This window comes from Afipia massiliensis (assembly GCF_014203115.1).
Taxonomy (GTDB): Bacteria; Pseudomonadota; Alphaproteobacteria; order Rhizobiales; family Xanthobacteraceae; genus Afipia; species Afipia massiliensis.
In genome coordinates, this window is sequence record NZ_JACHIJ010000007.1 from 1 (window position 1) to 112,904 (window position 112,904).

Here is a 112,904-nt window from a genome sequence, read left to right on the forward strand (position 1 = left end):
GTGCCCTACGACGAGGTGTTCGAACTCGAGGACATCAACTCGGAGTTCGCGCAGGCCGACGTCGCCTTCGTGATCGGCGCCAACGACGTGACCAATCCGGCGGCGGAAGAAGATCCGAAGTCGCCGATCTACGGCATGCCGGTGCTGCAGGTCTGGAAGGCCGGCACCGTGATGTTCATCAAGCGTTCGCTGGCCTCCGGCTACGCCGGTGTCGACAATCCGCTGTTCTATCGCGACAACACCATGATGCTGCTCGGCGACGCCAAGAAAATGACCGAAAACATCGTCAAGGCGATGTAGGCAACGCGGCTTATTCAATCGCAGGAACGAAAGAGGCCGTGCACTGCACGGCCTCTTTTTTATGCCTTTGGCACCCGATACACTGCACAGAGTTTGTTGCCGTCCGGGTCGCGCAGATAGGCACAGTGCAGTTTAAGGTCGCCCATTCCACGGATGCCCGGCGGCTCCTCGCACGTCGTGCCGCCGTTTGCGATGCCGCTTGCATGCCAGGCGTTGGCTTCCTCGGGCGAAGTCGCAGCAAAGCCAATGGTCCCGCCATTGGCAAAGGTGGCTGGTTTGCCGTCGATTGGTTTCGTCACCGAAAAAGTCCCGGTTTTGGTGCGATAGAAGATGCGATGGCGGTCGACGATCCCCGGCGGCACCCCGAGCGTGCCCAGCAGATTGTCGTAAAACGCCTTGGCCTTTTCGAGATCGTTTGTCCCGATCATGACGTGAGAGAACATTTTTTCGTTTCCTTCCAAAAAGCAGTTCTTTTTGGTTAAGGCATCTCGCTTCCGGGTGCAAATTTCCTCCGGGCTGGCTAGGCGTTCTGCAATCGCGCCGTTAGTATCGTGTGCATGAGTGCCCATACACACATGCCACGGTCAGCCTGGGTTTATCCCGCGCTGGCCATTTTGCTTTATATCGTCACCGAAATTCCGGCGCTCGGCATCGGTTTCACCCACACCCCGGCGGGGCTGGTCTTCGCGGCGGTGCTGCTGGTCATCCTGTTCGGCACTGTGTTCGCTGCGGTCCACCATGCCGAGGTGATCGCGGAGCGGATCGGCGAGCCCTACGGCACGCTGCTGCTGACGCTCTCGGTAACCATTATCGAGGTGGCCCTGATCGCCACCATCATGCTTGGCGAGAACGGCGTGCCGACGCTGGCACGCGACACCGTGTTCGCGGTGGTCATGATCGTCTGCAACGGCCTCGTGGGCATCTGCATCCTTGTTGGCGGGCTGCGCTATCGCGAGCAGGATTTCCAGGTCACCGGCGCCAACGTCTACCTCAGCGTGCTCATCGTGCTGGCCACCATCACGCTGATCCTGCCGAACTACACCGAGACCACGCCCGGCCCGGTCTATTCCGCCAGCCAGCTCGGCTTCGTCAGCGTCGTCACCATCGTTCTATACGGCGTGTTTCTCTACACCCAGACCATTCGCCACCGCGACTATTTCATCGCAGGCGCGGGCGAGGGGGAACAGGATCACGGCCCGGCGGGCCGCCTGTTTTTGATCAGCGGGTCCCTGCTGCTGGTCTCGCTGGTCGGCGTGGTGATGCTGGCCAAGAAGTTCTCGCTGGTGGTGGACGCCGGAGCGGCCGCGATTGGTGCGCCGCCGGCCTTTGCGGGTGTCGTCGTGGCGCTGCTGATCCTGCTGCCGGAAGGCGTCGCCGCGCTGGCTGCCGCGCGCAAGAACGATCTGCAGAAGAGCATCAATCTTGCGCTCGGCTCGTCGCTGGCCACCATCGGCCTGACCGTGCCGGCCGTCGCGATCGCGACCTATTTGCTGGACAAGCGGCTGGTGCTCGGTCTCGAGACTCGCGACACCATGCTGTTGATCATGACCTTTCTGGTCAGCCTGGCGACGTTCGGAACCGGCCGCACCAACATCCTGTACGGCCTGGTGCATCTGGTGATGTTCGCGGTGTTTATTTTCATGGTGCTCGTGCCTTAGGGCATGATCCCGAAAAGTGGGCACCGGTTTTCGGATAAGATCATGCCCGAACAGAAAACCGCTTACTGATACGCCGCGACGATATCGGTGATGGCGCGTTCGAGTTGCTTGGCGGTGGCGCACTGGCGCACGACGCTGCAATAGGTCGCGTAGCGCGGCATTTCCGAATCGCCCCAGCCCCACACCATGCGGCCTTCGGGATTGAGCCAGACCAGCCGCTTGGAGCGCTCCGAGATACGCCGAAGAATATCGGCGCGAGGATCGAGGTTGTTCGTCCGCGCATCGCCCAGCACGATCACCGTGGTTTGCGGCGTTACTGCGCTGAGACACAGCTTTTCGAAATCAGCCAGCGACTTGCCGTAGTCCGAGGAACCGAATCCGACCTGCGTCATGATCTCTTTCATCGCCTTGTCGGCATCCATCTCTTCGAGAATGTCGCTGACCTCGATCAGGTGGCCTGAGAACGCGAAGGAGCGGACGTCGGACACAACTTCATGAAGGCTGTAGATCAGCAGCAGGAAGAAGTCCGAGACGCGCGCGACCGAGCCGCTGACGTCGCAGATCGCGATGATCTTCGGTTTGTCGCGGTGGCGGCGCTTCCATGTGGTCAGGAACGGCACGCCGCCCCATGCCGCGTTGCGCCGGATCGTGCGGCGCACGTCGAGATGGCCGCGGCGCTGGCGCTTGCGCGGCTTGCTGTAGCGCTCGCGCAGGCGCCGTGCGATCTGGCGGATCAGCACGCGCATCTGCTGGATTTGCCGCTGGTCGAGCTGCGACATCGGCGCGTTGCGCAGGATGTCGTTGCGCAGATTCTCGGTTTCCTCGCGGCCGTACAGCAGCAGCGCCTGCGAAACGGTATCGCGCACATTCTCGCGCAGCGCTTCGGTCGCTGCCGCAAGCCGCTCGGCCTCCGCTGGATTGCTGGCGGTCAGGGCATCGAGATCGTCCCGCAACTGCGCGATGCCGAGTTCGTTGAGGATCTTGCTCGAATAGATCCCGCGCTGGGTGAAGAACCTGATCTCGGACAGCTCCGCGGCGGCAGAGGCATTCGCAATCGCAGCCGCGAGGGCATTGCGGTCCTGCGACATCAGCATCTGGGCCAGCGGACCGAGGCCCGAAGGAGGGGACGATGCGGCAGCGCCCGGCGGCATCTGCTCGCTCGATGCGTCGCCGCTCTCGCCGGCTTCGCCTGCCTCGTTGTCTTGAGTCGGCGGTCCGGTGATCTCAGGCTGCCGGAAGAACAGATCGAAGCATTCGCCGAGCGCCCGCTTGTCGTCGGTGCTCTTGGCGAGCGTCAGCAGAAACGTGTCGCGCAGGATTTCTCGGTCGGTAAAGCCGATCTCGGAGACCGCCCGCATCGCGTCAATGCTTTCGGAGGGCGAAATCCGCACTCCGGCCCCGCGGGCCGCCCGAAAGAAGCGATGCAGGTTCTCTCTCATCCGGTTTAACCGAAGACGTTCCAGTGTGGTGGTTCGCAAGTCCGCATCGTTTCTACAGCGCCTTCTTTTGCGGACTTGCGAACCAAAACCACACTGAGGTTATGATTGCTAGTGTCCTTTTGAATCCGAAGTTCGCTATAGAGCATGCTGCAAAATGAGGCGAACTTCGGATTCAGGACACTAGCTGGCGTGTCTTGCCGATGAAGGCGGTGACCTGGGGCATGGTGGTCTCGATGTCGGCCTCGTACTTGAGGAGGACATTGAGCGTGTCCTTGACCATCTGGTGATCCAGCTCGCTCGCCTGCAGAAGAACCAGCACCCGCGCCCAGTCGATGGCCTCGGAGACCGACGGCAGTTTCTTCAGATCGAGCGTGCGGACGTCGTTGATGAAGCTGACGATCTGCCGCCGCAGCGATTGCGAAATGCCGGGCACGCGGCTTTCGACAATACGCTCCTCGAGCTTCTGCTCGGGAAAGCCGATGTGCAGATGGAGACAGCGCCGCTTCAGCGCGTCGCCGAGGTCGCGTTCGCTGTTGGAGGTCAGGATCACCGTCGGAGGCGCAATCGCGGAGATGGTGCCGAGTTCAGGCAGCGTTACCTGAAAGTCGGACAGGATTTCGAGCAGCAGCGATTCGAACTCCGCGTCCGACTTGTCGATTTCGTCGATCAGCAGCACGCAGCCCTTCGGTTGCTCAAGTGCCTGCAGCAGCGGCCGCGGCTCGACGAATTCCTTGGAGAAGAACACGTCGCCGAAATCGTGCAGCTTGTTCAGCGCCGCCGGAAGTGTCTCCGCGTCGCCCAGCACTTCGCCGAGCTTGTCCTTCAGGATCTGCGTGTAGAGCAGCTGCTTGGCGTATTTCCACTCGTAAAGCGCCTTGGCTTCGTCGAGGCCTTCATAGCATTGCAGGCGGATCAGCTTGAGGCCGCGCCATGCCGCGATCGCCTTCGCCAGTTCGGTCTTGCCGACGCCGGCCGGCCCTTCCACGAGGATCGGCTTTTCGATCTGCTGCGACAGGTAAACCGCGGTCGCGATCTGACGGTTGGCGATGTAGCCCGCCGATGCCAGTCCTTGTTCGACGGCGTCGATGGAGGCGGCCGGCTGATGTTCGGTCAAGATCGTGAACTCCGAAAGGCTTGGTGTCAGTGGTCGGCCGCTGATGGCCCGGCGCGGGCTGCTCTTGCAAAGGAACCCGGGCTATTTGCTACGCCGCCCGAAGGCTTTCGTCCATATCGGCCCGGCTATGCATCCGCGCAGACCGGAACCGCTGTGCGAAATGAGGGTGCGAACTGACGTCTTTCTCGCGTTGCTGTGACCTCAAAGCGTCTTGCCTGTTTGGAACTCTGACTGTACCTCTGGCCATGGTCGTGGCTGTTCGCCACGATGGGAGTGCCGGTTCCGGATGCTGACGCAACTGACCAGGGTCATGAGGGTAAAGGCTGCGCGCATTCTCGTAGCGCTCTATGCCTTTTGCCTCGTCGCGCCGATCAGTCTCGCCTTTGCAGACAGCGCTCTGGCGCATTGCCTGACAAGTCCAACGCAGGTCCAGCATGCGGGACACGTGCACGGTGAAGCCGTTCATGTTCATCAGGGCATGACGCATGCGGATCACGATCATCAGGCGCCGGCGAATACCGAATCTGCAGATGCGATGCACGACCATGCCGGAATGACTGATTCCGGCGGCAAGTCGACCGCACCCCCTTGCTGTGGCGTGATGTGCATCAGCGCGCTTCCGGCCAGCATGTTTGAGTTGACGCCTCGAACGATGACTCACGCATCGGTCGTTGCGTCTTCCGACGCCGGAATTTCCGGCGAAGCCCCCGACCTCCTTTATCGCCCCCCAATCGTCCTCCTGTCGATCTGATCGCCGGCGCTGCGACTGAACAGTCGCGCGCCTTCGAAGCCGTTTGACATTCGAGGATATGATGCCCGCGCAAAATCTGGCGAGGCTCGCTGCCGTTGATCCGGTGGCGACGACACTCGTGCCGGTGCCGTTCAAAGCACTATTTTTATCGCTCGCCCTGCTGTTTCTCGCAGGCTGCGCCACCAAGCCTGCAGTTTCCGCTGGGCCGGACCCGTCCGACCCGGGTGCGCGGACATCGCGCGCGGAATACAGTTCCACACTCGGGCGCTACACGTCTCAAAGACCGGTGGCTCCCGCTGCCTGGAAGAAACAGAACGAGCAGGTCGCGCCCGCTCCGAAATCCGGCGAGTAGGTGCATCATGCCAGCTCAGGATTTCAGGACTTTCATCGCGCCCGCGACTTCGCATCGGCGCGTTACGCAACGGATCGGACCGTGGAGTGCCGCGGCTTGCGCCGTGTTGCTGTCGGGCTGCGCATCGTTCTCGCCGGATGGCGGGATGGGCGTCGTCACCGCCACGGTCTCGCAAGACCTCGGCAAGAATGCCGCCGCACTGCGCACGCCGGATGAAACGGCGGCGGCCCGCAGCACGACGGCGCGGCTGCTGGCGAAGCCGTTATCTGCGGATGCGGCGGTTCAGATCGCGCTGCTCAACAATCGCGGACTGCAGGCGGCATACAACGAACTCGCCATCGCGGAAGCGCAGGCCGTGGAGGGAAGCCTGCCGCCGAATCCGGCAATTTCGCTGTCGCGGATCGCGGGATCGGTCGAGGTTGAAGTCGAACGCAAGATCGTCGCCAACGTGCTGGCGCTTGCGACATTGCCGGTCCGTTCGGAAATCGCAGCAGCGCGATTCCGGCAGGCACAGATCGTGGCCTTGAGCGAAACGCTGCGGATCGCGGCGGACACGCGGCGCGCCTACTATCGCGCCGTCTCGGCACGCGAGCTGGCGGGCTTTCTCGCGGAGGCCCAGTCCGGCGCGGAGACCGCGGCGAAATTCGCCACCCGGCTCGGCGAGACCGGCGGCATGAACAAGCTCGATCAGGCGCGTGAGCAGGTGTTTTACGCCGATCTCACCGCGCAACTCGCCACCACGCGTCAGCGCGCGGCTAGCGAGCGGGAAGCGCTGATCCGCGCCATGGGTCTGTGGGGTGACGATCTGGCATTCCGGATGGGCGCTGCGCTGCCGCCGTTGCCCTCGCGGCCGCAATCGCTGCCGGGCATCGAGACCGAGGCGGTTCGCCGTCACGTCGATCTCCAGATCGGGCGGATTGAGCTCGATGCGCTGGCAAAATCGTACGGACTGACGCAGGCGACACGCTTCATCAACGTGCTGGATGCCGGGTTGGCCGGAAAGACCACCAGAGAGAAGGCGACCGGAGAAAAAATCCGCGAGCGCGGTTTTGACGTTGAACTTCAGATTCCGATTTTCGATTTCGGCGAGGTTCGCGTCAGGGAAGCCGAGGCGACCTATATGCACGCGGTCAACCGCCTGACGGAGCGCGCGGTCAATGTTCGCTCGGAAGCGCGCGATGCTTATCGCACCTACCGGTCGTCCTATGACATCGCGGGCCACTACCAGCGAGAAGTCCTGCCGCTGCGCAAGATCATCTCCGACGAAACCTTGCTTCGCTACAACGGCATGCTGATCGACGTGTTCGCGCTGCTGGCGGAAGCGCGCCAGCGCATCACCGCGACGACGGCGGCGATCGAGGCGAAGCGGGATTTCTGGTTGGCCACGACAAATCTCAACACCGCGGTAATGGGCGGAGGCGTTGCCGGACGCAGCGAATCCGCACGCGCAATGTCCGGCGCATCCGCCGAAGCCCCTCAGCATTGAATGGAGAACGACCAATGATCTCACGCAGAGCCATTCTCGGATCGGCTGCGGTGCTTGCCGGCGCCAGCGCCGTCAGCGGCCGTGTTCAGGCCGCGAGCATTCCCGAAGCAGCGACTTCAACCGCGACGACCATGCAGCCGCCGCTGTTTCCATCCAGCGGGCCGGACTATCAGCCGGTCGTTACGCTGAATGGCTGGACGTTGCCCTGGCGCATGAACGGCGACTGGAAGGAATTCCATCTGGTCGCCGAGCCTGTGGTGCGTGAATTCGCGCCGGGCATGGTGGCGCATTTGTGGGGCTACAACGGTCAGGCACCGGGCCCAACCATCGAAGCGGTCGAAGGCGACAAGGTCCGCATCTTCGTCACCAACAAGCTGCCCGAGCACACCAGCGTGCACTGGCACGGCATGTTGCTGCCGAACGGCATGGACGGCGTCGGCGGTCTGACCCAGCCGCACATCAAGCCGGGCAAGACGTTCGTCTATGAGTTCGTGCTGAAGAAGAGCGGCACGTTCATGTACCACCCGCATTCCGACGAAATGGTGCAGATGGCGATGGGGATGATGGGTTTCTTCGTCGTGCATCCGCGCGACCGCAAGTTCATGCCGGTCGATCGTGACTTCGTGTTCCTCGCCAGCGCCTACGCCATCGAGCCGGGATCGTATCTCCCGAAAGTCGCGGAGATGACCGACTTCAACATGTGGACCTGGAACAGCCGGGTGTTTCCGGGAATCGACACACTCCCGGTTCGTCTCGGCGACCGTGTGCGGGTGAGGATGGGAAATCTCACCATGACAAATCACCCGATGCATCTGCACGGTCACGAAATCTTCGTCACCTGCACCGATGGCGGATGGGTGCCCGAAACCGCGCGATGGCCGGAAGTGACCATCGATCTCCCGGTCGGCAGCATGCGTGCGTTCGAGTTCGTTGCAGATGCGCCGGGCGACTGGGCATTCCACTGTCACAAGAGCCATCACACCATGAATGCGATGGGCCACGACATTCGCAACTTCGTCGGGGTGCAGAAGCGCGATCTGGTCAAGTCCGTGCGCAAGCTGGTGCCGGATTACATGCCGATGGGAAGCGCCGGCATGGCCGACATGGGCGAAATGGAAATGCCGCTGCCGGACAACACGTTGCCGATGATGACCGGATTCGGCCAGTTCGGCCCGATCGAAATGGGCGGCATGTTCACGACCGTCAAAATCCGCGAGGGGCTCGCGGCGAACGACTACTCCGACCCGCCTCCCTACAAGAATCCTGCCGGAACGGTTGCCTACGAGGTCGCGAGCGCGGCAGCGCCGCCCGCGAAACAATCGGCTTCGCCCCCAAAGTCGAAGCCTGCGATCGAGATGAAAGTGATCAAACCTCCCATGAACCACAAAGGACATTGAAGATGCCTGCTTTGCGAAAATCCAAAATCATCATGATCGCCGCCGCGCTGGTGCTGTTGCCGGCATCGTTCGATCGCACCTCGGCGCACGACAACCATGCGTCTTATGACGCGGGCGAGCCCGGCGATCCGAAACAGCCGGCGCGCGAGATCATCGTCGAGATGGGGGACCGATTTTATCAGCCGAAGAAAATCGAAGTGAAGCGCGGCGAGCAGGTTCGCTTCGTGCTTCGCAACGACGGCTATGAGGATCACGAATTCCTGCTGGCGACACCAGAGGCGAACCTCAAGCATGCCGAGGCGATGCAGAAGAATCCCGGCATGGAGCATGACGAGCCGAACGGGATTCAACTCGCCCCGAATAAATCCGGCGAGATCGTCTGGAAATTCACGAAGGCCGGGACATTCGAGTTTGCGTGCCTGATCGCGGGGCACCGCGAGGCCGGGATGATCGGCACCGTTGTCGTGAAATGATCGAACCAGAAACCAGAGGAAGAAATATGCGGAAACTTATTCTTGCGACGTCCTGCTTCATCGCGCTGTTGGCTCTCCTTCCCGCGGCGCCGGCGCATGCTCAGGCGTTGCCGGTCAGCGGAACCGTCACCAAGATCGACGAGGCGGCCGGGAAAATGACCATCAAGCACGGCCCCATCAAGAAAATGGATATGGAGGGGATGACCATGGTTTTCAGAGCCCAGTCCCCGGAGATGCTGAAGCGGGTGAAGGTCGGCGACAACGTCAGGTTCGACGTCGACAAGGTCAATGGGCAGATGACCCTGACCGGTATCGAGAAGGTGAAATAGCCGCTGGTCGGCAACGCCGGGGGAGGGCCGGGTAAGGCTTCTGACAAAGCCGTTACCCGGCGTTTTCCCCGCAGTTGCCACCGATCCGTCGCAGTTGATCCCTCAATCGGCCCTAAAGTTCCCGCATGCAACGTCTGCGGGGAGTTGTGATGATCAAGAAGCTGTTCACGAAATACTTTTTGGAGGTCGTTCCGTCGATCGTGGCGACGGTGGTCGGTGCGTATATCGTCACGCACTACATCAACGCCAAGTCGGAGGCCGACAAGCCGAAGGCCGCCATCGCGGCTCCCGCTCAGACCTCCAAGGATGCTGCCCCCCAGACGCTGAAAGCCGACGAGTCCGGCGATAAGGCCGCCAAGGCTGAAACCGCAAAAGCCGAAGCCGCCAGGCTCAAGGCCGAAAAGCAGGCTCTCGAAAAGGCCGCGGCGGAGCGCTCGGCCGCTGACCGGGCGGAGAACGCGAAGAAGGCCGCCGAAAAACTTGCCGCCGAAAAGGCTGCTGCCGACAAGCTCGCTAGTGAGAAGGCTGCCGCCGACAAACTCGCCAGCGAGAAGGCTGCGGCCGAGAAGCGGGAACGGACCGCCGCGAAGCCAGCGCCTGCTGCGCCATTGCCTGCCGAGGCCAATGCCGCTCATGACGACAAGCGCGATGCCAACGATCTGGCACGAGCCGCGATCGAACGGCTGCGCAATGCCAAGGCGACATCCGAGCCGCCGCGTGTGCCGGAAGCCGTGCGTGCCGACGAGTCGGCGAAAGCGCAGGAGCGGGGTCAGGAGCGCGCCCGGGTCAACAGCGTTGTCTATGCTCCCGCCGTTGCCCCGCAACAGCCATCGGTCCAGCCGCTGCCGCCTGCGGTCACGGTCGCGCCACCGCCGAGCGAAGCCGCCGTGATGGCTCCGCCGCAGCCATTTCCCACGCCGATCTCAGGATCGTCCGAGACCCGGGCCGATGATGGTGGCCTGCGGCTGACGCCGCCGGCCGACATTCCCTCGCGCCCGCTTGATCTGCGCGCGAAACAGGGGCGTTCGTCGGTGACCGAGGACGTGATGTCAGCCGCGAAATCCGTATTCCAGGCCGTGGTGCCGGAATCGAACTAGGCGTTTAACGTCGGACAGTTTGAAACGAGAGAGCGAGCGGCTTCTCTCATTTCGGCCAAAGTCCAATCAAGCCGCTTAATAGCACCGCGTGATATTTACACTTACGGTTTCCTCTGCGCCTTCGCGCCGTGGAACCTTGACGGTCTGCTTGGTGCATTCCTGCACATAAGGTCTGTCGGAAGGTGCGACTGCCGGCGGATATCGATGTGCCCAATCCCAGGGAACATCATAAGTGTAAGTGTAGCGTATATCGCCTGACGGTGGCGGCACGACATCCACGCCGCGTCCGGCATACGATGGTTCGTAGAACACGCCGGCTGTGCCCGGCCAGAAAGTCCCTGCGTTGTGTCCTCGGTGACGCTGCAGAGGCCGGCCGGTTGATGGACGGAAAGCCGGACGCGCCGAAACAGGCCCTCCAGCATACGTGGCTACCGGATCGGCAAATGTCTCGTTCGGGGCAAGGATAAGCGCGGCCACGCCGAGAGAGGCGATGAGCGCTCCATACATTCTATACATCATGGCACGCACCAGTTCTAAGTTGCGAGCAGCACTCAGGGCACGCTAGGTCGCGCCTTTGGGGCCCGCAAACGTAGAATTAATAATTGGTTAAGGCTTAATCTTAACGGGTCGGCTGGTGGCGTCGACGATATCCAGAAACTCCTTGACCGTGCTGACCGCTCCGGGGCTCGCCGCGACATAGCCGGGGAGTTGCGTCACCGCATCGTGAAACGCCTCGCCCTTCATCACGTCGAGTACGCGCTGCATCGGTTCGGTTTCGAGAAACGCGCGGCGGCACACGAAGAAATAGTCCTCCGTCAGCAGACGGACGAAATCGAGTCCGAACTGCTTCGCGGCGGCCTCGACGCCGAACGCCGCATCGGCCATGCCGCTGGCGACATAGGCGGCCACAGCGGCATGGGTGAATTCCATCTGCTGCGCGCCGTTGATCTTCGCCTCGTCGATCCTGTGCTGTGCCAGCAGCTGGTCGAACAGCGTCCGTGTTCCGGAATCGTGATCGCGGTTGACGAACCGGGCTTTTGTGTCGACCAGATCTTTCAGCGACACGATGTTGAGCGGGTTGCCGGGCTTCACCATCAGACCCATCTCGCGGGTCACGAAACTGATGACGCGATCCTCACGCGGATCGAGCCACTCCCGGCACGCCTTGACGCTTTGCGCGCGCAGTTCCCCGCGCGGGACGTGGACGCCGGAGAGATCGCACGCGCCCTGCGCCAGCGACACCAGTGAGTTCTGGTTGCTGACATAGCGCAGGTCGACGCCGATGCCCGGCTCCCGGTCGAGCAGTTCACGCAGCTTCGAGACCGCGAACCCATGGCTGGCATGAACGCGGATCACGCTTGGGCGGTGATGCAGGAACGGCTTGATTTCGGTGACAAGTTCTTGCGCGAGATTTTCAAGCTGCGGGCCGAGGCGGGCCTGCATGCGCTGCCCGGCCCACACCAGCTTCTCGCCGAAGGCGGTCAGCGTGGTGCCCTTGCCGCGATGGGTTTCGACCAGTGGCACGCCGAAGAACTCGGACCACTGTTCGACCAGATTCCAGACATGGCGGTAGGACAGGCCGGCGTGTTTTGCGGCGCTGGTGAGTTTGCCGGATGTACGGATTTCATTGAGTACGCCCAGCATGACGACGGCGGTCTGCGGGCTGCCTTCCTTGTGGAAGCGCCAGACGGGTTCGATCTCGATATGAAACATCGGGCACCTCTGATTATGAAATGAACTTCATACGATCGCGAGCCACTGGCAAATCATATCATATTTACTATCAAGAATTTAGTGCAAAAATTGGGAGAAAGAACAGGAGAATATGATGTCGATTGCATATGACTATTTCCATAATACGCCCCGCGACGCCGTTGTCCTCCGCAAGCAGCTCCTGATCGACGGCCGGCACATCGAGTCGGTGTCGGGCCGCACCTTCAAGACGCTCAATCCTGCGACAGAGGAGGTCATCGCGGTGATCTCCGAAGGTAACGAAGCTGACGTCGAGCGCGCTGTCGTCGCTGCGCGCCGCGCCTTCTTGGGCGTCTGGGGCAACATGCGTCCTGCCGAGCGCGGCCACATCCTGCTCCGGCTCGCCGAACTCATGAAGCAACACAGCGCCGAACTCGCCGAGTTGGAAAGCCGCGACGCGGGCAAGCCGATCTCTGCGGTGCTGCGGCAGGATCTTCCCGCCGCCATCGACACGCTGACCTATTACGCCGGCTGGGCCGACAAGATTCACGGCGACACCGTGCCGACACGCAGCGATGCGCTGACCTACACCGTGCGCGAGCCGGTCGGCGTGGTGGCGGTGATCGTGCCGTGGAATTTCCCGTTGATGATCGGCATGTGGAAACTCGCGCCGGCGCTGGCCTGCGGCTGCACCGTGGTGATGAAGCCCGCCGAACTGACCTCGCTGTCGGCGCTGCGGATCGGCGAGCTTGCGCTGGAAGCAGGTCTGCCGCCGGGCGTGCTGAACATCGTGCCGGGTCCGGGCCGTGTGGTCGGCGATGCGCTGGTCAATCATCCCGGCGTCGACAAAGTGACGTTCACCGGATCGCCCGGCGTCGGCCGCGGCATCCTTCGCGGTGCGGCGGGCAACTTCAAGCGCGTGTCGCTCGAACTTGGCGGCAAGTCGGCTAACGTGATCTTCGACGATGCCGATCTCGACGCGGCCACCAAGGCCGCAGCGGCGGGCATCTTCTTCAATGCCGGGCAGGTATGCTCGGCCGGTTCACGCGTACTGGCCCATGAAAACGTCTACGGCGAAGTGGTCGAGCGGCTCGCGGCGCGCGCGAAAGCCCTGCGCATGGGCGACACTGCCGACAAGACCACGGCGCTCGGTCCGGTGATTTCCGAAAAGCAGATGACGTCGATCCTCGACTATGTCGATATCGGTCAGAGGGAAGGCGCGTCGCTCGTCACCGGCGGTGAGCGCGTCGGCGACCGCGGCTACTACATCAGTCCGGCGGTGTTTGCGAACGTGAAGCACGAGATGCGAATTTCGCAGGAAGAAATCTTCGGGCCCGTGGTCAGCGTCATCAAGTTCAAGGATGAGGCCGATGCGCTGCGGATCGCCAACGGCACGGCATTCAGCCTCGCCGCTGGCGTGTGGAGCCGCGACATGGGTCGCGTGCAGCGCTTCGCGAAGAAGGCGAAGGCCGGCACGGTCTGGATCAATACCTATGGCTACACCGACGTGCGGCTGCCGTGGGGCGGTGCAGGCGATTCGGGTTTCGGCCGCGAACACGGCACCGAAGCGCTTGCCAATTTCACCGAGCCGAAAGCGGTCTGGATGAACCTGAACGTTTGAGACCTTGTTTGGGCACACTTTCCCTCCCAGGAATGCTCAAGCACACACGCGGGCCGGAAGGCCCGCGTTTTTTTACGGCGGTATCCTGCATCCCTGGATTGCCGGATTTGATCGTCCATGATCCGATGCAGCGAGCTAGACCGTCATTTCGCTTGTACGGGTGATGAAGAGTTTTCAGTCGATCGTGGTGCTCGCGATTGCCGCCTATGCTGCGGTTGCGGTGGCGCTGTATCTCTTTCAGCGGATGCTGCTTTATCCGGTGCCGGAAACGACGAGAACCGATCCCGCCGCAGCAGGATTCCCGGAAGCGCAGGAAGTCGTGCTCGAGACCAAGGACGGCGAGAAGGTCATCGTCTGGCACGTCGCGGCGAAAGCGGGGAAGCCCGTCGCTGTGTTCTTCCACGGCAATGGTGAAGTGCTGGCGTGGCGCGTGCCGCGCTTTCGCGCCATCACCGCCGACGGCACTGGCCTCATCGCGCTGTCGTTCCGTGGATACGGCGGCTCCAGCGGCAAACCGAGCGAAGCTGGATTATTGAACGACGGAGCCGCGACTTATGCGTTCGCAGCGGCGCATTATCCGCCGGAGCGCATCGTGCCGTGGGGTTATTCGCTCGGCTCCGGCGTCGCGGTCGCCATCGCCGCGAGCCAGCCGGTCGGCAAACTCATTCTTGAAGCGCCCTATACATCGGTCGCCGATATCGCCGCGTCGCTGTTCTGGTATATGCCGGTGCGCTGGCTGATGCGGGATACATTCCAGTCCGACGAGCGCATCGCTAGCGTGAAAGTCCCGCTGCTGGTCATGCACGGAGAGAAGGATACGGTGGTCCCGGCGCAACTGGGGCGGCGGCTGTTCGATCTTGCGCCCGGTCCGAAACGCTTCGTGCCGTTCCCGCTCGGCACCCACATCAACCTCGACGATTATGGCGCGGTGGATGTCGCGCGGGCCTTCATGGCCGGCAAGGACTAGTTCTCGCTCAAACGAAAACGCGGACCGTGAGGCCCGCGTTTTCGTATTCAAAACTGTTGAGTTCGCTTAGCGCGGTCCACGCGGACCGGCACCAGCGCCTGCGCCGCCACGGCCACCGGCCGCACCACGATCGCCGCCCGGACCGGCGCCGAACACCGGCTTCGGCTTCATCGGCAGCAGGCCTTCGCGCTGCAGCTTCTTGCGCGCGAGCTTGCGGGCGCGGCGAACGGCTTCCGCCTTTTCGCGAGCCTTCTTCTCAGAGGGCTTTTCGTAATGGCCGCGGAGCTTCATCTCGCGGAAAATGCCCTCGCGCTGCATCTTTTTCTTCAGCGCCTTGAGAGCCTGGTCGACATTGTTATCGCGGACGAGAACCTGCACGCGGCATCCTCTTTGGTTTCAATCAGGAATTCAGGAGACGACGAAGGGCCGACTAAAGGCCACGCCCTTCCCATCAAGGGCGCGGATGTACCAGATCAAACCGGGAATGTCCACCTGTGGACGGCCTTTTTCCAAGGCCCGAATGTCACGATTTCGGGGCAGATTGGACGGATCGGGCCCGCGATTCGGGGGAGTTTAGGAAGGCTTAAGACTCCGATTTCTACGGTTCCCGCCATTGAGGTGATCCAACACCACTGGGGAGACGTGACATGAATACGAAGAAATATGCCGCCGAGGTCATCGGCACGTTCTGGCTCACATTTGCAGGCTGCGGCAGCGCGGTCCTTGCGGCGGCTTTTCCACAGGTTGGTATCGGGCTTTTGGGTGTTTCGTTCGCGTTTGGCCTGAGCGTGGTGACGATGGCCTTTGCCATCGGTCATATTTCAGGGTGCCATCTCAATCCTGCCGTCACCGTCGGTCTGGCCGCAGGCGGCCGCTTCCCTGCAAGTCAGATTGCTCCCTACATCATTGCCCAGGTGATCGGAGCCGTGCTTGGCGCGGGCCTGCTCTACGTCATTGCCAGCGGCAAAGCCGGGTTCGACCTCGCAGGCGGTTTCGCCTCCAATGGCTACGCGGACCATTCGCCCGGCAAATACAGTCTTCTGGCTGCTTTTGTGTGCGAAGTGGCGATGACTGCGATGTTCCTGTTCATCATCATGGGGGCGACCCACGGCAAGGCGCCGGCCGGCTTCGCGCCGCTGGCGATCGGCCTTGCGCTGGTGATGATCCATCTCGTCAGCATCCCCGTCACCAATACCTCGGTGAACCCGGCGCGCAGCACCGGTCCCGCGCTGTTCGTCGGCGGATGGGCCATTCAGCAGCTTTGGCTGTTCTGGGTCGCGCCGATCATCGGCGGCATCATCGGCGGCGTGGTCTATCGCTGGCTGAGCGACGAGCCGGCGGGCATCGTGGCCGGCAACAAGTAAGCTCCGATCAAGCAAGAAGGCCGCCGCGAGCAATCGCGGCGGCCTTTTTCTTTGGACGCTTTCAGGACTGCCTGACCTCGGTCACATGGCCCATCTTGCGGCCCGGCCGGGGGGCCCCCTTGCCGTAGAGGTGCACCGTGGCGCCGGGAACGCCCAGCCACTTGCCGTAGTCGAGAATGTCGTCGCCGATCAGGTTGGTCATGGTGACGTCGCCGTGCCGGACCGGATGCGCCAGCGGCCAGCCGGCAATGGCGCGGATGTGCTGCTCGAACTGCGACACCGAGGCCCCGTCCAGCGTCCAGTGGCCGGAGTTATGCACCCGGGGGGCGATCTCGTTGACCAGCAGGCTCGGACCGTCCTTGCCGGGCACCACGAACAGCTCCACCGCCAGCACGCCGACATAGTCCAGCGCAGTCGCGATTTTCTCCGCGATGACGCGTGCCTGCGCCGCAAGCTCGTCGGAAATGCGCGCCGGCGCGTGGGAAAATTTCAGGATGTGGTCGCGATGCTCGTTCTCGGTGACATCAAAGCAGACCACTTCGCCGCTGGCGCTGCGCGCCGCGACCACCGAAATCTCGCGCTCATACGGCACGAAGGCCTCGAGAATCGCGGACCGTGTTTCGAGATCGGCCCACACAACTTCGGGATCGTCGCCCTCGCGGACCACGACCTGGCCCTTGCCGTCGTAGCCGAAGCGCCGGGTCTTGAGCACGGCGGGCAGACCGATCTGGCCGATCGCCGTCTTCAGCTCCTGCGCGGACGAGACGTCGGCATAACGCGCGGTGGCGATGCCGAGTTTGGTGACGAAGTTCTTTTCCGCGAACCGGTCCTGCACGGTTTCCAGCACCCCCGGGTCCGGCAGCACCGGGCGGCGGGCCGACAGGATCATCGCCGTGGACGAGGGGATGTTTTCGAATTCATAGGTGATGACGGCGACATCGGACGCGAACAGTTCCAGCGCTTCGACGTCGGCATATTCCGCGCAGGTCGCGTTCTGCACCACGTCGAAGGCCGGTGAATCCGGATCCGGAGAAAACACCTGTGCCTTGAGGCCAAGACGCGCGGCAGCGAGTGCGAGCATCCTGCCCAACTGCCCGCCGCCAAGAATTCCGATGATGTCGCCTGGTTTCAGCGTCACCCGACCTGAAGATGTCACTTAGATTCGTCCTCTGGGCGCTCGCTTACGGCCTCGGTCTGCTGCTTGCGCCATGTCGCAAGCCGGGTTGCAAGGCCGGCATCGTTGAGTGCCAGCACGCTTGCAGCGAGTAAGGCGGCATTGATAGCGCCGGACTTTCCGATCGCCAAGGTGCCGACCGGAATTCCGGCTGGCATTTGCACAATGGAGTACAGGGAATCGACGCCCGACAGCGCCTTGGATTCCACTGGAACACCGAACACGGGAAGTTCCGTCAGGGACGCTGCCATGCCCGGCAGATGGGCTGCACCGCCTGCGCCGGCGATGATGACCTTGAAGCCGGCGGTCTTGGCTCCCTTGGCGAAGGCATAGAGCCGCTCGGGGGTGCGGTGCGCCGAGACGATGCGCGCCTCGTGTGCAACGCCGAGCGCGGTCAGGGTCACTGCGGCGTGACGCATGGTCTCCCAGTCGGACTGGCTTCCCATGATAATGGCAACGGGGGCGGTCATTCGGAATCTTCAAAAAAGAGCAGAAAAAGAGGGCGGATTATAGGGTTGCACCCCTGCGTGGCAAGCTACCTAGTGTGGTGGTTCGCAAGTCCGCATTGTGTCTACAGCGCGGTCTTTAGCGGACTTGCGAGCCAAAACCACACTAGAATCTATAATTTCGAGTGTCCTAAATCCGAAGTTCGCTATGGCAATGCCGCAAGACGGGGCGAACTTCGGATTTAGGACACTCGCCGAATCCGTTATCCTTTCATGGTCAATGGCCGTGCCGGTCAAGCGGATTAAAGGCGAAAACGTGAAGAAAGCGCGCGGCAAAGTGGCATCACGGGGTCCGGCGGCAAAGAAGCGGCCCGGGCGCGCCGCGAGCAGCAAATCCGCTGCTAAATCGACCGCAAAATCTGGCTCCAAGACCGCTCGGCTGAACAAGACCATCCCTTCGAAACGCAAGCGCAAGCCTGCGGCAGCCCCTCTGGCCAAGGTCCGGCGGCAGGTCTCGGCCCTGAAGACGGAACTCGCCGCGGCCCAGGCCCGGAGCGACGAACTGCAGGCCTGGGCCGACACCGATTTCCTGCTGGACATCTACAACCGCCGCGGCTTCGAGCGGGAACTGGACCGATCGCTCGCCTACATGCGTCGCTACAAGGCCACCGGTGCGCTGGTCGTGCTCGATGTCGATCGCCTCAAGCCGATCAACGACACGTTCGGTCATGCGGCGGGCGACGCAGTGCTGAAGGGCGTGGTTGCGGTGCTGATGCGCCATGTCCGCTCGTCGGATGTAGTCGGGCGGCTCGGCGGCGACGAATTCGGATTGCTGCTCTGGAATTTGACTGAAGTCGATGCATTGGCGAAAGCCGCAGCGCTGGAAGAGGCGATTGACCGGCTGACATTCGTTTTCAAGGGCCATTCAGTGGTGGCTGGTGCATCGACAGGTACTGCGCCGATTGATGCGGCGACCGATGCGGCATCTGTGATGGAAGCCGCCGACCGCGCGATGTACGCGCGAAAGACCCTGCGGCGCGACCGCGCGCACTTGGCGCTCTGACGTGTTGCCAATCAGGCGATGATGTCGGGCGTGATCTGGTCTTCGATGAAGGAAATCCGGTCACGCAACTGCAGCTTGCGTTTTTTCAAACGCTGCAATCTGAGCAGGTCGGGCGCGGGCGACTGATGCAGCGCCTCGATGGCGGCATCCAGATCGCGATGCTCCTGCTGCAATTGCGCCAGCTCAAGCGCGAATTCGTTGTTGTCCTGATCTACCATAACCGTCGTTTGACTGAATTCGCCCGGACTTTCAGCTAGGTGTCGTAGGTGACGCTGAAAGCATCTGCATGATTGTCATTGCAGAAAATCGTTACCAACTCTAGTGGTCCGATTTTAACATTCGCCTCGGTTTTCGGCGGGCTTTTTTGCGAATGTTAAAATCGACGGACCACTAGAAAACATAAGTTCTAGTGGAGTTTGGGATTTGACATTCGCTTTGCGAATTCGCCGCGGACAGGGCGCGAATGTCAAATCCACTCCACTAGCGACGGTAACGCGGGAAAGGTTCCCTCACAATTCGTTTCCCTTGTATGCGAAAATTTTGAAAGGCTGTTCTCGACTCCGCTGTCGACAGACGGCTCCTGTCATGTAGACTTAACCGTCCGGAGCAAATTCAGCAAAAGTGGGATACCGGTTTTGCGCCCGAATTTACTCCTATTAAGAGAGAAGGAGCGCGTTTTCTTCACGCGAACCGGACGCCACTTCGCTTGAAAACGTGCTTTGTCCGATCTGAGGTCCACTTACACAGGAGACTTCTTATGGCAATTCAGGCGCATCTCGTTGAGCTGGAACGTAAACACGAAGTTCTGGAAAACGAATTGCACGATGCTCTCCAGCATCTTTCTACCGACGACCTCCAGATTATCGAACTGAAGCGCCGCAAGCTGGTGCTCAAGGACCAAATCGAGCGCATCAAGCTCGCAACGGTCCACTAACATCCTCCATCGACGGAATCCTTCCGGCAGTTCAAGGCGATGCTCGTAACGGCAACAGTTGCCGTTGCGAGAACCGGCTACGCCTGGACTCCGGCGGCGCGCGCGACTTCGTCCGCGATGGCGAGGGATGACGTGAGGCCGGGTGACTCAATCCCGAACAGGTTGACCAAGCCCGCAAGGCCATGGTCCTGCGGTCCCTGGATCACGAAATCCTGCCGGGCGATGGCGGGCGGTACGATCTTGGGCCGGATTCCGGAATAACTCGGTGCCAGAGCACCATCCGGCAGCGTCGGCCAGTAGCGCCGGATCGCCGGGTAAAACCGCTCGGCCCGCGCCGGGTCCACGGCGTAGTCGAGGCTATCGACCCATTCCACGTCCGGTCCGAACTTCGCCTGACCACCGAGATCGATGGTCAGATGGACGCCGAGGCCGCCGGGCTCCGGCACCGGATAGATCAGGTGCGAGAACGGCGCGCGCGTGCTGCAACTGAAGTAGTTGCCTTTGGCGTAATAGCTGGTCGGGATGCGTTCGGACGGCATGCCTTCAATGGCGCGGGCAATGGCGGGCGCGCTGAGCCCCGCCGAATTGATCAGCATCCGGCATTGCAGCGCCATCGGCGTGTCGCCGCCGATCTCGATTTCGAATCCTTCCCGAATGGCTTTTGCGCGCAAAAGCGGCGCATGAAATGCGAGTGCTCCGCCGGAGTCTTCGATCTCGCCGCGCAGCGCCAGCATATAGGCGTGGCTGTCGACGATTCCGGTGGATGGCGACAGCAATGCGCCGGTGCAATGCAACGCCGGCTCCAGCGCGCGTGCCTCGGCGGCAGACAACACGCGCATATCGTCCACGCCGTTGGCTTCGGCGTGCGATTTGATCGAAACCAGCTTCTCGTCCTCATTGGCTGCGGTTGCGACGATCAGTTTGCCGCAGCGGCGGTAAGGCACGCCGTGGGCATCGCAGTAATTATAGAGCGCCTGCTTGCCGGCGACGCACAGGCGCGCCATCAGGCTTCCCGCCGGATAATAGATTCCGGCGTGAATCACCTCACTGTTGCGCGAGGACGTTCCGGTCCCGATGTCGCCGGCCGCCTCGACCACCACGACTTCAAGCCCGGCCCGCGCCAGTCGCCGTGCGGCGGCCAGGCCCACGACGCCGGCGCCGACCACCACACACTCAACGCTGTCCATTGACGATCCGCTTTGCCGGGGAGGTTTTTTCTCTGCTCATTTTATATCCAGTGTGCGGCGTTGCGATGCACTCTGCGTTAGAACTTGGTTAAGCATAGAAGGCCAATTGCCCTCATTTAAGTCACATTGTCGGCGGCCTGCACGTACGCGTTTACCCGATCAAAAGAGGTACAACCAGAGACTGCGGATGAAGAATTCCGCGGAATGGTAATGACCGGCTGGCAGAAGCAAGCACGAGCTACCACAGCGAGCCCGGTGTGGGTCGCTGCGTGCGCGTGCGTCTTGATTTTTGGGTCGGGAAGTGCGGTCGCGCAGATCGTCGCCAATCCGGATGGCACGTTCTCGGCAGCCGTGACGGACACCACGCAGACCGCCATGATATGGCAGGTTGTGATCGGCGGCTTTGTGATCGTGGCGTTCCTCGCCGCCATCATACTGTGGACCTCGACCGCGCTGCGCCGGGCGCGCCACGCCAACATCCGGCGCGCGGCTTTCGTCTCCAGCTCCCTGAACAACCTGACCACCGGCATCGTGATGCTTGATGGGCACAAGCGCGTCGTGTTCTGCAACGACCGTTATCTGGAAATCTATGGGCTGGACCGGTTCGACCTTTTCCCCGGCATGACGGGTCCCGATCTTCTGGATTTGCGGAAGCAGCGCGGCACGTTCGATGGGATGTTCGACACTTACTATCGCAACGTTGAGCATCCCGATGGGTACATCTGCGAGCTTCCCGACAGCCGCTCGATTCTCATCAAGCATCGAAAGCTGGCCAACGGCGGAACAGTATCGACGCACGAAGACTGCACGGCCCAGCGCAAGCTGTCCCGGCAGCTTGCGACCACCAAGAATTTCCTTGAATCCGTGATCGACAACATTCCGGTCTGTGTCGCGGTCAAGAGCATTGAAGACGGCAGATACATTCTCGCCAATCGCGCGTTTGAACAGTTCTCCGGCCTGAGCCGCGACCAGATCATTGGGCACACCGCGGAAAAAGTTTACGTGCCTGAGGCCGCGAAGGCCGTCGCCGAAGCCGACCGTGACGCGATTGCGTCGCCGACGGGCCAGACGCGGACCGAACTGCTCATCGAGCTGGGCAGCCGCATGCGGCAGGTTGCCTGCAACCGCATGATCGCGCGCGACGAGAAGGGCCGGCCGGAATTTCTGGTTGCGCTGTTCGAGGACGTCACCGATCGAAGGTCGCTGTCGCGCGAAATCCAGGGCGCGAAGAAGTTCCTGGAACTTGTCGTCGACAACATTCCTGTCTCACTGGTGGTGAAACGGCTGAGCGACGATCAGTATGTTCTCGCCAATCGCACCGCCGAGGCGATGCTGGGCCGGAGGCGCGAAGACGTCATCGGCAGCACCGTCGAGGATCTCTACAATCCCGCCGATGTGAGGCTGATCCGCAAGCGCGACGACGACGCTGTCCGCAAGAAGGGTATCGTCACCGAAGAGCATCCGATTCAGACCGAAAGCGGGCTGCGCCTGTTCCTGACCCGGCGCGTCACCGTGCTCGACGAGGCCGGCGAGCCGCAATACCTGATCAAGACCAACGAGGACATCACGGATCGCCGTGAAACCGAATCGCGCATGGCCCACATGGCCTATCACGATGCGCTGACCGAGCTGCCCAACCGCGCCGCGTTCCTGCAGGCGCTGGAACAGATGATCGACGCCTGCGAGGACACCGACGAGGAATTCGCGGTGCTGTCGCTCGATCTCGACCGTCTGAAGGAAATCAACGATGTGTTCGGCCACGAGGTCGGCGACCAGCTGCTGATCGAGTTCTCGCGCCGCCTTGAATCGGTCATTTCCGGCGGCGTCGTTGCGCGCCTCAGTGGCGACGAGTTCGGCCTGATCATCGATGGCCTGCAGCCGGATTCCGCGAAGGCGCTTGCCGCGCGATTGATGCAATCGATGCAGACCGAATTTACCTTCGAGGGCCGGGCGGTCCGCATCGGCCTCACCATCGGCATCTCGGTTTATCCACGCAACGGCCGCGATGCGGAAACGCTGCTCACCAACGCCGACGCTGCCTTGTTCCGCGCCAAGACGAAAGCGCGCGGCTCCATCAACTTCTTCGACATGGAACTGGATCAGCAGCTGCGCGACCGGCGCGCGCTGCATCAGGATTTGTCGACCGCGATCCGGAATGGCGAACTGTCACTGCACTATCAGCCGCAGGCCCGTGCACGCCACAAGATGAAGATCGATCATGTTCTCGGCTTCGAGGCGCTGGCGCGGTGGACTCATCCGATACGTGGCTTCGTCCCGCCCAGCGATTTCATTCCGCTGGCCGAAGAAAGCGGTCTGATCGTCGAAATGGGCGAGTGGATTTTGCGCCAGGCCTGCCGCGAGGCGGCGTCGTGGCCGAAGGATCTGCAGATTTCGGTCAATCTGTCCCCGGCCCAGTTCATGCACGGCGACCTGGTCGGGCTGGTCCATTCCATCCTGCTCGAAACTGGTCTCGCGCCCGGCCGCCTGGAGCTTGAGATTACCGAGGGCGTGCTGATCGAGGATTTCGACCGCGGCCTGTCGCTGCTGCGGCGGCTGAAGGCGCTCGGCGTGCGGATTGCGATGGACGATTTCGGCAGCGGCTATTCCTCGCTGACCTACCTGCAGGCGTTCCCGTTCGACAAGATCAAGATCGACCGCACCTTCGTGATGAATCTCGGACGCAACACGCAGTCCGCGGCCATCATCCGCGCCATGATCGGGCTTGGGCACGGCCTCAATATTTCCATCGTCGCCGAAGGCGTGGAAACCCAGGAGCAACTCTCCTTCCTCGCGGACGAGGCGTGCGATCAGGTGCAGGGATACTTCCTCGGCAAGCCCGCGCCGATCGAGACCTATGCCGAGTGGATCGGCCGCGCCAAGCGTCCCGCCGCCAAGAATGTCGTCAAAATTCCGCGCAAGGTCGGCTGACGCGCGTCTTTAAATCCGTCAAAATCCATTAGACTTGACTCGCGATGATACCCGTCGGAGATCATCGCGACATGACTGATATTGCGGCCTATGGCACGCGGGTCGGGTGCGGCAAAAAGCATGGATGATCTTGGGCCGGTATTCGGCGATGACCTCACCGGCGCGGAGGTTCGTTATTTGATGAGAGAAGAATTCGCTCGTTTCGCCGACGACATTGTGTGGCGGCGGTCCAAGTTCGGCCTGACGATGTCGCGGCAGGATCGTGGGGCGCTTGCGACATTCATGGCGACGGCATGATGGCGACCGCAGGCGAGAAGCCATTGCTGCGGATCGCATCGGTGGTGAAACGCTTCGGCGGGTTCACCGCGGTGGACGATCTGTCGCTCAACATCGCGGCCGGCGAGTTCTTCGCGCTGCTGGGGCCGAGCGGCTGCGGCAAGACCACGCTGCTGCGCATGCTGGCGGGATTCGAGACGCCTGACGCGGGCGCGATCTACCTCGACGGCAACGACATCGCACAGGTGCTGCCGCATGAGCGGCCCGTCAACATGATGTTCCAGAATTACGCGCTGTTCCCGCACCTGACTGTCGAGGGCAATGTCGCGTTCGGCCTGAAACGGGCCGGTTTGCCGAAGGGTGAGATCGCGGCGCGGGTGGCGGAGATGGTGGCGCTGGTGCGTCTCGAGGGGATGGAGAAGCGCCGTCCCGATCAACTTTCCGGCGGCCAGCGTCAGCGTGTGGCGCTGGCGCGATCTCTGGCGCGCCGTCCCCGGATGCTGCTGCTCGACGAGCCGCTCGCGGCGCTCGACAAGAAACTGCGCGAAAGCACGCAGGCCGAGTTGCTGGAGGTGCAGCGCCGTCTCGGCATGACCTTCATCATCGTCACCCACGATCAGGAAGAGGCGATGACAGTCGCCGACCGGATTGGGGTGATGGACAATGGCCGTCTCGTGCAGGTCGCGCCGCCGCGCCAGCTTTATGAAGCGCCGAACTCGCGCTGGATCGCGGGCTTCGTCGGCGACATCAATCTGATCGAGGGGCAGGTCGCCGCGCGCCAGTCCGGACATTTCACCATCGCCACGGAAAGTGCGGGCGCAATCACGGCGTCGCATCTGCCGTTTTCCGCGACGGACAAGGTCTGCGCGGCGATCCGCCCGGAGAAAATCCGGCTGTCGCAACCGGCGCAGCATGAGGCTGCGTCTGTCAATGCGTTCGCAGGCCATCTGACATCCGCCGGTTTCCTCGGCGGCCTGTCGGTTTACAGTGTGACCCTCGATCAGGGCGCGGTGCTGCGGGTCGCGCTGCCGAACGCGACGCGCGCAACCGCCGATGGATTTGCGGTCGGGCAGCGGGTCAGCGTTTCGTTCGCGCCTGATGACGTCGTGGTGCTGGACCGATGAGCGGGCGGCGCATTTTCACCCGTCCGGCGCGGGTGGCCGCGCTGGGGCCGTATCTGTGGATGGCCCTGTTTTTTCTGGTGCCGTTCGGCTTCGTGCTGAAGATCGCGCTGTCGCAGACCGCCATCGCGCAGCCGCCTTACGTTCCGGTGTTCGACTTCGCGGCGGGATGGGGTGCGTTCAAGGCAGCGCTGGGAACATTGTCGCTCGACAATTTCAGGCTGCTGGTGTCGGACAATCTCTACATTCTCTCCTATGTCCGCAGTCTCGCGGTCGCCATCACATCGACAGCCATCCTTCTGCTGATCGGCTATCCGGTGGCCTACGGGATGTCGCGGTTGCCGCAGCGCTGGCAGCCGATTGCGATGATGCTGGTGATCGTGCCGTTCTGGACTTCGTTCCTGATCCGCATCTACGCCTGGATCAACGTGCTCCAGCACGACGGCCTGCTCAACAAGGCGCTGCTCGCGCTCGGCATTATCGACAAACCTCTCGTTTGGCTGTCGACCGATGCGGCGATGTATCTCGGCATCGTCTACTCATATTTTCCGTTCATGATCCTGCCGCTGTACGCGACATTGTCGAAGATGGACGACGCGTTGCTGGAAGCCGCCGCCGATCTCGGCGCGTCGCGGCTGAAAGCCTTCTGGCTGGTGACGGTGCCGCTGTCGCTGCCGGGCGTTGGCGCAGGCCTGCTGCTGTGCTTCATTCCCATCGTCGGCGAGTTCGTGATCCCCGATCTGCTGGCTGGCTCCGACCGGATGATGATCGGCCAGACATTGTGGCTGGAGTTCTTCACCAACAAGGACTGGCCGGTGGCGTCGGCGATTGCGATCGTTCTGCTCGCGCTGCTGCTGGTGCCGTTGCTGGTCTATGAGAAGCTGCAGCGCCGCCATCTGGAGACGCGCTGATGGCGGCCCGCAACGTCGCACGCCTGTCGAGCTTCAACCTGGCGTCTATCGCGCTGGGGCTGGCGTTCCTGTATCTGCCTATCGCGATTCTCGTGATCTATTCGTTCAACGCCTCGCGTCTGGTGACGGTGTGGGGCGGCTGGTCGCTGCGCTGGTACATTGAACTCTTCAGCGACGAGGCCATGCTGTCGGCCACGTGGATGAGCCTGCGCGTGGCATTCTGCTCGGCGACGGCGGCGACCGTGCTCGGCACGCTTGCGGCACTGGCCCTGTCGCGCGGCGAGCGCTTTCGGGGGCGCACGCTGTTTTCCGGCATGCTTTACGCGCCGCTGGTGATGCCGGAAGTGATCACCGGATTATCATTGCTGCTGCTGTTCGTGGCCATTGATGCCGGGCGCGGGTTCTGGACCGTCACCATCGCGCACACCACGCTGACCATGTGCTTCGTTGCGGTGGTGGTGCAATCGCGGCTCGGCGCGCTCGACCGCAGCCTCGAGGAAGCGGCGATGGATCTCGGCTGTTCGCCGGTGCGGGCCTTCATCGCGGTGACATTGCCGCTGATGCTGCCGTCAATTGCGGCGGGCTGGATGCTGGCCTTTACGTTGTCGCTGGACGATCTGGTGATCGCGAGCTTCACCACCGGGCCGGGATCGGCGACGCTGCCGATCCGGATCTATTCGGAGGTGCGGCTCGGCGTGAAGCCGGAGATCAACGCGATCTGCACGCTGGTGATCGCGGCAGTGGCGCTGGTGATCATCGCGGCGTCACTGGTATCGAAACTGTCGAGCGACAAGGGCGAAAGCGCAGCGCCGCTCTAATCGGCCTTTTCCGGAGCAGAGTTTGCGGCAGCCGGGGGCGTTGCTGGTGCGGAGGCGGGCGTTTCGGCAGCGGGCGCCAGCGGCGGAACAGGTGGCGGCAAGACCGGCGTGGGCAGCACAGGCTGCGGGATCGCGGCCTGCGGCTGCGCTGTGGGTTCGGCGGCCGGCTTTCTTCCGCCGGTGAAGCGGTCGATCACGGATTTCACCGCGTCGCGCGTTTTGCGGTCCTTCAGTGAATCGAGCAGCGGCGCGGACGCAGGCGAACGGCGGATCAGCGATTCCGAATCCGGGAAAATCAACGGATCGTCCCACGGACCCTGCACCACGAACGGCAGTTGAAATGCCGGTGGCGCATCGCTTGCGACCACGAGACTGGCGACGCCCTTCAGATCGTATTCGCGCGACGGCACCGAGGCCGTGCCGGTCAGCAGCACGCGTGTCGTGGGGCCTTCGATCCGCGCGTCTTCGGCGGTGGCGACGCCGTCATTGAAGCGGATCGCGATGTTCAGTGAATCGAACGGCGTCGAGCCGTTGCGGAAATTGCCCGCGCCCGACAGAGGGCGGCGTTCCAGGCGCTTGAGAAGCTGTTCGACATTGAGCCCGCCGATCGCGCCGTCGCGACCGGTCAGCGTCGCGGTGCCGTCGAGCGATTGCGCCAGCGTAAACGGGCTGGCGCCCTTGGCTTCAACGGCGAAGTTGAGATTGCCGCGGCCGCTCAGCCTGCTGACGCCGAACAGTTCGTTGGCGCAGCTCGCCAGATCGACATCGGTGAACTGGAACTGGGCCTTGATCTCCGCTGCCGCGTCGGCACGCGTCACGCCGAACGATCCCTTGAGGATGCCGCCGTAAATCTGCGCTTCGCCGATGCTCAGCGCCAGCGTTCCGCTGCGCATGTTGGCGCCGAGCGCGGTGCGGCCGAGTTTCGAGCTGCCGATGGTGACCTTCGCCGCCGACAGCCGCATGTCCAGATCGGTGGCGGAGAGGCCGCGCAGATCGAACAACTGCCGGTTCCAGTCGCGCGCGCCGCTGGCGACCAGGCGAATGGTGTCGATGTAGGGCGTAAAATCGAGCGCATCGGCGGCGAGGGTGGCCTGCACCGTCTGGCGGTCGTTGTTGCTGTAGGTGATGACGCCTTCGGCGGTGTTGCCGTCAAGTTCCAGGTTGACGTTGGTCAGCGCGATCGATTCGCCCACCACATTGGTGCGGGCCTTGAGCGAGAACCGTCCCAGTCCCCCGGTGCCGGGGGGATCCTGCCCCGCCCAGCGCATCGCATTGCGCAGCGAGGGGCTGTCGGCGGCGAGTGTGCCTTCCATGAGCAGGCTGGTGCGGTTGGCGACCGCGCCGTCGAAAGCGAATTTCAGCGGCGTGCTGGCGACGCGGACCTTGATGCCGGAACGGTCGCCGGACAGCGCGGCGATGAAATCGGTAATGCTGAGGCTGCCATCGACGAGTTCATTGCGCCAGTTGAACTGGCCGGTGGCGGCAAACGAGCGTGAGATCGACGGCCATGCCAGCGACAGGTCGATTCCGTTGACGGTTTCGGCGATCTCGCGGTCATCGTTCTGATAGGTGAGGACGCCGTTCTTGATGCGGATTTCGGAGAACGACACCGGGCTGTCGACACCCGGCTTGATGGTGCGCGCCAGCGTCTCGATGATGGCCGACCAGTTGCTGCGGCCATCGGCGTTGCGCTTCACATTGATCCGCGGATCCTGCAGCGTCACGTCGGCGATTTCGTAACGCCGCATCAGGAGCGGCAGCAGGCGCAGGTTCGCTGTCAGTTCATCGACGGTGAGAGGCTCGTCGGCGACGCCGCTGCCGCGCGAACTGGCGCCTTTCAGTCCGACCTGCCGCAATGTGATGGCGCTGCCGGGGAAAATCGAAACGCGCACGTCGCCGTTGACCTTCAGGTCGAGGCCGGTCGCGGCGCGAATCTGCTTCTCGACCGAAAGCCGCACGGCGTTCGGGTCGATCATCCAGGAAATGGCGATCAGGCCGAGCAGCGCGGCAGCAAGAAACGCCGCAATAGGCATCCCGAGGCGCTTTATCCCTTGGGCCATCGTCAATGAGTTCATCCGGTAGGTTTGGGTCTGAAGGCACCGGCAGGTTTCCCGCCGCAGCGCAGGCTGCAACTTGATTGCTTTTCTTGACGCTTTCAAGGCCATCCGAAGCCTTAAACCCTGCAATCGCGCCTCAAAACCAAAGGTATTGGCAAAGGTATTGGAAGGTGTTCGGACAAGGTGGCGCACCGGACAGCATTGCCGGACAGCGGACGGGGCAGGTGCCGTAGCGCGATTGACGTGCCTTAAAGATTCCGCCTAATAATCGCCCTGAAAGCGGACTTGCGAACCTCCACACGAGCGGCTTGCCCGCCCATTTCCCTCCATCAGGTTGCACCCTCATGAACAAGGTTTACCCCGACGCGAAATCCGCGCTCGATGGCGTTGTTAAAGACGGCATGATGATCATGTCCGGCGGTTTCGGCCTCTGCGGCATCGCCGAAGTCCTGTCGGACGCGTTGCGCGAAACCGGCGTCAAGAACCTGACGGTTGTGTCGAACAATGCCGGCGTCGACGGCATCGGTCTCAGCCGCCTGCTGGAAACCCGCCAGATCAAGAAAATGATTTCGTCCTATGTCGGCGAGAACAAGCTGTTTGCGCAGCAGTACCTCGCGGGCGAACTCGAACTCGAGTTTAATCCGCAGGGCACACTGGCCGAGCGCATTCGCGCCGGCGGCGCGGGCATCCCGGCATTCTTCACCAAGACCGGCGTCGGCACACTGATCGCCGAGGGCAAGGAAGTCCGTGAGTTCAACGGCGAGAAGTACATTATGGAGACCGGCCTCGTCGCCGATCTCGCCATCGTGCACGCCTGGAAGGGCGATACCGCGGGCAACCTCGTGTACCGCAAGACCGCGCGCAACTTTAACCCGATGATGGCGACCGCCGCGAAGGTCACCATCGCGGAAGTCGAGCATCTGGTGCCGGCTGGCGAGATCGATCCCGATCACATCCATACGCCCGGCATTTTCGTGCAGCGCGTGGTCGCGGTCGATCCGAAGCTGAAACGTATCGAGCAGCGCACCCTGCGCAAGCGCGCGTAACTGATTTCCAGAGGAGAGCCCCATGGCCTGGACCCGTGAACAGATGGCAGCGCGTGCCGCGAAGGAACTGCGCGACGGCTATTACGTCAATCTCGGCATCGGAATCCCGACGCTGGTTTCCAACTACATCCCCGATGGCCTCGACGTCTCGCTGCAAAGCGAGAACGGCATGCTCGGCATGGGTCCGTTCCCCTACGAGGGCGAGGAGGATGCTGACCTCATCAACGCCGGCAAGCAGACCGTCACGGAGCTTCCCGACACCAGCTATTTCTCCAGCGCGGATTCGTTCGCGATGGTGCGCGGCGGTCACATCGACCTATCGATCCTGGGCGCGATGCAGGTCGCCGAGAACGGCGATCTCGCCAACTGGATGATCCCCGGCAAGATGGTGAAAGGCATGGGCGGCGCGATGGATCTTGTCGCGGGCGTCAAGCGCGTCGTCGTTGTGATGGAGCACTCCGCCAAGGATGGCTCGAAGCTGCTGCACCGCTGCAACCTGCCGCTGACCGGCGAGCGCGTCGTCGATATGGTCGTCACGGATCTGGCGGTGTTCACCATCGACAAGCACGGCAACGACGGCATGGCGCTGATCGAACTCGCTGACGGCGTTACCCTCGATGACGTGAAGGCGAACACCGAGGCAACCTTCCGCGTCGCGCTGAAGAACGCATAAGCGTTCTTCAGGTCAGGTTATCGACGCCCACAGGAAGGTCAATGTCGCGGCGACGCCCAGCAATGTGCGTCCCGCGTGCAATCTGGCCCACGTCTCGATCAGGGCGCGGGTTTCAGGTCCCGCGTTCACTGGCTCCATCGCCATCAGTTTGTTGTTGGTCGGCATGATGACCAGCAGCGTGTAGGGCCAGTTGGCCACCAGCACCGCGCCCCCGATCAGCCACAGCCACTGGCCGGTCTGCCACCACGCCAGAATGCCCAGCAGAAATCCCACGATGGCCATCGGTGCCTGCATCGCGAAGCCGCGCGTGTAGGATGGCTTCCATTCGGTGAGGAGCGCGCGATCGTCCAGATGCAGCCGCGCCGGTTGCTCGGCAAAGCCGACATAGAATGCCGCTCCGGCAAACAGCCCGGCGGCGGTGAGCGCAAGTTGTCCTGCAAACATTGAGTGATCCTCTGTTGCTCAAGTCCGGGCACGGGAGAACGGTTCCGGAGAGTGATCCCGGCTTGTCCTGACTGTGCGATGTGGTCGTCCGGATTCAGCCCGCGTATCCGCCGTGATCCAGAAACTGCTGCTCCTCCGCGGTCATCGCGCGGCCGAGAATCGGATTGCGGTGCGGGAAGCGGCCGAAGCGGCGGACGATGTCGCGATGGCCTTTTGCATGAGAAAGATTCGGCTCTCCGAGAGCCCGCGCCAGCGCAACGGAACGTTCCTGATCGACGACATCCTCCGAATGGCCGAACGGGAGATAGAAAAACAGCCGAAGCTCCCCCACGGCTTCGTCGTGTCCGGCGTCGATGGCCGCAGTGGCGGCCTCGCGCGCCATGGCGTCGGTCGCATACATGCGCGGCGTGCCGCGAAAGGCATTGCGCGGAAACTGATCCAGCAAAATCACCAAAGCGAGTGCGCCGTGCGGGGTCACCGGCCAGTCTTCGAGTTCGCCGCGGACTGCAGCTTCGTGGGCAGTGAGAAACCGCTCGCGAAAGTCGCGGTCGAAGCCGGCATCCTTGGCGAACCACATCGCAGGTCCGGCGTTGCGCCAGAAATCGACGATGCCGGACGCGGTTGCCGATGCGACCGGCGGCGGACTGGTCTGACGCCGATGCGCCTCATGGCCGGCATGGAACTCTTGTTCGATAAAGGCTTCTTCGCTGCTGGGTGCAAGTTGTGACGGTGACATTTCGGTTCTCCGGCTGTGGCGTCCGCCCCGATGGGGTCCGAACTCGATGCCTTCGCAATCGCAGTTGGAGTCCGATGAATCCAGTGATATGATTTCAGGAATATGCTGAATGAAATTGATCTTGGCCGGACCGATCTCAATCTGCTGACACTGTTCGAGGTCGTCCTGAAGGAGGGCCACGTCGGGCGTGCGGCCCAGCGGCTGAACCTGTCGCCGTCGGCGGTCAGCCACGGCCTCGGCCGGCTGCGGAAGCTGCTGAACGACCCGGTGTTTCTGCGCACGCCGAAGGGCGTGGTGCCGACGGCGCGCGCGCTCGAACTGGCCGGGCCGGTCGCGGAGATTCTCGCGCGCGTGCGCAACGTGATATCGACCGCCGAGCCGTTCGACGCGGCGAAATCCTCGCGGCGATTCATCATCGGAGCGCCGGACGGTGTGTCCTCGGTGTTCATGCCGCCGCTGCTGGCGCTGCTGCATAAGCGCGCGCCGGGCATCGACATCGGCTTGCAGCAGTTGTTGCCGCCACAGGGCGGTCGCTCCGAGCAGGCGTGGGAGCCGCTCTTTGCCGAACTCGACGCGGGCGCGATCCATATCGCGATCGCGCCGGTCGATGCGGCTCCGGCAAGGTTTATTGCGGAGACGGCTTACGATGAGGACTTCGTGGCGGTGATGCGGTCGCGGCATCCGTTTGCCGCCCGCGCGACGCTGGAGCGCTTTTGCATGATGCGCCATCTCGTCGTCTCCATGACGGGCGATCCCCACGGCTTCGTCGATGACACGCTGGAGAAGCTCGGGGTTAGCCGGCGCATCGCGCTCACAGTGCCGAATTTCGCGATGGGTCTTGCGACCCTGTCCGAGACCGATCTGATCGCCGCGATGCCGCGGCGGTATGTGGCGATGTATGCGAGGCGTTTCGGACTGGTGAGCAGAGAGCTGCCATTCCGTCTGCGCTCATTCTCAATTCGCGCGGTTGCGCCGCGGGTGGCGATGATGGATGCCGGGCTGGCATGGATGTTCGCGCTCATTCGTGAGGCGACCGAACGCGAGCGCGCCGTTCGTCGGCGTCAGTCAGACTGAGCGGGCGACCAGGCTGAGCAGCGAAGACACCGCGCGCCTTTGCTTCGCCTACATGCCCTTGCTTTTTTGTCCCGAACGAGGTCCGTATCGGATCGAACAAGGAAACCACATGCGCGGCGGTATTGAAGACAAGGCCTTCCTGATCCTGATCGTCGTGGTGTCGCTGGCCTTTGCCTGGATTCTCAAGTCGTTCTACGGGGCGATCCTCTGGGGTGTCGTCATCGCCATCCTGTTCGCGCCGCTGTACCGGCGGCTGCTGCGGAGGAACCCGCAGCGGCCCACCCTGGCGGCGCTGGCCATGATCGTGCTGGTGGTCATGATCGTGATTCTGCCGCTGACGCTGATTGCAGCGTCGCTGACGCAGCAGGCGGCGGCCGTGTTCGCGAAGGTGCAGTCCGGCGAACTCGACTTCGTCAAACTGTTTCAGCAGATCCTCAATGCGCTGCCGACATGGGTCACTGGCGTGCTCGACCGCTTCGGCGTCGCCAGCTTCGGCGGGATGCAGGAGAAGCTCTCAGCCGGGCTGCTCAAGGGCAGCCAGCTGATCGCCACCCAGGCGCTGAACATCGGCCAGAGCACGTTCGAGTTCATCGTTAGCGTCGCGATCATGCTGTACCTGCTGTTCTTCTTGTTCCGCGATGGAAACGCGCTGTCGCGGCGCATCAAGGACAACATTCCGTTGCGCGCCGAGCTGCGCGACGCTCTGCTGGAGAAATTCACCGTCGTGATCCGCGCCACGGTGAAGGGCAGCCTTCTGGTCGCCTTGGCGCAGGGCGCGCTCGGCGGCCTGATCTTCTGGTTGCTTGGCATCAATGCGGCGTTGCTGTGGGCGGTGCTGATGGCATTCCTGTCGCTGCTGCCGGCCGTCGGCGCCGGGCTGGTCTGGATGCCGGTCGCGCTCTATCTCTTGGCCACAGGGTCGTTTGTTCATGGCGCGATCCTGATCGCCTATGGCTTTCTGGTCATCGGGCTTGTCGACAATCTGCTGCGCCCGATGCTTGTGGGCAAGGACACCAAGCTGCCGGACTATGTGGTGCTGATCTCGACGCTGGGCGGCATCGAAGCCTTCGGGCTCAACGGCTTTGTCATCGGCCCGGTCATCGCCGCCATGTTCATCGCGGCGTGGGATATCTTTTCGGTATCGCGGAAGAATGATCAGGCCGGGGCGGCCTGAAAGCTGCGACGCGTTCTGCCAACGTCTAGGCCGGTCCCTGCGGAATATCCGAAAACCGCGTCAGCCATGCCACCGGCCCGATGCTTGCAGCCACGATCAAGAGTGCGGCGAGCGCACCATCCTCGAAGCTGCCGCGGCTGGCATACTGATAGATCGAGGTCGCCAGCGTTTCGACATTGAGCGGACGCAGCAGCAGCGTCGCCGGCAATTCCTTCAGGCAATCGACGAACACCACGATGGCAGCGCCGAGCAACGCCGGACGCAGCAGCGGCAGGTGGATCCGCCGCATCGCGGTGATCTGTCCGGCGCCTGCGCTGCGAGCGCTGTCGTCGTAATCGAACGGAATGCGCTCGAACCCGGCCCGCAGAAACCCGGTCGGCACCGCGAGAAAGCGGATCACGTAGGCGGTCACCACCGCCGCGCCCGATCCCATCAGCACGAGGCCCGGCAGGGCGAGCCCGAGCCACGCCGCGAGCGTGTTCAGCGCGTTGTCGATCGCCAGCACCGGCGTCAGCAGGCCGAGCGCCAGCACCAGTCCCGGCAATGCGTAACCCGTTTGCGCGATGTTGGCTGAGAACGCGCGCCATGAGCCGGGACGCCAGCGGGTTGCAAGGATCGTCGCCAGCCCGAGGCCAAGCGCGGCCAGCGTCGCGAGCGCCGCAAAGATCACCGAGTTGAATGCATCGCGCCAGATCGCCGTATCCATCGTGACCGTCGAGCGGTGCACGCTCTGATGCAGCAGAAACAGCAACGGTACGATGAAGCCGAGCAGCACGGGGAGAACGCATGCGGTGAACGCCAGCCAGCCCCTGATCCCCTTGAAGGGCGTGCGCGGTGTCAGCCGCGGACTCTCCGACGAGAATTCGGTCACGACGTTGCGGCGGCCGTAGCGCTCCAGCGCGATCAGTCCGCCGACGATCACCAGCACCAGACATGACAGCTGCGCCGCGCCCGCGAGGCTGCCGCGGTTGAGCCATGTCGTGAAGATCGAGACGGTGAGCGTGCGCACGCCGAGATACTCGCTGGCGCCGATGTCGTTCAGCGTTTCCAGCGCGACGAGCGCAAGGCCGACGGCCAGCGCCGGGCGCGCCATCGGCAGCGAGATGCGCAAGAAGATATTCCAGCGTCCCGCGCCGAGCGTTCGCGCGGCTTCCGCAAATTCGGCGCTCTGCAACTGGAATGTCGCGCGCGCGGAGAGATAGACATAGGGATAGAGCACAATGCCGATGATGAAGATCGCGCCGGGCAGCGAGCGCAAACCAGGCAACAGCACCAGCGCATCGCGCGCGGGCAACCACAGCGTCAGCGTGCGATGGACGAGGCCGAGCGGTTCGAACAGATCGACGTAAACATACGCCGCAATGTAGGTCGGGATCGCCAGCGGCAGCGGCAGCAGCCAGAGCAGCAGTCCGCGCCCGGGAAAATCATGCGACGACACCAGCCACGCGGTGCCGGCGCCGATCAGCAGCGCCACCGCTCCGACGCCGATCAGCAGCGCCGCGGTGTCGCGCAGCGCCAGCGGCAGCACGTAGTCGATGAGATGGGACCAGAGACCGGGCGCGGGCTGCGCCGCGATCACGATAATCGCGAGCACCGGCAACACGACAAGCGCCGCGGTGAAGACCGCCAGCGTAGAAACAGCGGGCTCTGCGATGCGCGCGCTTGTCACGTGCCCTCGCTCCCTCTCCCCGCTAGCGGGGAGAGGGTTGGGGTGAGGGGCAACTTTTTGTCTCGGATCGATGCGGGTCCGTCGTTCGTCATGCCCGGCCGTAGCAGTCGCAGACTGCGTAAACTTGTCTGCGTGCCGGGCATCCGCGTCTTGCTTTCGATAAGAGGTGAGAAAGACGTGGATGGCCGGGACAAGCCCGGCCATGACGAGATTTCCGGTTTGATCGCGATCACAGGATCAACCCATCAATTGTCGAACCCGACCTTGTCGACCAGCGTCGAGGCCGCCTTGCGGTTGGTTGCGATCTTGGCAACCGGCAAGGTGTCGGCATTCAGCTTGCCGTAGCCGGCGATGGTCGGATTGATCGCGACGCCCGCGCGCACCGGATACTCGTAGTTAGCGTCGGCGTAGATCTTCTGGGCCTGCTCGCCGGCAAGCCATTCGATCAGCTTGATCGCATTGGCACGGTTGGGCGCGTTCTTGACCAGCAACAAACCGGACAGGTTCACGTGGGTGCCTTTGCCCGCGAAGGTCGGCAGGATCACCTTGGTGGCTTCCGCCCATGGCTTCTTGTCCGGGTCCTTGTCCATCATCAGCGCCCAGTAATAGGTGTTGCCGATGCCGAGGTCGCACTTGCCTGCCGCGACATCGCGCGCGGTTTCGCGGTCGCCGCCGGACGGCTTCTGCGCGAGATTGGCTTTGACGCCGCGCAGCCATTCCTCGGCTTTGGCTTCGCCATGATGGGCGACATAGGCCGCGAACAGCGCGTTGTTGTAGATGTGCTGGCCGGAACGGATGCAGATCTTGCCCTTCCATTTCGGATCGGCGAGTTCTTCATAGGTGATGGCGTCCTGCTTGACGCGATCCTTCGAGGCGTAGATCACGCGCGCGCGCATCGAGATGCCGGCCCAGTGACCATCGGGATCGCGATACTGTGCTGGCACGATCTTGTCGATCACCTCGGACTTGATCGGCTGGGTCACGCCCGCCTGGACGGCTTCGTCGATGCGGCCGATGTCGACCGTCAGCAGCAAGTCGGCGGGGCTGTTTGCGCCTTCCGCCTTGATGCGCTGCTCAAGGCCGGAACTGGCCGAAACCACGTTGATCTTGATGCCAGTGTCCTTGGTGAAGGCGTCGGTCAGGGGCTGAAGCAGCTTCGACTCGCGATAGCTGTAGAGATTGACTTCGCCGGATTGCGCGAATGCCGTGGAATTCAATGCCAACACCGATGCGAGGGCAGTTGCAGCGGTGAGAATGCGGGTTCGTGACATGGGAAACTCCGGCGCTTGATTGAGGGCGCTGAACTGGATGCAGCGCTTCGTGCTGGTTCTGTAACGCACGGGACGTGCACATTCACGCGGCGCGATGTCGCGAGAGCACGAGTTTAGAGCGATTCCAGATTATCCTACGCGATCGCGCTGGCGTGCGAGAACACGACCTCGATCAGCGTGCCCGAATGCGGCGCGGTCTTGATATGGAATTGCGCGCGGTTGGCCTCGACCAGCGCCTTGGTCAGCGACAGGTTCACCACCGAGCCGTCGGCGGTCTGGTCCGAGGCGCCCGACGTGCGGAACGGCGCCATCGCGGCGGCGATCTCGTTGTCGTTGAGGCCGTGCCCGGTGTCGCGGACGCGCAGCACGATGTCGCCGAAATCGGTGGTCGCCGTCGAGACGATGACCTGCCCGCCGGTATTGGCCAGATGGATCGAATTGCCGATCAGGTTCATCGCAATCTGGCGCAGCGCGCGGGCGTCGGCCTTCACCGTCGGCAGCGCATGCGCCAGCGATGTGCGGATGATGATGCGCTCGCGGTTGGCCTGCGGCTGCATCACGGCGACGCATTGCTCGACCATGCTGTTGAGGTCCTGGCTCGCGAACGACAGTTCCATCTTGCCGGATTCGATCCGCGACAGGTCGAGCAGGTCGTCGATGATCGCCATCACGCGCTGGCCGGAGGCGCGGATGTCCTTCATGTATTCGACATAGCGTTCATTGCCGAGCGCACCGAAACGCTCCTCGATCATCACGTCGGCAAAACCAATGATGGCGTTGAGCGGCATGCGAACTTCGTGGCTGATCCGCCCGAGAATGTCCGCCTTGGCGTTGGTTGCACGTTCAACCTGACGCCGCGCCTGGGTCAACTCGCCTTCGCCCTTCTTCGCCTGCGACATGTCGCGGAAGATCGCGAAGAAACGCGCATTGTCCGGACGGGTGCGGCCCACGGTCATCGACAGCGGAATAGCGCTGCCGTCGCGGGCGCGGCCCAGCATGTCGCGGTTGTGGTTGAGCAGGCTCGCGACTGCGGCGGTCCTGACTTCGTTCACATAGTCCTGCACCGCGTGCTGGCTGTCCGGTGCGAACAGATCGGTCAGATTGAGCGCCGCCATCTCGTTGTCGTCGCGGCCGAACAGGACTTCGGCGCTGCGGTTGCAGGAGAGAACGCGGCCCTCGCCGTCGAACACCACAACGCCTTCGGCGGTATGGTCGAGAATGGTGCCGAGTTCTTCCGCCTGCGTGGTGTCGTCGCTAGGCACGACAACCGGCGTTATGACCACCGCCGGCGCGGGCTCGCTCCAGGTGGCGGCGCGCGGGCCGGAGAACACCAGCGCATGGGATGGTTCGCCGTCCCATGTGATGGCGAACAGCCGGGCGTCGGCGGGTTCGCCCTTGTCGGGGCCGCTCTTGCTGGTCGCTGCGATCACGACCGGCGTGCCTGTTTCCGAAGTGCTGCTGGCGGTGCCCGCGCCGGCTTCGACAGTCAGCGCATCGAGGCCGCCGGCCTCGGTCAGCGCGTGAAGATCGTCGTAACCGGTCGAGGCGAGAAACGCCTTGTTGGCGTAGAGCAGCCGGTCGAGCCGGTAGATCAGCACACCGACCGGCAGGCGATCGAGCAGCTGCGAATCCTGCGCGGCGTTGGCTCGCGGCAGCACCGGCTCAGGCTGCAGGAATGCGGGCGGATGTTCCAGCGCAGGCGGTTCGGCAACGGGCGCGTGGGGTTGCTCGCCCTCATCGGGGGCGAACAGTTCGGCCACCGATGCGTCGGTGAGCGTATCGCTCTCGGCTGCATTTTCGAGACGGGCCGACAGCCGCCGCGCCAGTTCGTCAAAGGCGTTGCTCTCGACCGCGGTCAGCGCTGGCGCTTTCGGCTCGGCCACGGGAAACGGTACGACGTTTTGCGGAGTGTCCACGGGGGGCTTCGATTCGGTTCGCGGTGAATTCTCTGTCGGGAAATTGTCTTGCGTGCTTCCGGCGAGGTGCACCGGCTCGGTTGGCGCATGCACGTCCGCTGCGTCCGTGATGTCCTGGCTCACAGGTTCTTGGCCGGCGGCATCATGAACCGTCACGTCTTGCACGACAGGTTCGTCGGAGAGAGGCGTTGCGGGCGGCGTCGACGCGTACAGCATGTCGTCGCGGCGCTGCGCGGCCAGCCGCGCCATGCCTTCGACGTCGCGGCAGACGCCGAACCCGCGATAGCCCAAAAAACTCCCGGCGCGGTCGTAGATCGGCAGACCCGACAGTTCGACCGGCAATCGCGCGCCCGCGCCGTCGGCGGGCCAGTTGACGACGATGTTGCTCCAGGTCTCGCGGGTTGCGACCGCTGCCGCCACCTGGCCTTCGGGATCAAGGCCGAGTGCATCGGCGATTTCATTCCACGGCCTGCCAAATGCGGCTGAGGTGCGCGCGCCGATCAGGCGGGTGAATTCATCGAGGCCGAGCGAAAAGCGGCCGTCTTCATCCATGTGCCACATGAAGCGCAGCGGATGCCGTCGCGGCGTCAGCGGCGGGCCATCCATCTCGAGCAGGGTTGCCGACACGTCGTGTGTGCCGATGTCTTGCGCGGGCGGTTTGCGGCGTTCGTCGTCGAAATAGATTCGCGTCACATGATCTGCCGGCGCGTCGTGATGCGAGGGTTCATCGTGAGACGCAGGCTCCGAAACGTCGCTTGCCTGCGTCTCAACGTGCTGAGGCGGTGTGATGTTGGCGATCTGCTGAACCGGAGATTCCTGTTCAGGCAATTCGTCGAACACCGATCCGAAAACGTCGGCGGGCATAATCTCAGCGGGTTCAGATGACGCGTGATGAAGCGGGGCGTCGGCGGCAGCTTGTGCAATCGCTTCAGCAGGCTGCACGGATGGCGCATCGGGTGCGGAGGCCGTCGCTGTTACGACGGGTTCGGCGGTCGGCACATGCGCCGGCGTGCTCTCTACGGCTGATGCAATAACGACGGGAACGGGCTTCGGCGCGTGCGGCGGCACGCGGACGGCGCCGATCAATGCAACCAGCGCCGTTCCTTCGCCGGTCCCGACGCGATGCACTGAGACGCGGCCAAGATCCATTTGCAGGGTTGCCTGTCCGTCGCGCAGCGCGCCGCTGCGCGCGTCGTCGAATCCGGGGCCGGTGAGATCGTTGAACAGGCCGGGAAAATTTTTCGCGCGTTCATTGGCGCCCGCCAGCGCGCCGTTCGGCGTGAAGGTCATGGCCGGCATCGTGACGCTGTCCACGAGATGCGCGAGCCGTTCGGTGAGCGGCGCCGGACGGCCGACCGGGTCGGCGGCGGCGATCAGAATGCCTGCTGTGCCGTCGGCGAAGGTGAGCCGCGCGCAGGAGCATGTCAGGAGGCGGCCGAGCGGCGCGCCGAAACCGCGCAGCCGTTCAAGGCGCGGCGCGCCGGACTGCGATAGCCGTGCCGCGAGCTGCGCGGCCTGCCGGCGATGCGGGTCCGCGGGTCCGATGATTTTTTCGGCGAGCACGGCGGCGTTGCGTGCGCCGAACAGTTGTGCGCCGATGGTGTTGGCCCAGAGAATGTGCGCGCCGTCGAGCGACCAGACCCATGCAGGCAGGCCGCTTGTCGCGTGAACCGCAAGGCGCGGATCGCGGATGCCGTGGAGCTGGAAGTCGGCTTCGCTCATATCGGACAACGTGCCTTTGACTCGCTTTCGCCGCGCCGGATTTCGGCGCTGGAAGTGGGATCGGACAGCCTTAACAAATGATTAGTATGGCGCGGTTGCCGCAAGGTCCACCAGTGCGGTGTGAGACTACCCGTCCAAACCCGCGATAACGTTAATTCCCCGGCGCGCTGAACCCCAACGGCGCTCAGGCGTTGGGTGTTGCAAAAGCTATTCAAACGTTCACGATGAGCGGGCAGGAACTGTCGTTGCGCTGCGTCAAATGTGGTGTCACCCGGCGGTGAATTGCGGACTCGGGTCCGGCAGACGGGCCCGGATGTAACAGGAGGGTGCGACATGGCAGGCAATCAGTTCGAAATTCCGAAGGAAATGCGGTCGATGGCGGAGGCAAGTCTGGATCAGGCGCGCAAGGCCTTCGAATCCTTCATCAGCAGCGCGCAGCAGACAGCGTCTGCGTTCGGCGGATCGTCGTTCGGCGCCCCCGGCGAGGCGGCCAAGGATATCAGCACCAAGGCCATCGCCTTCGCGGAGAAGAACGTGCAGTCCTCGCTGGCCTACGCCCAGCAGTTGATTAATGCCAAGGATCTGACCGAGGTGATGCGTCTGCACACCGAATACGTTCAGGGCCAGATGCGCGCGCTGGCGGAGCAGGCCAGCGAAATGGGGCAGGCCATGACCCGTGCGGCGATGGACGCCACCAAGCAGAAATAGTCTGCTTCCGGACGCTTGAGCAGTCAGCCCGGCAGATCCGGTCCCCGGGGGCCGGCTCGGCCGGGCTCCCGGCCCGGCGTTTCTTGTTGCAATGCACAATGTCCAGCCTATAGTGCCAAATAGAGACTGATCCTGCGCCGGCCTGTGAGCCTCGCGCGGCCGGCTTCCTCGTCCCGGCCATTTCAATTCCAGACACCACAAGGAATCTCCACATGAGCGCGAACGATCCGTTTTCCGTCGTCCCCTTCAAGGTTCCAGAGCAGTTTCGCGCATTCGCGGAGATGGGCGTTTTCCAGGCGCAGGGCAGCTATCAGAAGCTCAAGGACGCGGCGGTCTCCAACAACGGGGCGCTGGAGGCGATGGTGACCTCGGCCACCAAGGGCGCCGGTGACTTCACCTCGAAGGTGATCGGGATGGCCCAGACCAACACCGAGGCGGCCTTCGCCTTTACCCAGAGCCTGATGGGCGTGAAGTCGCTGCCGGAAGCGTTCGAACTGATGAACGCCCATGCCCGCAAGCAGTTCGAGGTTTTCAGCGCGCAGTCGCAGGATCTCGCCACCCTGACCCACAAGGTTGCGGCCGAGGCGGTCGAGCCGATCGCCACCGGTGCGGCAAAGGCCTTCAAACCCACTCTCTGACCGGGTCCCGGTTACGGAACAGGCGCACCCGGATGAACCCTTTGCTCTTCCGGGGCGACCCACTAACGAGCTGTTCGTGACGCCCGTTCGGCAGGTCAAAGCGTCTTGCAAAAGCGCGGCGTTGCACCTAGTTTCCCGCGAAATCGCCGCCCCTTGGCGGGGCCGCCTCGAGGCGGCCGTTCGATTGAAAATGCAGTTGTAGCTCAGCTGGTTAGAGCGCCGGATTGTGGATCCGGAGGTCGGTGGTTCGATCCCACCCAACTGTACCACTTCCATCCCTTCCCAGAGATCAGAACCCGTTCAGGCCGACTGCGCCAGCAGGATGCGAACGTCGTCGCCCGTGGCGAGCGCGCTGTCGGCGTGCGTGAGCATCGCAAAGGTTGCGATCGGCGCGGGGCGTCCGACCAGATAGCCTTGGACCTCGTTGCAGAGTTCGGATTGCAGGAACGCCAGTTCGGCCGGCGTCTCGACGCCTTCCGCCAGCACCGGCAGACCGAGGCCGCGCCCCAGACCCAGCACCGCACGTACGATGGTCGCGGCCTGTGCATTGGTGTTGACCGATTTAATGAACGAGCCGTCGATCTTGATCTTGTCGAACGGGAAGGCGCGCAGATTCGAGAGTGACGAATATCCGGTGCCGAAATCGTCCATCGCGATATGGACGCCGAGCGCCTTGATGCGCCGGAGCGTGTTGAGCGCGCGGTTGAGATCGCGAACCAGCGCGGTCTCGGTGATTTCGAGTTCGAGCCGGTCCGGCGTCAGGCCGGTTTCGAGCAGCACTTCGTGCACCAGCTGCACGAAATTCTCGCTGTAGATCTGCACGGCAGAGACGTTCACCGCGATCGTCAAGGGCTGCGGCCAGCTCGCTGCCTGCTTGCAGGCCTCGCGCAGCACCCACTCGCCGATGCCGAGAATGGCGCCGGTTTCTTCGGCGATCGGAATGAACACGGCCGGAGAGATCGACCCGCGGGTCTTGTGGGTCCAGCGCAGCAGGGCTTCGAAACCGACCACGCGGCGGGTCTGAATGTCTTCCTGTGGCTGATAGACCAGATTGAATTCACGGCGGGCCACGGCCTGGCGCAGGTCGTGCTCCAGCACCCGGCGGTCGTGCACTTCCGCGCCCATTCTCGCCTCGAAGAAGCGGTAGGTGGCGCGGCCTTCCGTCTTGGCGCGGTAGAGCGCCGTGTCGGCATGGGTGAGAAGTGTTTCGCGGTTGTCGGCATCGTCCGGGCAGATCGCGATGCCGATGCTGCATGAGGTCAGATTGTCACTGTCGGATTTGTTCGCGCTGGGCTGCAATGCCGCGAGAATAGCGTCGGCCAGCCTTCCCGCCGCCGCGGGGTTGGACAGTCCGGGCATCAGCACCGCGAATTCGTCGCCGCCGAGGCGCGCGACCATGCAGGTGTTGTCGAGAAGCGCGGAGACGCGCGAGGCGACGGTCTGAAGCACCTTGTCACCTGCTGCGTGCCCGAACAGGTCGTTGATCTCCTTGAACCTGTCGAGGTCGAAACACAGCACCGCGCACTTTTGTCCGTTGGCTTTCGCAGCTGCGATCTCGTGATCGAGCCGTGCATGGAAGCTGCCGCGGTTCGGCAGCGACGTCAGCGCGTCGTGATGCGCGAGATAGCGGATGTGCTGCTCGGCTTTCTTGCGCGCCTGCAGGTTGCGGACGGCGATGACGTGATGCGCCTGTCCGCCGAAATCGATCGGACGCAGGATCAGTTCGACCGGAATCATGGATCCGTCGACATGGCGCAATTCGGCCTCGACCGGTTGGTTCGGCGCGGCCAGCAGTTTTGCGCGCGCCTCCGCGCTCGGAATGTACATTTCCAGCCTGGCGCCGATCAGTTTGTCCGACGATGATCCGACAAGCTGGGCAAAGCTGGTGTTCGCCGTCACGGCGGTGTCGCCGTCGCAGACCAGCAGGCCTTCGATCGCTGCATTGGCCAGACCGCGCATCCGGTCGGCTTCAAGCACGGAGCGGCGCTGGTCGTGGATGTCGAGAGCGGCGGCGCCCAGCGCCAGCAGAATGATGGTGAAGCTCGAGACGGCGACGCCGATGGCGAGCCATCCGGCGGGGATCGCGGCCGGAGGGATCGTGACGGTGGGATCGGGAATGATCGCCACCGCGCCCATCGCCGTGAAATGATGACTGCAGATCGCGAGCGTCAGAAGCAGCGCGCCGGCAATTCGCCAGCGCTGCGAACTGGCGTGGAGGCCCGAAGGCAGGGATGTTGCGCCGATCAGCGTGCCGAGCAGGATCGAGACCGCAACAAGGGTTGAATCCCACAGGATGATGCCGCCGATCTCGAAGGCGGCCATGCCGAGATAATGCATCGTGGCGATGCCGCCTCCGACAACGGCGCCGCCGAGCCAGGGTCCGGCCCGCCATTCGGGCCGCATGGCCATCGCGAGGCCCGCGCCGGTCAGCAGGACAGCGGCGGCGAGCGACAGGATGGTGAGGGCGATGTTGTAGCCGCTTGGAATCCCGGGCGAGAACGCGAGCATCGCGATGAAATGCGTGGACCAGATACCGAAGCCGGTGGAGATCGCGGACACCGCGAGCCAGACCGGACGCATGCGGCCGGCCGACCGGCGTGCATGTCTCAGCAGGCTGATGGCGGCGAACGAAGCCAATGTACAAATGACGGCCGCGAGACCCACGAGCCACAAATCATGGGCGGTGGCGATACAATTGTAGACCTTGAGCATCGAACGACCTGCAATGCGCGAGAACAAGCGATTGCTTCGGCAGGTACCGGGGAATTGCGTAAGAACACGTAAATACCCCGATGCACGTTCGACCTATGCGTTGAGCGGGCCTTGCGATCAGCTGGACGGCCAGCGCGTGCGCTCAGCGAACAAATGACGAAAGCCGCTGTGGCGCAGGTATTTCTTGCATGCATGGCGCATTAGTCGACGCGCCGTTGCAAGCTAACGCGCAATCAACCATGTCGCGAAGTGGTAACCCGGTGATCATGCCGCCTAACGGTCGGCGCGGCTGACCACATCCATCAGCTCGGCGATCTTGCGGCGCTGATCGGCCTTGTCGCCCGACGTGATCGCATGCTCGACGCAATGAGCGACATGGTCGCGCAGGATTTCTTCCTCGACCCGCCGCAGCGCCGTACGCGCCGCCGCGATCTGCGTGACGATATCGATGCAATAGCGATCGTCATCGACCATACCCGCGAGACCGCGAACCTGGCCTTCGATCCGTTTCAACCTTTTCAGGCACGACGTCTTGATTTCCTGGCGCATGACGATCTATATACCCCCATAGGGTATACAGGTCAAGGAGAGCGATCGTGGTTGCGAACACAAACGGCGGGAAAAGTTGCTGCGGCGGACATGGTCACGCGGGCCATGGTCACACGGGCCATGATCACGCCGGTCATAGTCATGGTCATACGGACCATGCACCCGCCGATGCCGACGGGCGCGTCACCGATCCGGTCTGCGGCATGAGCGTCGATCCGCTGACGACGAAGCATCACCTCGACTACAAGGGGCAGGATTACTTCTTCTGCTCGGGACGTTGCCGCACGCGCTTTGATGCCGAGCCGGAAAAGTTCCTGGCGCCGAAGTCATCCGCGCCTGAAGAGAAGCTGCCGGAAGGCACCATCTACACCTGTCCGATGCATCCTGAAGTGCGTCAGGTCGGGCCGGGAAGCTGCCCGATCTGCGGCATGGCGCTGGAGCCGGAGACGGTCTCGCTCGACGACAAGCCAGATCCCGAACTGATCGACATGACGCGCCGCTTCTGGATCGCGCTGGCGCTGACGCTGCCGGTGTTCGTCATCGACATGGCGGCGCATCTCGGCGGCATCCATCTGTTGCCGGCGCAGACATCCAACTGGCTGTCGTTTGCACTGGCCACCCCGGTGGTGCTGTGGGCCGGCTGGCCGTTCTTCGAGCGTGGCTGGCAATCCGTCAAAACGCGCAACCTCAATATGTTCACGCTGATCGCGATGGGCACCGGCGTCGCTTATGTCTACAGCGTGGTCGCCACGCTGGCGCCGCAGCTGTTTCCGCAGGCGTTCCGCGATCACCACGGCGCGGTCGCGGTGTATTTCGAAGCCGCCGCGGTGATCACCGTGCTGGTGCTGCTCGGTCAGGTGCTTGAACTGCGTGCGCGCGCGCAAACCTCCGGGGCGATCCGCGCGTTGCTCGGCCTGGCGCCCAAGACCGCGCGTCGCATCACGCCGGCGGGCGACGAGGATATCGACATCGACGTTATCGCGGTGGGCGATCTGTTGCGCGTGCGGCCGGGCGAGAAAATTCCGATCGACGGCGTCGTCACCGAAGGCTCGTCGCTGGTGGACGAATCCCTCGTCACCGGTGAATCGATGCCGGTGAAGAAGACCGAGGGTGCGCAGGTGATCGGCGGCACGGTCAATCAAAGCGGCGGTCTCGTGATCCGCGCCGAGAAGATCGGTCGCGACACCATGCTGGCGCGGATCGTCGATCTGGTGGCGCGGGCGCAGCGCTCGCGCGCGCCGGTGCAGCGTCTGGCCGATCAGGTCGCAGGCTGGTTCGTTCCGGTGGTGATCGCGGTGGCGCTTGCGGCGTTCGCGGCGTGGGCCGTGTTCGGTCCGGAGCCGCGGTTTACCTACGCGCTGGTCGCTGCGGTGACCGTGCTGATCATTGCCTGCCCTTGTGCGCTCGGCCTTGCGACCCCGATGTCGATCATGGTCGGCGTCGGACGCGGTGCGCGCTCCGGCATCCTGATCCGCGACGCCGAAGCTCTCGAGCGGATGGAGAAGGTCGACACGCTGGTGATCGACAAGACCGGGACGCTGACCGAAGGAAAGCCGAAAGTGGTGGCGATTGTCGCCGCCGGTGGATTCGAGCGTAACGAACTGCTGCGGCTCGCCGCCAGCGTCGAGCGCGCCAGCGAACACCCATTGGCGTTCGCAATCCTGAACGCAGCGAAGGAAGAAGGCATCGAGCTTCACGACGTGCAGAACTTCGATTCACCGGTCGGCAAGGGCGCCGTCGGTACGGTCGATGGCCGCCGCATCGTGATCGGCAATGCCGTGATCATGCAGCAGTCGAACATCGACATCGCGGCGCTGGAAGCCGAGGCACGGACGCAGCGCGAGCGCGGCGCGACTGCGATCTACGTGGCCGTCGATGGCCGCGCCGCCGGCGTCATTGCCATCGCCGATCCGGTCAAGCCGAGCGCGCAGGACGCGCTTCGGCAGTTGCGCAACGACGGGCTGCGCATCGTCATGCTGACCGGCGATAACGTCACCACGGCGCAGGCCGTGGCGAAGACGCTTGGCATCACCGAGGTCGAGGCCGACGTGCTGCCCGAGCGCAAGGGCGACGTGGTCACGCGGTTGCGCGGCGAAGGCCGTGTGGTCGCGATGGCCGGCGACGGCATCAACGATGCGCCGGCGCTGGCAGCGGCCGATGTCGGTATCGCCATGGGCAGCGGCACCGACGTGGCGATCGAGAGTTCGGGGATCACGCTGTTGCGCGGCGATCTCATCGGGCTGGTGGAAGCACGGCAGTTGTCGCGCGCGACCATGCGCAACATCCGCCAGAACCTCGTGTTCGCGTTCCTCTATAACGCGGCGGGCGTTCCGGTCGCGGCGGGTGTGCTGTATCCGGTGTTCGGGATCCTGCTGTCGCCGATGCTGGGTGCGGCGGCGATGGCGCTGTCGTCGGTCAGCGTCATTGGCAATGCGCTCCGGCTGGCGCGGGCGCGGCTGCACTAGCGCGGACTGCGATTTCCCGGTCGAGCCGCACCGCCAGCTCCGAACTGACCTCCGTCATCGGCAGGCGCAGTTCGGGGCTGTCGATCAAGCCGGTGCGCCACAGCCAGTACTTGATCGGCGCCGGGCTCGGCTCGGCAAACAGCAGCTTCGTTAAATCGGAGACAGTGTGCCAGCGGATCAGTGCCGCGTCATGATCGCCTGCCGTCAGCAACCTGACGACCGATGCAAATGTTTCGGTCTCGATATGCGCCGATGCGAGTATGGCGCCGTCCGCGCCGTCGGCCAGCGCATCCCAGGTTTGTGCATCCTCGCCGGTCAGCACGGCAAAACGGGCCGGGCGCCTGCGCAACAGTTCGACGGATTGCGCGCGGATCGCACAACAATCCTTGAGCCCGACGATGTTGTGATGGTCCGCCAGTTGCAGCATCGCCTCATTGCCGAGATTGACGCCGGTCCGGTACGGGATGTTGTAGATCAGGATCAGGTGCGCTGCCTGGTCGGCAAGCGCGCTGAAATGCTGGATCATCCCGTTTTGCGTTGGTCGCGAATAATAGGGACAGGAGATCAGGTAGCCATCGATCGGCCATGCAGCCGTTCTCCGCAGCGTGTCCAGTAACACCCGCGTATCGCTGCCGGACAGGCCGAGGCAAATTGGAAGGTCCTTGCCACTGCTGGAGACCTCGTCGCGCACGATCGCGACCAGCCGCGCAGTTTCCTCCGGCGCAAGAGTGAGACCTTCGCCGGTGGTGGCGGTAAGGATCATTCCGTTGACCGGCAGGGCGGCGTAGTGCCGCACCAGGCGGCGGAGCGATACGTCGTCGAGTTCTCCGTCACGAAACGGTGTGACGAGCGGCAGCCACAGGCCCTGCAGGCGTGATCGAAGGTCGGTCATTGGTCCATCTCCATCAGGTAAAGCCGGAGACGGACAAACAAAAACCCCGTCCTCGCGGCGGGGTTTCGGGATCAAGCTTGAGCGAGACAATTATCGCGCGCGTCGATCTCCAGTCCCCAGGCGGGGACCTTTTTTCGACAGCGTTGCGCACGAATTCGCGATCATGCGCCGAGAGTGATTTGAGGTAGCCGCGTTGTCAACGTACGGGCAGAAAAAAGACCGGGCTAAAGAGCCCGGCCTGTTTAGTTTTTGGCCACGTGAGGCCGACACAATCACCTTCCAAGAGGGATAACTGAGCGCGCGTTCCGCTGGAGGAGGGGGACAGTGCGCAGAACGCTCAATCAGTGTGGGGAGAGTATGGGCCGCGATTTCCCATCCGGACAACTCCGATCCCGGTATGTCAGTCATGCTCAGGATGCGGGCTCAAACGTCCGTTTGAACCCGGTTAGGACGGCCAGCGTTGCGCCTTACTCACGATAAAATCACGGAAAACCTGCACACGCGCCACCGACTTCAATTCTTCGGGATAAACAAAATACGTATCCAATTGAATCGAGTCGGCTTCGCTGAACAGCTGCACCAGCCGGTTATTGTCCTCGACGAGGTAGTCCGGCAGCGCGGCGATGCCCAGGCCTTGCTGGCAGGCGCGCACCAGACCCAGGATGTTGTTGACCTTGAACACGGCCTCGCGCGGGCCGGAGCCGTTGCGGTTGGCGTCGACCAGCCAGTTCCGGTTTTGCAGGTGTTGCGGCACGTTCTGGTCGCTGAGCACGATGATCCGGTGCGCATCCAGTTCGTCGAGCGTGCGCGGGGTGCCGTGGCGCTTGACGTATTCCGGCGAGCAATAGGCGTGGAAGCCCATCGAGAACAGTTTGCGCTGAATGAGATCCGGCTGGGTTGGCTTGCGGGTGCGGATCGCCACATCGGCTTCGCGCATCGACAGGTCGAGTTCCTCGTCGGTCACGATCAGCGAAATGCGGATGTCGGGATAAAGCGCCGTGAATTCGCCCAGCCGCGGAATCAGCCAGTTGATGCCGACGCCCGGTGTCGTGGTGACCTTGAGATCGCCGCTCGGCCGCTCGCGGCTGTCGGTGAGTTTTGCGCGCGCCGCCTGCAACTGCATAAACACATCATGCGCGGTGCGGAACAGGAGGTCGCCCTGTTCGGTGAGGATCAGTCCGCGGGCGTGGCGGTGAAACAGCGATACCGACAGTTCCTGCTCCAGCGCGCTGACCTGACGGGAGACGGCCGACTGCGACAGCCCGAGCTGTTCGCCCGCATGCGTGAAGCTTCCCGCTTCCGCAGCCGCGTGGAAGACCTTCAGCTTGTCCCAATCCATATCGCTTAATCCGTCGCGTGTTCGTGCCATGGTTACTCCGCAGCTGCGCGTTCGGTGGCGCTGTGAGCGAGAAATCGTTCGGCTTCCAGCGCTGCCATGCAGCCGAGACCGGCCGCTGTCACCGCCTGGCGATAGGTTTCATCCGCGACGTCGCCCGCGGCGAAAACGCCGGGCACCGAGGTCGCGGTCGAATGGGGTGCGATCTCGACATAGCCGGAGGATTTCAGTTTCAGCTGGCCGGTGACGAGTTCGGTCGCCGGCGCATGGCCGATGGCGATGAACACGCCGTCGGCGGCGTGCTCGGTCACGGCGCCGCTCTTGAGATTCTTCAGGCGGATGTGGGTGACCTTCGAGGGATTCTCGGAGCCGCGGATTTCGTCGACCTCGCTGTCCCAGATCACGCTGATCTTGGGGTGCTTGAACAGCCGGTCCTGCAGGATGCGTTCGGCGCGCAGGCTGTTGCGGCGATGGACCAGCGTCACCTTCGACGCGAAGTTGGTCAGGAACAGTGCTTCCTCGACCGCGGTGTTGCCGCCGCCGACCACGAACACTTCCTTGTTGCGGTAGAAGAAGCCGTCGCAGGTGGCGCAGGCGGATACGCCGAAGCCCTTGAACTTCTCTTCCGAGGGAATGCCGAGCCAGCGCGCCTGGGCGCCGGTGGAGAGGATCACGGCGTCAGCCAGATAGACATCGCCGCTGTCGGTGGTGATGCGGAACGGCCGCTGGCTGAGTTCGAGCTTGTTGACGTGATCGGTGACGATCTTGGTGCCGACATGTGCCGCCTGCTTTTCCATCTGCTCCATCAGCCAGGGGCCCTGGATGACGTCGGCAAATCCCGGATAGTTCTCGACATCGGTGGTGATGGTGAGCTGGCCGCCGGGCTGGATGCCCTGGATCAGCACCGGCTCAAGCATGGCCCGCGCGGCGTAGATCGCCGCCGTGTAGCCTGCAGGCCCGGATCCGATGATGACAACCTTGGCATGAATGGGAGCGGCCATAACGCGACCTTCGGTATTCTGTTGCAGGGATGATCAGCGATGAGGCGGGACTTGCCCGTAAAGGCATCGCTGGGCTGTTAAAAGTGCATGCTCCGAATGTAGGCCATCTTGCGAGCTATGCAAGATATGCAACCCCTATCATGAGATTTTCCCCAGCTAGCCATGACATAGCATGCTGACGAAATAAAATTGCGCGAAACGCTGCGGCTGGCTAGAACAGTCCCGAAACCGGCCGGACCATCCGGCTGCCAGGGATAGGAAGCCCGTGTCAAAAAGCCTCGACGAAATCGATCTAAAAATTCTGAACGAGATTCAGGCCGACGGCCGAATCACCAACGTGGAACTGGCCAAGCGGGTCGGGATTTCGCCGCCACCGTGCCTGCGCCGGGTCCGGACGCTGGAAGAAGACGGTTACATCACCGGCTATCGCGGGTTGCTCAATCCCTCGTCGCTCGGCTTCGACGTCACGGTGTTCGCCTCGGTGCATCTGTCGAGCCAGGCCGATGCCGATTTGCGCGCGTTCGAGGAATTCGTTCGTCACGAGCCGCTGGTGCGCGAATGCTGGATGCTGTCGGGCGAGATCGATTTCATTCTCAAGTGCGTCGCGCCGGACATGGTGACGTTTCAGAACTTCGTCTCGCACCTCACGGCTGCACCCCATGTGCGCAACGTGCGAACCTCGCTGGTGCTGCACAATTCCAAGGACGCGCCGGACGTGCCGCTTGAACTGAAAGTCCCGCAGGGCTGAGTATCGAATTTCACATGCTGTCCCCGCGAAAGCGGGGAGTGGGCATACGGCGCGGGCCGTTCTCCTGCATCGTCCAATGCTCTAAAAGCCGCGTGCCGGGCGCTTCCCCGCCCAATTGCGTGATGGGGCTGACGTGACTTTATTCCAGATCGTTGTGCTGGCCGTGGCGGGATTCGCCGCAGGCACCGTCAATGCTGTCGCCGGTGGAGGCACGTTCCTTACATTTGCCGCCCTCGTCGCCTGCGGACTGCCGACGCTCGATGCCAACGCCACCAGCGCAGTCGCTCTGACACCCAGCAATCTTTCCAGCGTCGCGGCCTACCGCTCCGAAGTCCGCAGCTATTTCCGCGAGATGATTCCGTTTGCGATCATCGGATTGATCGGCGGCGGTGCCGGTGCGCTTTTGCTGATCTGGATAGGTGATGGCGGTTTCCGTCCGCTGGTGCCGTGGCTGCTGTTGCTGGCCACCTTGTTGTTTGCGTTCAGCAACCAGATACGCACCTTCGTCGAACCATGGTCGCGCGGACAGCATGCAGGCGCACGGATTGTCGCCTACGTGCTGATGATGGTGGTGGCGATCTATGGCGGATTTTTCGGAGCCGGCACCGGCATTATGATGCTCGCGGCACTGGCCATCCTCGAAAGCGGCAATTTTCACAAGGCCAACGCGACCAAGCTTGTCGTCGCATTTCTGATTCAGATCATGTCGGCGGCGTTGCTGATCGCCGGAGGTCTGGTGCACTGGCCGCAGGCGCTTGTGACGATCGCAGCTTCCGCCTTCGGCGGATACTACGGTGTCACCCTTGCGCGCCGCGTGCCCGAAAAAATAATCCGCGCCGCGGTGGTGGCCATCGGCGCGGTTTTGACTGTTGTGTTCTTTGTCAGGACATGATCGGAAATCATGCCTTGAGGGCTTGAGCGATCAGGCCTTGCCGCGCGAGGCGTCGACGCTCCACGGACCGGGGCCTGCGCTCGCCAGATAAAGGCATGCGAAGCAGAACATTGCGGCCAGCGTGCCGCCGTTCAGAAGCGGATGAAAAACGGCGCTGCCGGTCTTGAACATATGCCCGATAAAGTAGGCGAATGCCATTTCGCCGGCCAGGATGAACGCCGACAGGCGGGTGAACAGGCCGACGATCAGCAGTGCGCCCAGCACCAGTTCGATTCCGCCGGCGACGAGACTGAGTGTCGGCGGGTTGGCGAACATCGGCACCGCCGGGATTTTCAGAATCTTGGCGACGCCGAACTGAAACAGCAGCAGGCCGGTCATGATGCGCAGCACGCTGAGAAGCTGCGGCCGGTACGGTGCGAGAAAATCGAATTGCATGGTCACCCCCTGTTTGATTCCACGTGATTTGATATCGCGCCGGACAGGGAAGCAATAGTGTTGCCCTTTGGAAATCCGATGACGATTTCGTGGGGCGATCCGGAATAAGTCGAAGGTGACAGTGTTGCGCGTGTGCCCTGGTTTCCGGTTGGAAACCGCCGCTATTTCTTCTGGGGTTCGCCCTGCGGAATATCCGCGGCGGTGCAGCGGATCGCCTTGGGCTGACAGGCAACCCCGATGTTCGAGCAGGTCGGTGCCTCGCCGCTCGCTCCGCGCGCGCAGTTCACGCAGTCATCGGTCCAGCGCTGGCAGTTCGGCTGGTTGACGTAGACCGAAAGCTCTTTCGGCTTCCCCGGCGGTGGAATGTCGATCTCGGCGGCGCGCGCGCCGGTGGTGGCAACCATCACCAACAGCAGCACCATCAGGACGCGAGAGCGCGGCATCACATTCCTCATTGCGGCGAACTGGAGCCGGAAGCGCATGCTACAGCAGAACCAAAAGCAAATGGCCGGGAAATCCCGGCCATTGTCATTGAAGTGCGTCGCTGTAAACGGACGGCTTACTTCCAGTCCACCCTGGTGATCTCGTAAGCCTTGGCGCCACCGGGAGCCACGACTTCCACCGAGGAGCCCTTCTTCTTGCCGATCAGCGCGCGCGCCAGCGGCGAGGTAATCGAGATGCGGCCCTTCTTGGCGTCGGCCTCGGGCTCGCCGACGATCTGCCAGACAGCCTTCTTCTCGGTGTCCTCATCGACCAGCGTCACGGTCGCGCCGAACATGATGGTGTCGCCGGACAGTTTCGAGACGTCGATAATTTCGGCGCGCGCAAGCTTGTCCTCGAGTTCCGCGATGCGGCCCTCGTTATGCGACTGCGCTTCCTTCGCGGCATGATACTCGGCGTTCTCCGACAGGTCGCCATGCGAGCGCGCTTCGGCAATCTGCTCGACGATGCGCGGGCGATCCACCGACTGGCGCTGCTTCAATTCAACTCCCAGGGCGTCGTATCCGCCTTGGGTCATCGGTACCTTGTCAACCATTTCGTCGTCCTTGCATTTCGTGCGACGGGCTGTTGCCGCATGCACGAAACATCTTGTTTGATCCCGTTGGCTTACGGCCGCGGGGCAACGAATGAGAACACGATTGCGGCTGGGCGGTTCCCGCCGCAAGTTCCACTTATACTACGCCGGTCGGGATGACCGGCTACCAATTTCAGAGATCGGGGAAGTAACCTTGCAGGGTGCGGACCTCGAGATCCCCGCCCAGATAGGCCCGGATGCCCTGCGCCGCCGCCAATGCACCCGAAAGAGTGGTGTAATACGGCACTTTATGCAAGAGGGCAGCACGCCGCAACGAGCGGCTGTCGGCGAGTGCCTGCGGCCCCTCGGTGGTATTGAAAACCAGTTGCACCTCGCCGTTGGTGATGGCGTCGACGATATGCGGGCGGCCTTCCAATACCTTGTTGATCTTCTCGGCCGGAACACCGTTTTCGACGAGAAAACGCTGCGTGCCGGATGTCGCGATCACCTTGAAGCCGAGCGAGCTCAGCAGTTTCACCGCGTCGAGGATTCGCGCCTTGTCGGTTTCGCGCACCGACACGAACACCGTGCCCTTGCGTGGCACGCGGGTGCCGCCGCCGAGCTGGCTCTTGGCGAAGGCCACCGCGAACGAGCGATCGATACCCATGACCTCGCCGGTCGATTTCATTTCCGGCCCGAGCACGGTGTCGACGCCGGGGAAACGCGCGAACGGGAACACGGATTCCTTGACGCCGACATGGTTGAGCTTGGGCGGCTTCAGCTTGAAGTCGGCGAGCTTCTCGCCCGCCATGATGCGCGCGGCGATCTTGGCGACCGGAATCCCGACCACCTTGGCGACGAACGGCACCGTGCGCGAGGCGCGCGGATTGACCTCTAACACGTAGATATCGCCGTCCTTGATGGCGTACTGCACGTTCATCAGGCCGACGACGTCGAGGCCGAGCGCGAGCTCGCGCGTCTGGCGCTCGAGTTCGGCGATCACCGCAGGCTCGAGCGAATGCGGCGGCAGCGAACAGGCCGAGTCGCCGGAATGAATACCGGCTTCCTCGATGTGTTCCATGATGCCGACGACGAACGTATCTTTTCCATCGCACAGGCAATCGACATCGACCTCAGTGGCGTCCGACAGGTAGCGGTCGAACAGCAGCGGGTTCTTGCCCAGCACCGTATTGATCTGGCCGGTCTTGTCGTTCGGGTAGCGCGCCTTGACGTCAGCGGGCACCAGTTCCGGCAGCGTGCCGAGCAGATAATCGCCGAGCTGGAATTCCTCGCGGATGATCTGCATGGCGCGGCCGCCGAGCACGTAGGATGGACGCACCACCAGCGGCAGGCCGAGATCGGCGGCCACCAGCCGCGCCTGCTCCACCGAATAGGCGATGCCGTTCTTGGGCTGCTTGAGCTTGAGCTTGTCGAGTACGCGCTTGAAGCGGTCGCGGTCTTCAGCGAGATCGATCGCGTCGGGCGAGGTGCCGAGGATCGGCACATTGGCTTCTTCCAGCGCGCGCGCGAGTTTCAGCGGGGTCTGGCCGCCGAACTGCACGATAACGCCGTGCAGCGTGCCGTTGCTGCGCTCGGTATCGATGATCTCGAGCACGTCTTCTGCGGTCAGCGGTTCGAAGTAGAGGCGATCCGCGGTGTCGTAGTCGGTCGAGACCGTTTCCGGATTGCAGTTGACCATGATGGATTCGAAGCCGGCGTCATGCAGCGCGAAGCAGGCATGGCAGCAGCAATAGTCGAACTCGATGCCCTGGCCGATCCGGTTGGGGCCGCCGCCGAGAATGATGACCTTGTTCTTGTCGGACGGCGCGCTTTCGTCGGCCATCGCGCCAGCGAACGGCGCTTCATAGGTCGAATACATGTAGGCGGTGGGCGAGGCGAATTCGGCGGCGCAGGTGTCGATGCGCTTGAACACCGGGCGCACGTTCAGCGCACGGCGCGCGGCTTTCACCTCGGCTTCGGTGGTGTTGGCGAGCACGGCGAGGCGGGCGTCGGAGAAGCCCATCGCCTTCAGCATGCGCATGCTGTGGGCGTTGCCGGGCAGGCCGTTCGCCCGGACCTTGGCTTCCATCTCGATGATGCCGCGCATCTCGGCGAGGAACCACGGGTCGATCTTGCACGAGGTGAAGATCTCCTCGTTGGTCCAGCCAAGCCGCATCGCCTGCGCGACCTGCAGCAGCCGGTCGGGGGTCGGCGTGCCGAGCGCGGCGCGCACGGCGTTCTTGTCGTCGCTCTGGCCGAGGCCTTCGATCTCGATTTCATCGAGGCCGGTGAGGCCGGTTTCGAGCCCGCGCAGCGCCTTCTGCAGGCTTTCCTGGAAGGTGCGGCCGATGGCCATGACTTCGCCGACCGACTTCATCGAGGTGGTCAGCGTGGTCGAGGCGCCGGGGAATTTTTCGAACGCGAAGCGTGGAATCTTGGTGACCACATAGTCGATGGTCGGCTCGAACGACGCCGGCGTGGCGCCGCCGGTGATGTCGTTGGCGATTTCATCGAGCGTGTAGCCGACCGCGAGCTTCGCCGCGACCTTGGCGATCGGGAAGCCGGTGGCCTTTGAGGCCAGCGCCGACGAGCGCGACACGCGCGGATTCATCTCGATCACGACCATGCGGCCGTCGGCCGGATTGACGCCGAACTGCACGTTCGAGCCGCCGGTCTCGACGCCGATCTCGCGCAGCACCGCCAGCGAGGCGTCGCGCATGATCTGGTATTCTTTATCGGTCAGCGTGAGAGCAGGGGCGACGGTGATGGAGTCGCCGGTGTGCACGCCCATCGGATCGAGGTTCTCGATCGAGCAGACGATGATGCAGTTGTCCTTCTTGTCGCGGACAACCTCCATCTCGTATTCCTTCCAGCCGAGCACTGACTCTTCGATCAGAACTTCGTTGGTCGGCGAGGCATCGAGCCCGCGCTCGATGATGTCGAGAAATTCTTCCCGGTTATAGGCGATGCCGCCGCCGGTGCCGCCCATGGTGAACGAGGGGCGGATGATCGCGGGCAGGCCGATCTCGGAGAGCGCCATCAGCGCCTGGCCGAGCGCATGCTCCTGATAGCGCTTGCGCCGGTCGCCTTCATGCAGCACCCACTGCCGCTCGTGCTCGGCAAGCGCCTCGCCGGAGAGCTTTTCCTTCTCGGCAAGATACTGGTCGCGATACTGCTTCTTCAGCGCGGAGGCATTCGCTAGCCGCGATTTGGGCGTCTCGAGGCCGATCTTGGTCATGGCCTCGCGGAAAAGCTGGCGGTCTTCCGCCTTGTCGATGGCGTCCGCCGTGGCGCCGATCATTTCGACGTCGAATTTGTCCAGCGTGCCCTGCTGGCGCAGCGACAGCGCGCAGTTCAGCGCGGTCTGGCCGCCCATGGTCGGGAGCAGCGCGAAACCGCCGGGGAGCACATGGCGCTCCTTCTCGATGATCTTGGCGACGATTTCCGGCGTGATCGGCTCGATATAGGTCGCGTCCGCCAGTTCCGGGTCCGTCATGATGGTGGCCGGATTGGAATTGACCAGAACGATGCGGTAGCCCTCTTCGCGGAGCGTCTTCACGGCCTGGGTGCCGGAATAATCGAATTCGCAGGCCTGGCCGATCACGATGGGGCCAGCGCCGATGATGAGGATCGTCGAGATGTCTGTACGTTTAGGCATTAAGTCTCACGGCAGGAATTTGGGCACAAAAAAAGGGCGCGCATCCGCGCGTCCCTTGAGCCAAGCGCCAGGTTGCCCTCGCGCGCGCCGTGTCTTTAGACCAGATTCCGTGACGGTGAAAGGCCTTAAAAGCCGCGATCAACTGCGAATTTCAGGCAGTTTCCGGGACTTGCGGCCCGCAGGATCGCGGACCAGAGAATTTGGAGGCTCGGCCTGGACTTGAACCAGGATGTGAAGCGTTTGCGGCGCCTCCGCGTAACATTCCGCCACCGAGACTACCGCGGCGTTACGTGGAGTCCACGAGGGCTTCGGCTTAACCTTAATGTGTGCAGTTGTATCGATCAGGCACGCGGTGTCGCGACAAAAGTCATGCGCGCGGGATTGTAGCCGATGTTGTTTTTTGCGCGCGATGCCTCGAACCCCGCGGCTTTCAGCTTCGCCAGCATGCCGGCTTCGGCGTAGCGCTGCAGTCCGATGCTTTTGCGCAATTGCCAGTAGTCCGACAGCGCCGTGCGGGCCAGCCCCCACAATGCGTCGGTCAGGAAGCCGTTCTTGGCCGCAAGCCTGAGCAGCGCCATCACGTCGGTCGCAGCACCGACTTCGGGGCGCAGGATATCACCCAGCACCAGACGGCCGCCGGGCTTCAATACGCGGCGCATCAGGGCGAACGCGGCGTCGAGTTCAACTGGCGTCATGTACTGCGCTACCGAAATCATCACCGCGAGATCGACCGACCTGTCCGGCAACTGTTGAAGGTCATCGAGCGAGCGGACCGCGATTTTTGGGTTCGGGCCGAACCGGGCGGTGAGACGTCCGCGCACGCCGGGGGCGGGTTCGGCAAGGATCAGCTTTTGGCAGGCGGCTGCGACCTGCGCGGCGAACAGCGCCTCGCCGCAGGAATAATCCAGCACCACGGCCTCCGGAGAGGGGACGTATGCGAGAATGTCATTGGCGATCACGCGGAAATGCACGTCGCGATGCAGCTTGCTGACATAAATCGTGTGGGTTGAATCGTAATAGTCGATCCAGTCGTCCATCGGCTTTGTCCGGACTGGCATGATCCCGAAAAGTGGGCCCGGTTTTCGGGAAGATCATGCCTCTATGTTTCTATGTTAATGGCATGGTCCCGGAAACCTGCGGTTTCGGAACGATCATGCCTCCAAGGGAGGGGTTCCCGCCCGGGAACCGGCGGGCCTAGGATGCGTTAGTTGGTCTGGCGATCACTGTCCATCGCCCGATGTTTATTTCCTAGCAGGAAGGCCCCGCCGTGAGCAAAACCAAGAATGCCGTTTCGGCCGAACTCGACACCCCCACCGATCTCGACAGTGCTGCCGTGACCAAGGTGTCGGCTGCACTCAACACGCTGCTGGCGGATGCCTTCGCGCTTTACTTAAAGACGAAGAATTTCCACTGGCATGTCAGCGGACGCCATTTCCGCGATTACCACGTTCTGCTCGACGAGCAGTCCACCCAAATCTTGGGCTCCACCGACCAGTTGGCGGAACGTGTCAGAAAGATCGGCGGAAACACCATCCGCTCCATCGGCCACATCGCCAAGCTCCAGACCCTCGAGGACAACGACGAGAAGTTCGTGCCGCCGCGCGAGATGCTTCGCGAACTGATGGAAGACAACAAGAAGGTCGCTGCGGCCATGCGCAAGGCGCACAAGGTTTGCGACGATGCCGAAGACGTTGCGTCCGCCAGCATCCTCGAGGTCTTCATCGATGAGACTGAGCGCCGGACCTGGTTCCTGTTCGAGGCCACCCGCCAGGAAGGCGGCAACGAGGCGTAAGCCTTGTGCAGCGTCTTCGACGCGATCGTTACTGGATCGAAAAACGCCCGCTTCGCGCGGGCGTTTTTGTTTTCGATCTATGCTCGCTGTCCTCGCAAGAGCGCGAGCTGCTCGGCAACGATCCAGAAGAGTTCGACTGGGCCGGACTCAGCGCGGGGGAGTGAGGGCGGCGGTGATATCGTTCATGGTATGAAAGATGAACTGCGGCCGTTGTGCTTGCAGCGCCTCTGGCAAGGTATACCCCCACGCCACGGCGCCGAAAGCGATGCCCACGGTGCGGGCGGCGTCGATGTCGCGGATTTCGTCGCCCACCGCGAGTGTTTGTGCGGCTGAGATTCCGGTATGGCGCAATGCTTTCTTGAACTGGGCGGCTTTGCCGAAGACCGAGACGCCGCAGCCATAGTGATGCACGAGCGCCGCCGTGTCGGGGCCAAGAATGGCGCGGACATTCGCTTCGGAGTTGGAACTGACGATGGCGAGCGTTCGTCCGGCCTCGCGTAGCTGCTGCAACATCCCTGCCGTTCCGTCGAACAGGCCGATGGCCGCGACGTCGTTCGCCTTGCGCGCGCGCATGTAGCTGGCGATGGCGGGCATCTTCCAGAACGGTACGCCGAGATGTGCGACGATCTCGCGCGCGCCTTTGCCGCGCAGCATGTCGATATCCTGCGGTGCAACGCGCCGGAATCCAAACCTGTCAGCAGCGTCGTTCACGACGTGCGAGAACCATGTGAAGGAATCCGCCAGCGTGCCGTCGAAATCGAACAAGACGAGACGATAGTCCACGGGTGTCAGGCGCTCTTGCGCTGCGACGGGTCTTTGCGCACGCGCATCAGATCGGCGAAGCGCTTGAACAGGTAGTGCGAGTCGCGCGGGCCGGGCGAGGCCTCGGGATGGTACTGCACCGAGAACACCGGCTTGTCCGCCAGCGCGATGCCGCAGTTCGAGTCGTCGAACAGCGAGATATGCGTCTGAGTGACGTTGCTCGGCAGCGTGGTCTTGTCCACCGCGAAGCCGTGGTTCATCGACGTGATCTCGACCTTGCCGGTGGTGAGGTCTTTCACCGGATGGTTGGCGCCGTGGTGGCCCTGATGCATCTTCATGGTCTTGCCGCCGAGGGCGAGGCCGAGCATCTGGTGGCCGAGGCAGATCCCGAATGTCGGCGTGCCGGACTCGATCACCTTCTTGATGACGGGCACGGCATATTCGCCGGTCGCCGCCGGATCGCCGGGGCCGTTCGACAGGAACACGCCGTCCGGCTTCATCGCCAGAATGTCTTCGGCCGAGGTCTTCGCGGTCACGACCGTGACCTTGCAGCCTTCGCCGGCGAGAAGCCGCAGGATGTTGCGCTTGATGCCGTAGTCGATGGCGACGACGTTGAATTCAGGCTTGTCCTGCTTGCCGAAACCCTTCTCCCATTCCCACGGCGTCTCGTCCCAGGTGAAACGCTGGGCGCTGGTCACCATCGGCACGAGGTCCATGCCCTCGAGGCCGGGCCATTCGCGCGCTTCTTCCTTGAGGCCGTGCAGGTCGAACTGGCCGTTCTTCGCGTGCGCGATCACGGCGTTGGGCATGCCCTTGTCGCGGATCAGCGCGGTCAGCGCCCGGGTGTCGATGCCCGAGAGGCCGATGATGCCGCGCGCCTTCAGCCATGCATCGAGATGCTTGGCTGAGCGATAGTTCGACGGATCGGTGATCGCGGCGCGCAGGATCACGCCGCGCGCGCCCGGCGTCGCCGCCATGTTCACCGTTTCGATGTCTTCGTCGTTGGTTCCGACATTCCCGACATGGGGAAATGTGAAAGTAATGAGCTGCCCGGCATAGGACGGATCGGTGAGGATTTCCTCATAACCGGTCATCGCCGTGTTGAAGCAGACCTCGCCAACGGCCTGACCTTCTGCGCCGAGGCCGAAGCCTTCCAGCACGGTGCCATCGGCAAGCACGAGGAGCGCGGTCGGTTTGAGGTCCGGCCAGGCTGAAGAGTTATCTGATGTCGTCATAAGTGCATCACATAACCCCTGTGCCGCGGCGCGTCAAAGGCAGAAGCGCCGGAAATTCATGTCATTTGCACATATTTGACACCCGGCGAACGCTGCCTAATCTGCGCCCCCGCGTGGCCACTCAGACATAACGAGCCGCGTCGCGCATGATCCGCCAAAGTGTGGGCGGTTTGGCGAACAGATCATGCGCTCGTGATGGGATTTAACAGGAGACACGCGATGAATGTGGCGGTTGGCGCGCCGGATCTGGCTCAACTTCATTCCGGCGGTACGATGGGAAGCCTCATCGTCAACGCGATTGCGCGATTTTCCGCCCAGCCGGCCATCGCCGACGGCCATCTTCGCTGGAGCTATCGCGAATTCGGCGACCAGGTGGCGCGTTTCATCGCGGTGTATCGCTCGCTCGGCATGAAAAAAGGCAATGCGCTGTCTGTCGTGGCGAGCAACCGCGCCGAGTCCTGGGCGGCGATCTGCGCGGCGCTGGTGATGGGCATGCGCTACACCGCGCTGCATCCGATGGCGGCGGAGGACGACCATGCGTTTATCGTCGACGACGCCGAGATTGATCTTCTGATCGTCGAGGGTGCGAAGTTCGGTCCGCGCGGTCTCGCCATCAAGGCGCGCGCACCGAAACTGAAGCATCTGATGTCGTTCGGCCCGATGGACGGCGTGCGCGATATTCTCGCCGATGTGGCGCAGGCGACCCCCGCGCCGCTGATGGACGAGAGTGCAAGCCATGAACTCGCCTTTCTCGCCTATACCGGCGGCACGACCGGACGCTCCAAGGGCGTGATGCTGCCGCATCGTTCATTGGTCACCATGGCGCTGCTGCTGCATTCGGATTGGGACTGGCCGCAGGATGTCCGCTTCCTCGCCGCGACGCCGATCAGCCATGCCGCCGGCGTGACTTTGTTCACGGTGATGATGCGCGGCGGGTTGATGCGGCTGGTGCAGGGCTTCGAGCCGGAGGTTTATGCCGACGTTGTGGCCGCCGAGAAGATCAACTCGACGTTTCTGGTGCCGACGCTGATCTACGCGCTGATCGACAACGAGGACCTGCGCAAGCGGCACGACATGTCGTCGCTGGAGATGATCGTCTATGGCGCGGCGCCGATGTCGCCGGACCGTTTGCTCGAAGGCATCAAGATTTTCGGCAAGGTGTTCGTGCAGCTATACGGCCAGACCGAAGCGCCGCAATGCATCACCACGCTGCGCAAGATCGACCACGACGAGACCAAGCCGCACCGTTTCGGCTCATGCGGCCGCGCCAGCCCGTTTGTGGACGTGAAACTGTTCGACGCCGACATGCGCGAGGTCGCAATCGGCGAACCCGGCGAGATCTGCGTGCGCGGGCCGCTGGTGATGGACGGCTACTGGAAGCGCCCGGACGCCAACGCCGAAACCCTGAAAGGCGGCTGGCTGCACACCGGCGACGTCGCCGTGAAGGATGAGGAGGGCTACTTCTATATTGTCGATCGCACCAAGGACATGATCATCTCCGGCGGCTTCAACATCTATCCGCGCGAGGTCGAGGATGCGCTGATGTCGCATCCCTCGGTCGCCTCCGCCGCGGTGATAGGGATTCCCGACGACAAGTGGGGCGAGGCCGTCAAAGGATTCGTGGTGCTGAAATCCGGCGCAAATTCCGGCGCCGCCGAACTGCAGGCCCACGTCAAGGACAAGCGCGGCGCGCCGTGGTCGCCGAAGACCATCGATTTCGTCGAGACCATCCCGGTCACGGGGCTCGGCAAGATTGACCGCAAGGCGCTGCGTGCGCCTTACTGGGAAGGCCGCAAGCGCGGCGTGGCGTGAAGATTAAGCTGTAATTCGATCGGAGTTCACATGCCAAACTCGCTTCCTGTGGTGCTCGTTCCGGGCCTTGCGTGCTCGCCGCGCATTTATGATCCGCAGATCCCCGCGCTGTGGCGGCAGGGCCCGGTGGTCCTCGCCAACCATGCGCGCGGCGGCGACATGGCCGCCATCGCGCGGCGCATTCTCGCCGAAGCGCCATTGCGCTTCGCGCTCGCCGGCCACTCGATGGGCGGCTACATCATACTGGAGATGTATCGGCAGGCGCCCGAACGGATCGCACGGCTGGCGCTGCTGAACACCTCGGCGCGGCCTGAAACGCCGGAAGCCTCAGAGCGCCGCCGCGGCTGGATTACCGAAGTGAAGAAGGGCGGCTACCGCGCGGTGATGGATCGCCTGTTCGCCGATTTCGTGCACCCTGCGCTGGCGCGCGACGAGCGTCTGCACCGGATCGTGCTCGACATGGCCGACGATGTCGGACCGGACGCATTCGTCTGGCAGCTCGAGGCGATCATGACGCGCGCGGATTCACGGCCGACGCTGGCGACCATCAAGTGCCCGACTCTGGTTCTGACCTGCGACACCGACAATATGGTTCCGAATGATGCGTCGATCGAGATGGCGAACGGCATTCCGGGCGCGAAGCTCGTGACGGTGCCGGATTGCGGCCACCTCCCGCAACTCGAGAAGCCGCAGGCGATGACAGAAGCGTTGCTCGACTGGCTTGAGATGTAATTCGCTTGGTTGTGCGGACACGCAAAACGCCCTAAATCAACGCAAAGCGATTTGCCGCGAGGGAGAGACCGATGCTGCGCGATGACATCAACAATGCCGTCAAGGATGCGATGAGGGCAAAGGACGAGCGCAAGCTCTCGACGCTGCGCATGGTCAATTCGTCGCTGAAGAATGCCGATATCGAGGCGCGCGGGCAGAGCAAGCCGCCGCTCAGTGATGAAGACATCCTCGGGCTGCTGCAGAAGATGATCAAGCAGCGCCAGGAATCGGTCGAGCTTTACGACAAGGGGGGCCGCCCCGAACTCGCCGCGCAGGAGCGCGAGGAGATCGCGGTGATCGCGGCCTATCTGCCCAAGCAGATGTCGGAAGATGAAGTGAAGGCCGCCATTGCCGCCGTCATCACGGAAACCGGCGCCGCCGGCATGAAGGACATGGGCAAGGTGATCGCCGCATTGAAGGCGAAATACGCCGGGCAAATGGATTTCGGCAAGGCCAGCGGCCTGGTGAAGGCTGCGCTGACGGGTTGAGGTATTTTTGGTCGTCCCGGCCAACGGGTCCGGCTTCGCCGGCCCGATGACAGGCTCCGGCCGGGACCCATACTCCTTGAGCTTTGAACTTTTTGACGGCGGTGGCATCATCTCGCTGTTCTAATCAGTCCGGTGGTTATGGATCCCCGCCTTCGCGGGGATGACATCGTAAATGTTGCAGCTGCCGCGTAAGGCCCCGAAAGCTCCGCCATGCTCACCGAAACCGACAACTACGACGAACTCTACCGGAACTTTCGCTGGGACATTCCGGCGAACTTCAATATCGCGACCGCTGCGTGCGACCGTCACGCCGACGGCTCAAACAGGCTTGCGCTGATTTACGCCGATGAAGACGGCGGTACGCAGCGGTTGTCGTTCGACGAGATCAGCGCGCTGTCGAAGAGTTTTGCCAATGCGCTGAAGACCGATGGCCTCAAGCGCGGCGACCGCGTCGCGGTGTTTCTGTCGCAGTCGGTGGAACTGCCGATCGCGCATCTCGCCGCGTTCCGCTCCGGTCTGGTCTCGGTGCCGCTGTTCACGCTGTTCGGCGAGGACGCGCTGGAGTTCCGGCTCTCCAACAGCGGCGCGAAGGCCGTCATCACCGATGAGAGCGGCTGGGACAAGCTGTCGAAGATCCGCGATCGGTTGCCGCATCTGCAGGACATCTACGTCACCAGCGGCGCGATCCATGCCGGCGCGAAATCGTTCTGGCAGGCCATCGAAGACGCCTCGGAAAATTTCCCGACCGTCTACACCGGCCCGGACGATCCGGCGATCATCATCTACACTTCGGGCACCACGGGAAATCCCAAAGGGGCGCTGCATGCCCATCGCGTGCTGCTCGGCCATTTGCCGAATGTCGAAATGGCGCACGACTTCCTGCCGAAGCCGGGCGACCTGATGTGGACCCCGGCGGACTGGGCGTGGATTGGCGGGTTGTTCGATGCGCTGTTTCCGGCCTGGTATCACGGCGTGCCGATGCTCGGGCATCGCGCCAAGAAGTTCGAGCCGCAGGCGGCGATGCAACTGATGGCCGATCACGGCGTGCGCAACGTGTTCCTGCCGCCGACCGCGTTGAAGCTGATGCGTCAGGCCGACGTCAAGCATTCCGGCGTGAAGCTGCGCAGCATTTTCTCTGGCGGCGAGTCGCTCGGCGCTGAGCTGATCGAGTGGGTGCATGCCACGTTCGGCGTCAACGTGCATGAAATCTACGGCCAGACCGAATGCAATCTGGTGCTCGCCAACAACTCGGCGCTGTTTCCGATCAAGCCGGGCTCGATGGGCAAGCCGACGCCGGGCTTCGATGTGCGCATTGTCAACGAGCGCGGCGAGGAACAGCCGCGCAATGCACGCGGCATTGTCGGCGTGCGCGCGCCGAACCCCTGCATGATGCTTGAATACTGGAAGAACCCGGACGCGACCGCGACGAAATATGCCGCCGGCTTTCTGCTCACCGGCGATCTCGGCGTGCAGGATGACGACGGCTATTTCTGGTACGTCAGCCGCGAGGACGACGTGATCACTAGTGCGGGCTATCGCATCGGCCCGGCGGAGATCGAGCACACCTTGATGAAGCATCCGGCGGTGGCGATGTCCGCCGTAGTCGGGATTCCCGATCCGATCCGCACCGAGGCGATCAAGGCATGGATCGTGCTGCGCCCGGGATTCACGGCGAGCGATACTCTTGCGAAAGAGATTCAGGAGTTCGTCAAGGTGCAACTCGCCGCGCATGAATATCCGCGCCACATCCAGTTCGCGGACACCTTGCCGATGACGGCCACCGGCAAGGTGCTGCGGCGTGAATTGCGGGGATTGGGGTAGTTCACTTGCGTCGTCCCCGCGAAAGCGGGGACCCATACTCCCTGTCGATGCTTTTAGCCCGAGGGTTTCAAAGCCCTCGCCCAACGGAGAGGCTAGTGGTTATGGGTCCCCGCTTTCGCGGGGACGACACCAGTTGTGTTGAGGCGTTGCGGTTTAACCCGGAATCTTCACACCCATCTTCTTCAGCGCCTCCAGCATCCGTTTTGGCGGCTCCATCTGGATCACGAGCGGCTTGCCGGTTTCCAGCACGCTCTTCAGGCTGGACAGAATCGCCGGCCATCCCTCGCGGCCACCGGAGAGAATGTCCTCGCTGATCTCGCGGTCGTTGGCTTCGGTCATCGTCAAGCGGACGGAGGCACCCGACTGCTCGATGTCATAGGTCACCAGCGTCTCGCCGAGCGCCTCGACAAGGCCGGGCCAGTTGACGTTGAAGGTGATGGCCAGCTTGCGCGGCGGATCATAGGCGATGACTTCGCCGCCGATATGGACCGAGCCGTCTGGCGCGCGGAGCACGAACGCGCCTCCCACTCTGTCCTCGACCTCGACGCCGAAGCCCGAGAAATACTCCCTGCTGTACTCGGCCGATGTCAGCGCTTCCCACACCTTCTCGGGCGTCGAGGCGATGTAGATCGTGTAGACGAGCGAAGGTTTGAATTTGCTGATATCCATCACGCGCTCTCCGCATTGCGGGCCATTTCGAAATCCAGCGGCTTGCCGGTTTCGAGAATGCTTTTCAGGCTGGACAGCACGATCGGCCAGCCTTCGGAAATGCTGGGCAGTGTCTTGCTGCCTTCCGCGAAATCCTCGTGCGTCACGGTGAGCTTGACCGCGCCGTTGCTTGGCTCAATGACGAACGTCACCCGCGAAGGGCGTTCCTTGATCATCTCCGCGTCGTAAACCGACAGCCAGCTATAGGACAACCTGCGCGGTGGATCGGATTCGAGAATGACGCACTCGTTCACCACCTTGCCGCCCTTGTGCATTTGCATGGGGGAGCCGGCCTTCCAGTCCGAGTGCAGACTGCATCCGAACCAGTAGCTCAGTGTGAATTCCGTGTCGGTCAGGGCATGCCAGAGCTTGTCCGGCGTGGTCTTGATATAGGTCGTGTAGACGAATTCCGGCTTACGCATCACGCTTCTCCAGTTGACGTTTTAGTTCACTGAGCGCGGCGAGCTTGCCGCGCTCGAATTTCCTGATCCATCGTTCGCCGATCTCGTGGATCGGAACGGGATTGAGGTAGTGCAGCTTCTCGCGGCCGTGCTTGAGCGTGGTCACGAGATTGGCGTCTTCAAGAATCCCGAGATGCTTGGTCACGGCCTGCCGCGTCATGGCGAGGCCGTCGCAGAGTTCGAGCAACGTCTGTCCGTTGCGGACATGAAGCCGATCCAGCAATGAGCGCCGCGATACGTCCGCCAGTGCCTTGAAGACGTCATCCATGGTCAGGATAATAGGCAACCAAATGGTTGCATGTCAAGCAACTCTTTCTCTTCGTCATGCCCGCGCTTGTCGCGGGCATCCACGTCTTCTTCTTTCATTCAAACCAACGTAAGACGTGGATGGCCGGGATGAACCCGGCCATGACGAAGTTGGATTGAGAACTGCCAATGTCGCTTCAGGTCTATCTCGCCTACGTCGCCGCCTGCGTCGCGCTCGCGATCTTGCCGGGTCCGATCGTCACGCTGGTCATCGCCAACGGCCTTCGCTACGGCACGCGCGCAGCGCTCACCAACATCGCCGGGGCGCAGGCGGGCCTTGTGATCATCATCGCGATCATCGCCGTCGGTCTGACCACGCTGATGGCGACGATGGGGTACTGGTTCGAGTGGGTCCGGTTCGCGGGAGCGGCCTATCTCGTCTGGCTCGGCATCAAGGTATTCCGCTCGTCGGGCGCGATGTCGGCAACGGAAGCGCCGCCGCCACCGCGCGGCGGATTCTTCCTGCAGGGATTTCTGGTCCTGCTGAGCAATCCGAAGGTGCTGGTGTTCTTCGGCGCGTTCATTCCGCAGTTCGTCGATATGGAGCGGGATCACTTGCCGCAGGTGGCGTTGCTTGGCGCGACGTTCACTGTGATCGCGGCCCTGACCGACGGGGCCTATGCGCTGCTGGCCGGCCGCGCCGGCAAAATTCTCTCGGCGCGGCGCGTGCGGCTGGTGTCGCGCATCTCCGGCGGCTTCATGATCGGCGGCGGCATCTGGCTTGCCTTGACGCGCGCGAGATAACGATGCTGCCGGATATTCCGTGGTTCGTGTATGCGATGTTGCTGGCGCCGGTCGGCCTCATCGTGTTTGCCGCGGGCTATAAATATCTGGAAGTTCGCGCCGCGAGCGACTGGCCCAGCACGCCGGGCAAGGTCGTGACCTCGAAACCCGAGACGAGACAGGTCAAGGTGATCGACAGCGACCGCGCGCGAGGCCATCGCTTCGAGGAGCGCAATTTCGCCAACGTCACCTACGAGTATTCCATCGCCGGACAGGTCTATCGCTGCAACCGCGTCACCATCGGTGAGGACCGCGGAAACTTCGAGGTCGCGGAAACCATCGCGCGCTATCCCGTCGGCAAGCCGGTGACCGTCTTCTACAATCCGAACAAGCGGAGCGAGGCCGTTCTGGAGCGCGACATGCCGCAAGGCATGTGGGGCTGCATGGGCTGGATGGTGGCGATCGCGGTCGCGCTGGTGTTCGGCTCCGCAATCGGTTTCAACAAGCTGACCGAGTTCGTTTCCTCCATGCCGGTGGCCAATGCGCCGATGACGGTTGCGCTCGGGGCGTTCGGGGCTGTGGCGGCGCTGATTGCCCTCGCCATCCAGCGGCATGCGCGTCAGGCCCGGCACTGGCCGGTGACCAGGGGCACGATCGCCACATCGGGACTTGAAAGGTTCCGGAGCGCTGCGACCGATACAAGCCGCGGACAGATCAGGTTCAAGGCGCGGATCAGCTACACTTACAGCTTTAACGGCGTGAACTACACCGGCACGGTTGCGTCCCTCGGCGGCGAGGTGTCATCGACATCCGACCGCGCGGTGCAGCGTTGGGTGAAGCGCTATCACGATGGCCAGTCGGTGGATGTCTATGTCAACCCCGCCAACCCCTCGGAGTCGGTGCTGGAGCCGCGCGCGAAAGGAATCTGGGTTGTCTGGGCGATCGTTGCCGTGCTTTGGGGGCTGGCCGCCTTTGTCGCAACAAGGGGCTAAGCCGGCATCAATTTCTTCGCGTGCAGCGTCTCTTCGATCTCGCGCAGGAGACGCGCCAGCCGTTCCGCCCATTGATGCTGGCCGGACTGGTCGCCGATCAGGTCCTGACGGATCTCGATGCCGGTGTTCATCAGGCCGCGCCGCTCGCCGTGAACCGGGATGGTGTAGTCGGTGGCGTCGCTGACCGCATAGGGCTCGTTGTCGCCGACCACGAGATCGCCTTCGTGGCGCAGCAGGTCGCGCAAAAGATGCGGCAGCCGGTCGTCGCGATTGTACAGCGTGCCGATGTGCCAGGGCCGCGCGATGCCGGCATAGACCGGCGTGAAGGAATGCAGCGACACCAGAATGGTCGGCAGCCCCTGCGCCTTGCGTTGATCCAACGCCTGCGCGATCCGCGCATGATAGGGGGCGAACACCGCCTGCCGGCGTGCGGCGACCTGCTCGTGGTTGAGCCCGCCGTTGCCGGGAATTTCCGTCGCCTCGCTGATCAGCGGGATCGAGCCCGGGCTGTCGAACGGCCGGTTGCAGTCGATCACCAGGCGCGAATAGCGCTGCGCAATCAGATGCACGTCCATCTCTCTCGCAAGCCAGGTCGCGACCTCGGCGATCCCGATGTCCCAGGCGATGTGCCGCTCCAGTTCGCCAGCATGCACGCCGAGATCGCCGAGCGCCCGCGGAATCAGCCGGCCGTAATGGTCGCAGGTGAAGACGAACGGCGAGCGGCTCCCCGCATTTTCCTCGAGAACGGGGGGAACTTCGTCGTCCTCAAGGAGTCGTCGTGTGTCGCTCGTTTCGTGCACGGTCATCCGTCGATCATTGCCTAACGCTGAGGCATCCAAGCCCAACAATGAGCCGGAAGTGCAGCAAGATAGCATGTACGATTTGAACACATGAATATAGCCGCCGCGAACGCCACGATGCCCCTGCTGACGATTCATCACAAGACCGAGTATCGCTATGACCGCCCGGTGGCGTTCGGCGAACATCGGATCATGCTGCGTCCGCGCGACGGCCACGATATCCGCGTGCTATCGGAGCGGCTCGACATCTCGCCGCAGCCGTCCTCGCTGCGCCGCATTCACGATGTGTTCGGCAACAGCGTCGCCATCGCCGATTTCGACATCGAGTCGGACCGGCTGGTGTTCGATTCGACCGTCACCGTCGAGCACTATCCGCTCGAGAACATCGACCTGACCCCCGACGATGAGGCCTATTACTACCCGTTCTTCTACAACCAGGATGAATTTACGGATCTGACGCCATCGATGACGCCGCAATACAGCGATCCCGATGGCGCGCTGGCGGCATGGGCGCGGCAGTTTCTCAGCGAGGGCAGCCGGACAAGGACGCTGGATCTGCTGGTCGGCATGACCCATGGCGTGCGCCAGTCGTTCGGCTATCGCAAGCGCTACGAGCGCGGCACCCAGCATCCGCTCGATACACTCAGCATTGGCTCGGGCACCTGCCGCGATTTCGCGCTGTTCATGATGGAGGCGCTGCGCCGCCTCGGCATCGCCGCGCGCTTCGTCAGCGGTTACATCTTCATTCCCGGCGACGAGGCCCATGGTTATGTCGGCGGCGGCTCGACCCATGCCTGGGTGCGGGCCTATCTGCCGGGCGCAGGCTGGATCGAGTTTGATCCCACCAACGGCATTGTCGGCAGCCGCGATCTCATTCGCGTCGCGGTGGCGCGCGATCCGCATCAGGCGATCCCGTTGTACGGCACTTACGTGGGACCGGCCGACGCCCATCTCGGAATGGATGTCACCATCCATGTCCTTTCCGTCGGCGAAGATAAGAAGGCTGGAAAATGAGACGAACTTCGAATTCAGGACACCAGACATGCTGATCCGGGTCGGTTTCGAAATTTCCTATGGCGCGGTGGCGGAGACGCCGATGGTGGTCATGCTGCGGATTCATCCCTCGCGCGCGAAGGACATTGTCGGCGAGGAGACCATCGTCACCGAGCCGGATGTTCGCATCCGCTACTATCACGACACGTTCGGCAACATTTGCGGACGCCTTGTTGCACCGCCGGGCGGCATCACGTTTCGCGGCGATGCGCTGGTGCGCGATACCGGCCTGTCCGATGCCATCGTGCCCGAGGCGCAGCAGTTGCCGATCGAGCAGTTGCCCGACGAGGTGCTGCTCTATCTGATGGCGAGCCGCTATTGCGAGACCGATCGCCTTACGGACTTCGCCTGGTCGCAGTTCGGCAATACGCCGCCCGGATGGGAGCGCGTGCAGGCGATCAATGCGTGGGTGCACAACCATGTGCGGTTCGACTACCAGCAGGCGCGTCCGACCAAATCGGCCTTCGATGTGTTTCAGGAGCAGCAGGGCGTCTGCCGCGACTTTGCGCATCTGGCGCTGACGCTGTGCCGCTGCATGAACATTCCGGCGCGTTACGTCACCGGCTACATGGGCGACATCGGCATTCCCTATGATCCCGCGCCGATGGATCTGTCGGGCTGGTACGAAGTCTATCTCTCGGGTAAGTGGTACACGTTCGATGCGCGGCACAACAAACCGCGTATCGGCCGCATCCTGATGGGCACCGGCCGCGACGCGGCCGATGTCGCGCTATCGACCAACTTCGGGCCGATGGTGCTGAACAAGTTCGTCATCATCAGTGACGAGGTCACTGAAGCAAAGGCGAGCTCATCGCGATGACCGAGCGTCTGTTTGTCTATGGCACGCTGAAGCGTGGCTCCCGGCATCCGTTCGCGGAGCAACTGGCGGCCAAGGCCAGCCATCTCGGCGAAGCGCGCTATAATGGCCGGCTTTACCGCGTCGCGCATTATCCCGGCGCCGTTGCGTCCAGCCTGCCCGGCGAATGGGTGCAGGGCGACGTCTATGACCTGCGGGATCCCGGCCTCCTGAAAGCGCTGGACCGCTACGAGGGCTGCGGCCCTGAGGATCCCAAGCCGACGCAGTATCTGCGCCTGCTTCAGACTGTGAAACTGTCCGATGGCACGGCCGTCGAGGCGTGGGTCTATGTCTACAACAGGCCGGTCGAGAAGCTCGAGCGGATCATGTCGGGCTGCTTCGACGAGGCGTAGTGGCAGGCTCAGAGTCTGAAAGGAAATGCAACATCTTCGGGTCCTATCCAACGACCTGTATATGTCGCTTTTCCGTCATGGCCGGGCTCGTCCCGGCCATCCACGTCTTATTTGCGGCGGCACCGGCAAGACATGGATGGCCGGAATAAATCCGGCCATGACGAGTCAAACAACCACGACCTTGCTTGGATTGACTGCTCTCCGGTCAGACTCTCAGGCCACCGCCTGCGCCGAAGCCGTCAGCGCCGCAGTGTCCTTCACGACAATCGCGAAACGATCCGCCAGTTCGGACAGCGCCACGCGGTGCACGACGCTGGCCGGGATCGTGCCGCCGAGCGGATCGGGCAGGTCGCGGGTCGCGGTCGCATTGGCGACAATCGTGGTGCGGTACTTCAGGTCCGTCGCGGCGCGCGCGGTGGCGCTGACGCACATATGGGTCATGAAACCCGCAAGGATCAGTTCCGAGCGGCCGGTGCTTTTCACCAATGCATCGAGATCCGTGCCCGCGAACGAATTCGGCAGGGTCTTGCGCACCACCACTTCGCCGGCAGCCGGAGTCAGCAGTTGCACGATCGGGGCGGTCGGTCCGTCCTCGGCGAACAGCGGGCGGCCCGAAGGCGCGTGCTGCACGATATGGAACACCGGAACGCCCTGCACGCGGGCCAGCTTCAACAGCTTGGCGGCTTCCACGATGGCGGCGTCGACGCCGTCCAGCGGCAGGCTGCCTTTGGTGTATTCAACCTGGGCATCGATGATGACGAGCGCGGATTTGTCGAGCGCGCTCGGATGCAGCGGCGCGCCGGCGATCTGGAGCAGGGATTTCGGGGCAGGGGCCATTTTTCTTGCTTTCGTTGGATAATTTGGAACGGACGCCGGACCATAAGTCCTGTGAATAGCCGGGACAACCAGCGAAGAATTAGGGGATAGGACAGATCGTCCTATATTGATGGCCGGTTAGGCAACCCTTGAGTCTCATGCGCTTCACGCCTCAATTTCTCGACGAACTGCGCGCCCGGCTTCCGGTTTCGGAAGTCGTGGGCAAGCGCGTGAAGTTGAAGCGGGCCGGCAAGGAGTGGAAGGGGCTGTCGCCGTTCCATCAGGAGAAGACGCCGTCCTTCACGGTCAACGACCAGAAGGGATTTTATCACGACTTCTCCAGCAACAAGCACGGCGACATCATCTCCTTCGTGATGGAAACCGAAGGCGTCGGTTTCCCCGAAGCCGTCGAGCGCCTCGCCTCGATGGCGGGCATGCCGCTGCCAGCGGTGACGCCCGACGCTGCGCGGCAGGAGCAGCGTCGCAAGACGTTGCACGACGTGATGGACCTCGCCGCGAAATTCTTCGCCGACACGCTGGCCTCGCGCAATGGCGCCAAGGCGCGCGGCTATCTCGGCGACCGCGCCATTTCGCCTGCGACGCAATTGCAGTTTCGTTTGGGTTACGCGCCCGCAGAGCGGTTCGCGCTGAAGGAGCATCTGGGCGGCCTCGGCATTCCGGTCGCGGACATGGTCGAGGCGGGACTTCTGATCGGCGGCGACGACATTCCGGTACCGTACGACCGGTTTCGCGATCGCGTGATGTTTCCGATCACCGACGCGCGCAACCGCGTCATCGCCTTCGGCGGCCGTGCGCTGGAAAAGGACGTGCCCGCAAAGTATCTCAATTCGCCGGAAACGCCGCTGTTTCACAAGGGCGACAATCTCTACAATCTCGCCACCGCCCGGCAGGCCGCGCATGAAGGCGCACCCCTCATCGCAGTGGAGGGTTATGTCGACGTGATCGCGATGGTCAGCGTCGGGTTCAACGCGAGCGTCGCGCCGCTCGGCACCGCGCTGACCGAGAACCAGCTCGCACTGCTGTGGAAGATGGCGGACGAGCCGATCCTGTGCTTCGACGGCGACGGCGCCGGCCAGCGCGCGGCATTTCGCGCAGCCGATCTGGCGATGCCGCATCTCAAGCCGGGAAAAAGTCTGCGCGTCGCGCTGCTGCCCGAGGGGCAGGACCCCGACGATCTGGCGCGTTCCGGCGGGCGCGGCGCCATCGAGGAAGTGATCGCGCAGGCAAAGCCGCTGGCGGAGATCGTGTGGTCGCGCGAGATCGAAGGCGGCAGCTTCGCCACGCCCGAGCGCCGCGCGGCGCTGGAAGCACGCATCAACGAACTCACCAACGGCATCCGCGACGAAGTGGTGCGGCGCTATTACCGGCAGGATTTTTCCGAGCGGCTGCGCAATGCCTTCGCGCCTCAGTCCGGCTACCGCGACGGTCCGCGCGGCGGCGGATTCCGGGGACAAAATCAGGGCGGGTTCGGCCGCGAATCAGGGCAGCGTTTTCAGCAGCGCCCCCCGTTTGCCCCCGGTGGAACCGGAAGGAACGATGGCCGGGGCGGCCTATCCACAGGTCCGCGCACCATCAACCGCTCGCCCTATCAGGTCGCCAGCCCGCAGCTCGCAGGCTCGTCGATCATGCGCGGCCAGCGCAGTTCCCTGTCCCGGCGCGAGGCCTTGATCCTGCTGTCGCTGATCAATCACCCCTGGCTTTTGCACGATCATCTCGAGGAAGTTGCAGCCTTGGAGCTGGCCCATCCCGAAGCCCACAAGCTGCGGGCCGGGATTATCGGCGCGTTCTCAAATTATTCGCATACCGACGATCCGGCGGCGGAAAGCGCGCGGCTGCGGGCGAGTTTGGATCGGGCGGGATATTCCGAGCAGATTCAAAAGGTTGAGCGGTCACTCACCACCAAGAATGTGTGGGGCGCGCAGCCGGGTGCTGCGGAGGAGGACGTTCTGGCCACCTGGCACCAGCTCGTTGCCTTGCATCGCCAATGGCACTCCTTACTTAGAGAACTCAAGGATGCCGAACTGGCGCTTGGGCAAGACAGCAGCGAGAGAAACCTTTCCTGGCTGCGCGATGTGAAAGCCCGGCTTGCCGAAGTGGACGGCCTTGAGGCGCTGATCGAGGGTTTCGGCGAATCGTCGGGCCGGTTCCAGCGCAGGAGTTGACGAAACCGCCGCGATGGGCCTTTAAAGCCTCCGCCAAGGCCTTAAAAAGACTCGCCAAACCGGGTTTTTACCCGCAAAAACAGGGTTAATCGAAGCTTAACGGCCTTCGGCCATACCTACACCTTCGGCCCGGGTGGTGCCCTCAAAAGCGCCGCCCTTTCCGCATCGCAGTGATCCGGTTCTGACATTCGTATCCGACCCTTCGCGGGCACTCTTACGAATGTCAGAACCAAAGGATCACTAGAATCTTAATTTGCTAGTGTCCTTCGTATCCGACGTTCGTACAGAGAGCTCCGCAGAGTGAAACGAACGTCGGATACGGACACTAGCGGTTTCAAATTCCACGCGGGCCACCGGCCCACGTCGTGAGCGTGTTTCAGGAGCAGTGAATGGCCATCAAGGCAAAGACGGCAGCGATCAAAGACACCGCCAAGGATCAGAAGGCCGCCGACACGCCTGAGAAGGACGGAGCAGACGCACCGTCTCCGTTGCTCGATCTGTCCGACGCCGCCGTCAAGAAGATGATCAAGCAGGCCAAGAAGCGCGGCTTCGTGACCTTCGATCAACTCAACGAAGTGCTGCCCTCCGACACCACCTCGCCCGAACAGATCGAAGACATCATGGCGATGCTCTCCGACATGGGCATCAATGTCTCCGAGTCCGACGACGCGAACGACGAAGACGAAGAGAAGCAGGAAGAGGCCGAGGACGAGACCGACAACGAACTCGTCGAGGTCACCTCAAAGGCCGTCACCGAAACCAAGAAGTCCGAGCCGGGCGAGCGCACCGACGATCCCGTGCGCATGTATCTGCGCGAGATGGGCACCGTCGAGCTGTTGTCGCGCGAGGGCGAAATCGCCATCGCCAAGCGCATCGAGGCCGGCCGCGAGGCGATGATCGCAGGGCTCTGCGAAAGCCCGCTGACCTTCCAGGCCATCATCATCTGGCGCGACGAACTCAACGAAGGAAAGATCTTCCTTCGCGACATTATTGACCTTGAGGCCACCTACGCCGGTCCCGACGCCAAGAACAACATGAACCCGGCGATGATCGCCGGTCCCGTCGGCCCCGACGGCCAGCCGACCAGCGCTATCATCAACGCCGACGGCACCGTTCAGGTGATGCCCGCGCAGGCGGCCGCCGCGCCGGCCGCGCCTCCCGCGCCGACGCCGTTCCGCCCCGCAGGCGACACTGCCGGCAAGGCGCCCGGCGAAGCCGCCGCCGAAGCGGACATGGACGAGGACGACGAGTTCGAGAACCAGATGTCGCTCGCGGCCATCGAGGCCGAACTGAAGCCGAAGGTGGTCGAGACCTTCGACAAGATCGCCAGCGAGTACAAGAAGCTGCGCCGTCTTCAGGAGCAGGACATCCAGAACCAGCTCCAGAACGAGACGCTCTCGCCGGCGCAGGAGCGCAAGTACAAGAAGCTGAAGGACGAAATCGTCGTCGAGGTGAAGTCGCTGCGGCTTAACCAGGCGCGTATCGATTCGCTGGTCGAGCAGCTCTACGACATCAACAAGCGGCTGGTGTCGTTCGAGGGCCGCCTGTTCCGTCTCGGCGACAGCCACGGCGTCGGCCGCGAGGACTTCCTGCGCAACTATCAGGGCTCGGAGCTTGATCCGCGCTGGCTCAACCGCGTCTCGAAACTCGCCGCCAAGGGCTGGAAGAATTTCGTCGCGGTCGAGAAGGACCGCATCAAGGAATTGCGCCACGAGATCCAGCAGCTCGCGGGCCTCACCGGTCTGGAGATCGGCGAATTCCGCAAGATCGTGCACGGCGTGCAGAAGGGCGAGCGCGAAGCCCGTCAGGCCAAGAAGGAAATGGTCGAGGCCAACCTGCGCCTCGTGATTTCCATCGCCAAGAAATACACCAACCGCGGCCTGCAGTTCCTCGATCTCATTCAGGAAGGCAACATCGGCCTGATGAAGGCGGTCGACAAGTTCGAATACCGCCGCGGCTACAAGTTCTCGACCTACGCGACGTGGTGGATCCGTCAGGCCATTACCCGCTCGATCGCCGATCAGGCGCGCACCATTCGTATCCCGGTGCACATGATCGAAACGATCAACAAGATCGTGCGCACCTCGCGCCAGATGCTGAACGAGATCGGCCGCGAGCCGACCCCGGAAGAGCTGGCCGAGAAGCTCGGCATGCCGCTGGAGAAGGTGCGCAAGGTTCTTAAGATCGCCAAGGAGCCGCTCTCGCTGGAGACCCCGGTGGGCGACGAGGAAGATTCGCATCTCGGCGATTTCATCGAGGACAAGAACGCGGTGCTGCCGATCGACGCGGCAATCCAGTCGAACCTGCGCGAAACCACGACCCGCGTGCTGGCCTCATTGACGCCGCGCGAGGAGCGCGTGCTGCGCATGCGCTTTGGCATCGGCATGAACACCGACCACACGCTGGAAGAAGTCGGCCAGCAGTTCTCGGTGACCCGCGAACGTATCCGTCAGATCGAGGCGAAGGCGCTGCGGAAGCTGAAGCATCCGAGCCGAAGCAGGAAGCTGCGGAGCTTCCTTGATAACTGACGATCAACCAGCTGATCGACCTTTGAGCAATTTGAACCCGGTGCGTGCGCGCGCCGGGTTTTTTCATGCGTTTTAGATTTTGCCCAACCCCGATTTGAAAACGGAGATTTTCCATGAGCGCCAGCGACCCGATGCTGCTCAGTCAGCGTATTGCCCAGGCTTGTCTGTTTCTGGCAGGTGCCATCGCCGTCTTCGGTGGCACGCTGCAGATGTATCTCGGCCAGCCTGAGACCACCCCGCGGCTCGACAATGTCCATCGCTTCATGGGCGGGATTTATCTGATGTCGGGTGTGGTCGGGCTGTGGGCCGCGGCGACCATCCGCCAGCACCACACGCTGATCTTTCTGCTGGCGCTCACTGTACTGCTCGGCGGGATCGGCCGCGTGATCTCGATCAGCAAGGTCGGCTTGCCCGAACCGTCAGCGGTCTGGCTCGGTTATCTTGTTCCCGAATTGATTCTTCCGTGGATCATCATCGCGGCCCAGATCGTGACCAACCGCGCCATCAGCGAGGCACCGAATTGATCGCGTTCGCATGGTCCTTTCAGGTCAGAACCGGCGTTATTGTTTGAACCTGAATCTCGTGGCATCATCGACATGTATTCTGTAACGGAGCTGTTTCATGCGCGTGTTCGCCGCCGTTCTCATCTCGCTCCTCCTCGTAACCCCCACCTTCGCCGCGCGCTGCGGCGGAGATTTCCAGACCTTCGTCTCCGCGATGGCGCAGGAAGCGCAGGCGGCGGGGATCTCGCGCGGCGTGATCGACAGCGCGCTCAATGGCGTGACGCAGGACCCTGGGGTGCTGGCGTTCGACCGCCGCCAGCGCGGCACCTTCAACAAGACGTTTGAGCAATATATCGCCACCCGCGTGGGGCCGGGCCGCATCAAGACCGGACAGGCGATGCTGCAGCGGCATGCCTCGCTGCTGTCGCGCATCGAGCAACGCTTCGGCGTGCCGCCGCAGATCATCGTCGCGATCTGGGGGCTGGAATCGGATTTCGGCAAGGGTGATCTTGGCAGAATGCCGGTGGTGCGCACGCTGGCGACCATGGCGCATGATTGCCGCCGCACCGAATTGTTTCAGGGCGAGTTGCTGGCGGCCCTGAAGATCGTCCAGCGCGGCGATCTCCCGCTGCGCGATCTGGTCGGCGCCTATGCCGGCGAACTCGGCCAGACCCAGTTCCTGCCGTCGTCCTATATCAAGTACGGCGTCGATTTCGACGGTAACGGCCATGTCGATCTGCGCCACAGTATTCCGGACGTGCTGGCCTCGACGGCGAACCTGCTCAAGACCGCGGGATTCCGGGGTGGCCAACCTTATGGCGAAGGCACCGCGAATTTCGAGGCGATGCGCGAATGGAATCGCGCGACCATCTATCGCAAGACCATCGGCTATTTCGCCGACCGCCTCGCGGGACGGTGAATTCGGGTCGCGCCGAAGTGTGAGAAACCGACGCGAATCCTAAACCCCGTCGTCCCCGCGAAAGCGGGGACCCATGCGGTTCGGATTTCATTTTTTGTTGTTGCGCCGACGAACAAGCGGTCATGGGAATGGATCCCCGCTTTCGCGGGGATGACCCGTTGAGACACGACGCGCCTCGCGGGGCGATGACGCTCTCTGATGCCGCACGGCTGACGTGTGCTGCAGCTAGAATCCGCAGGACGTGCTGACTTTCAATGTGAACTTGTCGATGCCGAACGTGTGCTCGAGGCTTTGCCCGAACAGGCGAAGCCATTGGTCCTGTGCGCGATAGGCAAGCTCCTCGCGCGCCGCCGGGCATTCGTACCTGATGCCGCCGATGTTCTGAAGGTGATGAACCATCTCGTGCACCAGCATCGACAGGTCGGCCGCTGTGCCGCCGGTCCATGTCAGGGGAAGGTAGATGGTCCGGTTGGGATCATCGTAAACGGCGACGGTGTCGCGCGGGTCGGAGACAGGCGGCATGGCGGCGATGTCGCGCCGCACCTCCACGCTGAAGGCTTGATGACGGACGGCCATGATCCTGGCCGGGGAGACCAGTTCGATTTTCGGTTGCTCGCTCAGGGGCGGCAGGTTGAAGTTGGCTGAGAGCCAAAGCGCGATTGCGGTCAACAGGGCTGTCATATCGGCGCTCCTGTCTGGGTTGAGGACGGGCGCAGGCTATTCCCTGTTTCGGTCTCCGGATGTGGCGTGCTTCACGCGCGAGCGTCATCCTTACGGGTAGCTTGCAGTACCGGATGCAGTAACAACAAAAAAGAAAAGGGCAGCACGCATGCTGCCCTTGGTTGTTCGATGCGCTGATGAAAGCGATCACATCGTCTTGGCGTGCGCCACCAGCTGATCGAGCGCGGTGCCCCAGCCGCTGTGGAAGCCCATCTCTTCGTGGGTCTTCTTTCCCGCTTCGTCCTTGTGGATCGCGCAGGCGGTGTACTTCGTGCCGCCCTTGATGGGATCGATGAGGACGACACCGGTGAAGAAGCCGTCGTCGCGCGGGCGGAAGCCCGGCAGCAGCGCATCGGTAAAGACCAGTTTGCGCTTCTCCACGACCTCGAGACAGCAGCCGATGTTGTTCATGTCCTGCCCCTCGGGCGAGCGCATCACGGTGCGGAAGATGCCGCCCGGGCGAAGATCGATCTCGCACTCCACCGTCTTCCACGGCGCAGGGGTGAACCATTTCATCAAATGCTGCGGCTCGGTCCAGGCTCTCCAGACCAGTTCGGGCGGCACGTCGATCTCACGTTCGAGGATGAGATCGAGCTTGGGGTCGATTTTGTACGCGGTCACTTCGGTGTCTCCGTGGCGTTGAGGTGTCTGAGATAGTCGTCGAGTTGGTCGAGCCTTTTGGTCCAGAGCGTGCGTTGCGCGCCGATCCAGTCCTCGGCGGCCGCCAGCGGCTTGGGCTTGAGATGGCAGGTGCGGACCCGTCCCACCTTTTTCGACCTGACGAGGCCGCATTCCTCCAGCACCTTGAGGTGCTGAAGAAACGTCGGCAGCGCCATGCTGAACGGCTCTGCGAGATCGCTCACCGTGGCAGGGCCGGACGTCAGTTTTGCCAGCACCGCGCGCCGGGTCGGATCGGCGAGGGCGTGGAACGTATCGTTGAGGCGGTCTTGTTGGTTAGTCATGTGGCTAACTATAATCTCGCAGAAGGTTAGGTCAACGCCTAAGTGTTGCGGCAAGCGGACGCAGGGCGTGTGCTGCCGGGACTTCGCGAAATTTGCGGAAACAGCCGGGAAAAGGCGGGTTTTGCGGCCGCCCTTTCTCCTTGGGACGTCAGTCCGCGGCGGGCGGCGCGACCACCATCGCCACGATCCGCCGCACCAGCGGCAGCACCGCGAGCAGGGTCGGAAACGCGACCAGCCAGGAAATGCCCCAGGCCGCGGGCCATGTCGCGAGAAAAGCCTCTGTGGCACCGAGACTCTTCAGCGTCGAAATCCCCGAGACCACGAAGGTCATCAGGATCGACAGCACCAGCGGCATCACGATCGAAGCATAACGCGCGGGCAGCTTGCCGCGCGCGCGGGATTTGGGAAGCGTTGTCATCAGGTCACTCTTTGAAAAACGGACCGCCTGTCGTCAGAGATGCGCGATGACGGTTGCGGGCAATGATCGCAAGCTTGCCTCGTGGTGTGAGGAGCTGGGCGTGCTGTTCGTCATGGCATTCCTCCGGGCCGGCGGCCTCGGTTGAATGCGTTGCCTGACGTGAGACGCTTACGGCGCGATCAGCGCGGGGTCGTTCTAGCGAGGATGGGGTTGGGATTCAAGCGTTGCGGGATGGGGCAATCGCTGAAGGAGAGGCGGGGAAGCGCGGATGGCGCAAGGGAAAATTATTTGTAGAGCCGCCCTGAAACCGGCGGCTCGGGCGAAGCGACTCCGCCCGAGCCACTTCAAATAAACAAAACTACTTCTTCTTGGCCTTCTTGGCCTTCTTCACTGTCTTCTTCGCCGCCTTCTTCGCCTTCTTGGCTTTCTTCGCCATGGCATCCTCATGGGTTCGAGTTGACGTCAACGTCACGAGGCATGCTCGGCGATAGGCCAGTGCGCAGCCTCGATTCCGATCCGAACCGATTCGCTGAAATTTGTCGCCTGTTTTTCAGCATTGTGCCGTCTCGGTGACATTGCCGGTGTCTTTTTCTGTGGACGGCGGCTTGCGCGCTCAGGGTTAACATCGGGCAAAGGCTTTCGTTTTGCTTTCGCGATTGCCGGTGCGAGCGCCACAACGGCTTTCATTTGGGCATGTGCCCCGCATCTTCATCAAATCACAACCACGGCGCGGTTTATCCGAAGCCGGTCAGACTCCGTTAAGAGCGCCCCTGCAAGGATGCATCCGGCTTCGGGGGAGGCGGAATTCCGGGTGATCCGGAATCGGGAGTGGGTTTATGCAACGGGCGGCGATCAATCACAGGGACAGGGCAGAAGACGCGATCAATCGCGCGCCCTTGGCCCGGTCATGCTGAGCGTCCCGACCCTCTGGATCGTTTTCGTCGTCAACTTCGTTGCGATCGGGACGGTGTGGGTTCACGTCGTCCGCAGCTATCCCAATCTCGAGGCCGCGCGGTTCTGGACCGCGGGCGCGCTGGTCGCGGCGCTCGGCGCCGCGGTTGCGATGACCCGCAGCTTCATCGATCCGCAGCAGACGACTCTTCTGCTGATCCCGCTGCTGGCTGGCGGCTCCATTCTGATTTTGGCGATCTGCCTTGCCGCGATGGGCATCCGGCGGTTCTACGGCGTGCCGGTGTCATGGCGCTTCACAGCGGCGATGGTCGCGATCAACTTCGTCGGCCTGGCGTACTTCGTCTGGCACGACAACATGGCGATGCGCATTGTGATCTACTCGGCCTGCCAGGCGATTCCGATCGCGATGACGCTGCCGCTGTTGTTGTCCCGCAAAAACGGCCACGCGCATCCGGGCGCGCGGATGGCCGGCTACATCGCGATCCTGATGATCGGGGTGTATGTGGCGCGCTCTCTGGCCGCGCTGTTGAAGGTCGGCGGGCCAGTCTCGCTGGTCGACTTCAACCAGTTTCAGGCCGTCGTGATCCTGATGCTGGTGTTCCTGTCGATGATGTGGAATTTCGGCTTCCTGCTGATGGCGATCGACCGGCTGCGCGCCGAGGTCGCGGATCTGGCGATGTTCGATGATCTCACCGGCGCCGCCAACCGCCGCCAGTTCCTGGCGCGACTGGACGAGGAATGCGCGCGCTCCGGCCGCAGCGGCGAGGCGTTCGCGCTCTTGATGATCGATCTCGACGAGTTCAAGGAAGTGAACGACAACCACGGCCATGCCGCCGGCGACGAATGCCTGCGGCGGTTCACCCGCGCCGCCGAAAGCCGGCTGCGCACCGGCGATCTTCTGGCGCGCATGGGCGGTGACGAATTCTGCGTGGTGCTGCCGTCGACCACCTTGCGCGAGGGCGCGATGGTGGCCCGTCACATTCTGGAAGCCTGTCAGGGCGAAGCCGTGCAGGGCAACGGCGTCTCGCTGCCGCTGTCGGCGTCGATCGGCGTCGCGCAGTGGCGGCCCGAGATCGGGCTGCATGCGGAACGGCTGATCGCCGCAGCCGACCGGGCGCTCTACACCGCCAAGAAGGACGGCAAGAACGGCTATGCGGTGTTCGACGCGACGCCGCTCGAAGCCGAGCCTGTGCTGCGCAAATCGGCCTGAAGGCCGCGCGGCGCTGTTTCTCTTCCTCGCGCTACTTCTCTTCCTCAAACGTCACGGCGACGTCGGCATTGGCCGACAGGCGCACCTTCTGGCCCTCGACGCCGGCGACAAGCCCCTGATCGATATAGTGATGGTGGCCCTTGTGGCTGCCTTGGCCGCTGTCGGCCTTGGTCAGCTTGATCCGGCCGCCCTCGACCCGATCGACGGTGCCGACATGCACGCCGTCGGCGCCGATGACTTCCATATGCTCTTTGATCTGGCTCACGCTCATGGGGGATGTCCTTTGGGGTGTACTTTTGGGGGATGTGTTGTGACGCCCGTTAACGCGCGGACGGCCAAAGCGTTCATTCTGTGCGCGGCTTATCCGCGCGCGCGAGATGGATCGCAGGCGGAACGACAAGGTGATATGCTGCCTGAGGCATCGGCCAGCACGACAACAGGAGGACGCAATGGCGAAGGGCAAGGACAAGGGCAACAAGGAAAAGAAAAAGCCCAAGGCGGACAAGAACGCGCCGAAGAGCGGCGGCTCCAGCTATCAGCAGAGCAAGGGCGGCAAGAAGTAGCCCGCATGGTCCCGCTGGCGAGACATCGAACCTGAGGTCTCAATTCCGGGCGCGGGACATGATCGCCGGGCCGTGAGGTCCGGCGGTGCGGTGTCGCTTTCAGGCGGGCGCTTTTAGCGAACCCTGCTTTAATCGAACCAGTCGGCCCGGTTCGCGGGCAACTGTCCGCGCGTGCCGTTGGTCACGGCCTTGAACATCTCGCACAGCTCAAACTCCAGAAATTCGTTCGCCAGGATCAGCGCGCGGATCGTGCTGCGCATGTCGCCGCCGCATGCCGCGATGGCCTGATCCGCTGCAATATCCAGCCGCTCCGATTCCGACTGCGGGCCGGAGGCGAGTTGATCCAACATGACGATGTTCCGTAGTGACGAGTGGGGCGCATGTTCTCTTTTTGTTCTCATGGAGTCAAGGCGACAATCGCGTCAAGGGGCAATCAACGTGCTGCGTTGAAAACAGATCGACAAAAACACCTCACCGAAACGCATCAACGAACTGCTCAAGCGAAACGCGACACGATGCATCGCTGCGATACGTCCCGCGCAACATGACCCGCGCGCGAAAAAGCCCGGAGCGTGCTCCGGGCTTTGCAGGTGTTGATCGCGAAAATTTGCTCGTCCCGTTACCAGGGATTGTACGGATTCATATCCACCGGGTTCGGATCGTTCCTGTGGTTGCGCTGATAGGCGCGCGCGCGATAGTAGCCCGGCCCGTAGACAGGCTCGGCATAATAGACAGGCCCGCCGTAACCGTAACCATAGGCTGGCTCGCCGTAATAGGCCGGGCCGCCATAGTAGTTGTACGAGTTCGCGGCGGCTGCGCCTGCGATGAGCGCGCCGGCAGCAATACCGAATCCGATCGCGGCGCCGCGTCCGCTGCGGGCTTCGGCGGCGGGAGCGGACATCACGGCGACGGTTGCGACGGTCGCCAGAGCAACTGCAATCTTTTTCATGACCTAAATCCTTTCGTGATCCTGCCTACCAACCGGCTCGCCCTGCGATAGTTCCCGGTCTTGCCGGTGCGGGACGGCAACCTGCCGGAAATAAGATGAACGGCAGTGGAACGAAACCGCTGCCTTCGTTTTGTCTTTTTTGACGGGGCGTGAGGGCAAAGAGGGCAAAGCCATGAAGCTTATCGACAAGATCGCGGAAGACCGTCCGCTGCGCTATGCCTTCGCCGGGCTGGCGGTCCTGCTGATGTTCGGCATGGTGCTGAACTAGCTGAAACCAGCGCGCGCCTGCCGCGTTGATGGAGTCGGGGCTTCACGGTTTTCAGGACCATCAGCCTTCAGGACTTTTGAGTCTTCCAGGATTTTGAGTCTTCAGGATCTGCAGTCTTCAAAGCCAGTCGTCTTCCGGACACGCGTCCGAAGGAGCAGTTCATGCCCTATGCGCTTTTTGTCGAGGACCACCAGATCAGCCGCGCGCTGCCGACCGAGCACGACGTCTGGCACTATGCCGACGACGCCGGCCTTGTGGTGGATTCGCTGATTCAGGATTCGACCGGCAAGCCCGAACGCGTGCTCGAGCAGGGCTACAGCATCCGCGAAGCCGAACCGGAAGAAGCCGCGCCGCTGCCGGGGTTGGAGATGCCCAAGCGCGTGGCGTGAATCTCTCTGAGCCCAGTCAAGTTTTGGTATCTCTAAGCGGCTCTAAATCGTGCGGCCAAGATAATGTAAGGCTTATTCTCGCGCTCCCATTCTAAAATTCTTTTAAGCAAGTTAGTTTCAGCAAAATGTACATCGTTGAACGCCAATCTGAAGTGCATCTCAACTTCTCGTCGCCAAGATTGAGGAATTTTTCGCGCTCCTAACTGCTGTCTAAGCGCCAAGCCAAGACAAGCGTAAAAGTCGTGTCCGCAGGTTATCTGAGCGAGATCGTAGTCAATTGCTGAATGTTGACTAACAAGCATCGTCAAGACCGGTTTATTTTGAGCGAAAGCTCCCTGAGAAACTTCGTTTATAAGAACGTCTTGATCGAGTTGGTTTCCAATAATGAATTTGTCATGATCGAGCCATTGCAAGTTGTATCGGAACTGCTGTGTTACATTCACAAGTCGCAGCACGGATAGAGGCTTTACTCGCTCAGCGATCATTTGTCGGATGACTTCAGTAGTCCCGATTGCTTCGCACTTCTCCACGTCCCCAGTCTCGTTAAGATAGGCTTGCAAACATGTTGTCGCTGCGCAATCCATATCGAAGTCATGGGAATCTGAGTAGATAATTCCCTCATGCTCTTTCAGAGAATTATTTACGCGATCAAAATCAGCATCTGCAAGCCCGAGTGCCCCAGGGAATGCCTCATCATAAAGAAGCTCAATCGCTCCAATTAGATTCTCCCGGCCAAAACAATTAATCGTCTGGTTCTTATCTTTGTCCACGAACTTCTCAAAACGACGGATGTCTGTGAGTCCCTCGAGAAGGAGAAAGGAGCCTTTATGTACTTGCCGTTCTTGGCGGACCTGTTGGGCGATGTCGTATGCATCAATATTAGAAGAGATCGATTTCATTTCTCGTCGACCTCTCCGAGTTCGACGACAATGTTTGTCCAGTGGCTTATCAATTGGGGGGAGTGAGTAGCTAAGATCACGTCAAAGCCATTTAGGGCGATAATGCTCTTCAAATCAGAGATGAATTTTTTCTGCCATGCGACGTGCAGCGAAAGTTCTGGTTCGTCGATGAGGATTAGCGCGTTTGATTTGAGCTCAAACAGCAGCTCAAAAAAAAGAACCAATTGGTGCTGTTCGCCGGAAGATAGTTTCTCAAGCGGGACTTTGCTTTTGTGCGCAGCAATCTCAAAGCCGCCGTCTTTGCTAACTTCTACATTTTTCGTCGTAAACCGCTGCTTTATCAGGTTTTTGAAAAGCTGAATGCGTAGAAGAAGCGTCGATAACGAAGATAGTTTGGTGGAAGTGTCGTCCACGTATACGCTTAGGACTCGGGCAATAGCGTAATCTAGGTTTCCTTCGGGGAGACTGATCGGAGCATCGGCTTCCTTATCAAGGATGCCAGCGCTCATCAAACTTTGGCGTTTCACATCCAGATCTTTAAGTAGTTCTTTCAATCGCTCAGGAGAAAGAAATCGCTGCTCGCTAATAACTCTTCGAGGAAACGATTGGTCGAGTGATTGAGATAGCGCCGCATACGCGGTTAGTTCTTTTGCAATAATGGATCGAAGAGTTTGAGCTTTCTTGGAAATTGCTAGCGTAGAAGCTGGACGTGGGTCGCGATAATGTTGTTCCTCGGCTTCGTCACGAAGAATCAGCAGGCGCTGCGTTTCGATTAGATGGCAATCGATGCTATTGATTATATTCATCAGAACGATGGGTGCATCGCTATAGAGCGAACGTTTTAAAGTCTCAGGAAGCGAATCTGAAAATTGCTCAAAAAGTTCTTGAAGTGAATAGTGTTCGCCTGTGTGATCGTGAGTCCATCGATTGGCTGATGTCCTGGTTATAAACGGCAGGTATCTTTCGATAGGCATCCGCATGTTTTTGAGAGAAGCGAGTCCTGGACTCCAAACTATCGGCAGCGACTCTCCAGGGTAAAATGTATTAAATTCTACCCCTAGAGTTGTCGCATCTTCGTTTTCGGCATCGATTTTCTTTATTTCGATTCGAAAGCCAGTTGAAAATTCAAATTTTGCAGAATCGAATTTGACTTCGTTGAAGAACGACCATCGCTTGGAAAAGAGAGCATAGATCAATCTCAGGCATTGGGTTTTGCCACTGCCGTTAGGAGCAATTATTGCCGTGATGCGCTCTTCGTTATTGACGGGTATGGAGTGATCAAATTCGCCGAACAACCCAGTAACTCTAAAAAAGTAAGTCGGTGAATTCTTTCTTCTTCGAAAAAGGTGCGTTGGGTAGGTTGACCCTGAACCATTTTAAGTTCCTCAATTTGAGGTTGTATCGTGTACCAAAACTTGAAGGGTACACAAGCGCCACAATTTTGCCGCATCTTATGCTTATATTCCTATTCATCCCGCCTCACTTGACGGGCGTGTCCTAGGACGCTTCGATGCGCGGGCGGGATGCGGCGCCTGCGTGCGCGAGGAGGGACGTCCTTCTCCGCTCCCGGGAGGCCTCGGGTCACCGTCCGGGCTCACTATGGGGCTCTGCCGTTCGCGGCTGGACGAGGTGAGGACGAAGGCGGCGAAAGCCGGCCGGATAAGGGGTCGATACTCTCCCCCATCCTCACCCGGAAGTACGGTCCCGAGGACAGAAATCGCCGCGGCGGAGCGCTGAAAGGCGTTTCGCGGCCAGCCTCTCGTGGCGACACGAAGCCGGCCGCGCACAAACTACCAAGGCGCGTCTTTCGGCGCTCCTCCTCCCTCTCTTCAAAGAGAGGCGGCACACGGTTTGAAGACATCGCTGGACGGACATCCGCGTTTTTCACGCGGGAAAGCGATCACGCACGCGCAAAAATCAGGAAAGGAGACAGGCATGGGCAAGATAACAAGAGAGGCGGCACAACAGACGACGAAAAACACCGATGACGCGCAGGACGAACTCATCGAGATGTCCGACGGGACGCGCGACTATCTTTTGTCCGACGCCGGCGTTGAGCGCATCATGCGCGGGTTGTCGGACTCTTACGAGAACTGGCGCGACTGTCCGGTGAAGCGTTGTCGCCGCGCGCGCCGTTGCCAGGGACCCGACATGGTGTGCCAGCTCAAGGAGCCGCGGCTCAACGCGCCGCCGGAGGAGATCGCGCGCATCAACGATCGCATGCGGCAGATCGCCCTGCGGCGGTTGGAACGGCTCGGTGTCTGGTGACGGGCTGCATGACCATGGGCGCGCGGTGGCGCGCGACCTCAACGGATGTCGAGGATTTCCAGTTCGTGCTCGCCTGCGCGCACGGTGTCGCCGACGCTCTTGCCGAACAGCGCGCGCGCCAGCGGCGCGACATGGGACAGCGTGCCCTTCGCGGGATCGGCTTCGTCCTCGCCGACGATGCGGAAGGTCTGTTCGCGGCCGTCGTCGCGCGAAAGCTTCACGGTGTGGCCGAAGCGGACCTGCGAGGTGTCGTCAGTGGGCGCGATCACATGCGCTGTCCCGCGCCGCGCGTCCCAGTAGCGCATGTCGCGCGCCGTGCGGCCGATGGCGTCGCGGTCATTCGCCGCCTGCGCATCGGCGTGGGCCTGCTGCGCCCGTTTCAGCTCGGCCTCGATCAGCGCATGGCCTTGCGCGGTCACCTCGTTCGGGTGCTCCGAGATCACGCGGTCCGGCAGATCGATGACGCTGTCGGCGTCCTGTTCCTTGACGAAAGCTCTGCTCATGGGACCTCATATATGACCGGCGGTTGCGATTTAAAGCCGCGCCACCTTGACGCAACTTGCGAAAGGCCTGCTCGTTCCTATGTACGGGAGCTTGCGCAAAACAATCTCCCGCGCGAGAGGACAATGGAGCTGACGCCACCATGACGAGCGCCAAAATGACCGACGACATCTTCGACCGCACGGCGAGCCGCCGCAGCGGTACCAAGCGGCCGCCGATCATCGATCAGGACGGCAACGAGGTGCGTCCCGGCGGGTTCGGCGGGCGCGGGCCGTTCGACGCTGGCGCCCGCACGTCCGGCTTCGAGTTTCAGGGCGGCGCGGATTTCCAGAGCGCGCTCGGCGGAATTTCGTTCGGGCCGCTCACGCGCGAGCAGCGCTTCGCGCGCATCGATGCGCTCTCGAAGCTGCTCGACGTCGCCTTCGTGGTGCCGGGCACCAAGATCCGCTACGGCATCGACGGCCTGATCGGCCTCGTGCCGATCTTCGGCGATATTCTGACCACGGCGATCTCGCTGTGGATCGTGCGCGAGGCGAGGGCGCTCGGCGCGCCGAAATATCTGGTGGCGCGGATGCTGGGCAATGTCGCGGTGGACGGCGTGGTGGGGCTGGTGCCGTTCGCCGGCGACGCCTTCGACGTCATGTTCCGCGCCAACATGCGCAACATGCGGATGCTCAAGCGCTGGATGGACAAGCAGCCAAGAAGCTGAGCGAAGGGGTAAAGCGTTGAGAAAGAGACGTGAGAACCGGCGCGATGAAAAGATCAGCCGGTTCGCGGTCAGCCGCTATCGGATCAGCGGCTAATGACTCAGCCGGTCGCGGTCTGCTTTTCTTCCTCGGGCGCAGCCACAGGCTCCGGCCGGTTGCGCTCGAGCGGAAACGCTTCGCTTTCATACAGCGTGCGGATGCCGCTCTGGTCGAAGCGGGCCTCGTCCACCTGGAGGTAGGCGCCGTTCAGGCTGTCGGCGGGAAGCTGTTCGATGGCGAACTGCACGGCCTCGGCTGCGGTCGGGAACCGGCGGTACGCAAAGCCGGCGCGCTTTTTCTTGCGGATTGCCGCAGGAAAGAGTTCGGCTTCGGTGTTGTAATTGAACGCAGCCATGATCTCGGCCTTCTTGATTTGGGATTCGATGGAAACAACGCCGGAGTGCGGCCTCCGGGGGAGCGCCGCTCGGCACGTGTCATTCATTCCAGAACAGACTCTAATATAGGCCTTTTTTCGCCAATTGCGACCTGTCATACGCCCTATGATGAATGGCATGACGCAATCGCATGCGGGCCCAATAAGTGCTTGAATTTCAATGCACTAGCGGGTGCGCAAAGTTGCGCCGCAGGGTCTGCCGGTTCGCGCGGCGGCCGATTGGTTTTGCGGGGGCGGATTTTACCGGATTTTACCCGGCAAGCGCACGGCCACGAACACCGTCAGAACCACGCGGCTGACGCGCTACTGGATCGCTTCGGTGAGGATTTCGTCGGTGACCGACACCACCTTGAGCGGCGAGAGATAAGACTCGATGTGGGTGGCGGGATCGGCGGCGATCTCGATCTTGCGCACCGGGGCCTGCTCCATCACGCCGCTGACGCCGCGGCGGACACCGTACTGCCAGACCTGGAGCGCGCCGGCGCTGCGCAGCGCCTTTTCCACGGCGTCCGGCGTCTTGCCCGGCATCTGGGCCAGTTCGGCCTTGGTGAGGCCGATCACGATTTCGTTTTGCGGCGAGACGACCTTGAACAGGGTCACTCTGCCGACGGCGAAGGCGGGGTGCGACACCACGGCCTCGACAAGAAGGCCTGCAAGGCCGAGAGCCAGCACGGTCTGGCGCGATCTGGTGGACATCACGAATTCCTTGGCGGGAAAGTTGTCTGGAAGCGCTTTTTGTTAGCCGTTTTGTGTCGTTCGTATGCGAACGAGAAGCGACAGATAGGGTCCGCGCAGCCTTTGACAAGCCGCGCGGATTTAAATTTTCTGGAAAGAGAGACGAGTTTACTCGGGCAGAAGTTTCAATGCCGCGGAATTGATGCAGTAACGCAATCCCGTCGGCCCGGGCCCGTCCGGGAACACGTGGCCGAGGTGGCCCTGACATTTCGAGCACAGCACTTCGGTTCGCACCATGCCGTGGGACACGTCGCGCTCCTCGGCGAGGCTGCTCTCGGCGGCGGGCGCGGAGAATGCCGGCCAGCCGCATCCGGAATCGAACTTGTCGTCCGACGTGAACAGCGATTGCCCGCACCCGGCGCAGACATAGGTGCCCGGATCGAACGAATGATCGTACTCACCGCTGAACGGCCGCTCCGTCGCCTTCTCGCGCAGCACGGCATACTGCATCGGCGTCAGTTCCTTGCGCCACTCGCTGTCGGACTTCTCGATGGTGCCGGAGCCGGTCTTCGTTTTGATGTCGGTCATTCGCTAGCTCCTTTCGCTGGTGTGGTTCTCACATCAAAGCGGCGAACCTGTTTCCGGTCCGCCGCCTTGAGCCTGGGTCGCCAACGCCGTGTGACAGGCGTTCAGTTGCTCGCTTTGGCCGCGCGCACCAGCGCAGGCTTCTCGCGATAGTTCTCGGCGAAGATCTTCTTCAGGTTCTCGATCTTCGGCAAATCGTTGAACACAATATAGGGCTGGTTGGGGTGCAGCGTCAGATAGTCCTGATGATAATCTTCCGCCGCATAGAAGCCCTGCAGCGGTTCGAGCGTGGTTGCGATCGACTTCTTGTAGACCTTCGCGCCATTGAGCTGCGCGATGTAATCCTGCACCAGCTTGCGCTCGGCCGAATCCGACGTGAAAATTGTCGAGCGATACTGCGTGCCGGTGTCCGGGCCCTGGCGGTTGAGCTGGGTCGGATCGTGCACCACCGAGAAATAAATCTGCAGCAGCCTGCCGAGCGTCACCTGCTTCGGGTCGTAGGTGATCTGCACGGCTTCGGCGTGGCCGGTGGTGCCGCGTCCGATCGCCTCGTAATTCGCGGTCGAGGCCTTGCCGCCCGCATAACCCGACACGGCGTTGGTGACGCCCTTGGTGTGCTGGTAGACGCCCTGCACGCCCCAGAAACAGCCTCCCGCGAGCACGAAGGTCTTCAGGCCCTCGATGGGGGCGATGTCGGCGGCCGGCGGCGGAATGATGAAGGCTTCCTCGGAGGCGCGCGAGGGCGCGGTGAACCAGCCGAGCGCCAGCACGCCGGCGGCGGTCAGGGCGAGAGCGATGCGGCGGAACTGTGTGCGATCCATGATGGTCCTCTTCGTTGGCAGGGCGTTTCCGCCAGTGCCCTAGATACGCGGATAAGACCCCGCCGTTACGGTAAAATTCCACACAAAAATGTGAGCATGAACCCATGGTTGCCCGCGCGTTGTCCTTTCGCATGCGCCGGGTGACAACCGGCCGCAACGGGGATGATGGACGCAGCTGATTTTGCCGGTTTCTGGCTGCGGCACCAACGCATCGGTACGCGTTTTGTCTAACCTGTTCCCGGCGCATGCGCTTCTCGTCATGGCCGGGCTTGTCCCGGCCATCCACGTCTTCCTCTGAGAGCGCCAAGAAGTGAAGTCGTGGATCACCGGGTCATAGGCGAGCGAAGCGACGCCGTCCTTCAGACGGCTATGCCCGGTGATGACGATTGTGGGTGTTGCGACAGCACGCGTCACCTCGACTCCCGATTCGATTTTCAAACAGCCACTTCAAAGTTTCACGCGCCCACGCCAATGCGCTCCCGCGCGCCGATGGCGCGGGTTGGGCTTCGGCTCCCCTCGATAAGCGCGCGCGAGGCCTGCCTCGTTCGCGCCCTTATAAATGAGGGGAGATGGAGCGCCGCCAGGCGCAACATCGTTGTCGTCGCTCGATCGTTCGCCGCTTGCGAAGGCGGAAAACGAAAGAGCGCATCGCCTTGCGGCGCTCCATCGACGCTGCGTGCGGACGCCTCCGAAAGAGGCCGCGAACCGCAGCGCGCGAATCCTCGCCACAGCGAACGCTGCGGCAAACATCCGCTGCGGCGTCTTAGGCGTCGGGACCGTACTTCCGGGTGAGGATGGGGGAGCGTATCGACCCCTGATCCGGCCGGCTTTCGCCGCCTTCGTCCTCACCGCGTCCAGCCGCGAACGGCAGAGCCACGTAGTTGGCCCGGACGGTGACCCTCAGCCTCCCGGACGTGTGGCTGCGAACCACGCGCGCAGGCGCCGCGCTTCATTCCACTTCAAGAACGCCTCTAGAAGCGCCCCTCATGAATGAAGCTATAGGAATATAAGCCTACATTGGATTTCTGTCAACGCCTTAACTGGTCAATGAAAGTTCACTTATAGAGAACTTTCATTGACGGGGTCTCCGAATCGAGGTAGATTCGTTTCGCGTTTGGTTGACGTCCATGCCGCTTGCTGCCGGACACACTTACTTGTCCTAGGGACCCGAAAGGGTCCTCCCAAACGGGGGTCTGTCTTTCGTCTGTTCTTCTCTGACGCGAGCCACGCCGCCGCCATAACGCGAGCACCAAAGGCAGGTGCTCGCTAGGGAGCTTAGAAGTCAATCCGTTCGAGATGCTCTTGTTCAAAGGCGCCGAGACAATTTCGTCGAGGTGAACAGGAGAAAGACAATGGTTGATTCAACCAATGATCCGCCAAGCGCCGAACGGAATACTGCCAAGTTCTGGAAGTGGGTGCGCGCACTCTTGCGCAAGCTCGTCAACCGGAAAACGATTCTTCTCGCGCTCTCGATCCTTCTTTCGATTGATCGGGTTCTGCGTGCGCTGAAGCGACTGCTTGGAGACTTCTAAGCAAATTCCCTTCATTTCGGGAGAGCGTAATCATGATCCATGCGTTGAAGTCAAAACACAAAGGCACAACTTCGGGGATGAACTATCGCGCGCTAAAACTCATTCGTCAGTATCATCGGTTGACGCAAGCGGACCTCGCGGAAGAACTTAAGCTATCAAAATCCTTCATTTCAGAATTGGAAAACGGAAACCGGAGGCCAAGTCTTGATGTGTTGGAGAAATATGCTGCTTATTTTCAGCTTCCTCTTTCGTCGCTGATGCTTTTTTCCGAAGAGTTGGAATCGGACAGTTGGCATGAACGCTCGCGCGCGTTTATGGCGTCTAAAGTAATTAACATGTTGGAGTGGCTTGAAGAGACCTCTCGCGATAGTACGCACGAGATCAAGAAATGAGGAAGCGCCGCAACGATCTTCGGCTCGACGAGTGCTTTTTGTTCGCGATAGAATCTCCAAGAGATCTGGCGCGAAGGCTGTCCACGAAGTCCATGCAATTCAGCGAGGCTGATCTGCTAGGCCTTTCTGCCGGAATTATAGGTAATTACAAGCTTTTCAAAATTGACGGCCGGCCGATACAAGAGCCGAAACGACGGTTGCAGGCTGTTCATCTGCGTGTTCATCGGTTGTTGTCGAAGGTGGCTGTTCCTGAATATTTGCACTCGGCGGTGCGGGGGCGCTCTTACATCTCTAACGCTGCGGCCCACGCTCGCGACGAACCCGTTATCAAGATCGATATCAAGAAATTCTTCGCGTCTGTTCCACATGCCGCGATACTTCGATTTCTGCGGACGTCCCTGCGCTGCAGGAGTGACGTAGCAAAGTTGCTTGCCAATCTGCTTACATTTGAAGGAAAAATTCCGACTGGCAGTAGTGCCAGCCCTATACTCGCGTACTATGCATTCAAGCCGATGTTTGACGAGATATCTGCTCTCGCGACAAGTCTTGGCCTAACGTTTACTTGTTACGTGGATGATATGACGTTCAGTGGACGTGCCGCAACGAACTCTACCTTAATGCAGATCAGAACGATCGTCGCCCGATATGGCTTGAAATCTCATAAGGTCCGCAAGTTCAGTGCGAACGATCCTAAAGTTATTACAGGTGTATGCGTTGCTTCTGAGGGTGACCGCATTCCAAACAAGTTGCATCGAAAAATAGCTGCTGATTTTAAGAGCTTGGAAGTGGGTGATGAGGGGATGCAACGTGAAAAAACGCTTTCAAGCCTTTTGGGCCGTCTCCAAGCTGCCGGACGAATTAACCCTGTGTTCAAGGCTAGAGCTTCTACCCTGCGGGCTTCCGCCTCGCGGAGGCGGCAGTCTATTTGAAATACTTCTCCATTGGGGCGCGGCTGGGTACCACGCATTGGCGCGCGTTTCGTCTAACCCGTTCCCGGCTACGCGCTTCTCGTCATGGCCGGGCTTGTCCCGGCCATCCACGCCTCTCTTAAGATAGCGCAGCGAAGTCGTGGATCACCGGGTCAAGCCCGGTGATGACGATTGAGGGTGGGGCGCGTTCAGTGGCTCGCCGCGCCCAGCAATGGTGAGGACGAACGATCAACGTCATTGCGAGGAGCGGAGCGACGAAGCAATCCAGTCCTTCTGGGAGAGTGGATTGCTTCGCTTCGCTCGCAATGACGAGTGGCTTAATCAGGCCGCTTTACTCGCAATGACGTGTGACGTTAGCGCGGCAGCTTTGGTCGCAATGACGGGATCGAAGGATCGCCGCTCGCGCTCAAATATACTTCTTCATCTCCATGAGCAGATCGCTGCGCAGGTCTTCGCGGTCCATCGCATACGCGATGTTCGCGGCGAGGAAACCCGACTTCGAGCCGCAGTCGTAGCTCTTGCCCTTGAACTTGAAGCCGTAGAACGGCTGTGACTTGGCAAGGCCGAGCATCGCGTCGGTGAGCTGGATTTCGCCGCCCGCGCCCTTCGGCTGGGTCTCCAGCACGTTGAAGATTTCCGGCTGCAAAATGTAACGCCCGGTGATCGAGAGGTTCGAGGGTGCTGATTCCTTCTTCGGCTTCTCGACCATGCCGTTGAGTTCGAACATGTCGCCCTTGGGCGCTCCGACGCCGACCACGCCGTACATGTGGACCTGATCCATCGGCACTTCTTCCACCGCGATGATGTTGGCCTTGTCGGCGCCCGCCGCGTTGGCGGCGTCGATCATCTGCTTCAGGCCGCTCGGCTTGTTTTTCACCAGCACGTCCGGCAGCAGCACCGCGAACGGCTCGTTGCCGATGATGTCGCGCGCGCACCACACCGCATGGCCGAGGCCGAGCGGCGCCTGCTGGCGCGTGAACGAGGTCGCGCCGGCTTCCGGCTGGTCGCGCTCCAGGATGTCCATTTCCTTCAGCTTGTTGCGCTCGCGCAGCGTGTCCTCAAGCTCATAGGGCCGGTCGAAATGGTCTTCGATCACGCCCTTGTTGCGGCCCGTGACGAACACGAGATGCTCGATGCCGGCTTCCAGCGCTTCGTCCACCACATGCTGGATCAGCGGGCGGTCGACCACGGTGAGCATTTCCTTCGGCATGGCCTTGGTGGCCGGGAGAAAGCGGGTGCCAAGACCGGCGACGGGAAACACAGCTTTACGGATTTTCATGAGGCTCTTTGCAGGCTGAGGGAACGTTGAGGGGTGTTAGCAGGTTTTATCGGGCTGAAAAACGGCGGGACGGGCCAGGAACAGGCATGAGTTCCGTAAAGGTTATCGGATGAACGGCACCTGAGTGCCGTGTGGATTTTTTGAGGCGGGCCTTCGCCGGTTACCCCTCGCGAGCAAAGCGAGCAGGTGAGGAGCGCTTTGCAGGGAATGACATACCGCTGCGCCACTTCGCCGCCGGAAAATGTTGCGTTGTTAATCGGGTGGAAACCCTGTCCGGGCCTCCTGTATCCGGGATAGTCTTGAGCGGGTGTGGAGACCAATGACACGGATCGATCGTGAACAAAGCGCGTGGCTGATGGTCGCGGGCGCGGCGCTGACTGTGTCGGTGGTCGCGGTGGTCTCGCTGATGGCCGGTCCGGCCCATGGTCAGACCGCCTCGGGCCGCGGCGGCTTGGTCCAGCCGCGCGGTGACATCACCGGCTCGATCCAGCAGCAGCCACAGGCTCCGCGTCAGATGCGGCCCGCGCCGCGCCGCATGGCGCAGGCGGCCCCGCCGAAGGAATGGAGCGGCGAAGACGGCGCGTCCGGTCATCCTTTGATGACGGCGGATGCGATCCGCCGCTCGGCCGCGAATTTCGACCGCTGCGTTGCCGGCTTCTGGCCGGAGGCTCATCGGCGCGGCGTCTCGCAGGCGAGCTTCCAGCGCTTCACCGCGGATCTGTCGCCGGACCTGCGCATCATGGACCTGATGGACTCGCAGCCTGAATTCACCAAGGCGGTGTGGGACTATCTCGATATTCTCGTCACCGATGCGCGGCTCGCGCGCGGCCGCGAGGTGCTGGCGCAACACGCGGCGACCTTCGCCGCGGTTGAGAAAGCCTACGGCGTCGACCGTTACATTATTGCTGCGATCTGGGGCATCGAGTCGAACTACTCGACGCAGGGCGGCGACCGCAGCGTGCTGAACTCGACCGCGACGCTGGCCTGCATCGGCCGCCGTCAGGGCTACTTCAAGGACGAGTTTCTGGCGGCGCTTGAAATCCTGCATCACGGCGATCTGACGCCGCAGCAGCTGCGCGGCTCATGGGCCGGTGCATTCGGCGCGACTCAGTTCATGCCGACCGCGTTCAAGCGGTTCGCGGTGGACTTCGACCGTGACGGCAAGCGCAACGTGGTCGATGACGTGCCGGACATCATCGCGTCCACGGCGGCGAAGTTCAAAAAGGACAACTGGCAGCAGGGGCAGACCTGGGGCTATGAGGTCGAGGTGCCGCAGGGCTTCAACTATCTCCATGCCGACCGCGCCAAGAGCTACACCATCGGGCAGTGGGAGCAGCTCGGCGTCCGGCGCGCCGGCGGCAAGCCGTTTCCGCGCAACAGCGACAAGGCGTTCCTGCTGGCGCCTGCCGGTGCGGACGGACCGGGTTTCCTGATGCTCGGAAACTTCCGCTCCATCATGCGCTACAATCCGTCGGAGGCTTACGCGCTCGCCATTGGGCATTTCGCCGACCGGCTGCGCGGCGGCGGGCCGTTCCTGCAGGAATGGCCGCGGCAGGAGCGGGTGCTGTCGCGCACCGAGCGGCTCGAACTGCAGCAGCTTTTGGCGCAGCGCGGGTTCTATCGCGGCGAGCCGGACGGGAACCTCGGCGGCGAGACCCGTAATGCCCTGCGCAGCTTCCAGGCCTCGATCGGGGCGCCCGCCGATGGGTTCGCTTCGTCCGGCGTGCTGGACCGGCTGCGCCGGCGGTAAAACCGGTGACTTAAGAAGGGGTTCCGGGCTCATCCGGCCGGGCTGGACACCTTCAAGTTGACATTTTCCGGGCGCACTTGACGGATGCGGCCGGACCCCGGTTTATGGGCCCATTATTCGGAGTTTTTGGCCGAAGTCTTGGGGCGGATGATTTGCGTCCCGCATGCAAACCGTGGCCACCGGGCGAGCGACCAAGATCCATGTCGAACAGGCCGAAACCGAAATCTTTCCTGAGCGTGTTCACCGAACGCGGACCACTCGCGGTCCTTGCGGTCGCGGGCATGATGCTGTTCGGGATCGTGGCGCCGGCGTCGGCGCAGTTCTTCGACTTCGGTTTCGGCCGTCCGCAGCGGCCCGCGCCACCTCCGCAGCGCGGCGGCGGTTTCTTCTCGCCGTTCACGGACAACTTCGGTCCGCCACAGGCGCCGCGACCGGTGGATTCCTCGCGTGCGCCGGCGGCCGCCAAGCGCGACGCCCCCGCCGACCGCAATGTGCTGGTGCTCGGCGACGCGATGGCCGACTGGCTTGCCTACGGCCTCGAAGATGCGCTGTCGGAAACGCCGGATCTCGGCGTGATCCGCAAGCACAAGACCGTGTCGGGTCTTTTGAAGTATCAGCCCAAGGGCGATCCGGCGGACTGGGCCGCGGCCGCGAAGGGCATTCTCGCCACCGAGAAGCCCGACGTTATCGTGGTGATGCTCGGCCTGCACGACCGGCTTCCGATCCGCGAACCCGTGGTCGAAAAGAAAGCCGATGCCAAGCCGGGCGAGAAGCCCGGTGACAAGGCCGACAATAAGAAGAACGCCAAGAAGGATTCGCGCGCCAAGCCAAACGAGCCGGATACTGCGGCGAAGCCGGGCGACAAGCCGGCCGATACCAGCGCCGAGAACAAGAGCGCTGACAGCAAGCCTGCGGAAGCGGATGCTGCTGCGGACGACGACGATCAGCCACAAATCATGGCACCAGACAAAGCGCAGCGCTCCGGCGGCATGCACGATTTCCGCGAGGAGCGCTGGGTCGAGCTGTACGCGAAGAAGATCGAGGAGATGATCGCGGTCCTGAAGTCCAAAGGCGTGCCAGTGCTCTGGGTCGGTCTGCCTGCGGTGCGCGGCGCCAAGGCCACGTCGGACATGCTGTTCCTCGATGCGCTGTATCGCGATGGCGCCGGCAAGGCGGGCATCACCTATGTCGATGTATGGGACGGCTTCGTCGATGACGCCGGACGCTTCGCGCAGCAGGGCCCGGATTTTGAGGGCCAGATCCGCCGCCTGCGTTCAAGCGACGGCGTGTTCTTCACCAAGGCCGGCGCGCGCAAGCTCGCGCACTACACCGAGCGTGAAATCCGCCGCGTGCTCGCAGCCCATACCGGACCGCTGGCCGTACCGAGTGAAACCTTCGCGCCCGATTCCAACATCCGTCCGGGCGAAGCAGGTCCGCGTCCGCTGATGGGACCGGTGATGCCGCTGGTGGCGTCGCAGGTCGGCACCGATGAACTGCTCGGCGGTGTCGGCACGCGGCCTGCATCGGTCGATGCGCTTGCCGCGCGCACGCTGGTGAAGGGTGAGCCGCTCGCCGCGCCCGCCGGCCGCGCCGATGATTTCGCTTGGCCGCGCCGCGAAGTCGGCGCGCTGAGCGCTCCGCCCAGCGATCCGGTGGTGGCTGCTGCGCCGTCCGACGGGACCGCCGTGCCGCCGAAGCCGAAGCCGAAGAAGCAGCAAGTCGTCGTCCAGGGACTGTTCAATCCCTCCGCGCCGCCCCAGCAGCAGCGTCAGCGCGCCGGTCCCGGCCCGCGTGACGGATACCAGCGGCCGCCGGGCTTTTTTGGGCAGTCGCCGTTCTCGGGCCTTTTCTCGCGCTGGTAACCAGCGCCATCACCGCGTCTGGATCGCCTCAATTCGATGCAGTAGGGTCCGCGCGGCTGCTCCAGAAATATCCGTCAGGTCGAGATCGTGAACAGAAAACAACGCCGGGCTGAAGAAAAGACCGGCAAGGCCGCTGCTCGGCCGTCAGGTCTCCTCGAAGAAACCCTGTTCCGGCAGGCCATGGCGCATCATCAGGCCGGACGGCTGCGCGATGCCGAGGCGAACTATCGCGATGTGCTGGCCGCCAATCCGCGCCACACCGGCGCGCTCAGTTATCTCGGTCTGCTCGCGCATCAGGCGGGTCACAGCGACGCGGCGATCGATCTGCTGCGCAAGGCGATTGCATCGGACAAGCGTAATCCCGAACCGCATTACAATCTGGCGCGCATCCTGTCCGACTGCGGACGCGACGACGACGCCATCATGCACAACCGCAAGGCGCTGGAGATCGATCCGGACTTTCCGGGCGCGCACAACAATCTCGGCGCGTTGCTGCTGCTGCACGGCCGACCCGCCGAGGCTTTCGCTGCTGCGATCGCAGGATTGCGGACGGACGACGCTGCCGGTCTCAAGTCGACATTCGTGATGGCGCTCCGCTCGCTCGATCCGGCGGCCATCAAGCTCGATCCGAATGTCATCCAGCTTCTGGTGCGCGCCTTGCGCGAGCCGTGGTGCCGTCCGCGCGATCTGGCGGCGGCGGCAGGCACGATCCTGCTGCGCACGCCGGCGATGGCGCGCTGCGTCGAGCGGGCATCGCAGGCAGGCCGGGTCCCGCTGAACGAAATGTTCAGCCCGGCCGATCTGGCAGCGCTCGGCAGCGATGGCCTGCTTGAGGCGTTGTTGAGCGCATCGCCGGTTACGACCGTCGCGGTCGAACGGGCTTTGACGGCGGTGCGCCGCGCGGCGCTGAACGACATCGCGACCGGTGCGCTTGAGTCCGATGAAGCGTGGCTGCCGCTGGTGGCGGCGCTCGGACAACAGGGCTTTATCAACGAATACGTTGTCGACGTCACCGAAGACGAGACTGCTCAGCTTGGCCGGCTTCGCGATGACGTCGCCGAGGCTATCGCGCGGAACGAACCTGTCGCGCCGATTAAAGTTGCGATCCTTGCAAGCTACCTGCCGCTGCACTCTCTTGCCGGAGCGGACAAACTCGCTGCGCAGTCATGGCCCGGCGCGATGGCCGCGCTTGTTGCGCAGCAGATCGTCGATCATCGCCAGGAACTGGCGATCCGCCCCGCGATCGAGCGGCTGACCGCGATCGAAGATGACGTCTCGGAAAAGGTGCGCGCGCAATACGAGGAAAACCCCTATCCGCGCTGGAGCAGGGTCTTCGCCGAGACGCAGGCGCTGCCGATCGATGCCTATATCGGGATGCGGTTTCCCGGCGCACCGTACAAGCCGCTCGGTGACCGCGCGCCCGATGTTCTGGTCGCGGGATGCGGCACCGGACAGCATGCGATCCAGCGTGCGCAGCAACTGAAGTCAGCCAAGGTGCTGGCGATCGATCTCAGCCTCAGCAGCCTCAGCTACGCAATCAGGAAAACGAAAGAACTGGGGCTGACCAACCTGCACTATGCGCAGGCGGACATTCTGGCGCTTGACGGCGACAAGACGTTCGATGTCATCGACTCGAGCGGCGTGCTGCATCATCTGAAGGAGCCGCTGACGGGATGGCGCAGGCTCGCCGGTCTGCTGCGCCCAGGCGGACTAATGCATATCGGGCTCTACAGTTCGACGGCGCGGCGCGACATCAACACCGCGCGTGCCTATCTCGCGCAGCAGGGACGAGGCTTTTCAGTTCCGGAGGTGCGACGGTTGCGGGCGGAGTTTGCCGCCCGCGCGCCGGGCGATGAGTTGCACAACATCACGCAGTTCAGCGACTTCTTCAGCATGAGCGAATGCCGCGACTTGCTGTTTCACGTTCAGGAGCATCAGTTCTCGATTCCGCAGATCGCCGATTTTCTGGGCGAAAGCGGCTTTACATTCCTCGGATTTGAAGCCCCGGCGCGGACAGGTTACTTGCGTCGTTTCCCCGGCGACAGGACGGCGACTAATCTTGCCAACTGGGCGGCATTTGAGGCCGAGAATCCCTCAACCTTCGCGCAGATGTACCAGTTCTGGATTCAGAAGAACTGATTTCAGTTGCTCTCTCCGCTCATGCCCGCGCAAGCGGGAATCAAGATACTCAGAAGAGTGGGTCCCCGCTTCCGTGGGGAGGAACGGAATTAAACGCTGCTCAGTTCCAGTTGCAGTTCCCTTCAAGAAATCTACGCAGTTCCTTCGGTTGGTTCGGAACACCCCAAGCCTTGAGCCGTTGGTCACCCTCTCAACGGATGGAGGATGACATGAAGATTCGTAAGGCAATGGCAGTTGCGGTGATCGCCCTGACGCCGGGCATTGCGCTTGCGCAGAGCGCCACGGTGGAAGGCGCGCGCGACGGCGCAGCCACGGGTCATGCCATCGGCGGTCCTGTTGGCGGAGCGGTCGGTGGCACGGTTGGTGCCGCGGTCGGCACCGCCATCGATATTCCGGCGGCTGTGATTTCCTCGGTCACCGGTTTGCCGGGGCCTTCGGTTGTGGTGAAGGAGCGCGTGGTAGTCGGTGAGCCGCTGCCGGATTACGTCGAGTTGCGCCCGGTGCCAAGTCACGTCGAATATCACTATGCGGTCGTGAACGACCGTCGTGTGATCGTCGAGCCGCGGACGCGCCGCGTCATTCGCGTCATCGAGTAACGGTGTGCTGAGCAGCAGCACTGGATAATGCGACGAAAAGGCCCCGTCACCGGACGGGGCCTTTTTGTTTGCGATGCGGGTTAGACGGAGCGCAGGCCGAACAGGATGATCGCGGCTCCGGCCAGGCAGAGCGCTGCGCCTGAGACGTCCCACCGGTCGGGACGCACGCTTTCCACCGCCCACATCCACGCCAGCGAAGCGACAATGTAAACGCCGCCATAGGCGGCGAACGCGCGTCCGGCGGCGTCGGTCGGCACGAGCGTGAGAAGGTACGCGAACAGCAGCAGCAATGCGGTGCCCGGAACGGTCCACGCGATGGATTTCCCGAGCCGGAGCCACGCCCAGAACGCAAAACAGCCCCCGATTTCGGCGAGGGCTGCTGCGATATAAATGAGGGCTGTCATGAGGGCATGATCCCGAAAAGTGAAAACCGGTTTTCGGACCAGATCATGCCCAAACAGACATTAGCGAGGAAGCGTGGTCGCGCCCATCAGATGCTGATCGATCGCGGCGGCGCACTGACGGCCTTCGCGGATCGCCCAGACCACGAGCGACTGCCCGCGGCGCATGTCGCCGGAGGAAAATACCTTCGGCACCGAGGTCTGGTAGTTGTTGGTCGAGGCGCGCACGTTGCCGCGCGGATCAAGCTCGACGCCGAGCTTCTTCAGCAAGCCCTCATGCACCGGATGCACGAAGCCCATCGCCAGCAACACCAGTTCGGCCTTCAGCTCGAACTCGCTGCCGGGCACCGGCTGGAATTTGTCGTCGACGTGAACGCAATGCAGCTTGGCGACCTTGCCGTCACCGCCGGAGAATTTCTGCGTCAGCACGGCGTATTCGCGGATCGCGCCTTCGGCCTGGCTGGACGAGGTGCGCATCTTCAGCGGCCAGTTCGGCCAGCTCAGGCCCTTGTTCTCGCGCTCGGGCGGCGCCGGCATGATTTCGATCTGCGTCACCGACTTTGCACCCTGGCGGATCGACGTGCCGATGCAGTCGGAGCCGGTGTCGCCGCCGCCGATCACCACCACGTCCTTGCCGCCAGCGAGAATCTCGCGGACGTCGCCGAGCGGTTCGTTGCCGACGCGGCGGTTCTGCTGCGGCAGGAAATCCATCGCGAAGTGAATGCCGTCGAGCTCACGGCCGGGGATCGGCAGATCGCGCGACGCTTCCGCGCCACCGGTCAGCGCGACCGCGTCGTAAACCTTGAGCAGATCCTGCGGCTCGATCGCACCGGCATAAGCGCCGCCGACCGGCGTGTTGTAGTGGAAGGTGACGCCTTCGGCTTCCATCTGCGCCACGCGGCGGTCGATGATGCCCTTTTCCATCTTGAAGTCGGGAATGCCGTAGCGCAGAAGTCCGCCGGCCTTGGCGAACTTCTCGAACACATGAACATCGTGACCGACGCGTGCGAGCTGCTGCGCGGCGGCGAGGCCCGCGGGGCCGGAGCCGACCACGGCGACTTTCTTGCCGGTCTTCGCTGCGGCGACTTCAGGCTTGAGCCAGCCGCTGTCCCATGCGCGGTCGACGATGGCGCATTCGATGGTCTTGATGGTCACCGGGTTGTCGTCGATGTTCAGCGTGCAGGACGCTTCGCACGGCGCCGGGCAGATGCGGCCGGTGAACTCGGGGAAGTTGTTGGTCGAGTGCAGGTTGCGCGACGCTTCTTCCCAGTTGCCGTTGTAGACGAGGTCGTTGAAGTCCGGGATCTGGTTGTTGACCGGGCAGCCGGGCGTGCCCGGCTGAACCGAGCCGGTGCCGTGGCAATAAGGAATGCCGCAATTCATGCAGCGCGCGGCCTGATCGCGCGTGTCCTTCTCGCTCAGTGGAATGACGAATTCCTTGAAATCCTTCACCCGTTCCGAGACCGGCGTGTACTTGCGGTCGTGACGCTCTATCTCAAGAAAACCTGTAGGCTTACCCATTTACCCCGACGCCTCTGAATGCTCGTCTATCAGTTTCTGTTCGTCATCCTGAGGTGCGCGCTCTTGCGCGCCTCGAAGGATGACCGGTTTTCATTCCCATCGCCCTTCGAGGCTCGCCGCAATGCGGCTCGCACCTCAGGGTGACGGGCGGCTAGATTACGCCCCGATCGCGATCTTGGGCTCTTCGGGCTCGCGCGATTTCATTTCTTTCAGCGCGCGGCGGTATTCGACCGGCATCACCTTGCGGAACATCGGCAGATACTGCTTCCAGTTCGCGAGGATGTGCTGCGCCCGCGCCGAGCCGGTGAGCTTGGCGTGACGCGTGATCAGTACATGCAGCCGCTCGACATCCTCGCCGAGAAGGTTCGAGAACACGTCGACCCGGCCGTGGGCCTCGAGATCGCCCGACGAATGGAACGCATTCTGGTTGACCATTTCCTCGGACAGGATCGGCTCAAGTTCGACCATCGCCATGTTGCAGCGTTTCTCGAACGTGTTGTCCTCGTCGATGACGTAGGCTACCCCGCCGGACATGCCGGCCGCGAAATTGCGTCCCGTTTTGCCGAGCACCACCACGATGCCGCCGGTCATGTATTCGCAGCAGTGATCGCCCGCGCCCTCGACCACGGCGATTGCGCCGGAGTTGCGAACCGCGAAGCGCTCGCCGGCGACGCCCTGGAAGTAGCATTCGCCTTCGATGGCGCCGTACATCACGGTGTTGCCAACGATGATCGACTCTTCCGGCACGATGCCTGAGTTCTTCGGCGGCCGGACGATGATGCGTCCGCCGGAGAGACCCTTGCCGACATAGTCGTTGCCTTCACCTTCGAGATCGAGGGTGACGCCGCGCGCCAGCCACGCGCCGAACGCCTGACCTGCCGTGCCCTTGAGGCTGACATGGATGGTGTCGAGCGGCAGGCCGGTGTGGCCGTAGGTCTTGGCGACGAGGCCGGACAGCATCGCGCCGGCGCTGCGGTCGGTGTTGTGGATTTCCGCCTCGATCTTCACCGGTGCGCCGCGGTCGATCGCCGCCTGCGCTTCCTTGATCAGGGTGCGGTCGAGCACGTTGTCCAGATGATGGTCCTGCGCCTCGGCGTGATAGATCTTCTGGCCGGGCAGGGCCTTCTGCTTGAAGAACAGCTTCGAAAAATCGAGGCCCTTGGCCTTCCAGTGCGCTACCAGCGTCGTCTGATCGAGCATCTGGCTCTGGCCGACCATCTCCTGGAAGGTGCGGTAGCCGAGCGAAGCCATGATCTCGCGGACTTCCTCGGCGACGAAGAAGAAGTAGTTGATGACGTGCTCGGGCTGGCCCGTGAAGCGCTTGCGCAGCACCGGGTCCTGCGTGGCGACGCCGACCGGGCAGGTGTTGAGATGGCACTTGCGCATCATGATGCAGCCCGCCGCGATCAGAGGCGCGGTGGCGAAGCCCATTTCGTCCGCGCCGAGCAGCGCGCCGATCACGACGTCGCGTCCGGTGCGGAAGCCGCCGTCGACCTGGACGACGATGCGGCTGCGCAGCCGTTCACGCACCAGGGTCTGGTGGGTTTCGGCGAGGCCGATTTCCCAGGGCGAACCGGCGTGCTTGATCGAGGTGAGCGGCGACGCGCCCGTGCCGCCTTCGAAGCCGGCGATGGTGACGTGATCCGCGCGCGCCTTCGCAACGCCGGCGGCAACGGTGCCGACGCCGATTTCGGAGACGAGCTTAACGGAAACTGCGCCGTCCGGATTGACGTTCTTCAGGTCGTAGATGAGCTGCGCGAGATCTTCGATCGAGTAGATGTCGTGATGCGGCGGCGGCGAAATCAGACCGACGCCCGGCGTCGAGTGACGCACCTTGGCGATGGTCGCGTCGACCTTGTGGCCGGGCAACTGTCCGCCTTCGCCGGGCTTCGCGCCCTGCGCCATCTTGATCTGCATCATGTCGGAGTTGACGAGGTACTCCGTCGTCACGCCGAAACGTCCCGACGCCACCTGCTTGATGGCCGAGCGCATCGAATCGCCGTTCGCCATCGGCTTGAAGCGATCCGCTTCCTCGCCGCCTTCGCCGGTGTTGGACTTGCCGCCGATGCGGTTCATCGCGATCGCCAGCGTGGTGTGAGCTTCGCGCGAAATCGAGCCGAACGACATCGCGCCGGTGGCGAAGCGCTTGACGATGTCCTTGGCCGGTTCGACTTCATCGAGCGGCACCGGCTTGCGCTTGTCGTCCTCGGCGGTCTTGATCCTGAACAGGCCGCGCAGCGTCAGGAGCTTCTCAGCCTGCTCGTTCAGCACCTTCGCGAAGGCGCGATAACGATCCTCCGAGTTGCCGCGCACCGCGTGCTGGAGCAGCGACACGGTTTCGGCATTCCAGGCGTGGTCCTCGCCGCGCGAGCGGTAAGCGTACTCACCGCCGACATCGAGCGCGGTCTTGTAGACCTGCGCGTCGCTGAACGCGTCGGTGTGGCGGCGCGCGGTTTCCTCGGCGATTTCGGCCAGACCGACGCCTTCGATGCGGGTATGCGTGCCGGCGAAGTACTTCGCGACGAAATCCGCCTTCAGACCGACGGCGTCGAAGATCTGCGCGCCGCAATAGGACTGATAGGTCGAGATGCCCATCTTCGACATGACCTTGAGCAGGCCCTTGCCGATCGACTTGATGTAGCGCTTGACGATTTCCTTGTCGTCGAGCTTGGCGGGCAACTGGTCCTTCATCGCGATGATGGACTCGAACGCCAGATACGGGTTGATCGCTTCGGCGCCGTAGCCTGCAAGGCAGGCGAAGTGATGCACTTCGCGCGGTTCGCCGGATTCGACCACGAGGCCGACCGACGTGCGCAGGCCGACGCGGATCAGGTGGTGATGCACGGCGGCGGTCGCGAGCAGCGACGGAATCGGAATCCGGTCCGAGCCCGCGGCGCGGTCCGACAGGATGATGATGTTGACGCCTTCGCGCACCGCGGCTTCAGCGCGGCCGCACAGTTCTTCGAGCACCTGCTCCATGCCCGAAGCCCCGAGGCCGGCGTGGAACGTGGTGTCGAGCGCGCGCGACTTGAAGTGGTTGTCCGCGACGTCGGAAATCGAGCGGATCTTTTCCAGATCCGCGTCGGTCAGGATCGGCTGACGCACTTCGAGGCGCTTGGTCTTGGACAGGCCCTCGATGTCGAACAGGTTCGGGCGCGGGCCGATGATGGAGACGAGGCTCATCACCAGCTCTTCGCGAATGGGATCGATCGGTGGGTTCGTGACCTGCGCGAAGTTCTGCTTGAAATAGGTGAACAGCGACTTCGGCTTGCTCGACAGCGCCGACAGCGGCGTGTCGGTGCCCATCGAGCCCGCGGCTTCCTCGCCGGTCGAGGCCATCGGCGTCATCAGCACGGCGAGGTCTTCCTGCGAATAGCCGAACGCCTGCTGGCGATCGAGCAGCGACAGGTTCGAGCGCGCCGCCTTGGCTGGCGCGTCCTTCATGTCCTCGAGCACGATCTGAGTGCGGTCGAGCCATTCGCGATAGGGGTGGCTCTTGGCCAGTTCCGCCTTGATCTCGTCGTCGGGAATGAGACGGCCTTCCTCGAGGTCGACCAGCAGCATCTTGCCGGGCTGCAGGCGCCACTTGGTGATGATCTGGTCTTCCGGAATCGGCAGCACGCCCATTTCCGACGCCATCAGGATGCGGTCATCCTTGGTGACGAGATAGCGCGCCGGACGCAGGCCGTTGCGGTCGAGCGTCGCGCCGATCTGGCGACCATCGGTGAAGGCGATCGCGGCGGGACCGTCCCACGGCTCCATCAGGGCGGCGTGATATTCGTAGAACGAGCGGCGTTCTTCGCTCATCAGCGGATTGCCGGACCATGCTTCCGGTACCAGCATCATCATTGCGTGCGACAGCGAGTAGCCGCCCTGCACGAGGAATTCGAGCGCGTTGTCGAAGCAGGCGGTGTCCGACTGTCCCTCGTAGGAAATCGGCCACAGCTTCTCGATGTCCTCGCCGTACTTCTCGGACGACACCGAGGCCTGACGCGCGGCCATCCAGTTGACGTTGCCGCGCAGGGTGTTGATTTCGCCGTTGTGCGCGACCATGCGGTAGGGATGCGCCAGCGACCATGCCGGGAAGGTGTTGGTCGAGAATCGCTGATGCACCAGAGCCAAAGCGGATTCGAAATCCGGCTCGTGCAGGTCGGGATAATACTTGCCGAGCTGGTCGGCGAGGAACATGCCCTTGTAGACCACGGTGCGGCACGAGATCGACACCGGATAGTAACCGGCGAGCGCGCGTTCACGGCGCTGATAGATCGCGTTCGAGATCGCCTTGCGCAGGATATAGAGGCGGCGTTCGAAATCTTCTTCGTCCGCGCAATCTCCGCAGCTGATGAACACCTGCATGCAGTTCGGTTCGGTCGGCTTCACGGTCTCGCCGAGCGAGGAGTTGTCGGTCGGCACGTCGCGCCAGCCGAGCAGCGTCAGGCCTTCGGACTTGATCTTGTCGGCGACGATGCTCTTGATCACTTCGCGCCAGGGCTTCTCGCGCGGCATGAACAGCGCGCCGACGGCGTACTGGCCGGGGGCAGGGAGCGTGAAGCCGGCTTCCTTCGCCTTGCGCGAAAAGAATGCGTGCGGAATTTGTACGAGGATGCCTGCGCCGTCGCCGGCGCGCGGATCGGCGCCTACGGCGCCACGATGTTCCAGATTGCAAAGAATGTTGATCGCGTCGGACACGATCTGGTGCGATTTCTTGCCCTTGATGTTTGCGATGAAGCCGACGCCGCACGAGTCTTTCTCAAGGGTGGGATCGTATAGACCTTCAGCAGCTGGACGCCAGTTATGCTCGCGGTTGGTCGAGCCCGGATCAACTGCCGGGATGCCATCTTTGATTGCGTCACGCTCGAAGTCTGACCCGCTCATTCTCATCCTCACGCCTCTTTAGAGGCAGTCTATTTTAACCCATTTTGGCCGCAGCTTCGGCGTTCGCGGTACCCTTGGGGAATCCCTGGGCCACCGCTCGCGCTGTCACGAGCCTCACTTTAGAAATTGCAGCTCGCGCGCGCCGTTTCCAGCTGCCGTGCGGCCTGCCTGCATTCCGGGCGCTGCAAACGCCATGCCGAACATACCCGGAAAATGGGACAGCAGTCCTGTCCTACCGCCGAGATTGCCAAACTTTTTCCTATCACACAAGCGCGTGAGAGTCCTCGCTACCATGCCGGACTTGCGCCCGGTCCGGAGGCCGCCCCGATTTCGGATTTGCAAACCAAAATCGGATACTTCTGGTCTTTTCGGACGCCAGAGCCTGATTCATGAACGTGGAGTTGAAGCAAAAGACCGGCATGGCTTCACCTTCGCCACAGGCGCAGAATCCCGATCGGAACGGGGTACAGGCCGGGCTCGTCGTGACCGCGCTCGGCGTTCTGTATTTGATCTATCTGGCGATCTACCTGCCCTTCCTGCCAATGGCGGGCGGCACGGTCGGCCATGATTACGGGCTGCATTTCCCGAACCTGCTCACCGGCTTCTATTGGCACTTGCAGAATGGCCTGTTCGCCATTCCGTGGTTCTCGCCGAGCCAGTGCGGCGGCTTTCCCTATTTTCCCGATCCGAACGTGGCCTATGTCTCGGTCCCCCAGTTTCTGGTCTTTGTCGTATCGCCCATGCGGGCGGTCCAGGTCACGTTCCTGCTTTTCTCGCTGACCGGTCTTGTGGGTTGCTACATCCTGATGCGCCGCGGATTTCGCTCGTCCCGAGTCGCAGCCGTGCTGGCGGCGGGATTGTTCCTTTTCAACGGCTTCTTCAGCGCCCGGATGCTGGTCGGGCATCTGACGTTCCACGCTTTCGCACTGACGCCGCTCATGATCGCGGCTCTGCTGCCAGGCCTTCCGGATCGCCATGGATCAAGTCAGTCGCGCTTCAGGCTTGCACGTGCCGGGTTTGCTGTGCGCGCATGCATCGCCGGGCTCTGTCTTGCCTATATGTTCCAGTCAGGAATGGTGCATGGCATCCCGCCGGTCCTGCTGGCGACGGTCATCATCATCCTGATTCATGCCTTGTGCTTTGGCTGGAATTGGCAGCCGTGGCTTTTGCTCGCGGCGGCGGGCCTGCTGTCCCTGGCGCTTTGCGCCGGCAAGCTGGTTTCAGAACTGGCCCTGTTGTCGAACTTCCCGCGTGACGACTATCCACTTCCCGGCATTGTCGGTCTCTGGACGGCGCTTCGGGCTATCCTGCAGGCGCTTTTTTTATCGCCGCCCGAAGATGCCGCCGAGATCGTAACAAACTCGATGTGGCTGCTTGAGCGACACGAGTGGGAGTATGGGGTCTCAATCGGGGCGGCGCTCGTGCTCGTCGCGGTCGCTGCGGCCTTTGTCTCCCGCAGGCGCCACCTTGAGCCTCTCGCAACTGATCGCGTGTTGGTTCTCTGTGGCATCCTGCTCCTGTTGCTGCTGCCGATTGCGATCAACTGGTATCAGCCGACGTGGAACGGGCTGCTGAAGTCGCTTCCGTATTTCGGCAACAGCAGCAACCTTCTGCGTTTTTTCAGCACCTATATTCCGGTCGTGATCGTGGTTGTGGGTTTGGCAATGGATCGGCTGCCGATCGGCGGTTCGTCCATCCGGCTGCTGCTTGCTGGAGGCGGCCTGTGCGCGATGGTGCTGCAGACGATCGGAACGGACCGGAGCTACTACGCAGAGAAGGCGTATCCTATTGCTCCGGTCGAAGCGGCATACGCCCGCGCCAGCGCCACGCGGACTATCCCGCGCATCGAGGCCATCGGCGGTAACAGCGACCGCCCCTCGATCACGTCGAATGACGCCATGATCGATGGCATCTCGCAGCGCTATTGTTACCAGCCGTTGCTCGGATATCAGCTCGAGAAATTTCCAGTCGCGTCTTTGCGGTCGGGACCCGTGATCGATCCTGCCCGCCAGGACATCAACCTGAAAAATCCTGCATGCTATGTGTTTCCAGCCGAGAACAGCTGCAAACCCGGCGATCATTTCAAGATCGCAGAGCTGGATAAAGCCGTGGCATTTTTAGCCTATCGCCCCTTTGCCTTCGAACAGCCGCTCAGACAAAAACTGGCGACCTGGCTGAGCCTGATTGCGATGATCGGGGTGATCGCGACGCTTTTCGCGGCCTCGGCTGTTGCGCTCATGAAGCGAACCGCAAGGCGCTAGAACGACTGATGGCGGCCATGCTGCCCCTGTCGCCCTCATGACTGCCTCAGGATTGAGGCAATCCTGCCGCCGTCCGGTCCAAGCTCCGCCGAATTCGGAAACGACTTTTAACCTCTGATTTTGGGGAGCCCGGGCGGGTCCGGGACACTGGATGGGAGGCTATGGGCGATGACATTGTTTTCGAGGGGACAGTTGACCGGGCGGGCCGTCGCGGCCGGCGCTTTTTTTGCTGCCATTGCGGCTTTCGGATCGCCGGCGCTTGCAGCAGACGACTTTCCGGTTGTGGGCGACATCCGGATTCCGATGCCGCGAATCCTGGAGGACGATGGCCCGCTGCCGCCCGACGAGGGGCGTTACATCGAGCGCTCCTATGACGAACAGCCTTATCCACAGCGGCCCTATGCAGGTTCCTATCGTCCCGGGCCTTATGGGTCGGGGTCGTATGCGGCGATCCCCTCGGCGCGCAACCTGCGGTC

At 62.4% G+C, this 112,904-nt stretch carries 106 protein-coding genes and 1 tRNA gene (1 of these 107 running past the window's edge); 56 read left to right on the forward strand and 51 right to left on the reverse strand.

Translation table 11 applies throughout. The annotated features are described in order from the left end of the window. The coding region (locus HNQ36_RS21135) for an NAD(P)(+) transhydrogenase (Re/Si-specific) subunit beta (RefSeq protein ID WP_184088426.1) at positions 1-300 on the forward strand (300 nt) is incomplete at its 5' end. A 59-nt stretch (positions 301-359) separates the two neighbouring features. Here HNQ36_RS21135 and HNQ36_RS21140 read toward each other — a convergent pair. Continuing rightward, a complete protein-coding gene (locus HNQ36_RS21140; protein WP_184089124.1) occupies positions 360-743 on the reverse strand; it encodes a VOC family protein in 384 nt (127 codons plus the stop codon). Between the two features lie 114 nt (positions 744-857). Here HNQ36_RS21140 and HNQ36_RS21145 point away from each other — a divergent pair, with 114 nt between their 5' ends. After that, positions 858-1,958: a calcium:cation antiporter gene (locus HNQ36_RS21145; protein WP_184088428.1), complete on the forward strand. Its 1,101-nt coding sequence runs from the start codon at positions 858-860 to the stop codon at positions 1,956-1,958. Positions 1,959-2,020: 62 nt separating this feature from the next. On the opposite strand, the gene HNQ36_RS21150 is transcribed toward HNQ36_RS21145, so the two are convergent. Continuing rightward, the gene (locus HNQ36_RS21150; protein ID WP_184088431.1) at positions 2,021-3,397 is read right to left on the reverse strand and encodes a vWA domain-containing protein; all 1,377 of its coding nucleotides are present in this window, start codon (positions 3,395-3,397) and stop codon (positions 2,021-2,023) included. Between the two features lie 172 nt (positions 3,398-3,569). Beyond that, the gene (locus tag HNQ36_RS21155) at positions 3,570-4,511 is read right to left on the reverse strand and encodes an AAA family ATPase (RefSeq protein ID WP_184088434.1); all 942 of its coding nucleotides are present in this window, start codon (positions 4,509-4,511) and stop codon (positions 3,570-3,572) included. A gap of 286 nt (positions 4,512-4,797) precedes the next feature. Here HNQ36_RS21155 and HNQ36_RS21160 point away from each other — a divergent pair, with 286 nt between their 5' ends. The 7 genes from HNQ36_RS21160 to HNQ36_RS21190 all read left to right on the forward strand — a co-directional run bounded on the left by HNQ36_RS21160 (position 4,798) and on the right by HNQ36_RS21190 (position 10,396). Further along, entirely contained in the window at positions 4,798-5,262 is a 465-nt protein-coding gene (locus HNQ36_RS21160; protein WP_184088437.1) for a hypothetical protein, read from the forward strand. A 61-nt stretch (positions 5,263-5,323) separates the two neighbouring features. Beyond that, positions 5,324-5,614: a hypothetical protein gene (locus HNQ36_RS21165; protein WP_184088440.1), complete on the forward strand. Its 291-nt coding sequence runs from the start codon at positions 5,324-5,326 to the stop codon at positions 5,612-5,614. A gap of 7 nt (positions 5,615-5,621) precedes the next feature. Further along, entirely contained in the window at positions 5,622-7,100 is a 1,479-nt protein-coding gene (locus HNQ36_RS21170) for a TolC family protein (protein WP_184088443.1), read from the forward strand. A gap of 14 nt (positions 7,101-7,114) precedes the next feature. Beyond that, positions 7,115-8,497 (forward strand): multicopper oxidase family protein, encoded by a 1,383-nt coding sequence (locus HNQ36_RS21175; RefSeq protein WP_184088445.1) that lies wholly within the window; start codon positions 7,115-7,117, stop codon positions 8,495-8,497. Between the two features lie 2 nt (positions 8,498-8,499). After that, entirely contained in the window at positions 8,500-8,970 is a 471-nt protein-coding gene (locus HNQ36_RS21180; RefSeq protein ID WP_184088447.1) for a cupredoxin domain-containing protein, read from the forward strand. A gap of 26 nt (positions 8,971-8,996) precedes the next feature. Further along, positions 8,997-9,299 carry a copper-binding protein gene (locus HNQ36_RS21185; RefSeq protein ID WP_184088449.1) on the forward strand — a complete coding sequence of 101 codons (303 nt, stop codon included), beginning with the start codon at positions 8,997-8,999 and terminating at the stop codon, positions 9,297-9,299. 149 nt (positions 9,300-9,448) lie between these two features. Then, a complete protein-coding gene (locus HNQ36_RS21190) occupies positions 9,449-10,396 on the forward strand; it encodes a cell envelope biogenesis protein TolA (protein ID WP_184088451.1) in 948 nt (315 codons plus the stop codon). Between the two features lie 606 nt (positions 10,397-11,002). Here the strand turns inward: HNQ36_RS21190 and HNQ36_RS21195 are convergent. Then, entirely contained in the window at positions 11,003-12,109 is a 1,107-nt protein-coding gene (locus HNQ36_RS21195; RefSeq protein WP_184088452.1) for a substrate-binding domain-containing protein, read from the reverse strand. Positions 12,110-12,224: 115 nt separating this feature from the next. On the opposite strand from HNQ36_RS21195, the gene HNQ36_RS21200 reads away from it, so the two are divergent. Beyond that, positions 12,225-13,709: an aldehyde dehydrogenase family protein gene (locus HNQ36_RS21200; protein WP_184088454.1), complete on the forward strand. Its 1,485-nt coding sequence runs from the start codon at positions 12,225-12,227 to the stop codon at positions 13,707-13,709. Positions 13,710-13,872: 163 nt separating this feature from the next. Continuing rightward, on the forward strand, positions 13,873-14,676 hold the full coding sequence (locus HNQ36_RS21205) for an alpha/beta hydrolase (protein ID WP_184088457.1): 804 nt from the start codon (positions 13,873-13,875) through the stop codon (positions 14,674-14,676). 66 nt (positions 14,677-14,742) lie between these two features. Here HNQ36_RS21205 and rpsU read toward each other — a convergent pair whose 3' ends face one another. Next, entirely contained in the window at positions 14,743-15,054 is a 312-nt protein-coding gene (gene rpsU / locus HNQ36_RS21210) for a 30S ribosomal protein S21 (RefSeq protein ID WP_046827651.1), read from the reverse strand. A 269-nt stretch (positions 15,055-15,323) separates the two neighbouring features. On the opposite strand from rpsU, the gene aqpZ reads away from it, so the two are divergent. Next, entirely contained in the window at positions 15,324-16,040 is a 717-nt protein-coding gene (gene aqpZ, locus HNQ36_RS21215) for an aquaporin Z (RefSeq protein WP_184088460.1), read from the forward strand. A 61-nt stretch (positions 16,041-16,101) separates the two neighbouring features. On the opposite strand, the gene HNQ36_RS21220 is transcribed toward aqpZ, so the two are convergent. Further along, on the reverse strand, positions 16,102-17,196 hold the full coding sequence (locus HNQ36_RS21220) for a 5-(carboxyamino)imidazole ribonucleotide synthase (protein ID WP_184088462.1): 1,095 nt from the start codon (positions 17,194-17,196) through the stop codon (positions 16,102-16,104). Then, a complete protein-coding gene (purE, locus tag HNQ36_RS21225; RefSeq protein ID WP_184088465.1) occupies positions 17,193-17,684 on the reverse strand; it encodes a 5-(carboxyamino)imidazole ribonucleotide mutase in 492 nt (163 codons plus the stop codon). The genes HNQ36_RS21220 and purE overlap by 4 nt, the downstream gene beginning before the upstream one ends. Before the next feature lie 256 nt (positions 17,685-17,940). On the opposite strand from purE, the gene HNQ36_RS21230 reads away from it, so the two are divergent. Further along, the gene (locus tag HNQ36_RS21230) at positions 17,941-18,723 is read left to right on the forward strand and encodes a GGDEF domain-containing protein (protein ID WP_184089127.1); all 783 of its coding nucleotides are present in this window, start codon (positions 17,941-17,943) and stop codon (positions 18,721-18,723) included. Between the two features lie 11 nt (positions 18,724-18,734). On the opposite strand, the gene HNQ36_RS21235 is transcribed toward HNQ36_RS21230, so the two are convergent. Beyond that, on the reverse strand, positions 18,735-18,941 hold the full coding sequence (locus tag HNQ36_RS21235; RefSeq protein ID WP_046827647.1) for a YdcH family protein: 207 nt from the start codon (positions 18,939-18,941) through the stop codon (positions 18,735-18,737). A gap of 539 nt (positions 18,942-19,480) precedes the next feature. Between HNQ36_RS21235 and HNQ36_RS21240 the strand changes: the two genes are divergently transcribed. Continuing rightward, positions 19,481-19,657: a YdcH family protein gene (locus tag HNQ36_RS21240; protein ID WP_006022144.1), complete on the forward strand. Its 177-nt coding sequence runs from the start codon at positions 19,481-19,483 to the stop codon at positions 19,655-19,657. A 77-nt stretch (positions 19,658-19,734) separates the two neighbouring features. Here the strand turns inward: HNQ36_RS21240 and HNQ36_RS21245 are convergent, their stop codons facing one another. Next, the gene (locus tag HNQ36_RS21245) at positions 19,735-20,844 is read right to left on the reverse strand and encodes an NAD(P)/FAD-dependent oxidoreductase (protein ID WP_184088468.1); all 1,110 of its coding nucleotides are present in this window, start codon (positions 20,842-20,844) and stop codon (positions 19,735-19,737) included. Positions 20,845-21,054: 210 nt separating this feature from the next. Between HNQ36_RS21245 and HNQ36_RS21250 the strand changes: the two genes are divergently transcribed. From HNQ36_RS21250 to HNQ36_RS21270, 5 genes are all read left to right on the forward strand, one after another. Beyond that, entirely contained in the window at positions 21,055-23,772 is a 2,718-nt protein-coding gene (locus HNQ36_RS21250) for a sensor domain-containing protein (protein WP_184088471.1), read from the forward strand. Between the two features lie 120 nt (positions 23,773-23,892). Next, a complete protein-coding gene (locus tag HNQ36_RS21255) occupies positions 23,893-24,069 on the forward strand; it encodes a hypothetical protein (protein ID WP_430641393.1) in 177 nt (58 codons plus the stop codon). Continuing rightward, a complete protein-coding gene (locus HNQ36_RS21260; protein WP_246395485.1) occupies positions 24,066-25,172 on the forward strand; it encodes an ABC transporter ATP-binding protein in 1,107 nt (368 codons plus the stop codon). The genes HNQ36_RS21255 and HNQ36_RS21260 overlap by 4 nt, the downstream gene beginning before the upstream one ends. Then, positions 25,169-26,080 carry an ABC transporter permease gene (locus HNQ36_RS21265; RefSeq protein WP_184088474.1) on the forward strand — a complete coding sequence of 304 codons (912 nt, stop codon included), beginning with the start codon at positions 25,169-25,171 and terminating at the stop codon, positions 26,078-26,080. Before HNQ36_RS21260 ends, HNQ36_RS21265 begins: the two co-directional genes overlap by 4 nt. Further along, positions 26,080-26,898 carry an ABC transporter permease gene (locus tag HNQ36_RS21270; protein WP_184088476.1) on the forward strand — a complete coding sequence of 273 codons (819 nt, stop codon included), beginning with the start codon at positions 26,080-26,082 and terminating at the stop codon, positions 26,896-26,898. Before HNQ36_RS21265 ends, HNQ36_RS21270 begins: the two co-directional genes overlap by 1 nt. Here HNQ36_RS21270 and HNQ36_RS21275 read toward each other — a convergent pair. Then, entirely contained in the window at positions 26,895-28,958 is a 2,064-nt protein-coding gene (locus HNQ36_RS21275; protein ID WP_184088478.1) for an AsmA family protein, read from the reverse strand. The genes HNQ36_RS21270 and HNQ36_RS21275 overlap by 4 nt on opposite strands. Positions 28,959-29,299: 341 nt before the next feature. On the opposite strand from HNQ36_RS21275, the gene HNQ36_RS21280 reads away from it, so the two are divergent. Both HNQ36_RS21280 and HNQ36_RS21285 read left to right on the forward strand, forming a co-directional pair. Continuing rightward, the gene (locus HNQ36_RS21280; RefSeq protein WP_184088480.1) at positions 29,300-30,001 is read left to right on the forward strand and encodes a CoA transferase subunit A; all 702 of its coding nucleotides are present in this window, start codon (positions 29,300-29,302) and stop codon (positions 29,999-30,001) included. 22 nt (positions 30,002-30,023) lie between these two features. Continuing rightward, positions 30,024-30,674: a 3-oxoacid CoA-transferase subunit B gene (locus tag HNQ36_RS21285; RefSeq protein WP_184088481.1), complete on the forward strand. Its 651-nt coding sequence runs from the start codon at positions 30,024-30,026 to the stop codon at positions 30,672-30,674. 12 nt (positions 30,675-30,686) lie between these two features. On the opposite strand, the gene HNQ36_RS21290 is transcribed toward HNQ36_RS21285, so the two are convergent. Beyond that, entirely contained in the window at positions 30,687-31,118 is a 432-nt protein-coding gene (locus HNQ36_RS21290; protein WP_184088483.1) for an anthrone oxygenase family protein, read from the reverse strand. 94 nt (positions 31,119-31,212) lie between these two features. Next, positions 31,213-31,854 carry a DUF924 family protein gene (locus HNQ36_RS21295; RefSeq protein WP_184088485.1) on the reverse strand — a complete coding sequence of 214 codons (642 nt, stop codon included), beginning with the start codon at positions 31,852-31,854 and terminating at the stop codon, positions 31,213-31,215. Between the two features lie 102 nt (positions 31,855-31,956). Here HNQ36_RS21295 and HNQ36_RS21300 point away from each other — a divergent pair, with 102 nt between their 5' ends. Both HNQ36_RS21300 and HNQ36_RS21305 read left to right on the forward strand, forming a co-directional pair. Further along, positions 31,957-32,928 (forward strand): LysR family transcriptional regulator, encoded by a 972-nt coding sequence (locus HNQ36_RS21300; RefSeq protein ID WP_184088487.1) that lies wholly within the window; start codon positions 31,957-31,959, stop codon positions 32,926-32,928. A 109-nt stretch (positions 32,929-33,037) separates the two neighbouring features. Further along, a complete protein-coding gene (locus HNQ36_RS21305) occupies positions 33,038-34,102 on the forward strand; it encodes an AI-2E family transporter (RefSeq protein ID WP_184088489.1) in 1,065 nt (354 codons plus the stop codon). Between the two features lie 25 nt (positions 34,103-34,127). On the opposite strand, the gene HNQ36_RS21310 is transcribed toward HNQ36_RS21305, so the two are convergent. From HNQ36_RS21310 to HNQ36_RS21320, 3 genes are all read right to left on the reverse strand, one after another. After that, positions 34,128-35,771 (reverse strand): ABC transporter permease subunit, encoded by a 1,644-nt coding sequence (locus tag HNQ36_RS21310; RefSeq protein WP_184088492.1) that lies wholly within the window; start codon positions 35,769-35,771, stop codon positions 34,128-34,130. Positions 35,772-36,016: 245 nt separating this feature from the next. After that, positions 36,017-37,042 (reverse strand): Fe(3+) ABC transporter substrate-binding protein, encoded by a 1,026-nt coding sequence (locus HNQ36_RS21315; RefSeq protein ID WP_184088495.1) that lies wholly within the window; start codon positions 37,040-37,042, stop codon positions 36,017-36,019. Between the two features lie 134 nt (positions 37,043-37,176). Continuing rightward, a complete protein-coding gene (locus tag HNQ36_RS21320; protein WP_184088498.1) occupies positions 37,177-40,680 on the reverse strand; it encodes a PAS domain S-box protein in 3,504 nt (1,167 codons plus the stop codon). A gap of 333 nt (positions 40,681-41,013) precedes the next feature. On the opposite strand from HNQ36_RS21320, the gene HNQ36_RS21325 reads away from it, so the two are divergent. The 3 genes from HNQ36_RS21325 (at position 41,014) to HNQ36_RS21335 (ending at position 42,295) form a co-directional block, all read left to right on the forward strand. After that, positions 41,014-41,388: a phasin family protein gene (locus HNQ36_RS21325; RefSeq protein ID WP_046827633.1), complete on the forward strand. Its 375-nt coding sequence runs from the start codon at positions 41,014-41,016 to the stop codon at positions 41,386-41,388. Between the two features lie 212 nt (positions 41,389-41,600). Next, complete coding sequence (locus HNQ36_RS21330) at positions 41,601-42,026, forward strand: phasin (RefSeq protein WP_184088501.1); 426 nt, start codon at positions 41,601-41,603, stop codon at positions 42,024-42,026. Between the two features lie 192 nt (positions 42,027-42,218). Then, positions 42,219-42,295 (forward strand) — tRNA-His (locus HNQ36_RS21335). Positions 42,296-42,326: 31 nt separating this feature from the next. Here HNQ36_RS21335 and HNQ36_RS21340 read toward each other — a convergent pair. Then, positions 42,327-44,738, reverse strand: a complete 2,412-nt coding sequence (locus HNQ36_RS21340) for a sensor domain-containing diguanylate cyclase (protein WP_184088504.1) — start codon at positions 44,736-44,738, stop codon at positions 42,327-42,329. A gap of 273 nt (positions 44,739-45,011) precedes the next feature. Beyond that, positions 45,012-45,287 (reverse strand): metal-sensitive transcriptional regulator, encoded by a 276-nt coding sequence (locus tag HNQ36_RS21345; RefSeq protein WP_046827631.1) that lies wholly within the window; start codon positions 45,285-45,287, stop codon positions 45,012-45,014. Between the two features lie 47 nt (positions 45,288-45,334). Between HNQ36_RS21345 and HNQ36_RS21350 the strand changes: the two genes are divergently transcribed. After that, entirely contained in the window at positions 45,335-47,752 is a 2,418-nt protein-coding gene (locus tag HNQ36_RS21350; protein ID WP_347339995.1) for a heavy metal translocating P-type ATPase, read from the forward strand. Here HNQ36_RS21350 and dapA read toward each other — a convergent pair. The 3 genes from dapA to trxB form a co-directional block, all read right to left on the reverse strand. Beyond that, positions 47,709-48,644 (reverse strand): 4-hydroxy-tetrahydrodipicolinate synthase, encoded by a 936-nt coding sequence (gene dapA / locus HNQ36_RS21355; protein WP_184089137.1) that lies wholly within the window; start codon positions 48,642-48,644, stop codon positions 47,709-47,711. The two genes, HNQ36_RS21350 and dapA, sit on opposite strands and share 44 nt — an antisense overlap. A 445-nt stretch (positions 48,645-49,089) precedes the next feature. Beyond that, the gene (locus HNQ36_RS21360) at positions 49,090-50,013 is read right to left on the reverse strand and encodes a LysR family transcriptional regulator (protein WP_046827628.1); all 924 of its coding nucleotides are present in this window, start codon (positions 50,011-50,013) and stop codon (positions 49,090-49,092) included. A 2-nt stretch (positions 50,014-50,015) separates the two neighbouring features. After that, positions 50,016-50,981 carry a thioredoxin-disulfide reductase gene (gene trxB / locus HNQ36_RS21365; protein ID WP_184088507.1) on the reverse strand — a complete coding sequence of 322 codons (966 nt, stop codon included), beginning with the start codon at positions 50,979-50,981 and terminating at the stop codon, positions 50,016-50,018. 265 nt (positions 50,982-51,246) lie between these two features. Between trxB and HNQ36_RS21370 the strand changes: the two genes are divergently transcribed. Both HNQ36_RS21370 and HNQ36_RS21375 read left to right on the forward strand, forming a co-directional pair. Then, positions 51,247-51,729, forward strand: coding sequence for a winged helix-turn-helix transcriptional regulator (locus tag HNQ36_RS21370; protein ID WP_184088510.1), 483 nt, complete (start codon positions 51,247-51,249; stop codon positions 51,727-51,729). Between the two features lie 133 nt (positions 51,730-51,862). Then, on the forward strand, positions 51,863-52,621 hold the full coding sequence (locus HNQ36_RS21375; protein ID WP_184088513.1) for a TSUP family transporter: 759 nt from the start codon (positions 51,863-51,865) through the stop codon (positions 52,619-52,621). A gap of 30 nt (positions 52,622-52,651) precedes the next feature. On the opposite strand, the gene HNQ36_RS21380 is transcribed toward HNQ36_RS21375, so the two are convergent. From HNQ36_RS21380 to HNQ36_RS21400, 5 genes are all read right to left on the reverse strand, one after another. Further along, on the reverse strand, positions 52,652-53,056 hold the full coding sequence (locus HNQ36_RS21380) for a DoxX family protein (protein WP_184088516.1): 405 nt from the start codon (positions 53,054-53,056) through the stop codon (positions 52,652-52,654). Between the two features lie 161 nt (positions 53,057-53,217). After that, on the reverse strand, positions 53,218-53,499 hold the full coding sequence (locus HNQ36_RS21385) for a hypothetical protein (RefSeq protein WP_184088519.1): 282 nt from the start codon (positions 53,497-53,499) through the stop codon (positions 53,218-53,220). Between the two features lie 116 nt (positions 53,500-53,615). Next, entirely contained in the window at positions 53,616-54,092 is a 477-nt protein-coding gene (greA, locus tag HNQ36_RS21390) for a transcription elongation factor GreA (RefSeq protein WP_046827622.1), read from the reverse strand. 172 nt (positions 54,093-54,264) lie between these two features. Continuing rightward, positions 54,265-57,729, reverse strand: a complete 3,465-nt coding sequence (gene carB / locus HNQ36_RS21395) for a carbamoyl-phosphate synthase large subunit (protein ID WP_184088538.1) — start codon at positions 57,727-57,729, stop codon at positions 54,265-54,267. A gap of 341 nt (positions 57,730-58,070) precedes the next feature. Continuing rightward, on the reverse strand, positions 58,071-58,766 hold the full coding sequence (locus HNQ36_RS21400; RefSeq protein ID WP_184088541.1) for a class I SAM-dependent methyltransferase: 696 nt from the start codon (positions 58,764-58,766) through the stop codon (positions 58,071-58,073). A 230-nt stretch (positions 58,767-58,996) separates the two neighbouring features. Between HNQ36_RS21400 and HNQ36_RS21405 the strand changes: the two genes are divergently transcribed. Continuing rightward, the gene (locus HNQ36_RS21405) at positions 58,997-59,521 is read left to right on the forward strand and encodes a ferritin-like domain-containing protein (protein ID WP_184088544.1); all 525 of its coding nucleotides are present in this window, start codon (positions 58,997-58,999) and stop codon (positions 59,519-59,521) included. Positions 59,522-59,668: 147 nt separating this feature from the next. Here HNQ36_RS21405 and HNQ36_RS21410 read toward each other — a convergent pair whose 3' ends face one another. Together HNQ36_RS21410 and carA are read right to left on the reverse strand one after the other, a co-directional pair. Continuing rightward, the gene (locus HNQ36_RS21410) at positions 59,669-60,304 is read right to left on the reverse strand and encodes an HAD hydrolase-like protein (protein WP_184088547.1); all 636 of its coding nucleotides are present in this window, start codon (positions 60,302-60,304) and stop codon (positions 59,669-59,671) included. A 5-nt stretch (positions 60,305-60,309) separates the two neighbouring features. Further along, positions 60,310-61,518: a glutamine-hydrolyzing carbamoyl-phosphate synthase small subunit gene (gene carA / locus HNQ36_RS21415; RefSeq protein WP_184088564.1), complete on the reverse strand. Its 1,209-nt coding sequence runs from the start codon at positions 61,516-61,518 to the stop codon at positions 60,310-60,312. 219 nt (positions 61,519-61,737) lie between these two features. On the opposite strand from carA, the gene HNQ36_RS21420 reads away from it, so the two are divergent. The 4 genes from HNQ36_RS21420 to HNQ36_RS21435 all read left to right on the forward strand — a co-directional run bounded on the left by HNQ36_RS21420 (position 61,738) and on the right by HNQ36_RS21435 (position 66,410). Beyond that, positions 61,738-63,330, forward strand: coding sequence for an AMP-binding protein (locus HNQ36_RS21420; RefSeq protein WP_184088567.1), 1,593 nt, complete (start codon positions 61,738-61,740; stop codon positions 63,328-63,330). Between the two features lie 30 nt (positions 63,331-63,360). Next, on the forward strand, positions 63,361-64,062 hold the full coding sequence (locus HNQ36_RS21425) for an alpha/beta fold hydrolase (RefSeq protein ID WP_184088570.1): 702 nt from the start codon (positions 63,361-63,363) through the stop codon (positions 64,060-64,062). Positions 64,063-64,133: 71 nt separating this feature from the next. Continuing rightward, positions 64,134-64,589, forward strand: a complete 456-nt coding sequence (locus HNQ36_RS21430) for a GatB/YqeY domain-containing protein (protein WP_184088573.1) — start codon at positions 64,134-64,136, stop codon at positions 64,587-64,589. Between the two features lie 210 nt (positions 64,590-64,799). Continuing rightward, positions 64,800-66,410, forward strand: coding sequence for an AMP-binding protein (locus HNQ36_RS21435; RefSeq protein WP_184088576.1), 1,611 nt, complete (start codon positions 64,800-64,802; stop codon positions 66,408-66,410). 153 nt (positions 66,411-66,563) lie between these two features. On the opposite strand, the gene HNQ36_RS21440 is transcribed toward HNQ36_RS21435, so the two are convergent. The 3 genes from HNQ36_RS21440 to HNQ36_RS21450 are packed head-to-tail and all read right to left on the reverse strand — an operon-like array spanning position 66,564 to position 67,847. Further along, the gene (locus tag HNQ36_RS21440; RefSeq protein WP_184088579.1) at positions 66,564-67,079 is read right to left on the reverse strand and encodes an SRPBCC family protein; all 516 of its coding nucleotides are present in this window, start codon (positions 67,077-67,079) and stop codon (positions 66,564-66,566) included. Further along, positions 67,079-67,540, reverse strand: coding sequence for an SRPBCC family protein (locus HNQ36_RS21445; RefSeq protein ID WP_184088582.1), 462 nt, complete (start codon positions 67,538-67,540; stop codon positions 67,079-67,081). The genes HNQ36_RS21440 and HNQ36_RS21445 overlap by 1 nt, the downstream gene beginning before the upstream one ends. Further along, the gene (locus HNQ36_RS21450) at positions 67,533-67,847 is read right to left on the reverse strand and encodes an ArsR/SmtB family transcription factor (RefSeq protein ID WP_184088585.1); all 315 of its coding nucleotides are present in this window, start codon (positions 67,845-67,847) and stop codon (positions 67,533-67,535) included. The genes HNQ36_RS21445 and HNQ36_RS21450 overlap by 8 nt, the downstream gene beginning before the upstream one ends. A gap of 167 nt (positions 67,848-68,014) precedes the next feature. Between HNQ36_RS21450 and HNQ36_RS21455 the strand changes: the two genes are divergently transcribed. Both HNQ36_RS21455 and HNQ36_RS21460 read left to right on the forward strand, forming a co-directional pair. Next, positions 68,015-68,629 carry a LysE family translocator gene (locus HNQ36_RS21455; RefSeq protein WP_184088588.1) on the forward strand — a complete coding sequence of 205 codons (615 nt, stop codon included), beginning with the start codon at positions 68,015-68,017 and terminating at the stop codon, positions 68,627-68,629. Between the two features lie 2 nt (positions 68,630-68,631). Continuing rightward, a complete protein-coding gene (locus HNQ36_RS21460; RefSeq protein ID WP_184088591.1) occupies positions 68,632-69,600 on the forward strand; it encodes a DUF3592 domain-containing protein in 969 nt (322 codons plus the stop codon). Here HNQ36_RS21460 and HNQ36_RS21465 read toward each other — a convergent pair. Beyond that, a complete protein-coding gene (locus HNQ36_RS21465; protein WP_184088594.1) occupies positions 69,597-70,406 on the reverse strand; it encodes an N-formylglutamate amidohydrolase in 810 nt (269 codons plus the stop codon). The genes HNQ36_RS21460 and HNQ36_RS21465 overlap by 4 nt on opposite strands. Before the next feature lie 111 nt (positions 70,407-70,517). Between HNQ36_RS21465 and HNQ36_RS21470 the strand changes: the two genes are divergently transcribed. Genes HNQ36_RS21470 through HNQ36_RS21480 form a run of 3 tightly spaced genes read left to right on the forward strand, consistent with a single transcriptional unit; the run spans position 70,518 to position 72,662 of the window. Then, on the forward strand, positions 70,518-71,414 hold the full coding sequence (locus HNQ36_RS21470) for a transglutaminase family protein (RefSeq protein WP_184089140.1): 897 nt from the start codon (positions 70,518-70,520) through the stop codon (positions 71,412-71,414). A 28-nt stretch (positions 71,415-71,442) separates the two neighbouring features. Beyond that, positions 71,443-72,273: a transglutaminase-like domain-containing protein gene (locus HNQ36_RS21475; protein WP_184088599.1), complete on the forward strand. Its 831-nt coding sequence runs from the start codon at positions 71,443-71,445 to the stop codon at positions 72,271-72,273. Beyond that, complete coding sequence (locus HNQ36_RS21480) at positions 72,270-72,662, forward strand: gamma-glutamylcyclotransferase family protein (RefSeq protein WP_184088602.1); 393 nt, start codon at positions 72,270-72,272, stop codon at positions 72,660-72,662. Before HNQ36_RS21475 ends, HNQ36_RS21480 begins: the two co-directional genes overlap by 4 nt. Before the next feature lie 213 nt (positions 72,663-72,875). On the opposite strand, the gene HNQ36_RS21485 is transcribed toward HNQ36_RS21480, so the two are convergent. Further along, the gene (locus tag HNQ36_RS21485) at positions 72,876-73,499 is read right to left on the reverse strand and encodes a cysteine hydrolase family protein (RefSeq protein ID WP_184088605.1); all 624 of its coding nucleotides are present in this window, start codon (positions 73,497-73,499) and stop codon (positions 72,876-72,878) included. A gap of 137 nt (positions 73,500-73,636) precedes the next feature. Between HNQ36_RS21485 and dnaG the strand changes: the two genes are divergently transcribed. The 4 genes from dnaG to HNQ36_RS21505 all read left to right on the forward strand — a co-directional run bounded on the left by dnaG (position 73,637) and on the right by HNQ36_RS21505 (position 79,611). Continuing rightward, positions 73,637-75,661 (forward strand): DNA primase, encoded by a 2,025-nt coding sequence (dnaG, locus tag HNQ36_RS21490; RefSeq protein ID WP_184089144.1) that lies wholly within the window; start codon positions 73,637-73,639, stop codon positions 75,659-75,661. A gap of 389 nt (positions 75,662-76,050) precedes the next feature. Further along, complete coding sequence (gene rpoD, locus HNQ36_RS21495) at positions 76,051-78,189, forward strand: RNA polymerase sigma factor RpoD (RefSeq protein WP_184088608.1); 2,139 nt, start codon at positions 76,051-76,053, stop codon at positions 78,187-78,189. Between the two features lie 113 nt (positions 78,190-78,302). Next, on the forward strand, positions 78,303-78,713 hold the full coding sequence (locus tag HNQ36_RS21500; RefSeq protein WP_184088611.1) for a DUF4345 domain-containing protein: 411 nt from the start codon (positions 78,303-78,305) through the stop codon (positions 78,711-78,713). Positions 78,714-78,810: 97 nt separating this feature from the next. Further along, positions 78,811-79,611: a lytic murein transglycosylase gene (locus HNQ36_RS21505; RefSeq protein WP_184088614.1), complete on the forward strand. Its 801-nt coding sequence runs from the start codon at positions 78,811-78,813 to the stop codon at positions 79,609-79,611. 225 nt (positions 79,612-79,836) lie between these two features. Here HNQ36_RS21505 and HNQ36_RS21510 read toward each other — a convergent pair whose 3' ends face one another. The 5 genes from HNQ36_RS21510 to HNQ36_RS21530 all read right to left on the reverse strand — a co-directional run bounded on the left by HNQ36_RS21510 (position 79,837) and on the right by HNQ36_RS21530 (position 82,398). Next, complete coding sequence (locus HNQ36_RS21510) at positions 79,837-80,292, reverse strand: DUF6647 family protein (RefSeq protein ID WP_184088617.1); 456 nt, start codon at positions 80,290-80,292, stop codon at positions 79,837-79,839. A gap of 186 nt (positions 80,293-80,478) precedes the next feature. Next, the gene (locus HNQ36_RS21515) at positions 80,479-80,952 is read right to left on the reverse strand and encodes an SRPBCC domain-containing protein (protein WP_184088620.1); all 474 of its coding nucleotides are present in this window, start codon (positions 80,950-80,952) and stop codon (positions 80,479-80,481) included. Continuing rightward, complete coding sequence (locus HNQ36_RS21520) at positions 80,949-81,293, reverse strand: ArsR/SmtB family transcription factor (protein ID WP_184088623.1); 345 nt, start codon at positions 81,291-81,293, stop codon at positions 80,949-80,951. The genes HNQ36_RS21515 and HNQ36_RS21520 overlap by 4 nt, the downstream gene beginning before the upstream one ends. 148 nt (positions 81,294-81,441) lie before the next feature. After that, entirely contained in the window at positions 81,442-81,711 is a 270-nt protein-coding gene (locus HNQ36_RS21525; protein WP_184088626.1) for a DUF2798 domain-containing protein, read from the reverse strand. A gap of 468 nt (positions 81,712-82,179) precedes the next feature. Further along, on the reverse strand, positions 82,180-82,398 hold the full coding sequence (locus HNQ36_RS21530; RefSeq protein ID WP_184088629.1) for a hypothetical protein: 219 nt from the start codon (positions 82,396-82,398) through the stop codon (positions 82,180-82,182). Between the two features lie 220 nt (positions 82,399-82,618). On the opposite strand from HNQ36_RS21530, the gene HNQ36_RS21535 reads away from it, so the two are divergent. After that, positions 82,619-83,833 (forward strand): GGDEF domain-containing protein, encoded by a 1,215-nt coding sequence (locus HNQ36_RS21535; RefSeq protein WP_184088632.1) that lies wholly within the window; start codon positions 82,619-82,621, stop codon positions 83,831-83,833. A 31-nt stretch (positions 83,834-83,864) separates the two neighbouring features. On the opposite strand, the gene HNQ36_RS21540 is transcribed toward HNQ36_RS21535, so the two are convergent. From HNQ36_RS21540 to HNQ36_RS21550, 3 genes are all read right to left on the reverse strand, one after another. Beyond that, the gene (locus HNQ36_RS21540) at positions 83,865-84,104 is read right to left on the reverse strand and encodes a DUF2171 domain-containing protein (protein ID WP_184088635.1); all 240 of its coding nucleotides are present in this window, start codon (positions 84,102-84,104) and stop codon (positions 83,865-83,867) included. A gap of 420 nt (positions 84,105-84,524) precedes the next feature. Next, positions 84,525-84,746, reverse strand: coding sequence for a hypothetical protein (locus HNQ36_RS21545; RefSeq protein WP_184088638.1), 222 nt, complete (start codon positions 84,744-84,746; stop codon positions 84,525-84,527). A 269-nt stretch (positions 84,747-85,015) separates the two neighbouring features. After that, positions 85,016-85,345, reverse strand: a complete 330-nt coding sequence (locus HNQ36_RS21550) for a hypothetical protein (RefSeq protein WP_184088641.1) — start codon at positions 85,343-85,345, stop codon at positions 85,016-85,018. A gap of 429 nt (positions 85,346-85,774) precedes the next feature. Between HNQ36_RS21550 and HNQ36_RS21555 the strand changes: the two genes are divergently transcribed. Then, positions 85,775-86,002, forward strand: coding sequence for a hypothetical protein (locus tag HNQ36_RS21555; RefSeq protein WP_046829591.1), 228 nt, complete (start codon positions 85,775-85,777; stop codon positions 86,000-86,002). A 32-nt stretch (positions 86,003-86,034) separates the two neighbouring features. Here HNQ36_RS21555 and HNQ36_RS21560 read toward each other — a convergent pair whose 3' ends face one another. Continuing rightward, positions 86,035-86,901: a hypothetical protein gene (locus HNQ36_RS21560; RefSeq protein ID WP_184088644.1), complete on the reverse strand. Its 867-nt coding sequence runs from the start codon at positions 86,899-86,901 to the stop codon at positions 86,035-86,037. After that, positions 86,898-88,196 carry an AAA family ATPase gene (locus HNQ36_RS21565; RefSeq protein WP_184088647.1) on the reverse strand — a complete coding sequence of 433 codons (1,299 nt, stop codon included), beginning with the start codon at positions 88,194-88,196 and terminating at the stop codon, positions 86,898-86,900. The genes HNQ36_RS21560 and HNQ36_RS21565 overlap by 4 nt, the downstream gene beginning before the upstream one ends. 640 nt (positions 88,197-88,836) lie before the next feature. Here HNQ36_RS21565 and HNQ36_RS21570 point away from each other — a divergent pair. Beyond that, positions 88,837-89,169, forward strand: a complete 333-nt coding sequence (locus HNQ36_RS21570; RefSeq protein ID WP_184088648.1) for a hypothetical protein — start codon at positions 88,837-88,839, stop codon at positions 89,167-89,169. 38 nt (positions 89,170-89,207) lie between these two features. Here the strand turns inward: HNQ36_RS21570 and greA (HNQ36_RS21575) are convergent, their stop codons facing one another. Beyond that, on the reverse strand, positions 89,208-89,672 hold the full coding sequence (greA, locus tag HNQ36_RS21575; protein ID WP_184088650.1) for a transcription elongation factor GreA: 465 nt from the start codon (positions 89,670-89,672) through the stop codon (positions 89,208-89,210). Positions 89,673-89,827: 155 nt separating this feature from the next. On the opposite strand from greA (HNQ36_RS21575), the gene HNQ36_RS21580 reads away from it, so the two are divergent. Next, entirely contained in the window at positions 89,828-90,379 is a 552-nt protein-coding gene (locus tag HNQ36_RS21580; protein WP_184089146.1) for a DUF4112 domain-containing protein, read from the forward strand. 98 nt (positions 90,380-90,477) lie between these two features. Here HNQ36_RS21580 and HNQ36_RS21585 read toward each other — a convergent pair whose 3' ends face one another. From HNQ36_RS21585 to msrA, 4 genes are all read right to left on the reverse strand, one after another. Continuing rightward, on the reverse strand, positions 90,478-90,771 hold the full coding sequence (locus tag HNQ36_RS21585; protein ID WP_019195654.1) for a hypothetical protein: 294 nt from the start codon (positions 90,769-90,771) through the stop codon (positions 90,478-90,480). A gap of 342 nt (positions 90,772-91,113) precedes the next feature. Then, positions 91,114-91,506, reverse strand: coding sequence for a hypothetical protein (locus HNQ36_RS21590; RefSeq protein ID WP_184088652.1), 393 nt, complete (start codon positions 91,504-91,506; stop codon positions 91,114-91,116). A gap of 147 nt (positions 91,507-91,653) precedes the next feature. Then, positions 91,654-92,073 (reverse strand): peptide-methionine (R)-S-oxide reductase MsrB, encoded by a 420-nt coding sequence (gene msrB / locus HNQ36_RS21595; RefSeq protein WP_184088654.1) that lies wholly within the window; start codon positions 92,071-92,073, stop codon positions 91,654-91,656. Between the two features lie 101 nt (positions 92,074-92,174). Then, positions 92,175-92,891: a peptide-methionine (S)-S-oxide reductase MsrA gene (gene msrA / locus HNQ36_RS21600; protein ID WP_184088656.1), complete on the reverse strand. Its 717-nt coding sequence runs from the start codon at positions 92,889-92,891 to the stop codon at positions 92,175-92,177. Positions 92,892-94,243: 1,352 nt separating this feature from the next. Between msrA and HNQ36_RS21605 the strand changes: the two genes are divergently transcribed. Genes HNQ36_RS21605 through HNQ36_RS21615 form a run of 3 tightly spaced genes read left to right on the forward strand, consistent with a single transcriptional unit; the run spans position 94,244 to position 95,744 of the window. Then, positions 94,244-94,423, forward strand: a complete 180-nt coding sequence (locus HNQ36_RS21605) for a hypothetical protein (protein WP_184088658.1) — start codon at positions 94,244-94,246, stop codon at positions 94,421-94,423. A gap of 32 nt (positions 94,424-94,455) precedes the next feature. Next, positions 94,456-94,815, forward strand: coding sequence for a helix-turn-helix domain-containing protein (locus HNQ36_RS21610; protein ID WP_210312150.1), 360 nt, complete (start codon positions 94,456-94,458; stop codon positions 94,813-94,815). Beyond that, positions 94,812-95,744 (forward strand): reverse transcriptase family protein, encoded by a 933-nt coding sequence (locus tag HNQ36_RS21615; RefSeq protein ID WP_184088661.1) that lies wholly within the window; start codon positions 94,812-94,814, stop codon positions 95,742-95,744. Before HNQ36_RS21610 ends, HNQ36_RS21615 begins: the two co-directional genes overlap by 4 nt. Positions 95,745-96,150: 406 nt before the next feature. Here the strand turns inward: HNQ36_RS21615 and galU are convergent, their stop codons facing one another. Beyond that, on the reverse strand, positions 96,151-97,023 hold the full coding sequence (gene galU / locus HNQ36_RS21620; RefSeq protein ID WP_184088664.1) for a UTP--glucose-1-phosphate uridylyltransferase GalU: 873 nt from the start codon (positions 97,021-97,023) through the stop codon (positions 96,151-96,153). Positions 97,024-97,342: 319 nt separating this feature from the next. Between galU and HNQ36_RS21625 the strand changes: the two genes are divergently transcribed. From HNQ36_RS21625 to HNQ36_RS21640, 4 genes are all read left to right on the forward strand, one after another. Further along, positions 97,343-98,773: a lytic murein transglycosylase gene (locus HNQ36_RS21625; protein WP_184088667.1), complete on the forward strand. Its 1,431-nt coding sequence runs from the start codon at positions 97,343-97,345 to the stop codon at positions 98,771-98,773. Positions 98,774-98,973: 200 nt separating this feature from the next. Further along, positions 98,974-100,635 (forward strand): SGNH/GDSL hydrolase family protein, encoded by a 1,662-nt coding sequence (locus HNQ36_RS21630; RefSeq protein WP_184088670.1) that lies wholly within the window; start codon positions 98,974-98,976, stop codon positions 100,633-100,635. An 87-nt stretch (positions 100,636-100,722) separates the two neighbouring features. After that, positions 100,723-102,774 carry a tetratricopeptide repeat protein gene (locus HNQ36_RS21635; RefSeq protein ID WP_184088673.1) on the forward strand — a complete coding sequence of 684 codons (2,052 nt, stop codon included), beginning with the start codon at positions 100,723-100,725 and terminating at the stop codon, positions 102,772-102,774. A 209-nt stretch (positions 102,775-102,983) separates the two neighbouring features. Next, entirely contained in the window at positions 102,984-103,370 is a 387-nt protein-coding gene (locus tag HNQ36_RS21640) for a DUF1236 domain-containing protein (protein WP_184088676.1), read from the forward strand. Between the two features lie 80 nt (positions 103,371-103,450). On the opposite strand, the gene HNQ36_RS21645 is transcribed toward HNQ36_RS21640, so the two are convergent. The 3 genes from HNQ36_RS21645 to gltB form a co-directional block, all read right to left on the reverse strand. Continuing rightward, complete coding sequence (locus HNQ36_RS21645; RefSeq protein WP_184088678.1) at positions 103,451-103,774, reverse strand: YnfA family protein; 324 nt, start codon at positions 103,772-103,774, stop codon at positions 103,451-103,453. Between the two features lie 60 nt (positions 103,775-103,834). Beyond that, positions 103,835-105,292, reverse strand: coding sequence for a glutamate synthase subunit beta (locus HNQ36_RS21650; RefSeq protein WP_184088680.1), 1,458 nt, complete (start codon positions 105,290-105,292; stop codon positions 103,835-103,837). A gap of 156 nt (positions 105,293-105,448) precedes the next feature. Beyond that, positions 105,449-110,167 (reverse strand): glutamate synthase large subunit, encoded by a 4,719-nt coding sequence (gltB, locus tag HNQ36_RS21655; RefSeq protein WP_184088682.1) that lies wholly within the window; start codon positions 110,165-110,167, stop codon positions 105,449-105,451. Between the two features lie 389 nt (positions 110,168-110,556). Here gltB and HNQ36_RS21660 point away from each other — a divergent pair, with 389 nt between their 5' ends. Both HNQ36_RS21660 and HNQ36_RS21665 read left to right on the forward strand, forming a co-directional pair. Continuing rightward, positions 110,557-112,428 (forward strand): hypothetical protein, encoded by a 1,872-nt coding sequence (locus HNQ36_RS21660; RefSeq protein WP_184088684.1) that lies wholly within the window; start codon positions 110,557-110,559, stop codon positions 112,426-112,428. A 168-nt stretch (positions 112,429-112,596) separates the two neighbouring features. Beyond that, positions 112,597-112,904: the 5' portion of a hypothetical protein gene (locus HNQ36_RS21665; protein ID WP_184088686.1), read on the forward strand. It continues 553 nt past the right edge of the window; the window shows 308 of its 861 coding nt (coding positions 1-308); the start codon lies at positions 112,597-112,599; its stop codon lies beyond the right edge, outside the window.

Excerpts from the sequence above, each read along its gene's own strand:
- HNQ36_RS21300 (WP_184088487.1), top strand. The coding sequence starts at position 31,957 with ATGCTGAATGAAATTGATCTTGGCCGGACCGATCTCAATCTGCTGACA.
- HNQ36_RS21550 (WP_184088641.1), bottom strand. The coding sequence starts at position 85,345 with ATGAAAAAGATTGCAGTTGCTCTGGCGACCGTCGCAACCGTCGCCGTG.
- HNQ36_RS21450 (WP_184088585.1), bottom strand. The coding sequence starts at position 67,847 with ATGGATGACGTCTTCAAGGCACTGGCGGACGTATCGCGGCGCTCATTG.
- HNQ36_RS21235 (WP_046827647.1), bottom strand. The coding sequence starts at position 18,941 with ATGGTAGATCAGGACAACAACGAATTCGCGCTTGAGCTGGCGCAATTG.
- HNQ36_RS21315 (WP_184088495.1), bottom strand. The coding sequence starts at position 37,042 with ATGTCACGAACCCGCATTCTCACCGCTGCAACTGCCCTCGCATCGGTG.
- HNQ36_RS21285 (WP_184088481.1), top strand. The coding sequence starts at position 30,024 with ATGGCCTGGACCCGTGAACAGATGGCAGCGCGTGCCGCGAAGGAACTG.
- HNQ36_RS21260 (WP_246395485.1), top strand. The coding sequence starts at position 24,066 with ATGATGGCGACCGCAGGCGAGAAGCCATTGCTGCGGATCGCATCGGTG.
- HNQ36_RS21175 (WP_184088445.1), top strand. The coding sequence starts at position 7,115 with ATGATCTCACGCAGAGCCATTCTCGGATCGGCTGCGGTGCTTGCCGGC.
- HNQ36_RS21585 (WP_019195654.1), bottom strand. The coding sequence starts at position 90,771 with ATGGCTGCGTTCAATTACAACACCGAAGCCGAACTCTTTCCTGCGGCA.
- HNQ36_RS21430 (WP_184088573.1), top strand. The coding sequence starts at position 64,134 with ATGCTGCGCGATGACATCAACAATGCCGTCAAGGATGCGATGAGGGCA.
- HNQ36_RS21360 (WP_046827628.1), bottom strand. The coding sequence starts at position 50,013 with ATGGCACGAACACGCGACGGATTAAGCGATATGGATTGGGACAAGCTG.
- HNQ36_RS21645 (WP_184088678.1), bottom strand. The coding sequence starts at position 103,774 with ATGACAGCCCTCATTTATATCGCAGCAGCCCTCGCCGAAATCGGGGGC.
- HNQ36_RS21545 (WP_184088638.1), bottom strand. The coding sequence starts at position 84,746 with ATGTTGGATCAACTCGCCTCCGGCCCGCAGTCGGAATCGGAGCGGCTG.
- HNQ36_RS21345 (WP_046827631.1), bottom strand. The coding sequence starts at position 45,287 with ATGCGCCAGGAAATCAAGACGTCGTGCCTGAAAAGGTTGAAACGGATC.
- HNQ36_RS21330 (WP_184088501.1), top strand. The coding sequence starts at position 41,601 with ATGAGCGCGAACGATCCGTTTTCCGTCGTCCCCTTCAAGGTTCCAGAG.
- aqpZ (WP_184088460.1), top strand. The coding sequence starts at position 15,324 with ATGAATACGAAGAAATATGCCGCCGAGGTCATCGGCACGTTCTGGCTC.
- galU (WP_184088664.1), bottom strand. The coding sequence starts at position 97,023 with ATGAAAATCCGTAAAGCTGTGTTTCCCGTCGCCGGTCTTGGCACCCGC.
- gltB (WP_184088682.1), bottom strand. The coding sequence starts at position 110,167 with ATGAGCGGGTCAGACTTCGAGCGTGACGCAATCAAAGATGGCATCCCG.
- HNQ36_RS21520 (WP_184088623.1), bottom strand. The coding sequence starts at position 81,293 with ATGACTAACCAACAAGACCGCCTCAACGATACGTTCCACGCCCTCGCC.
- HNQ36_RS21280 (WP_184088480.1), top strand. The coding sequence starts at position 29,300 with ATGAACAAGGTTTACCCCGACGCGAAATCCGCGCTCGATGGCGTTGTT.
- HNQ36_RS21140 (WP_184089124.1), bottom strand. The coding sequence starts at position 743 with ATGTTCTCTCACGTCATGATCGGGACAAACGATCTCGAAAAGGCCAAG.
- HNQ36_RS21475 (WP_184088599.1), top strand. The coding sequence starts at position 71,443 with ATGCTGATCCGGGTCGGTTTCGAAATTTCCTATGGCGCGGTGGCGGAG.
- HNQ36_RS21440 (WP_184088579.1), bottom strand. The coding sequence starts at position 67,079 with ATGGATATCAGCAAATTCAAACCTTCGCTCGTCTACACGATCTACATC.
- HNQ36_RS21275 (WP_184088478.1), bottom strand. The coding sequence starts at position 28,958 with ATGGCCCAAGGGATAAAGCGCCTCGGGATGCCTATTGCGGCGTTTCTT.
- HNQ36_RS21480 (WP_184088602.1), top strand. The coding sequence starts at position 72,270 with ATGACCGAGCGTCTGTTTGTCTATGGCACGCTGAAGCGTGGCTCCCGG.
- greA (WP_046827622.1), bottom strand. The coding sequence starts at position 54,092 with ATGGTTGACAAGGTACCGATGACCCAAGGCGGATACGACGCCCTGGGA.
- HNQ36_RS21245 (WP_184088468.1), bottom strand. The coding sequence starts at position 20,844 with ATGGACAGCGTTGAGTGTGTGGTGGTCGGCGCCGGCGTCGTGGGCCTG.
- HNQ36_RS21400 (WP_184088541.1), bottom strand. The coding sequence starts at position 58,766 with ATGGACGACTGGATCGACTATTACGATTCAACCCACACGATTTATGTC.
- HNQ36_RS21610 (WP_210312150.1), top strand. The coding sequence starts at position 94,456 with ATGATCCATGCGTTGAAGTCAAAACACAAAGGCACAACTTCGGGGATG.
- HNQ36_RS21170 (WP_184088443.1), top strand. The coding sequence starts at position 5,622 with ATGCCAGCTCAGGATTTCAGGACTTTCATCGCGCCCGCGACTTCGCAT.
- dnaG (WP_184089144.1), top strand. The coding sequence starts at position 73,637 with ATGCGCTTCACGCCTCAATTTCTCGACGAACTGCGCGCCCGGCTTCCG.
- HNQ36_RS21160 (WP_184088437.1), top strand. The coding sequence starts at position 4,798 with ATGCTGACGCAACTGACCAGGGTCATGAGGGTAAAGGCTGCGCGCATT.
- HNQ36_RS21200 (WP_184088454.1), top strand. The coding sequence starts at position 12,225 with ATGTCGATTGCATATGACTATTTCCATAATACGCCCCGCGACGCCGTT.
- carA (WP_184088564.1), bottom strand. The coding sequence starts at position 61,518 with ATGACGACATCAGATAACTCTTCAGCCTGGCCGGACCTCAAACCGACC.
- HNQ36_RS21305 (WP_184088489.1), top strand. The coding sequence starts at position 33,038 with ATGCGCGGCGGTATTGAAGACAAGGCCTTCCTGATCCTGATCGTCGTG.
- HNQ36_RS21530 (WP_184088629.1), bottom strand. The coding sequence starts at position 82,398 with ATGAAAGCCGTTGTGGCGCTCGCACCGGCAATCGCGAAAGCAAAACGA.
- HNQ36_RS21445 (WP_184088582.1), bottom strand. The coding sequence starts at position 67,540 with ATGCGTAAGCCGGAATTCGTCTACACGACCTATATCAAGACCACGCCG.
- HNQ36_RS21240 (WP_006022144.1), top strand. The coding sequence starts at position 19,481 with ATGGCAATTCAGGCGCATCTCGTTGAGCTGGAACGTAAACACGAAGTT.
- HNQ36_RS21485 (WP_184088605.1), bottom strand. The coding sequence starts at position 73,499 with ATGGCCCCTGCCCCGAAATCCCTGCTCCAGATCGCCGGCGCGCCGCTG.
- HNQ36_RS21510 (WP_184088617.1), bottom strand. The coding sequence starts at position 80,292 with ATGACAGCCCTGTTGACCGCAATCGCGCTTTGGCTCTCAGCCAACTTC.
- carB (WP_184088538.1), bottom strand. The coding sequence starts at position 57,729 with ATGCCTAAACGTACAGACATCTCGACGATCCTCATCATCGGCGCTGGC.
- HNQ36_RS21250 (WP_184088471.1), top strand. The coding sequence starts at position 21,055 with ATGACCGGCTGGCAGAAGCAAGCACGAGCTACCACAGCGAGCCCGGTG.
- HNQ36_RS21295 (WP_184088485.1), bottom strand. The coding sequence starts at position 31,854 with ATGTCACCGTCACAACTTGCACCCAGCAGCGAAGAAGCCTTTATCGAA.
- HNQ36_RS21580 (WP_184089146.1), top strand. The coding sequence starts at position 89,828 with ATGACCGACGACATCTTCGACCGCACGGCGAGCCGCCGCAGCGGTACC.
- HNQ36_RS21525 (WP_184088626.1), bottom strand. The coding sequence starts at position 81,711 with ATGACAACGCTTCCCAAATCCCGCGCGCGCGGCAAGCTGCCCGCGCGT.
- HNQ36_RS21180 (WP_184088447.1), top strand. The coding sequence starts at position 8,500 with ATGCCTGCTTTGCGAAAATCCAAAATCATCATGATCGCCGCCGCGCTG.
- trxB (WP_184088507.1), bottom strand. The coding sequence starts at position 50,981 with ATGGCCGCTCCCATTCATGCCAAGGTTGTCATCATCGGATCCGGGCCT.
- HNQ36_RS21560 (WP_184088644.1), bottom strand. The coding sequence starts at position 86,901 with ATGAAATCGATCTCTTCTAATATTGATGCATACGACATCGCCCAACAG.
- HNQ36_RS21590 (WP_184088652.1), bottom strand. The coding sequence starts at position 91,506 with ATGTCCACCAGATCGCGCCAGACCGTGCTGGCTCTCGGCCTTGCAGGC.
- HNQ36_RS21255 (WP_430641393.1), top strand. The coding sequence starts at position 23,893 with ATGGATGATCTTGGGCCGGTATTCGGCGATGACCTCACCGGCGCGGAG.
- HNQ36_RS21420 (WP_184088567.1), top strand. The coding sequence starts at position 61,738 with ATGAATGTGGCGGTTGGCGCGCCGGATCTGGCTCAACTTCATTCCGGC.
- HNQ36_RS21505 (WP_184088614.1), top strand. The coding sequence starts at position 78,811 with ATGCGCGTGTTCGCCGCCGTTCTCATCTCGCTCCTCCTCGTAACCCCC.
- greA (WP_184088650.1), bottom strand. The coding sequence starts at position 89,672 with ATGAGCAGAGCTTTCGTCAAGGAACAGGACGCCGACAGCGTCATCGAT.
- HNQ36_RS21145 (WP_184088428.1), top strand. The coding sequence starts at position 858 with ATGAGTGCCCATACACACATGCCACGGTCAGCCTGGGTTTATCCCGCG.
- HNQ36_RS21460 (WP_184088591.1), top strand. The coding sequence starts at position 68,632 with ATGCTGCCGGATATTCCGTGGTTCGTGTATGCGATGTTGCTGGCGCCG.
- HNQ36_RS21570 (WP_184088648.1), top strand. The coding sequence starts at position 88,837 with ATGGGCAAGATAACAAGAGAGGCGGCACAACAGACGACGAAAAACACC.
- HNQ36_RS21615 (WP_184088661.1), top strand. The coding sequence starts at position 94,812 with ATGAGGAAGCGCCGCAACGATCTTCGGCTCGACGAGTGCTTTTTGTTC.
- HNQ36_RS21630 (WP_184088670.1), top strand. The coding sequence starts at position 98,974 with ATGTCGAACAGGCCGAAACCGAAATCTTTCCTGAGCGTGTTCACCGAA.
- HNQ36_RS21265 (WP_184088474.1), top strand. The coding sequence starts at position 25,169 with ATGAGCGGGCGGCGCATTTTCACCCGTCCGGCGCGGGTGGCCGCGCTG.
- purE (WP_184088465.1), bottom strand. The coding sequence starts at position 17,684 with ATGACCGCCCCCGTTGCCATTATCATGGGAAGCCAGTCCGACTGGGAG.
- msrB (WP_184088654.1), bottom strand. The coding sequence starts at position 92,073 with ATGACCGACATCAAAACGAAGACCGGCTCCGGCACCATCGAGAAGTCC.
- HNQ36_RS21150 (WP_184088431.1), bottom strand. The coding sequence starts at position 3,397 with ATGAGAGAGAACCTGCATCGCTTCTTTCGGGCGGCCCGCGGGGCCGGA.
- HNQ36_RS21190 (WP_184088451.1), top strand. The coding sequence starts at position 9,449 with ATGATCAAGAAGCTGTTCACGAAATACTTTTTGGAGGTCGTTCCGTCG.
- HNQ36_RS21270 (WP_184088476.1), top strand. The coding sequence starts at position 26,080 with ATGGCGGCCCGCAACGTCGCACGCCTGTCGAGCTTCAACCTGGCGTCT.
- HNQ36_RS21465 (WP_184088594.1), bottom strand. The coding sequence starts at position 70,406 with ATGACCGTGCACGAAACGAGCGACACACGACGACTCCTTGAGGACGAC.
- dapA (WP_184089137.1), bottom strand. The coding sequence starts at position 48,644 with ATGACCGACCTTCGATCACGCCTGCAGGGCCTGTGGCTGCCGCTCGTC.
- HNQ36_RS21605 (WP_184088658.1), top strand. The coding sequence starts at position 94,244 with ATGGTTGATTCAACCAATGATCCGCCAAGCGCCGAACGGAATACTGCC.
- rpoD (WP_184088608.1), top strand. The coding sequence starts at position 76,051 with ATGGCCATCAAGGCAAAGACGGCAGCGATCAAAGACACCGCCAAGGAT.
- HNQ36_RS21455 (WP_184088588.1), top strand. The coding sequence starts at position 68,015 with ATGTCGCTTCAGGTCTATCTCGCCTACGTCGCCGCCTGCGTCGCGCTC.
- HNQ36_RS21470 (WP_184089140.1), top strand. The coding sequence starts at position 70,518 with ATGCCCCTGCTGACGATTCATCACAAGACCGAGTATCGCTATGACCGC.
- HNQ36_RS21500 (WP_184088611.1), top strand. The coding sequence starts at position 78,303 with ATGAGCGCCAGCGACCCGATGCTGCTCAGTCAGCGTATTGCCCAGGCT.
- HNQ36_RS21325 (WP_046827633.1), top strand. The coding sequence starts at position 41,014 with ATGGCAGGCAATCAGTTCGAAATTCCGAAGGAAATGCGGTCGATGGCG.
- HNQ36_RS21205 (WP_184088457.1), top strand. The coding sequence starts at position 13,873 with ATGAAGAGTTTTCAGTCGATCGTGGTGCTCGCGATTGCCGCCTATGCT.
- HNQ36_RS21230 (WP_184089127.1), top strand. The coding sequence starts at position 17,941 with ATGGCCGTGCCGGTCAAGCGGATTAAAGGCGAAAACGTGAAGAAAGCG.
- HNQ36_RS21435 (WP_184088576.1), top strand. The coding sequence starts at position 64,800 with ATGCTCACCGAAACCGACAACTACGACGAACTCTACCGGAACTTTCGC.
- HNQ36_RS21540 (WP_184088635.1), bottom strand. The coding sequence starts at position 84,104 with ATGAGCGTGAGCCAGATCAAAGAGCATATGGAAGTCATCGGCGCCGAC.
- HNQ36_RS21320 (WP_184088498.1), bottom strand. The coding sequence starts at position 40,680 with ATGAGCGAAGCCGACTTCCAGCTCCACGGCATCCGCGATCCGCGCCTT.
- HNQ36_RS21165 (WP_184088440.1), top strand. The coding sequence starts at position 5,324 with ATGCCCGCGCAAAATCTGGCGAGGCTCGCTGCCGTTGATCCGGTGGCG.
- msrA (WP_184088656.1), bottom strand. The coding sequence starts at position 92,891 with ATGGATCGCACACAGTTCCGCCGCATCGCTCTCGCCCTGACCGCCGCC.
- HNQ36_RS21625 (WP_184088667.1), top strand. The coding sequence starts at position 97,343 with ATGACACGGATCGATCGTGAACAAAGCGCGTGGCTGATGGTCGCGGGC.
- HNQ36_RS21650 (WP_184088680.1), bottom strand. The coding sequence starts at position 105,292 with ATGGGTAAGCCTACAGGTTTTCTTGAGATAGAGCGTCACGACCGCAAG.
- HNQ36_RS21380 (WP_184088516.1), bottom strand. The coding sequence starts at position 53,056 with ATGCAATTCGATTTTCTCGCACCGTACCGGCCGCAGCTTCTCAGCGTG.
- HNQ36_RS21660 (WP_184088684.1), top strand. The coding sequence starts at position 110,557 with ATGAACGTGGAGTTGAAGCAAAAGACCGGCATGGCTTCACCTTCGCCA.
- HNQ36_RS21385 (WP_184088519.1), bottom strand. The coding sequence starts at position 53,499 with ATGCCGCGCTCTCGCGTCCTGATGGTGCTGCTGTTGGTGATGGTTGCC.
- HNQ36_RS21535 (WP_184088632.1), top strand. The coding sequence starts at position 82,619 with ATGCTGAGCGTCCCGACCCTCTGGATCGTTTTCGTCGTCAACTTCGTT.
- HNQ36_RS21555 (WP_046829591.1), top strand. The coding sequence starts at position 85,775 with ATGCCCTATGCGCTTTTTGTCGAGGACCACCAGATCAGCCGCGCGCTG.
- HNQ36_RS21185 (WP_184088449.1), top strand. The coding sequence starts at position 8,997 with ATGCGGAAACTTATTCTTGCGACGTCCTGCTTCATCGCGCTGTTGGCT.
- HNQ36_RS21340 (WP_184088504.1), bottom strand. The coding sequence starts at position 44,738 with ATGCTCAAGGTCTACAATTGTATCGCCACCGCCCATGATTTGTGGCTC.
- HNQ36_RS21640 (WP_184088676.1), top strand. The coding sequence starts at position 102,984 with ATGAAGATTCGTAAGGCAATGGCAGTTGCGGTGATCGCCCTGACGCCG.
- HNQ36_RS21425 (WP_184088570.1), top strand. The coding sequence starts at position 63,361 with ATGCCAAACTCGCTTCCTGTGGTGCTCGTTCCGGGCCTTGCGTGCTCG.
- HNQ36_RS21195 (WP_184088452.1), bottom strand. The coding sequence starts at position 12,109 with ATGTTTCATATCGAGATCGAACCCGTCTGGCGCTTCCACAAGGAAGGC.
- HNQ36_RS21290 (WP_184088483.1), bottom strand. The coding sequence starts at position 31,118 with ATGTTTGCAGGACAACTTGCGCTCACCGCCGCCGGGCTGTTTGCCGGA.